Here is a 92,121-nt window from a genome sequence, read left to right as displayed (position 1 = left end):
CTCGAGCTCAACGCTCGGAGGCAGGGAGTGCTGACCCGCTGGCCGCTACCGGAGCCGAGCCTGGCACAACCAAGCCCGACAAGACCCATTAGAGGCCGCCGGTCTGCAGCAGCCGGTTCGGCGTGTTGCCGGTGGAGCCGCCGTCGATCCGGCCGCCGACCGCGTTGTCGATGATCCACTGCTTGACGGCGGGGCTGGGCCGGTCCCCCTGCGCCTGCTTGTACAGCGCCGCGACGCCGGCCGCGAACGGCGCGGCCATCGACGTCCCGCTGTAGGACGCGGTGCCCCCGCCGGGCACCGGCGCCACGATCCGGGTGCCCGGCGCGTAGAGCGACACGCAGCGCCCGGTCGAGGAGTTCGACGCCCGCCGGTCCTCGATCGTCGAGTTCGCCACCACCAGCACGCCGTCCACCGCCCGCGGCAGCGCGGTGCAGTCGTCGCCGCCGGTGTTGCCGGCCGACGACGCGGCGAACACCCCGGCGTCGAGCATCCGCTGCACCGCCTGGCGCAGCATCGGCGAGCTGCCGTAGCTCCAGGACATGACCGCGACCGACGGGCCGCGCTTGTTCTGCACCACCCAGTCCAGCCCGGCCAGCAGCGACGACAGCGTGCCGGTGCCGTTGCAGTCCAGCACCTTCACGCCGCGCACGTTCGCGCCGGGGGCCACGCCGTAGCTGTTCGACGCGGCGATGCCGGAGACGACGGTGCCGTGCCCGTCGCAGTCCTCGTCGCGGTCGTCGATCGTGTTGACCTCGAGCCGGGCCCGGCCGCCGAACTCCGGATGCCGCGCGTCCACCCCGGTGTCGAGCACGAAGACGTCCACCCCGGCGCCGGACGCGGTGCGCCGGTACTGCCCGTCCAGCGGCAGATCGGGCTGGTCGATCCGGTCGAGGCCCCAGTTGCCGGGCGCCTGCTCGGCGGTGGCGGTGCCGTCCGGGTCGTCCGGGTCCAACGGGGCGGCCTGGTGGGCGGCCTGCGGGTCCAGCGGGGTGACGGTGCGGTCCTCCTCGACCCCGACGACGCCCGGCCGGTCACGCAGCTCGGCCGCCTGCGCCGGGTCGAGCGGGGCGGCGAACCCGTGCAGCACCGTGTCGAAGGTGACGCTCGGCTCCGCGCCGACCGCCTCCACCGCGGCCCGGGTCTGGCCGGCCGTGGCGGTCTGCACCAGGTACCCGGTGACCGCCCCGACGGCAGTGCCGTTCCCGGCAGTGCTGTTGCCGGTGCTGCTGTTCCCGGTGCTGCTGCTCACGGCGCTGTTCGCGGCGCCGGAGGTGTCCGGCGCCGCCGACGCGACCGGCGCGAGGAGAACACCGAGCGCGACGGTCATCGCACCAGCTGTGACCGCGACAGCGGCTCGGGAACGGTGGAGGCTCACGGAAAGCGACGATATGCGGGCGTTGCCGGTGGGGCGAGAGACACGATGGTGGCCCGGGTGAATCGTGTGACTCGTGGGGTGACGGATGTGTAGCCGCCGGATCAGCCCAGGCGCCCGTGCACCGCTACCTCCGCGGCCTTCACCGCGAACCACAGCTCGTGCCCCGGCTCCACCCCCAGCTCGGCGACCGCGGCCGGGGTGACGTCGGCGGCCAGCCCGTCCACCCAGTCCGGCCCGCCCTCGGGGGCGCCCCCCCGCAGCCGCACGGTGTCGCCGCGCGGCTCCAGCGCCGCCACCCGGACCCGGAAGACGTTGCGCGGGCTGCCCTCCGGCCGGCGGGCGTGCACCGACACCGCGGTGGGCGGGAACACCGCGACCGCAGGCTCGCCGATCGCGACCTCGACCGCGTGCCCGTGCAGCTCCACGCCGTCGTCGGTGCGCAGGCCGGCGCCGTCCGCGGTGCCGGGCACCAGGTCCAGACCGGCGATCCGGGCCGAGAACGCGCTGCGCGGGCGGGCCAGCACCTCCCGGGCCGGGCCCTGCTCGACGATCCGGCCGGCCTCCAGCACGACGACCCGGTCGGCCAGCACCAGCGCGTCCAGCGCATCGTGGGTGACCAGCAGCGCGGTCTGCCCGCCGTCGGCGATCACCCGGCGGAGCAGCGAGCGCATCGCCGGGGTGGCGTCGACGTCCAGCGCGGCGAGCGGCTCGTCGAGCAGCAGCAGGCCCGGCCGCGGGGCCAGCGCCCTGGCCAGCGCGACCCGCTGCTGCTGACCGCCGGACAGCTGCGCCGGGCGGCGGCCGGCGAGCTGCTCGACGCCGACCGCGGCCAGCAGCCCGCGGGCCCGCTCGTCCGCCTCGGCCCGCGGCATCCCGTGCGCCCGCGGGCCGAACGCCACGTTCGCCAGCGCGGACAGGTGCGGGAACAGCAGCGGCTCCTGGGCGAGCAGGCCCACCCCGCGCCGGTACGGCGGGACGAACCCGCCGGTCCGGGTGTCGAGCAGGGTCCGGCCGCCGACCGTCAACCGGCCGTGGTCGGGCCGCAGCAACCCGGACAGGACGCCGAGCAGGGTCGACTTCCCGGCCCCGTTCGGCCCGAGCACGGCCAGCACCTCCCCGTCGGCGACGGCGAGCTCCAGCTCGAGGGCGAACCCGTCGCGCTCCAGCCGGACGGCCAGCTCGACGCCGCTCATCCGCGGCCGTCCATCCCGCGCGGGCGGCCGACGACGATCACGACCAGCGACACCACGACGAGCAGCAGCGACAGCGCGACCGCGCCCGCGACGTCGGTCTCGCCCTGCAGGTAGACCAGCAGCGGCAGGGTCCGGGTGGTGCCCTCCAGGCTCCCGGCGAACGCGATCGTGGCGCCGAACTCGCCCATGCAGCGAGCGAACGCGAGCACCAGCCCGGACGCCAGACCGGGCAGCACCAGCGGCACCGTCACCCGGCGGAAGGCGAGCCCGGGGGACGCGCCCAGGGTCGCCGCCGTCGCCTCGTAGCGCTCCCCCGCCGTCCGCAGCGCGCCCTCCAGCGAGACGATCAGGAACGGCATCGCCACGAACGTCTGGGCCAGGATCACCGCCACCGTGGTGAACGGGATGAAGATCCCGAACGCGGCGTCCAGTCCCTGCCCGACCAGGCCGTTCGCGCCGAGCAGGAACAGCAGGGCGAGTCCGCCGACGACCGGCGGCAGCACCAGCGGCAGCAGCACGATCGAGCGGACCGCACGCATCAGCCGGGGCAGCCGGTTGATCCGGCCGCGGGCCAGCACCACGGCGAGCGGACCGCCCAGCAGCAGGCACAGCGTCGTCGAGACGCCTGCGGTGAGCAGCGACAGCCGCAGCGCCGAGAGCGCCGCGTCGCTGGTCAGCAGGGACGGCATCGCCGCCCAGTCGGCCTCCCACAGCAGGCCGAACACCGGCAGCGCGATCACCAGGAAGCCGAGCCCGGCCGGGATCCACATCCAGACCGGCAGCCCGACGCCGGTGCCGTGCCGGTCGGCCGCACGCTCCCGGCGAGCGGGAGCGGTCGTGGTCACAGAGCGCCGCCCGGCGTCTCCACGACGACGTTGGTGGACTTGATCACCGCCACGGCGAGCGCGCCGGGCTCCAGCCCGAGGTCGCGGGCGGCCTCGCTGCTCATCAGGGAGACCACCCGGTGCGGGCCGCACTGCATCTCCACCTGGGCCATCACGGTGTCCGCGATGACCGAGGTGACGAGGCCGACCATCCGGTTGCGGGCGGACCGCTGGACGACCGAGGGGTCCGGCGGCGCGGAGGCGTGCTCGCGCGCGAACTCGGCGAGCGCCGCACCGTCGATGACCTTGCGGTTGGACGCGTCGGCCTGCACCGGCAGCGTCCCCGCGTCCACCCAGCGGCGGACGGTGTCGTCGCTGACGCCGAGCAGGCGGGCGGCCTCGGAGATCCTGAAGTGCGGCACGTCGTGGATACTAAGGTCGCGCCTGCGGCGGTGCCACGGCGGATGTCACGCAACTCCCGCCGGGCGTGTGCGCGCCCCGGCCGCGCCGGTGTGTTCTGATCGCGCCGTGGACTTCGCACCCAGTGCAGCGGCGACCGACTACACCGCGCGGATGCGCGCCTTCCTCGACGAGCGGGTGCTGCCCGCGGAGGCCGAGTACGACGCGTTCCGCGCACAGCGGCGGGGCACGCCGCAGGAGTGGGACCTGCCGCCGGTGGTGGAGTCTCTCAAGGAGGAGGCGCGCGGGCGCGGCCTGTGGAACCTGTTCCTGCCCTCGCTGTCGGGACTGTCGAACCTGGAGTACGCGCCGGTCGCCGAGGTGTCGGGCTGGTCGCCGGTGATCGCGCCGGAGGCGATCAACTGCCAGGCCCCGGACACCGGCAACATGGAGACCCTGCACCTGTTCGGCACCGAGGCGCAGAAGCAGGAGTGGCTGGAGCCGCTGCTGGCCGGCGAGATCCGGTCGGCGTTCGCGATGACCGAGCCGGACGTGGCCTCCTCGGACGCGACCAACATCGAGACCAGGATCCGGCGCGACGGCGACGACTACGTGATCGACGGCCGGAAGTGGTGGATCTCCGGCGCCGCCGACGAGCGCTGCCGGATCTTCATCGTGATGGGCAAGACCTCCCCGGACTCCGACGGGTCCGTCTCGCCGCACCGCAGGCAGTCGATGATCCTGGTCCCGCGGGACACCCCGGGCCTGCAGATCGTGCGGCACCTGCCGACGTTCGGCTACCAGGACCAGCACGGCCACTCCGAGCTGGTGCTCGACGGCGTGCGGGTGCCGGCGTCGAACATCCTGGGCGAGGAGGGCGGCGGGTTCGCCATCGCCCAGGCCCGGCTCGGCCCCGGCCGGATCCACCACTGCATGCGGCTGATCGGGATGGCCGAGCGGGCCCTGTCGCTGATGGTGCAGCGGGCACAGGCGCGGGTCGCGTTCGGGCGGCCGCTGGCCGACCAGGGCGTCGTGCGCGAGCAGATCGCGCTGTCCCGGATGGAGATCGAGCAGGCCCGGCTGCTGACCCTCAAGACGGCCTGGCTGATCGACGAGCACGGCGCCAAGGGCGCGCGCACCGAGATCGCCGCGATCAAGGTCGTGGTGCCGCGGACGGCCTGCGCGGTGATCGACCGGGCGATGCAGGTGCACGGCGGCGGCGCGATGAGCGACGACTTCCCGCTCGCCTACTTCTACGCCTGGGCGCGGGCGCTGCGGTTCGCCGACGGCCCGGACGAGGTGCACATCCGCTCGGTCGCGCGGCAGGAGCTCGCCGCGCACTCCTGAGGCGCTCACCGGACGAGCGGTCCCGGCCGGAGTAGTCGCGTTGTACCTATCCTTTTGACTAGGTACAGGGCGACTAGTTCCGCACCTGCGACGAGCCGCACCGGACCGCTCCCGCTGCTGCGGATCACCGCGTTGAGCTGCGGAAATCCGCGCTGTGCCGGTCGGCGCGACGGGGGCTAGCCTCGGGCCCATGACCACCCAGCTCGGCCTGCCGACGCTGCGCGGCGGCCCGTCCCGGGACCCGTCCCGCCCCGCCGACACCCGTCTCATCGACGGGTTCGGCCGGGTCGCGACGGACCTGCGGATCTCGCTCACCGACCGCTGCAACCTGCGCTGCACCTACTGCATGCCCGCCGAGGGCCTGGACTGGATGCCGCGCGACGAGCAGCTCACCGACGACGAGCTCAACCGGCTCATCGCGGTCGCCGTGCACGAGCTCGGCATCGAGGAGCTGCGGTTCACCGGCGGCGAGCCGATGCTGCGCAAGGGCCTGGAGAACGTGCTGTCCGCGGCGTCGGCGCTGCACCCCCGGCCGGACATCTCGCTGACCACCAACGGCATCGGCCTGGCCCGGCGCGCCGGGGCCCTGGCCGCCGCCGGGGTGAACCGGCTCAACGTCTCGATGGACACCCTGCGCCCCGAGCGGTTCGCCGAGATCACCCGGCGGGACCGGCTGCAGGACGTACTCGACGGGCTGGCCGCCGCGCACGCCGCCGGGCTGCGCCCGGTGAAGATCAACGCGGTACTGCTCCGCGGGGTCAACGACGACGAGGCCGCCGATCTGCTGGAGTTCGCCCTGGCCCACGGCTACCAGCTGCGGTTCATCGAGCAGATGCCGCTCGACGCGCAGCACGGCTGGCGGCGCTCCGAGATGATCACCGCCGAGGAGATCCTGGCGCGGCTGGAGGAGCGGTTCGTGCTCCGGGAGTCCGGCGAGGACCGCGGCGGCGCCCCGGCCGAGAAGTTCGAGGTGCTGGGCCGGCGCGACGGAGCACCGCTGCGCACCCCCGGCACGCCGGACACCGCGCCGACGGTCGGCGTGATCGCCTCGGTGACCCGGCCGTTCTGCGGTGCCTGCGACCGCACCCGGCTCACCGCCGACGGGCAGATCCGCACCTGCCTGTTCGCCACCGGCGAGACCGACCTGCGGGCGATGCTGCGCGGCGGCGCGACCGACGCCGAGATCGCCGACACCTGGCGGTACGCCATGTGGGGCAAGAAGGCGGGGCACGGCATCGACGATCCCGGCTTCCTGCAGCCCACCCGTCCGATGAGCTCGATCGGAGGATGACCGGCATGACCACCGGCATCGACAGCTGCACCACCGGCCGCACCGGCACCGGCAGCCACGACGACGGCACCGCGGCGCACCGCACGCTGACCGTGCGCTACTTCGCCGCCGCCAAGGCCGCCGCGGGCACCGCGGAGGAGACCGTCACGCTCCCGCCGGACGCGACCGTCGCCGACGCCGTCGCCCTGCTGCGGTCGGCGCACGGGCCGGAGCTCGGCACCGTGCTCGACCGCTGCAGCTTCCTGCTCGACGAGTACGCGGTGCGCGACCGCTCCACCGTCCTGCGCGACGCCTCGGTGCTGGACGTGCTGCCGCCGTTCGCCGGCGGCTGACCGGGGCCGGCCGGCCGGGACTCAGCGGCCGATGTCGAGCACCGTCAGGGTCCCGCTCTTGAGGTTGCTGACGTAGGCCCGCTCGCCCGACGGCAGCACCGCAACACTCGTCGGGGCGTCCCCGACCGGGATCGTCGCCGTCACCACGTTCGCGTCGGCGCTGATCACCGAGACCGTGTCGTCCTCGACGTTCGCGGTGTAGGCGAACCGGCCGTCCGGCGACCAGGCGATGGCCTGCGGGTTCCGGCCGACCGGGACGGTCGCGACCACAGTGTTCGTGTCGGTGTCGGTGATCGACACCGAGGCCGAGTCGTAGTTGACGTTGGCCACCAGCGGGCGGGCCGGGTTCACCGCGATGCTGTGCGGGCTGATCCCGACCGGGACCTCCGCGATCACCTCGTTCGTCGCCGTGTCCAGCACGCTGATCAGGTTCGACTCGTGGTTGGCGGTGTAGGCCCGGCTCCCGTCGGCGGACAGCGCCACCCAGTGCGGGTTCGGCGCGACCGTGATCTCCGACTCCACCTCGTTCGTCGCGGTGTCGATCACCGAGACGGTCCCCGAGTCGTGGTTGGGGACGTAGACCCGCTTCGCGTCCGGCGTCACGACCAGCGCGTACGGGCGGGTCCGCACCGGGACGGTCGCGACCACCGAGTTCGTCCCGGTGTCCAGCACGGCGACCGCCGCGATCGTGCGGGCCTCGTCGAACACGCTGACGTAGACGTGCTGCCCGTCCGGCGCGAACGCGATGTACTGCGGCGGGCCGGCCGGGACCTCGATCGTCGCGACGACCCGGTCCACCGCGGTGTCCAGCACGGTCACCACCCCGGCGGCCCGGTTCGCCACGTAGGCGAGCCTGCCGTTCGGCGACACGGCGACGAATCCCGACGTCTGCCCGGCCGGGATCGTCTCGCCGATGGTCGGGATCGGGAGGGCGGCCGCCGTGGTGCCGGTGAACTGCGGCGGCACCGGGGTGATCGCCTCGCTCTCCCGGACCAGCAGGCCGTAGCCGCCGGTGCCGAAGAAGACGACGCCCGCCAGCAGCACCAGCGTCGCGACACCGGCGACGGCGAGCAGCCGCCGCCGGTTCCGGACGGGCGGTACCGGCTCTGTGCCGGTGCCGGTGCCGGTGCCGGCCGGCGGGAGCGGGCCGTCCCCGCCGGCCGCGTCCGGGTGGCCGGGCCGGGTGGGCGGCGGCGCGCCGTTGCCCGCCGCTCCCTGGCCGGGCCCGGGGGGCCACGGGAATCCGGCCGGCGGCACCGCCGCCGCGCCGGGCCGGTGCGGGTCGCCCGCGGCGGCACCGTCACCGGGGCGGGGCGTACCGGCCGGGGCGGCCGCACCGTCGCCCGGGCGCGGCGGGCCGCCCGGGCCCGCGCCGCCCGGACGGGTCGTGCCGCCCGCGGCCGCGTCGGCGGACCAGGGCGGGCCGCCCGCAGCCGCGTCACCGGGCCGGGGCAGGCCGCCCGGGGCCGCGTCGCCCGGGCGGGGCAGGCCGCCCGGTGTCCCGCCATCCGGCCGGCCGGTCGCCGGTGCTCCCCCGCCCGGCCCGGCCCGGTGTGCGGCGGCGGCGGACGGGTCGGTGGGGCCCGGTCCGGTCGGGCCGCCGGGGCGCGGGATCCCGTCCGCGGAGTCCGCCGTGGTGCCGGCCGGACGCGGCGGGCCGGCCGCCGGGGCGCCGCTGCCGGCACCCGGCCGCGGGATCCCGCCCGCGGCCGCCGCGGCAGCGCCGAACGCCCCGGCAGCCCCGGCGGCCCCCGTAGACCCGGCCGCCCCGGTGTCCCGGTCGGCGCGGGCCAGCTCGGCGGCACCCAGCGCCACGGCGTATTTCGGGTGCGTGTCGACCACGATCGGCCTGCCCAGCGACTCCGACAGCATCCGCCCGACCAGTGGGATCCGGGACGAGCCGCCGACCAGCAGCACCGCGGACAGCTCGTCCGGCGCGACGTGCGCGGACCGCAGGGTCCGGGTCAGCGCGCCGATCGTCGACTCGATCTGCGCGCGGATCATGCTCTCGAACTCGTCGGCGGTGAGGCGCACCTCGAAGTGCCGGTGCGGGAGGAACACCGGGATGGTGGTCTCGCTGTCGATCGACAGCGCCTCCTTGGCCAGCACGCAGTCCTGGCGCAGCCGGGCCATCGCGACCGAGGTCTGCAGGTCGCCCATGTCGAGCTCGGTCAGCGCGCCGCCGGCCTGGAAGTTGACGTGCGCCAGGATCGCCTCGTCGAAGTCGACCCCGCCGAGCCGCTCGATCCCCTCCGGCGTGCCCAGGATCTCGATGCCGTCGCCCTGCTTGCGCAGGACGGTCGCGTCGAAGGTGCCGCCGCCCAGGTCGTAGACGGCGACGACGTCGCCCTCGGCGAGCCGCCGGGACGCGGCGTAGTGCGCGGCGGCACCCTCCGGTTCGGTGACGGTGCGTAGCGGGACCGCGTCGGCGCCGGTGAGCCCGGCGAGCTCGGGGACCTCCTCGAACAGCTCGCGCCGGAACGGGCCCCAGTTGGCCGGGTGGGTCAGCACGATGCTCGCCGGGGGCACGCCCTCGGTCTCCCGGACCACCGCGACGACGTCCCGTAGCACCGCGCCGAGCAGGTTCGTCACCGAGTGGGCGACCCCGCCGAGGATCACCGGGATCGGATCGCCGAGCCGGCGCTTGAACTCGCGGCCGACCCGGTCGGGCTTGGCCACCGCCTGCCGCACCGCGGCGTCGCCGGTGATCATCGTGCCGTCCTCGCGGACGTACACCGCCGACGGGGACACCACGCTCCGGTCACCGAGGGTGAACATCTCGACCTGCGAGTCGTGCGCGACCGCCGCAGCGACGAACGTCGTCCCGAGATCGACACCCAGGCTGTAGCTCACGGTCGCGCCTCCTGTCCCGGCCCCCGCGGGCACCCGTGCACCGGCGCTGACGGACCAGCCCGGTACTCGCGCAACCCGCCCGCGCGTTACACACCGACACGTGTCGGAACGCAAGGGTGCAGGCCCTACCCGGGGGTGGGGTGGGCACGCTTCCCCGGCGGCCCCGGGGCCGGGACGATCGACCGATGACGGTCGATCCCGCGCCCGGTGCCGCCGTGGACGACCCCGCGTCCGGCCGCGGTCAGTGGTCCCGGCGCCGCAAGCTCGAACGCAGGCTGCACGACGGCGCGGCGCTGCGGATCTCGGCGCTCACCCTGCAGCTCGGCCTGTTCCGGCACCGGCTGCCCGCCGGGGAGGTCGAGCTGGACCGCGAGATCGACGTCCTGCAGGAGGAGCTGCACGTGGTGCTCCAGGAGCTGCGCGAGGTCGCCGCCGAGCTCTACCCGCCGCTGCTCGACGAGGCGGGGCTCGGCCCGGCGCTGCACGAGCTGTCCGGCCGGCTGGACCGGACGGTCACCGTCGACGTCCCGGACCGGCGGTTCGGGGCGGCGGCGGAGGGCGCGGCGTACTTCGCGCTGCTCGCCTGCCTGACCGGCCCGGCCGGGGACGGCGGGCCGGTCGCGGTGTCCGCCCGGGCCGACGGCACCGACCTGCTGCTGCGCACCGAGGGCGCCGGGCCGCGGGCGGTCGCCCACTTCGCGGAGTTCGCCCGGCCGCTCGGCGGCAGCGCCGACGTCGTCCCCGGGTCCACCCCCGGGTCCACCACGATCATCGCGAGGTTCCCGTGCGTGTAGCGCTCGCCGAGGACGGCGCGCTGTTCCGGGAGGGCCTGCTGATGCTGCTGCAGGCGGCCGGTCACGAGGTCGTCGGCTGCGCCGCGGACGGCGACGAGCTCGTCGCGCTGCTCGGCCGGGACACCGCCGACGTCGCGGTGCTCGACATCCGGATGCCGCCGGAGCCGGACGGCGGGCTGGTCACCGCGGAGCGGCTGCGGGCACTGCACCCGAAGATGGGGCTGCTGTTCCTGTCGCACTACGCCGAGTCGCACTACCTGATGCGGATCCTGGACATCGGCACCGACGCGATCGGCTACCGGCTCAAGGAGAAGGTGGGCAGCGTCGAGGTGCTCACCGACACCCTCACCCGGATCCGGGACGGCGAAATCGTGATCGAGCCGGTGCTGGCGAAACGGCTGGTGGAACGCCCGCGCGGGGACCGCCGCGACGCGCTCGCCGCGCTCACCGAGCGGGAGCTGGACGTGCTGAAGCTGATGGCGGAGGGCCGGTCCAACACCGGGATCGCCGGGCAGCTCTACGTCACGCCGAAGGCCGTCGAGAAGCACATCGCGAACATCTTCGCCAAGCTCGGGCTGCACGGCGAGTCCTCCGAGCAGCACCGGCGGGTGCTCGCCGTGCTCACCTACCTCCGTTCGCAGGACGACACCGGCTGACGAGGCACTAGCGTTGCGCCGCGCGATCCGGGCGGGCGGGGTGGGTGGTTGCGGATGGACCGGACGTTCCTGGTGCGCGGTCTGCGGACGCTGCTCGCCGTCGTCGCGGTGCTGGCCGCGTTCGCGGTGCCGCTCGGGCTGCTCGGCCCGGTACTCGGCGACTCGCCCGCCGGACTGCTGCTGCCGTTCGCGACCGCCGCGCTGGTCACCGCGGCCGCCGGGACGGTGCTGCCCCGACTGGACCGGTGGCTGCGACGGTGGAACCCGCAGCTGCCCGGCAGCCCGTACTCCGCGCTCGCCACCGCGGCGGCCCGGGTCCGGGCCGGCAGCCTCGCCGAGGCGCTCCCCGGGCTGGTGCAGGTCGTCGCCGACGGCACCGGCGCGCGGCACGCCGCGCTGTGGCTGGTCGTCGGGGACCGGCTGGTCGCCGCGGCGGCGCACCCGCCGGCCGGGACCGCCGAGCCGGTGACCGAACCGGGCCTGGCCGCGCTGCTCACCCGGCCGGACACCGACCACGTGGTGCCGGTGCTCGACGGCGACGCGCTGCGCGCGGCGCTGGCGATCGGCAAGGACCCGCTGCCGGTCACCGCGGCCGACCGGCAGCTGCTGCGCGACGTCGCGAACGGTGCCGGTGCACTGCTGCGCGAGCTGGCCCGCGGCACCGAGCTGGAGGAGCGGGTGCGCCGCGCCGACGAGCTCGCCGACGAGGTGCAGCGGTCCCGGGAGCGGCTGAACCGGGCCCGCGACGTGGAGCGCCGCCGGCTGGTCGCCGAGCTCGGGCACGCCACGACCGGCCGGCTGGCCGCCCTGCGCGACGAGCTGGGCCGGGCCAGGTCGGGGCTCACCGGCGACGGCCCGGCCGCCGGGGAGGTGCCGGAGGCGCTGCGCCGGGTCCGGGAGCTGCTCGACGAGCTGCTGGACCGGGTCCGGGTGATCGCCCGTGGCGTGCATCCCGCGGTGCTGCGCGACCAGGGCCCGGCGGCGGCGCTCGAGGAACTGGTGGCCGACCTGCCCCGGCGGGTGCTGCTGGACGCGGAGCCGGACCGCAGGTTCGACTGGGAGATCGAGTCCGGGCTGTACTGGCTGGTGGCGTCCGCGGTGCAGCACCTGGCCACCGGTGACGGCGGCCCGGACCTGCGGGTGCTGCTGCGGCACGAGCGCGGCCGGTTGCTGGCCCGGGTCGAGGACCCGGATCCGCGGTCCGGCGCGGAGCGGCTGCGGGAGGCGCTGGCCGTCGACGTCGAGCGGCTCGCCGCGCTGGGCGGTGAGCTGCGGCTCGATCCGCGCGACGGCGGCGGGGTGCTGCTGCGGGCCCGGCTGCCGGACCGGCTCGATCCGCTGGGCGTCCCCCCGGCGGTGACGTCCGACCAGGCGTCCGGCCAGGTGTCCGGCTGGGCGTCCGGCCAGGCGTCCGACCGGGTGTCCGACCAGGTGTCCGACCAGGTGTCCGACCAGGTGTCCGGCCAGGCGTCCGGCTGGGCGCCCGACCGGGCGTCAGGCCGGGTGTCCGGCCGGGGGACGCCGTGGTGACCGCGGCCCCGTCCCGGGCCGGGACGGCCGGGTTCGCCGCCGCCGTCGTCGTCGGGTCGGTGTGCGCCGTCGGCTGGCTGCTGCTCGGGTCGGCCGCCGCGGTCGTCGGGTACCTGCCCGGCGCCGCCGGCCTGCTCCCGGCCGGCGACCGGGCGGGCGGGCTGTTCACCGCCGCATCCGCCGGCGCGCCGCTCGCGCAGGTCGTGCCGGACTACGCGTGCAGCGCGCTGAACCTGGCCGTCGCCGGGCTGCTGCTCGGTTCCGGCGCCCGGCAGTGGGCGCTGCGGCTGTCGGTGCTCGCGACGATCGGCGCGGCCGCCGGGTTCAACCTGCAGGCGCGCACCGCGGCCGTGCTGCTGGACGCGGTCGCCGGGGTCCGGATCGGCACGCTGCTGCTGGTCGCGCTGCCGGTCCTCGCCTGCGCCTGCGCGGTGGCGGCGCTGCCCGCGTTCGCCGGCCGGTGGCGGGATCCGCTGTCGCTCGGCACCGCCGCCGTCGTGCTGCTGCTCTGCGGGACCGTGACCGTGACCGCCGGCCCGGTCGCCGGCTGCGTGCTGCTGTCCGGCCTGCTGGTGCCGGTGCTCGGGCTGGTCGTGCTGCGCGACGGCGGCCGCGGCCCGGTCGGCGACCGCACCCGGTCGCGGCTGGTCTCCTGCACCCTGCTCGCGATCCTGGTGACCGTCGCGGTGTTGCTCGCCGTGACGGTGGCGCTGGTCGTGCTGGGCGCGCCCGGCCTGACCGTCGACGTCCCGGTCGCTCCCGGCGCCGCACCGCAGGACGCGCCGGCCGCGCTGCTGTTCTGGTTCGCCCGGATCGCCTCCGCCGCGGTCGCGCCCGCGATGCTGGTGGCGGTCACCGGCACCCGCCACCGACCGCTGCTGAGCCGGGGGATCGTCGTCGCGCTGGTCGCGGCGACCACCGGCGGCGCGGTGGCGGTCCTGCAGGCCGGCCTGGCCGCCGCCGGGCCGGGATCGGGCACCGGCTGGACCGCCGTGGCCGCGGCGCTGCCGGTCGCCGCGGTGCTGCTCCCGCTGCGCGCCCGGGTGGAGGACGCCGTCGACCGGTACCTCTACGGCAGGCGGCCGACGCCGTACAGCGGGCTGGCCGGGATCGCGGCGCTGTCCCGCGACGGCGGCGACGGCTCCCCCGACCTGGCCCGGGCGACCGAGGCGGTGGGCCGCGGCCTGGGCGCGTCGGTGTGCCGGCTGACCGTGCACCGGCCGGGGCTGCGGGACCGCACCTACGCCTGGACCGCGGCCGGGGCCCGCCCGCCCACCGACCCGGACGCGCTGGTGCGGGTACCGGTCCGGCACGGCGACGACGACCTCGGCGAGGTCGCGGTGGACCGGGCGGCGGTGGAGGGCCTGCGCACCGACCGCAACCGGCTGCTCGCCGACGTCGCGGACAGCCTGGCCGTCGTGCTGCAGGCCAGCCGGTCCGCGATCGAGCTGGAGCGGCAGCTGCGGGCGGCGGTCGCGCACGGCGAACGGATCGCGGCCGCCCGCCGGGACGCGGTCGCCGCGATGGACCGGGAACGCCGCCGGATCGAGCGGGACCTGCACGACGGCGCCCAGCACCATCTCGTCACCCTCGGCCTGGCGCTCGGGCTGGTCGAGCACGAGGCGGGCGCCGGTCGTACCGAACAGGCCGTGCAGCGGCTGGACATGCTGCTGGAACGGGTCGACGCCGCCGAGGCGGTGCTCGCCGAGACCGCGGGCGGCGTGTCCGCCGGGATCCGGGCCGAGCAGGGCCTGGTCACCGCGCTGCGGGACGCACTGTCCGGGGGCGATCCCCCGGTCGTCGTCGTGCACGACGGGGTGCCCGCCGACCGGCGCTATCCCGGCGACATCGGCGACACCGCGTACTTCTGCTGCCTGGAGGCGGTCGGCAACGCCCGCAAGCACGCGCCCGGGGCGGCGGTGCGGGTCGACGTCGAGGAGAGCGGCGGGATGCTGCGGATGGCGGTCCGCGACGAGGGCCCCGGCTTCGAGCCGGGGCCCTCGGCGGCGCTCGCCGGGGCGCCGGGGCGTGGATTGCGGAACCTGACCACCCGGCTGCTCGCGGTCGGCGGGACGGTCGCGGTGCGCTCGACCCCGGGATCCGGGACGACGGTGATGTGGTCGCTGCCGGTGCCGGGCGGGACCGGGGCGACCGGGGCGGCCGGGGCGGCCGGGGCGGCCGGGGCGGCCGGGGCGGCCGGGGCGGCCGGGGCGGCCGGGGCGGCCGGGGCGGCCGGGGCGCCGGCAACGGAGCGGGAGCAGCCCGGGGTGCGGGCCGGGGTGGATCCGGGGGCGGCGGACACGGCGTCCGGCCCGGCGACCGGGGCCGGACCGCACCCGCCGCCGGCCGGGGCGGACCGGGCCGGGGCCGACCGGACGCACACCGGGCCGGGAAACGGGCAGCCCGCCGGATCCACCGACGGCGGGCTGGTCGGCCGGGTGCTGGAGCTGCTGCGGGCGGCGGAGGCGGTGCTCCCCGACCCGGGACCGGTGCGGGCCGCGGCCGAGCGGCTCGCCACCGCGGCGGGCGACGGGCACACCGGCACCACGGGCACCGACGGCACAGCAGGCGGCGGGGCGGACCACAGCAGCACGGACCACCACAGCACGGACCACGGCAGCGCGAGCCGGGACAGGGCGGACCACGACAGGGCGGGCCACGGCGGGACGGACCACGACCGTGCGGCCCACGGCGGTGCGAGCCGGGACAGGGCGAACCGGGACACACCGGACCGGGCCGACGTGCACGCCGCGCGGACGGCGCTGCGGGCCCTCGAGGACGCGGTCGCACAGGCCCCCCGGGACCGGACCGAGGACCTGCGCTACCGGATCGAGCAGCTCCGCGCCGGGGCGCACGAGCTGGTCGAGGTGGAGCTGACCGAGATCCTGCGGGACGGCGGCGCGGTGCTCCCCGGCCGGGTCCGCGAGGCCGCGGAACGGATGCTGGGCGGGCACGGGACGGACCCGCGGGACCGGCTCGGGCTGCCCGCCGACGCGGACGCGGACGCGATCGGCCGGGCCGCGGCCGAGGAGCTGCTGCGCTGGCAGCGCCGGGCGGCGCATCCGGCGTCCACCGGCACCGTCCGGGACGTCGCGCTGGTGGTGGTCCGGGTCTGCGAGCGGATCCTCACGCCCGGCGGGTGAGCGGCGACCCGCCGGGCCGACCGGGGCGGGGCGGCAGCGGTCGCCGTCAGGCCACGGCGACCGGGCGCAGGACGTCCTCGCCGTAGAGGTCCTCGACCCAGTGCTGCTGGTAGATGGTGTCCAGGTAGCGCTCGCCCAGGTCCGGGGCCAGCGCGACGGCGGTGGTGCCGGGGGTGCCGTGCACGTCCAGCCAGGCGGCGGCCCCGCTGACGACGGTGCCGGTCGATCCGCCGAACAGGAACCCGGTGCGGGCCAGCGCGTGGCAGGTGCGCACGGTGTCCCGCTCCTCGACCAGCACCACGTCGTCGACCAGGGACTCGTCGAGCTGGGCCGGCCGGACGCCGCTGCCGAGCCCGGGGATCATCCGGCGGGCGGCCGGGCCGCCGAAGGTGACCGACCCGACGCTGTCCACCGCGACGATCCGCACCGGCCGGTGCCACGCGCGGAAGAACCGGGCGCAGCCCATCAGGGTGCCGCAGGTGCCCGCACCGACGAACAGCACGTCCAGCTCGGGGAACTCGGCGGCGATCGCCGGGGCGGTGGTGGCGTGGTGGGCGCGCCAGGCGTTCGGGTTCGCGTACTGGTTGAGCCACACGAACCGGTCGTCGGAGGCGCACAGCGCGCGGACGTGGTTCATCCGGGCGCCGAGCAGGCCGTGCTCCGGGTCCGGCTCGGTGATCACGTGCACCTCGGTGCCCAGCGACTCCATCAGCCGCCGGGTGGCGAGGTTGCAGCGGTTGTCGGTGACGCAGACGAACCGGTAGCCGCGGTTCGCGGCGATCATGCTCAGGGCCACCCCGAGGTTCCCGGACGACGACTCGACCAGCGCCGAGCCGGGCCGCAGGATCCCGTCCCGCTCGGCGGCCTCGACCATCGCCGAGGCGGCCTTCAGCTTGACCGAGCCGGCGAAGTTGAAGCCCTCGCACTTGAGGTGGAGCGGGACGTCGACCAGCGACCGCAGGTCGACGTAGAGGTCGTCCTGGTTGAACTGCTGGGGGCCGGTGATGATCGTCATCGTGATCGCCTCGTTCCGCTCGTCGGGACCGGTCACCACAGTCCCGCCGCGGCGCGCGCCGCTCGATCGTGTGCACACCCCGACCCGCGGTGGCCGCCCCCGGAGCGGGGTGGGGACAACCCCAGGGGGCCCACCCCGCCGACATCGCGGCCGTTCCGGCGCACGCTCGTCGGGTCCGGTCGTCCCGGACGCGACCCGCGAGGAGCGCCCGACCATGACCGTCGTCAGAACTGGCTATTCCGATCCCCCCGGCACGGACGCCCCCGGCCGGGGGTTCCGCCTGGACGGCCCCGCTGAGCTGGCGGCTGTCCCGCGGACCGGCGGCGACCGAGATCATCGAGCGGCGACCGGCGCGTTGACCGGCATCCCGGCCGGTGCCAGCCTCCCCGCTTGCGTCGAGTCCCGGCCGGCGGCGCCGGTCGTGCGCTCCTCACCGGGAGGAGGCCCCGTGTCCGCGCCGCCACGTCCCGGGCAGCCGACCCGCGACCGCACCGCACCGGCCCAGCAGGCCGGTCCCGCCGTGCCGCTGTCCCGGCTGGTGCTGGTCGACGAGCGCGAGGCCCAGGGTTCGCGGGTCCGCCGCGACGAGCGGCTCGACCACCTCTTCGAGCAGCGCTGCGACTGGATCGCCCGGTACGGCCGCGCCGACCGGCCGGCGATCGACTCCCCCGAGCTGTCGCTGACCTATCCCGGGCTGGACGCCCGCGCCAACCGGCTGGCCCGGTACCTGCGGCTGTGCGGGATCACCGCGGGCGACCGGGTGGCGCTGCTGATCGACGTCGCGGCCCTGGCGCACGTCGCCGTGCTGGCGGTGCTCAAGATCGGCGCGACCTACGTCGCGCTGGACCCGTCCGCACCGACCGGGCGGCTCGCCTGGATCGTCGAGGACTGCCGGGCCCGCGCCGTGCTCACCCTGTCCCACCTGGAGCAGCGGGTGGCCGAGCTGGACCTGCTGGCCGCGGGCGGCGCGCAGCTGGTGCACCTGGACCGCGCGCAGCGGCTGATCGACGAGATGGACCCGCGCCGGCTGATCGACGCCGAGCGCGGCGTGCTCGACAATCCGCTCGCCTACATCAGCTACGCCTCGGTGTCCGGCCGGCCCGACGGCGTCGCGATCTCGCACGCCGCGATCTGCAACTTCGTGAAGGTCGCCGCGGAGATCTACGGCATCCGCTCCACCGACCGCGTCTACCAGGGGATCCCGCTCGCGTTCGACTTCTCGGTCGAGGAGATCTGGGTGTCCTGGGTCAGCGGCGCCACCCTGGTCCCCCGGCCGGCCGGCCCGGGGCCGCTCGGCGCCGAGCTGGCCGCGTTCCTGGACACCCACCGGGTCACCGCGCTGTGCACCGTCCCGGAGGTGCTGGCCACCCTCGACGCCGAGCTGCCCGGACTGCGGTTCCTGCTGGTCTGCGGCAAGGACGCCCGGCCCGACGAGCTGCGCCGCTGGCAGCGTCCGGGGCGGCGGCTGCTCAACGTGTACGGCCCGCCGGAGGCGACCGTGACCGCCACCTGGGCCGAGGTGCTGCCCGGCGCACCGGTCACGATCGGCATCCCGCTGCCCACCTACAGCACCGTCGTGCTGGACCCGGCCGACCCACACCGCGCGCTGCCGCACGGCGAGGCGGGCGAGATCGGGATCGCCGGGATCGGCCTGGCCTGCGGCTACCTGGACCGCGACGACCTGACCGAGCAGGTGTTCGTCCGGGACGGCCTCGGCATCCCGGGCAACCCGTCGGGGCGGATCTACCGCACCGGCGATCTCGGCCGGGTCAACGCGCAGGGGCAGCTGGAGTACCTCGGCCCGCTGGGCGGGCGGGACCGGGCCCGGGACCGCTACCGGCCGGACGGGCCGGTCCCGGTGCCGATGCCGGCCGCACCGCCGTCGGCACCGGTGCCGGCCGGGGCGCCGGCGGGTGCGGCGGAGGCGCTGGCCGGGGTGCTGGCGACCGTGCTGTCCGACGTGCTCGGCAGCCCGGTGACCGCGGGCAGGCACTTCTTCGACGACCTGGGTGCCGACTCGATGACGATGGCCCGGTTCTGCGCGCGGGCCCGCAGCCATCCCGGTCTGCCGCCGGTCTCGATGAAGGACGTCTACCGGTACCCGACCCTCGACACGCTCGCGGCGGCGCTGGCCGACGACGGTTCCAGCCCCGCCGAGCGCAGCCTGCTGGAGATGCTCGCCGAGGCGCTCGGCGGCGGGACCGGCGAGATCGGGCCGGAGCAGCACTTCTTCGACGATCTCGGTGCCGACTCGATGACGATGGCCCGGTTCTGCGCGCTGCTGCGCCGCCGGGTGGACCTGCCCGCCGTCTCCATCAAGGACGTCTACCGCTGCCCCACCGTCCGCTCGCTCGCCGTCTCGCTCGGCGTCGCGGGCACCCCGGACGGCCCGGGGCCCCGACCGGCCGGGCCCGGCACCGGTCCCGCCGAACCGGAGCTGCCCGAGCCGGTCGGCACGCCGCACCACCTGCTGTGCGGGGCACTGCAGGTACTGGCGTTCCTCTGCTTCTCCTCGGTCGGCCCGCTGGTCGCCTACCTCGGCCTGCACTGGGTCGCCGCGGCCCCCGGCTGGGCCGGTCTCTACCTGCGCGCGGTGGCGTTCACCGGCGGATCGTTCCTGGTCCTGTGCACCCTGCCGATCCTCGCCAAGTGGGTGCTGATCGGGCGCTGGACACCCCGCCGGATCCGCGTCTGGAGCCTGCCCTACCTGCGGTTCTGGATCGTCCGCACGCTGGTCCGGTCCAGCCCGCTCGCGCTGTTCACCGGATCCCCGCTGCTGGTGCTGTACCTGCGCGCGCTGGGCGCCCGGATCGGGCCGGGGGTCACCCTGCTCACCCCGAACGTCCCGGTCTGCACCGACCTGATCTCGATCGGCGCGGGCACCGTGGTCCGCAAGGACGCGTTCCTGTCCGGCTACCGGGCCCGCGACGGCGTGATCGAGATCGGCCCGGTCACCCTCGGCCGGGACGTGCTCGTCGGGGAGAAGACGGTGCTCGACATCGGCAGCACGCTCGGCGACGGCGCCCAGCTCGGGCACACCTCGGCGCTGTACGCGGGCGGATCGGTGCCGGCCGGGCAGTGCTGGCACGGGTCGCCCGCCCGGCCGGCCGGCACCGACTACCGGGTCGTCCCGGCGCTGCCGGTGCCGACCGGGCGTCGGTTCTGGTTCGGGACGGCGCAGCTGGTCGCACTGCTCGCGTTCTCCGCGCCGGTGCTGCTCGGCGTCGCCGCCGCACTGCTCACCCAAGTCCCGGCGTTCGGCGCGCTGGCCGAGACCGACACGCCCCCGACCAGCGGCGCCTTCTACCTGGAGGGCTTGCTCGCGGCCGGCCTGCTGTTCGTGGCCTCGACGCTGGGCGGGCTGCTCGTCGTCGGGACGCTGCCGCGGCTGCTGCGGCTCGCCGTCCGGCCGGACCGGGTGTACCCGCTGCACGGCGTGCACCACTGGCTGCACCGGCTCGTCACCCGGCTGACCAACCGGAAGTTCTTCACCGAGCTGCTCGGCGACAGCTCGTTCGTCGTCGGCTACCTGCGCTGGATCGGCTACCGGCTGACCCCGGTCGTGCAGACCGGGTCGAACTTCGGGATGGCGGTCGTGCACGAGACGCCGTACCTGTGCTCGGTCGGCCACGGCACCGTCGTCGCCGACGGTCTGTCGATGCTCAGCGCCGACTACTCGGCGTCGTCGTTCCGGCTCTCGCCGGTCTCGATCGGCGCCGACAACTTCCTCGGCAACAACATCGCCTACCCGGCGCAGGGCCGCACCGGCGACGACTGCCTGCTCGCGACCAAGGTGATGGTCCCGATCGACGGGCCGGTCCGCTCCGGTGTCGGCCTGCTCGGCTCGCCCGCCTTCGAGATCCCGCGCTCGGTCGACCGGGACACCGGTCTCGATCTGCCGCCGGACGAGCAGGCCCGCCGGCTCGCCGCCAAGGACGTGCACAACGCCGTCAGCATCGGCCTGCGGCTGCTGACCCGGTGGCTGCACCTGGCCGGGGTGCTGCTGCTGACCACGGCGGCGTGGGACCTGTCGCGCACGGCCGGGGTGGTCGCGTTCCTGCCCCTCCCGGCGGCGGTGCTGCTGTTCACGGTGGTGTTCTACGTGGTCGTCGAGCGGCTCACCGATCCGCTGCAGGTGCTCGCACCGGACGGCCGCTCGATCTACGACCGCGCGTTCTGGCGGCACGAACGCGCCTGGAAGGTGCCGTCCGAGGCGTACTTCACGCTGTTCGACGGCACCCCGCTCAAGCCGGTCCTGTGGCGGCTGCTGGGTGTGCGGATCGGCCGCCGGGTGTTCGACGACGGCTGCTTCCTCACCGAGCGTTCCTTCACCGCGATCGGCGACGGCGCCACCCTCAACGCCGGGAGCATCGTCCAGTGCCACTCCCAGGAGGACGGCGCGTTCAAGTCCGACCGCACCGCGATCGGGGCCGGCGTCACGCTCGGCGTCGGCGCCTTCGTCCACTACGGCGTGCGGCTCGGCGACGGCGCGGTCCTCGCCCCGGACTCGTTCCTGATGAAGGGCGAGCAGGTGCCGCCCGGCGCCCGCTGGGGCGGCAACCCCGCCGAGGAGCTCGCCCCCGGCCCGGCACCGGCACAGCCGGCCGACCCGGCCCCCGTCCCCTCGATCCCCGGAAGGCCGATCCGATGACGACACCCGCACGGTCCCGCGACCACTGGCGTCGCGTCCTGGAATCCGCAGGCCCCACGACGATCCCGCTCTGGTGCACCGATCCGGTACCGGGCACCGCGGTGCACGAGGTCCCGCTGACCGGGACCGCGGTCGCCTGCCCGCCGGACGGCGCGGTGCTGCTGGCCGCGCACGCGGTCGTCCTCGCCGCCCTCACCGGCGAACCGGACGTGCTCGTCGGCTACCGCCCCGAACCCGACGGCCCGGTCCTGCCGTGCCCGGTCGCGGCCGGGGCACCGGCCTGGCGGGAACTGCTGGCCGGGGCCCGGGCCGCGGAGAGCGAGCTGCTCGCGCACCGGGAGACCGCCGCCGACGGCGTGCTCGCCGAGCTCGGCCTGCCCTCGATGCCGTTCGGCACGGTGCTCGATCCGGCCGGGGACGGCGGGGACCCGCCGCCCGGCGCGGTGCTCGCGGTCGCGCTCGTCCGGTCCGGCGGGCGGCCGCTGCTGCGGCTGCGGTACCGGACCGACGCCGTCGACGGCGGGTTCGCCGCCCGGATCGCCGGCTACCACCTGACGGCGCTGGACCGGATCGCCACCGCCCCGGACGCCGATCCGCGGCGGCCGGGCCTGCTCTCCGCCGGTGAGCTGCGGTTCCAGCTCGACGGACTGGCCGGACCGGACCGGGAGCTGCCCGACCGCCGCTTCCACGAGCTGTTCGAGGACCGGGCCGCGGCGCACCCGGACGCGGTCGCGATCGAGCTCGGCGACCGGCGCCGCACCTACCGGGAGCTCGACGAGCGGGCGAACCGCCTCGCGCACGGCCTGCTGCGCGCGGGCCTGCGGGCGGAGGACGTGGTCGCCGTCGTCACCGAGCGGAACCTGGACTGGGCGGCCGCGGTGCTCGCCGTGTTCAAGGCGGGCGGGGTGTACCTGCCGGTCGAGCCGCACTTCCCGGCCGAACGGATCGCGACGACGCTGTCCCGGGCGGACTGCCGGTTCGTGCTCACCGAGCCCGGCTCCACCGCGAACCTGGACCGCGCGGCGGCCGCCCGGCCGTCGATGCAGGTCCGGTCGATGGACGATCCGGCCCTCGACGATCTCCCGGCCACCGCGCCCGGCGTCGCGGTGCGCGCCGACCAGCTCGCCTACATCTACTTCACCTCCGGATCGACCGGCACCCCGAAGGGTGCGATGTGCGAGCACGGCGGGATGCTCAACCACCTGCTCGCCAAGATCGAGGACCTCGGCGTCGGCGAGGGGCAGGCGGTCGCCCAGACGGCGCCGCAGTGCTTCGACATCTCGCTGTGGCAGCTCGTCGCGGCGCTGCTGGTGGGCGGGCGCACCGTGCTCGTCGAGCAGGAGCTGATCCTCGACGTCGACCGCTACCTGGACCGGATCGAGCGGGCCGGCGTGCACGTGCTGCAGGTGGTGCCGTCGTACCTGGAGGTGCTGCTGTCCAGCCTGGACGCGCACCCGCGGGAGCTGCCGGACCTGCACACCGTCTCCACCACCGGTGAGGCGCTCAAGGCCGAGCAGGCGCACCGCTGGTTCGCCGCGCGCCCCGGGATCCGGCTGGCGAACGCCTACGGCCTGACCGAGACCTCCGACGACGTCACCCACGAGATCCTGGAGCGGGTCCCGGCGAACGGCCGGATCCCGCTCGGCCGGCCGATCCGCAACACCACGGTGCTGGTGGTCGACGCCGACCTGGAACCGGTCCCGCTGGGCGCACCCGGCGAGATCGTCTGCGCCGGGATCTGCGTCGGGCGCGGGTACGTCAACGACCCGGACCGCACCCGGGCGGTGTTCGTCGACGACCCGCACCGGCCGGGGCGGCGGCTCTACCGCAGCGGCGACCACGGCCGCTGGCTGCCCACCGGCCGGCTGGAGTTCCTCGGCCGCCGCGACGCGCAGGTGAAGGTCCGCGGCTTCCGGATCGAGATCGGCGAGATCGAGAACGCGCTGACCAGGGCGCCCGGGGTGCGCGACGCCGCGGTCGTGGTCGACGGGCGCGGCACCGGCCTGGTCGCGTTCTACTCGGCCACCGGCCCGGTCACCGCGGACGCGCTCCGCGAGCGGCTGGCGGTGACCCTGCCGGAGTACATGGTGCCCTCGGTGTTCCACCGGCTCGACGCGCTGCCGCTCACCCCGAACAGCAAGATCGACACCAAGGCGCTGGCCGCGATCGCCGCCGAGCCGGATCCCGGCGACGGCGTCGAGCCACCCGCCACGCCCACCGAGCGGCGGGTCGCCGCGGTCTGGGCGACCGTGCTCGGCGTCGAGCGGATCGGCCGCGGCGACGACTTCTTCGCACTCGGCGGCAGCTCGCTGTCCGCGGTGAAGGTCGTGCTCGGCCTGGACCGGGTCGTCTCGCTCTCGGAGCTGACCGAACACCCGGAACTGTCCGCGCTGGCCGCGCTCGTCGACCGCCGCACCGGCACCGCCGGCTCGGCCGGCTCTCCCGGCACCGCCGGGGACCATCCGCGCACCCCGGCCACCGATCTGCTCAGCACGCCGTGAGCACCGACCGAACGGAGCATCCGATGACCCAGTCCTCCCTGCTCGACGTCGAGATCAGGCCGGGCCGCCCACCGCTGCTCCCGGCGTCGGCGATCCGCGGCATGCCGTGGGAGGAGTTCCGCGGCGCGCTGCGCAGCGCCGTCGTCGAGTACGGCTCGGTGATGGTCCGCGGGTTCGGCCTGACCGGCCCGGACGACGTCGCCGGCGTCTTCCGCGGGTTGGCCGACCGGCTGATGACCGAGCGGGAGGCGTTCGCCGCCCGCGACGTCGTCGCCGACGGCGTGTACACCTCCTCGGCCTGGCCGGCCAACCAGCAGATGTGCATGCACCACGAGCTCAGCTACGCGCTCGACGCCCCCGGCCTGATGATGTTCGCCTGCCTCGCCGCCCCGGCCTCCGGCGGCACCACCGGCGTCGCCGACTCGGCCGCCGTGCTCGACGCGCTGCCGCCCGGCGTCGTCGAGCGGTTCGAGCGGGACGGGTGGCTGCTGGTCCGCAGCTACAACGACGAGATCGGGGCGACCGTCGCCGAGTCGTTCGGCACCGACGATCCGGCGGCCGTGGAGGCGTACTGCCGGGCCAACGCGATCGAGTTCGCCTGGCAGCCCGGCGGCGGCCTGCGCACCCGGCAGCGCCGCCCCGCCGTGCTGCGCCATCCGGTGACCGGGCGGCGCTGCTGGTTCAACCAGATCGCGTTCCTCAACGAGGCGACGATGGCCCCGGAGGTGCGCGAGTACCTGCTGGAGGTCTACGGGCCGGACGGCCTGCCCTTCACCACCCGCTTCGGCGACGGCGAGCCGCTGCATCCCGAGCTCGTCGAGCTGATCACCGACACCTACGAGCGGCACACCCTGCGCGAACCGTGGCAGGCCGGGGACCTGCTGCTGGTCGACAACGTCCGCACCGCGCACGGCCGGGACCCGTTCGACGGCGACCGCTCGGTGCTCGTCGCGATGGCCGACCCGATCCGTCCCGGCGGGCCGGCGTGACCGCCGGGACCGCCCCGGACGCGGGGCCGGCGCCGGCCGGCCCGCTCGCGCCGCCGCCGTTCGCCGTCGTCGGCGGGGCGCAGGTCGCCGCCGCGCTGGCCGGCCGGGAACGGGAGATCGTCGAGCTGGTCGCGGACACCTACCGGCTGCACGGCGCCGGCGCGACGGTCAACCCGCCGTCGTACTTCCTGCGGTTCCCGGACCGGCCGGCGTCGCGGATCATCGCGCTGCCCGCCTCGCTCGGCGGCGACGCCCCGGTCGACGGGCTGAAGTGGATCTCCAGCTTCCCCGGGAACGTGGCCGCCGGGATCCCGCGCGCCTCCGCCGTGCTGATCCTCAACGACCACGACACCGGCTACCCGTTCGCGGTGCTGGAGAGCTCGATCATCAGCGCCACCCGGACCGCCGCGTCCGCCGCGCTGGCCGCCGACCTGCTCACCCGGGACCGGGCCCGGCCGCTGCGGATCGGGTTCGTCGGCACCGGGCTGATCGCCCGCTACGTGCACACCTTCCTCGCCGGGACCGGCTGGGAGTTCGCCGAGATCGGCCTGCACGACCTGTCGCCCGCCGGCACCGACGGGTTCGCCGGCTACCTGGCCCGGACCGGCGCGCCCGGCCGGGTCACCGTGCACGACGACGCCGGGTCACTGGTCCGGGCCGGCGACCTGATCGTGTTCGCCACCGTCGCCGCCCGCCCGCACGTGCACGACCCGGACTGGTTCGCGCACCGTCCGGTGGTGCTGCACGTGTCGCTGCGCGACCTGGACCCGCGGATCCTGCTCGACGCCTGCAACGTCGTCGACGACGTCGAGCACTGCCTGAAGGCCGAGACGTCACCGCACCTGGCCGAGCAGCTGACCGGCGGCCGCGACTTCCTGGACGGCACCCTGGACGACGTCATGTCCGGACGGCTGCGGGTCCCGGCCGACCGCACGGTGGTGTTCTCGCCGTTCGGACTCGGGGTGCTCGACCTGGCCGTCGGGGGCTGGGTGCACGACCGGGTCGCGCGGGACGGCGGGCTGCGGGTGGTCGACGACTTCTTCCACGAGCGGAGCAGGCACGGCTGACGCCCGGGCGCTCAGTCGTCCGGGATCGTCTCGACCCGCCCGGCGGGGGTGCCGTCGGCGCAGCTCAGGGTGACCCGGACGTCGGCGTCCTCGCCGTCGAACTCGACCTGGTTCGGCGCGAGATCGTCGTCGTCCTCGCGCTCGAAGCCCTGCGCCGGGTTCACCGACACCACGTACGGCGTCCCGCCCTCGCAGCGGACCAGGATCGTCCCGGCCTGCCCGGCCGGGACCACGCCGACCGGCTCCGGCGCCGGCGCCGCCGGGGCGGGGGCGGCCCCCTGCCCGGGCGCGGGCGCGGCTCCGGGATCACCGGGCGCGGCACCGGGCGCGGCACCGGTCGCCGGTCCGCCGTGCCGGTCCAGCTCGGCCCGGACCTCCTCGGCGGCCAGCGGCTGCACCGTCGAACCGCCGGCCAGGCCGCTGCCGATGGCGCCGACCGCGGTCAGGCCCAGCAGCAGCGCGCCGGCCGCCGCGGCGATCCACAGTCCGGCGGCGAGCCCGATCCGGGTGGGGCGCTTGTTCGGGGGGTTCACCCGCACAGGATGCCCCGGCGGACGGTTAACGCATCCCTAAGGCAGCCCGAAAGCCCGTCCGCGGTGCGCGCCCGCCCCGGTCCGGCAACTAGGTTCTGGATCCGTGGCCCAGATCCTGATCGTCGAGGACGACCCCGCCATCCGTGGCGCGCTGATCCGCGGGCTGGGCGAGCGCGGGCACGCCGTCGACTCGGCGCCGACCGCGATGGCCGGGCTGGAGTCGGCCGTCGGGAAGCGGCCGGACCTGGTGGTGCTCGATCTCGGCCTGCCCGACATGGACGGCACCACCATGCTGCGGATGCTGCGCGGCGCCAGCACCGTCCCGGTGATCGTGGCGACCGCCCGCGACGACGAGTCGGAGATCGTCGCGGTGCTCGACGCCGGCGCCGACGACTACCTGGTCAAACCGTTCTCCGCGGCGCAGCTGGACGCGCGCATCCGGGCCGTGCTGCGCCGGCTCGGCGACGGCACGCCGGACCCGACCGTCGTCGTCGGTGAGCTGTCGGTGGATCCGCGCTCGCGGCGCGCCCGGCTGGACGGCACCGAGCTGGAGCTGACCCCGCGCGAGTTCGACCTGCTGCACTACCTGGCCGCCCGCGCCGATCAGGTGGTCAGCAAGCGGGAGCTGGTCACCGAGGTGTGGCAGCAGCCCTACGGCGGCGCCGACAAGACCGTCGACGTGCACCTGTCCTGGCTGCGCCGCAAGCTCGGCGAGACCGCGCAGCAGGCCCGCTACCTGCACTCGGTGCGCGGGGTCGGGATCCGGCTGTCCGCCCCGGACGACCCGCCGGGCGGCGGCTGATGCGGCGCCGCATCCTGGTGCTCGTCGGCGCGACCGTGCTCCTGGTGCTGGTGGCGTTCGCCGTCCCGCTGGCCGTGCTGGTGCGGACGGTCGCGGTGGACACCGCGCTGTCCACCGCGACCACCCAGGCGCAGTCGCTGACCCCGCTGGTCGCGACCGCCGACCGGGCCACCATGGAGCCCACCGTCGCGCTGGCCGACGACCGCAACGCCGGCGACGTGTCGGTGATCCTCGCCGACGGGACCGTGTTCGGGGCGCCCGCGCCGCGCAGCGACCTGGTCGAGCTGGGGCTGCGCGGGGTCAGCGCGTCGACCGAGGCACCCGGCGGGCGGGAGATGGTGTTCTCGGTGCAGGGCGCGACGGCCGGCAACAGCGTGATCCGGGTGTTCGTGCCGGACGCCGAGCTGACCCGCGGCGTCGCCCGGTCCTGGCTGCTGCTGGCCGGGCTGTCGGTCGTCCTGCTGGCCGGCGGGCTGCTGATCGCCGACCGGCTGGCCCGCTCCCTGGTGGACGCCACCACCGACCTGTCCGGGGTGTCCGAGCAGCTGGCCCGCGGCGATCTCGCCGCCCGCGCCGATCCGGACGCCCCGGCCGAGCTCGGCGTCGTCGCCCGCGCCCTGAACGGGCTCGCCGGGCGGATCTCGGAGCTGCTGCGGGAGGAACGGGAGAACGTCGCCGATCTCGCGCACCGGGTCCGCACCCCGCTGACCGCGCTGCGGCTGGACGCCGAGGCACTGCGCGATCCCGACGAGTCCGGCCGGATCTCGGCCGGGGTGGACGGCGTGCAGCGGGCCGTCACCGGCGCGATCGAGCAGGCCCGGCGGCGCGGCGGCGAGGGCCGGGCCGCGGACGCCGCCGCCGTCGTCCGGGAGCGGGTCGCGTTCTGGCAGGTGCTCGCCGAGGACACCGACCGGGCCGTCACCCTGGACCTGGCCGACGGCCCGCTGCCGGTCGGCTGCGCGCCCGGCGACCTGGAGGCGTGCGTGGACGCGCTGCTCGGCAACGTCTTCGCGCACACCCCGGACGGCACGGCGTTCGGCGTGGAGCTGAGCCGGCGCTCCGCGGGCGGCGCCCGGCTCGTCGTGTACGACGCGGGACCCGGCCTGCCGCCGGGCACCGACCCGACCTCGCGCGGGGTGAGCGGCGGCGGGTCCACCGGCCTCGGGCTGGACATCGCGCGGCGGACCGCCGACTCGGCCGGGGGGCGGCTGATCCTGTCCGGGCCGCCCGGTGCGGGACTGCAGGTGACCCTGGAGCTCGCCGGGCCGCAGCCCTGAGGGCCGTTACCCTCACCCCGTGGGACGACGACTGCCCGGTCCGCGCGGGCCCGCCGCGACCCTGGGGACCACCGCCGGCTTCGCCACCCGGCCGCACCACACCCTGCTCGGGTTGCGCGACCGGTACGGCCCGGTGGTGGAGTTCGGGATCGGTCCCGGCCGGCTCGTCGCGGTGTTCGGGGCGGAGGCCTGCGCGTTCGTGTTCGGGCACGACGAGCACTTCAGCAACCACGAGATGTTCGAGTCGGTCGCACCGCTGAGCGGGGACACCGCGCTGCTGCTCAGCGACGGCGAGCCGCACCGCCGACGCCGCCGGATCGCCGCGACCGGGTTCACCCGGCGCAGCATCGCCGGCTACGTCCCCGCGTTCACCGGCAACGCCGACCGGGTCATCGACGGCTGGCGTCCCGGCGACCGCGTCGACCTGCACCAGGAGTTCCGGACGGTGATCCGGCGGGCCACCCTGGAGGTGCTGTTCGGCCCGGACCTGGCCGGCGACGCCGACCGCATCGGCGCGATGCTCGGGCCGCTGCTCGCCTTCGTCGACGGCGACGCCGTGCTGCAGCAGCTGCGCCGCGCCGTCCGGGCCCGCGCCTGGCGGGACGCGCTGGCCGGGCGCGCCGAGGTCGACCGGATCGTCCGCGCCGAACTGCACCGCCGCCGTTCCGACGCGCCCCGGCCGGACCTGCTGGGCAGGCTCGCCACCCCGGTGGACGGCGTGCAGCTCACCGGGACCGAGCTGCTCGACCAGGTCGTCAGCACCGTCGTCGCCGGCTACGAGACGACCAGCGCGGCGATGGCCTGGATGTGCCTGACCGTGCTGGGGGCACCGGAGATCCGGGACCGGGCCCGGGCCGAGGTGCTCACGGCCTGCGGTGACGCCCCGCCCACCCACGACGACCTGCCCCGGCTGCCGTTCCTCGATCAGATCGTGCACGAGACGCTGCGGCTCTACCCGCCGGCGTCGATCAGCGGCCGGTACGTGCGGCGCGGGTTCACCGTCGCCGGCCACGACATCCCGCCGGGGACCCGGCTGCTGTTCAGCCCGCTGGTCACCCACCGTGACCCGGAGATCTGGGACCGCGCGACCACCTTCCTGCCGCAGCGGTGGGATGCCGACCGGCCCGGATTCCGCCGGCCAGGGCCCGGCGAGTTCCTGCCGTTCGGCGGCGGGGCGCACCGCTGCCTGGGGGCGGCGCTGGCCGTCGCCGAGCTCACCGTGCTGCTCGCCCGGCTGGTCGTGCGGGCCGAGCTGGAGCCGGTCCCGGCGCCGGTCCGGCCGTCCGGCTTCCTCGCGATGCGCCCGGTGCACGGGGTGCCGGTCCGGGTGCGGTCGGTCCGGCCCCGCTGATCCCTAACCCGTCGTTAGGGATCGGGTAGCGCGGCGTTGGTGCGCGCGGCGGCATCGTTCCTCCCGACACGAGCGAGAGCCGCTCACCAGACGTCACGGAGGAAGATCCGCATGCGCACCAGGACGACCGTCGCCGCCGTCGCCGCCACCGGCCTGCTCCTGATCGGCGGGGGCACCGCGCTGGCACTGGGCTCCGGCTCCGGCGCCACCGGGGCCCCGGTCGCGCCGACCGCGGCGACCGCACCCGAGCTGCCCGTCCCCGGCTCGGCTCCCGACCCGGCTCCCGGGTCCGCGCCCGGTGCCGGGCCGGCGCCGGGCGCGCCGCAGCCCGCCGTCGACCGGGCGACCGCCGAGCGGATCGCGCTGGAGCTGGCCGGCGGGGGCCGGGTCACCGAGGTGGAGTTCGACCGGGCCGACCGCGATGACGACGACGACCGCTACGACCGCGACCACTGGGAGATCGACATCCGGGACGGCGCCGTCGAGCACGAGATCGACGTGGACGCCGCCACCGGCGAGATCCTCGACCACGACATCGACCGGGACGACGACTGACCCCGCCGGACCGCCCCCGCGGAGATCCCTGTCCCGGGAGTGCCGGGTGCCGTTCGGAGCACCGGCACTCCCCGGACGCGGATCATGGTCCGGGCCCGAGGCCGTCCCGCCAGTCCCGGCCGGAGCCGAGCACCCGCCGGCCGACCGCCTCCTGCGCCATCCGCTGCCCGGCGGCGAACAGCTCGCGGACCGGGCCGCGCAGGCCCGGATCGAGCCACTCGACGTCGGTGTGGTCGGCCGGGCCGGCCGGTGCCGGGCGGCCGTGCGCGAGCAGCGCCCGGTAGAGGCCGGTCGCCGGGCGCACCGCGGGCAGTCCGCCGGCCTGCGCCACCGCCGACGCCCGCGCCGGGATCCGCAGCCCGGCGGCGTCGAGATCGCCGAAGTAGCGGATCGCGGCCGGCGGGTCCGCCGCGAGCGAGGGCACCGACGAGACGAACGCGTTTCCGGCGCCCCAGCCCAGCATGCCGACCGGGCCCGGATCCGCGCGCAGTGCCAGCAGCAGCGAGTGGAACGTGTCGGCGTTCTCCACGACCAGCAGCACCGGCCCGCCACCGGGGAGCCGTTCGCGGTGCATCGGCAGCGCGACCCGCTCCGCGCGGAGGATCTGCGGTGTCAGCGGGACGGGCAGGCCCGCGTCGAACGCCTTCTCGTCGCCGGTGATCTCCAGCGCGCGCTCCCGCAGCCCGGCGAGCGGGGCGCGCGTCCCGCCGGCGAACAGCCACCGGTTGACCTGCCGCACCGCCTCCGCGGGGGCCCGCACGGCGGCCGCGGCGCTCAGCTCCGGATGCCAGGGATCGGCGGCCGGGCGCAGAGCGGGCGCCGCGGCCGGCCGGATCAGCCGCACCGCGCGGGGCAGCGGCGGGCTGCCGTCGTCGGTGGCCGCGGTCGGGATCAGCGCCCCGGCGGCGGCCAGCTCGTCGAGCGCGGCGGCGAGCAGCCGGCGGGCGTCGGCCGAACCGTGCGCCGACGGGACGGCGTCGACGAACGCCCGCCACAGTCCGGCCCGGTCGATCCGGGTCCGGCCGGTGTCGCGCAGGACCGCCAGCAGCGCCGCGGCGGACCCGGCCGGCGTCATCCGGTCCCGGCCGCGCCGTCCGCGGCCGATCGCACCGCCGGATCGGGCCCCGCCGCGGGTCCTGCAGCCGGATCGGGGGACGCCACGGGCTCGACAGCCGGGCCGGACGCCACCGCCGAGGACCCGGCGGCCGGGCCGGACGCCACCGCCGCGGGCTCGCCGGCCGGGCCGGTGGGTGCCGCCGCGGGTCCCTCGGCCTCGCCGGTCGGCGCCGCGGCTGCGGCGTCCGGGCGGCGGTAGACCCGCGCGGCGGTGATCCGGCCACCGCCCTCACCCTCGGACAGTGAGCGGGTGATCCGCTCGTCGACCGACAGGTACTTGCGGCCTGCGCGCAGGTCGGCGTCGTTGCGCAGCCGGATGAGCAGCGGGAACCCGGACAGCGCACCGGCGTCGAACAGCCCGGTCGTGTAGACCAGCTGCACCCCGAGCGCCTGCGCCACCCCGAACTGCAGCTCCAGCAGGTACCCCGCGGACGCCCGGCCGATCGGGTTGTCCAGGAACAGCACCCCGGCGTGCGCGCGCCTGCCGTGCCCGCGCTGGTGCGCGCGCAGCGCCGCCATCGTGCAGTACAGGACGATCGCCGCGGTCAGCTGCTGGCCGCCGGAGAACACGTCCTTGATCGCGGACACCCGCAGTCGCTCGGTCCGCAGCACCGCGTCCGGCTTGAGCATCTCGACCCGGACGCCCTTCGGCATCGCCGCGCGCACCCCGCGCAGCAGCATCGACATGCCGTCGCGTCGGTCCCGGGCGCGCCCGGAGCCACCGGCCAGCCCGGAGGCGGTCCGGTCGACGACGACGCCGAGCTCGTGGCGCAGCGCGGCGTCCGGCAGCTCCTCGAACCGGATCCGCAGGAACTGCTGGCCGGACCAGTCGCCGAGGCCGTCGGGCAGCTGGGAGAGCTTCTGCGCGAGCCGGACCGTGCGCAGCGCCTCGCCGACCATCCCGGACAGCCGGGTGACGATGCCGGAGCGGTGCCGCTCGATGTTGCCGAGATCGTCGTCGAGCGAGCGCAGCCGCGGCCGCAGCGCGCCGATCCACTCCCGGGCCAGCCCGGGCATCTCGGTGCGGTCCACCCCGGCGATGTGCCGGTGCACCGGGGAGGAGAGGGTCGCGAACCGCGGGTCCTGGGCGAACCGGGCGACGGCGTCCACGCCGTCGCGCACCTTCCGCTCGGCCCGCGACCGGTCCCCGGCGACCTCGCGCAGCGCCGCCTGGTTCCGCTTCAGCGCGGCGAGCGCCCCGTCGACGTCGCCGTCGAACGGGATCCCGCCCGGCTCCGGGGTGTCCTCCAGTCCGTCGACGACGTGCCCGAACCCGCGGGCCAGCTCGACCGCGGTCCGGTGGGCGTCCTCGGCCGTCTGCCGCGCCCGGCGGGCCCGCTCCAGCTCGCGCCCGGCCGCGTCCAGGTCGACCGACGCCGCGGCGACCAGCTCGCGGCCGTGCTCGGCGTCGCGCGGCTGCTCGTAGGGGTCGATCGGGCGCGGCTCGGCCGGCAGCGACGCCAGCTCCCGGCGGAGCACCTCGACCTCGGTGTTCGCCTTCTGCCTGCGCTCCTCGGCCGCCTCGTAGGCGGCCCTGGCCTGCTCGGCGGCGGCCCGCCGGCTGGTGGCGTCGGCGCCGTCGGGGGTGTGCAGGAACGCGGTCGCCGCCTCCACCACCGAGCGGGGCAGGCCGTCGACGGCGATCCGCCGCTCGGCGGCGTCGGCCTCGGCGCGCTCCAGCGCGCCGCGCAGGTCGGTGTCGACGGCGGTCGAGGCGTAGGCGTCGCGGGCCCGCTGGAACGCGTCGCGCAGCTCGGCGAGCGAGGCGCCGGCCGGCCCGTCGGTGCCGGTGGCCGGCTCGGGGGCCTCCTCCAGCGGGAGCGCGGCCGCCTCGTCCCGCACGGTCGCCGCGATGCTGCGCTGCCGGTCCCGGGTCTGCTGTGCGGCGGCGGCCTCCCGGCCCGCCCGGTCGGCGGCGGCGCCCGCGGCGTCGGCCTCCTCCCGCAGCCGGCCGGCGTCGGCGGCGCCGGTGCGGCGGCGCTCCTCCAGGCCGGGCCGGCGGGCGAGCTCCTCGCGCAGCGCGGTGAGCGCCTCGGCGCGCCGGCGGGCCGCGGCGACGACCCGCTCCAGCTCGGGGCGATCGGCGGTGAGCCGGTCCGCCCGCTCGTCGAGCGCCGCGACCTCGGCGCGGGCCTGCTCGTAGGCGTCGGCGGCGGCGGTCCGGGCGGCCTCGGCGTCCCGGGCCGCCGTGGTCAGCTCGTCGAGCGCCGGACGGCGGTCCCGCAGCGCGGTGAACCGGTCCCGCAAGCGGCGGTCCTGCTCGGTCAGCTCCTCCAGCGCGGCGATCCGGGCGGCCCGCTCCGCGGTCTCGGCGACCAGCCGGACGCGGACCTCCTCGGCGGCGTCCTCGTCGTGCAGCGCCGGGTTCGGCGGGACGACGAGCTCGATCCCGGGCGCGACGGCGTCCGCCGCGGTCAGCGCGGCGGTGGAGCCGACGGCGACCAGACAGGCCGGCAGCAGCCGGGCCCCGACGAGCTCGTCGCGGGCCCGGGCGGCGTCGGCCGGCTCGTTGAGCAGCACCCCGCCGGCCAGGTGCGGCAGCCGGTCGAGCACCGCCGCGCGGTCGCCGGCCGGGAGCATCGCCAGGTAGCGGCGCCCGGACCAGGCGGTGATGCCGGCCTTCTCCAGCACCTGCAGCACCGACTCGATCTCCGGCGGATCGGGCAGCAGGCCGCCGTCGCCGAGCGCGGCCAGCGCGCGCTCGTCGCGGCGCTGGTCACCGAGCAGCGCGGTCCGTTCCCGCTCGGACCCGCGGATCGCGGCGCCGAGCGTCTCGACGACCAGCGCCGCGTCGGCGTCCGGGCGCACCGTGTCCAGGCCGAGCAGCTCGGCCGGGCGGACCTCGCCGGCCAGCTCGTCGCTCTCCCGCGCCGCGGCGGCGCGGACGGTTTCCGCGGTCGCGGCGGCGGCCCGGGCGGTGGCGGCCGCGTCCTGGGCCGCGGTCCGGCGCTCCTCGGCCGCCCGGCGCTCCTCCCGGATCCCGGCGGCGGCGCCGTCGGCGTCGGCCAGTGCCGCGGCGGCCGCGGTCGCGTCCCGCTCCGCGGCGGGGGCCTCGTGCTCGACGTCGTCGGGTCCGGAGCCCTCCGTCAGGTGCCCGGCGGCGACCGCGGCCGCGATCCGCCGGTCCAGGTCGGCGAGCGCCTCGACGGCCGCCGACACCGAGCTCTCGGCGCGGGCGGCGTCGGCGGTGCGCCGCACCTGCTCGGCGCGGGCGGCGGCGGCCCGCTCCTCGGCGTCGGCGCGGGTGTCCTCGGCGGCCTCGGCGGCCGCCTCCGCCTCGGCCGCGGTGCGCAGCAGCGACGCGGCCAGCTCCCGGGCGGCGTCCTGCCGGGCCTGCAGCGCCGGGCGGGCCTTCTGCTCCTCCTCGTCGACCCGGGCCCGCAGCCGGCCGGCCTCGGCGGCCGCGACCCGGTGCGCGAGGACCGGTTCGACGGCGTCCCGCGCGGTCGAGACGGCCGCCGCCCCGTCCCGCTCCCGGGTGGCCTCGTCGGCGGCGGCGACCGCCGCGTCGACGGCCAGCACCGCGGTCAGCCTGCGCAGCTCGCCGACGGTGTCCTGCAACCGTTCGGCGATCCGGGCCGCCTCGTGCTCGGTGGCGACCGCCGCCTCGGCCTCGGTCGCGGTGCCGGCCGCGCGGGAGGTCTCGGCGACCCGGCGGGCGGCGATGGACTCGGCGGTGGTCCGCAGCGACTCCCGGGCGGCGCTCTCCGCGGCCCGCGCGGCCACGGCGGCGTCCTCCGCGGCGACCATCGGTTCGAGCAGCCCCAGGGTGCCGTCGACGAACTCGCGCTCGGACTCGAGCTCCTCGCGCTGGGCCAGCCGGTCGGCGTACCCGGCGACCAGCTCGGCGACGTTCTGCGGCTCCTCCGGATCGAGCACGGCGCGCAGCAGGAAGTCGACGAACGCCTCGTCGCTGGAGAACGAGAACGCCTCCGCCGCCTCGCCCTCGCCGGCGTTCATCGCCCGCTGGTAGCGGAACAGCTCCGGATCCAGGCCGACGTCGACGAGATGGCGGGTCCAGTCCCGGTGCCCGGTCTCCCAGGCCAGCTCGGACTCCGGGTGGTCGCGGTGCGCGGTGTGCAGCCGTTCCCGGAACGACGCGAGGGTGATCCGTTTCCGCTCGTGGGTGAAGGGCAGGTCGTCCATGCCGAACCCGGGCACCGGCCGGAAGGCGTACCAGGCGTCGGCCAGCTTCTCCGGGTCGGACGAGGCGACGTGCCCCCGCCACTCCGACACCTTGCCGGTGACCAGCAGCGCACCCGTCCCGACGTGCATCCACTCGCAGACGACGTGCGCGACGTCCTCGGCCAGTACGAAGTTCTCCAGCACCGTGGTGCTGGTCGTCCCGACCACCTGACGCCGGCCGGGCAGCAGCACCGAGAAGATCAGCTTGAGCAGGACGGACTTCCCGCCGCCGTTCTCCAGGAACAGCACCGAGGCCGGCGACGGCCGCCGCGGGGTGCTGCGGTCGATCGCGTCCGGGGCGAACAGGTCCTCCTGGACGGCCACCTTCACCGGCCGCCCGACGCCGCGCAGGTCGAGCGAGACGTCCTGGTAGCGGGCCGCGGTCGGGCCGACCGAGAACAGCCGGGCCCGGGTCAGCTCATACATCGGGGCCGTCCGTTCCGGCCGCCGGGACCGGGGTGTCCTGCGGCGCGGATCCGCTCACCGGGTGCGCGATCTCGTCCGGCGCGGGACCGCTGTCGAACGCCCCGGCCGGCTCCGCCACCAGCGAGCCCGCGGCCGCACCGACCGGGAGCACGTTCAGCGACAGCAGCTCGTCGAACGCCCGCTGGGCGGCCAGCTCGCGGACCTGGACCTGGTAGCGCGGCGTCGTCCGGTAGGCGCCCTCGGCGCCGACCGGCACCAGGAACCCCTGGTCGGCGAGGAACCGCAGGGCCTTCCCGACGATGCCGCGGGTGGTGGACTCGCCGGCCCGGCCGTCCTTGGTCGCGGTGGCCTCCGGGCGGCGCAGCCACACCCGCCAGACCTCCTCGAGCTGCGGCGCGTCCGACTCCGGATCGGCCGGGCCCGCGGCGCGCTCGTTCAGCACCCGGCACGCCTCGCGGACGGCGCCGTCGACCAGCTCCACCGAGACGCGGCCGACGTAGGAGTCGTCGCCCAGGTCGTCGGGCCGCGGGAACGCCAGCGCGGCGACGGCGAGATGCGCGATGCCGTGCAGCACCTTGTCGGCGGCCCGGTTGGTCAGCGCCGTCCGGCGGGCGTAGCTGTCCATCCGGATCTCGAACACCGAGCCCTCGGTCGCGGCGAGCACGATGCCCGGCGCCGGATCGACGGCCAGCACCACCAGCCCCAGTCCGGAGGCGATCCGCTGCACGGTGTCGCGGAACTCGTCGTCCTCCCGGTAGCGGCGCACCAGCTCGGCGTAGTCGGGATCGCGGCCGGGCAGCGCCTTGGGCCGCATCCCGTAGGCGACGAGCCGGGCGGCGGTCTCGGTGTCAGCCACGCGGTCCCACCCGGCGCTCCCCCTCGACGCCGGCCGCGGCGAGCAGCAGATCGGCGCCGCCGTACTCCGGGTCGTCGAGCACGGTGCCGTCGTCGACCGCGATCAGCACCGACGGGTCGCCCTGGGTGCGGGCGGTGCCGATCGCCGTCCCGACGGCGTGCAGCGCGCGCAGCGCGACGAGCTGCGGCAGGTCCGGGCCGGCCGCCCGGGCCCGGGTGAGCGCCTCGGACAGCCGCACCGGCTGCTGCCCGGACGCCGGGAACACGTCGTCGACGAGCCGCCACGCCTGCTCCCCGAACCGCTCCCGGGGCTGCGGCGCCAGCTCGGGCTCGGGCACCTCGGAGCCGAACGGGTCCCGGTCGGTCGGCGGGGTCAGCAGCGTCTCGACCAGCCCGCCCAGGCTCGGCACCGACGGGTTCGCCACCCCGGTGCCGGCCGTGAACCAGGCGGTCACCGGGTCGTTCGCCGCGCCGACCCGCAGGCCGAGCGCGGGCCGCAGGAGCTGCCCGAAGACGTCGACCGACGCCCGTTTCGGCTTCCCGGAGAACTGCTGGCGGTCCTGCTCGGCCCGGAACGCCGATCCGGCCTCCTGCAGCCGGGCCTGCAGCTGGGTGTGCCGCTGGATGCAGTCGTCGACGACCTCGACCAGCTCGGCGGCCTGCCTGCGGCGCTCCGGCTCGACGGCCTCGTCGCGGGCGTCGGCGATGTTCGCCTTGATCACGGTCTCGGCGCGGTAGCGGGCCTCGATGTGGGTGAGGGCCTCGTCGAGCAGCTGCGGGACGGCGTCCAGCCAGTCCACCGACCGGACGTCGCGCCGGGTCGCCTCCAGCTTGCGGCGTAGCGACTCGGCGTACTGCACGGTGCGGTAGCGGGCCTGCTCGGCGGCCAGCCGGGCGTCGCCGAGCCTGCCGCGCACGATCAGCGTCTCCAGCTTCGTCTCGGCCGCCTCCTGGGCCGACTCGACGTCGGTGTCCAGCGCCCCGACCAGCACGTTGATCGCCTCGTCGGAGGCGCGCAGGTACACCCCTCCGTCCGGCGCGGCGACCTCGACGAGCAGCTTGAAGTCGAACCGGCGGCGCTGGTACCGGCCCTGGGCGTCGGTGCTGCCGTACTCGACGGCGAAGCCGCGGTCGATGCTGCCGACGTTCACCAGGTTGTCGATCACCCACTGGGCGACCCTGGCGTGCTCCGCGCGGGGCGCCTGCGGCGCCTGCGCGGCGACGAAGGGCAGCAGCCGCCGGACGATCTCGGCGTGGTCGGCGCCATGGTCGAAGTCCATCGCGAGGGTGACCTGGTCGATGGCCTGCAAGCCGATCTCGGCCATCTGGTAGCCGGCCGCGTCCCAGTCCAGCCGGCCCTTGCGGGCGTCGAGGTCGTGCAGCGGCGCCGTGCAGGCCAGGGCCTTCAACCGGCGTGCCACGCCCTCGTCCGGACTGATGGTCGACACCCCGACGACTGTAGTGAGGGGGCCGGTGGCCGTCCCCCACCGGGCGTGCGGGCCGGCCCGGTGCGGCCGGGGCACGACGCCGACCGAGCACGGTCCCGGTTCATGGACCGCCGGTGAGCAGCGAGCCGTAGGAGGGCCGGTCCGGCGCCGCGTCCGCGGCGAGCAGCGCGTGCGCCACCGCGCGGGCGGTCACGTCCGCCCCGACGGCCTGGAGCAGGTAGGTGGCGTCCGGGTCCGGTGCGGGCCCGGTGCCGGTGGCGAGCGCGAAGGCGCAGTCGCCGTCCCGGATCGTGTGCACCGGGTGGATCGCGCGGGCCAGGCCGTCGTGCGCCGTCGTCGCGAGCCGGGTGCAGCCCGTCTTGTCCAGGGTGGCGTCGGTGGCGACGACGACCAGCGTGGTCGCGGTGCCCGGCGAGGGTGCGTGCGCGGCGTACAGCTCGGCGATCCGGGCCCGGGCGGCCGGTGCCGGCAGGTCGGCGGGGAACTCGCCGGGCAGCCCGGACCGGGCGCCCAGCAGCTCACCGGTCCGCGGATCGACGCCGGACCCCGCGGAGTTGAGCACCACCAGCGCGGCGACCGTGGCGCCGGTGCCGAGCACCGCGGAGGCGGTGCCGATCCCGCCGCGCAGGCCGCCGGAGACGGCGCCGGTGCCCGCACCGGTCGAGCCCTGCGGCACCGGTCCGTCGTGTGCGGCGTCGTAGGCGGCGGCGCCGGTCGCGGCGGTGGGGCGGGCGGCCGGGACCCCGCCCCGGCCGAGGTCGAACACGACCGCGGCCGGGACGATCGGGACGACGGCGCCGGGCACCGGGAAGCCCTCGCCGTCGCGTTCCAGGCGGGCCATCACACCGGAGGCGGCGTCCAGCCCGAAGGCGCTGCCGCCGGACAGCGTGATCGCGTGCACCCGCTGCACGGTCGCGGTCGGCGCCAGCAGGTCGGTCTCCCGGGTGCCGGGCGCCGCACCGCGGACGTCGACGCCCGCGACGGCGCCGCCCGGCGGGGCGAGCACCACGGTGCTGCCGCTGCGGGCCCCCGGCCCGGTCAGCCCGGCGTGCCCGACCCGCAGGCCGGCGACGTCGGTCAGCCCGTTCGTCGCACCCGCCCGCAGCCGCGCTCCGTGCAGGATCAGCCCTTCTTCTTCTTGCCGCCGCGGGCCCGCCGGACGACCAGGAAGACCAGCGCCAGCAGGCCGATGCCGCCGAGCACCGGCGCGAGCCGCTTGAGCACCGGCGCACCCGCGGAGTCGAGCAGGTCGATGGCCTCGACCGGGCTGCTCTGCGGCTGCCGGGGCGCGGCCGGCTTCGGGGCCGAGGTCGTGGCCGCGGACTCACCCGCGGCCGGCGGCACCGCCGGGATCGGGCTGGTCTCGTCGGCGGCGTGCTTCGGGCCCGCGCCGTTGGAGGTCGCGGCGCCGCCCGGACCGGTCAGCTTGTCCGCCACGCAGGAGGCGAACTGGCCGATGATCTTGTCGGCGACGTCGGAGATGACCCCCCGGCCGAACTGGGCGGGGCGCCCGGTGACGGTCATGTCGGTGACCATCGTGACCGAGGTCTTGTCCGGGCCGTCGGCGACCATGGTGCCGGTGACGACCGCCTTGGCGGTGCCGTTGCCGCGGGCGTCCCGGCCCGAGGCGTCGATGACGACCTTGTGGTTGGCGTCGTCCCGGTCGATGTAGGTGCCCTTGCCCTTGTAGGTCAGCGAGATCGGGCCCAGCTTGACCTTGACGGTGCCCTGGAACGAGTCGCCCTCGTACTCGGTCAGGGTGGCCCCGGGGAAGCACGGCGCGATGAGCTCCGGGTCGTTGAGCGCCTTCCAGGCGTCCTCGATCGGCGCCGCGATCGTGAACTTGTTCTCCAGCTGCATCTCTGTCTGCCTCCTCGTGCGAAGGGGCGCCGGCCCGGGAGGTGCTCCCCGGCCCGGCGCCCCTTCGGCGTGCTACTGCGAACGTCAGCGGTGCTCAGCCGGCCGCGGCCAGCACGGCCCGCCCGGTGAGCACCTTCGCCAGGTGCTCACGGTAGTCGGCTGCGGCGTCCGCGTCACTCGGAGCGGAGGTCCCTTCCGTGGCGTGCTCGGCCGCCGCCTTCGCGACGTCCGGGCCTGCCGCCTGCCCCACCAGGGCCTGCTCGACCCCGGTCGCCCGGATCGGCACGTTCCCCATGTTGGTCAGACCCACCCGGGCCTCCGAGATGGTGCCGCCGTCCACCTTGAGCGCCACCGCGACGGCGACCATCGACCAGGCCTGGGCGACCCGGTTGAACTTCTCGTAGTGGGTCTTCCAGCCGGTGTACTTCGGGAACCGGACCATGGTGAGGATCTCGCCCTCGCCGATCGCGGTGGTGAAGTAGTCCTGGAAGAACTCCGCGGCGGGCACCAGGCGGGTGCCGCCGGTGCCGAGGATGACGAACTCGGCGTCCAGCGCCAGCGCCGCCGCCCCGAGGTCACCGGCCGGGTCGGCGTGCGCGAGGGCGCCGCCGAGGGTGCCGCGGTGGCGGACCTGCGGGTCGGCGACCGTCTCGGTGGCCTGCGCGATCAGCTCGACGTGCTGCGTGATCAGGTCGTTGCGCATGACCTCGTGGTGGGTGGCCGTCGCGCCGACCATCACGTACTGGTCGTCCTCGCCGATCCGCTTGAGCTCGGGGATCCCGCCGAGGTCGATGACGGTGCTGGGTGCGGCGAGCCGCAGCCGCAGCACCGGCAGCAGGCTCTGCCCGCCGGCGAGGATCTTGGCGTCCTCCCCGGCCGACTGCAGCGCCTGCACGGCCTCCTCGACCGACGAGGGCCGGACGTAGTCGAACTTCGCCGGGATCACTGGACCTCACCCTTCGGGTTGTTCGGGTCGATGGACCCCAGGCCGGCGCCCGGGGAGTGGGTGGTGCTCGGCGTCTGCTGCACGGAGTGGCCCTTGGCCACCTGCAACGCCCGCCAGACCCGCTGCGACGTGGTCGGCATCTCGATCTCGCTGACGCCGAGGTGCCGGATCGCGTCGAGCACGCCGTTCACGATCGCCGGGGTGGAGGCGATGGTGCCCGCCTCGCCGACGCCCTTCACACCGAGCGGGTTCGTCGTCGACGGGGTCGAGACGGTCTCGGTGGTGAAGCTCGGCAGGTCGGCCGCCGACGGCACCGTGTAGTCGACGAACGTGGCGTTGACCAGGGTGCCCTGGTCGTCGTAGTTCGCCTCCTCGAACAGCGCCTGCGCGATGCCCTGGGCGAGGCCGCCGTGCACCTGGCCCTCGACGATCAGCGGGTTGATCACGTTGCCGATGTCGTCGACGCAGACGTAGTTGCGCAGGGTGACCCGGCCGGTGTCGGTGTCGACCTCCATCGCGGCCAGGTGGGTGCCGTGCGGGAAGGAGAAGTTCTCCGGGTCGAACACGGCGTCGGAGTCCAGCGAGGGCTCCATGCCCTCCGGGTAGTCGTGCGCCATGAACGCGGCGAACGCGATCTCCTGGATCGCCTTGCCCTTGTCGGTGCCCTTGACGGTGAACTGGCCGTTCGCGAACTCGAGGTCGTCCTCGGACGCCTCCAGCAGGTGCGCCGCGATCTTGCGCGCCTTCTCCACGACCTTCTCGGCCGCGTTGACGATCGCGATGCCGCCGACCACCAGGGACCGGGAGCCGTAGGTGTCGAGCCCCTTCGGCGCCACCTGGGTGTCGCCGTGCAGGATCTCGACGTCCTCGAACGGCACGCCGAGCTTGTCCGCGACGATCTGCGAGAACGCCGTCTCGTGGCCCTGCCCGTGCGCCGAGGCGCCGGTGGTGACCTCGACCTTGCCGGTGGCGAGCATCCGGATGCTGGCGGCCTCCCAGCCGCCGGCGCCGTAGTCCAGCGAGCCGAGCACCCGGGACGGGGCGAGCCCGCACATCTCGGTGAAGGTCGAGATGCCGATGCCGAGCTGCACCGGGTCGTTGTTCTTGCGCCGCTCCTCCTGCTCGCGGCGCAGGCCGGCGTAGTCGAACAGCTCCATCGCGCGCTGCGTGGCCTGCTCGTAGTTGCCGGTGTCGTAGGTCAGGCCCACGACGGTGGTGAACGGGAACTCCTCGTGCGCGATCCAGTTCTGCTCGCGCAGCTCCATCGGGTCGCGGCCGAGCTCGACGGCGAGCTCGTCCATGATCCGCTCGATGCCGAAGGTGGCCTCCGGACGCCCCGCTCCCCGGTAGGCGTCGGTGAGCGTCTTGTTGGTGAAGACGTTCGAGCAGGTGAACTTCAGCGCCGGGATCTTGTAGATGGCGTTGAACATGAACGCGCCGAGGATCGGCACACCCGGGCCGACCAGCCCGAGGTAGGCGCCCATGTCCGCGTAGAGGTGCACGTCCAGGCCGGTGATCGTGCCGTCCCGCTTGGCGGTGATCGTGAGGTCCTGGATCTGGTCCCGGGCGTGGTGCGCGGTGAGCATGCACTCGCTGCGGGTCTCGGTCCACTTGACCGGCTTGCGCAGCTTCTGCGCGAGCAGCACGCAGAGCATCTCCTCGGGCAGCACGCCGATCTTGCCGCCGAAGCCGCCGCCGACGTCGGGGGCGATCACCCGCAGCTTGGACTCGGGGACCCCGAGGGTCACCGTGGTCATGGTGCGCAGGATGTGCGGCACCTGGGTGGCGGCCCAGATGGTCAGCTGCTCGCCGGTCGGGTCCACGACGCAGGAGCGGGGCTCCATGAACGCCGGGATCAGGCGCTGCTGGCGGAACCGGCGCTTGACCACGATCTGGTCGTCGTCGGCCTCGGCGGTCTTGATCGCCTCGCCGATGTCGCCACCGGTGCCGGCCGCCGCGGAGTCGAAGATCCAGGTGGCGGAGACGTTGCTGCCCAGGTCCGGGTGCACCAGGTCGGCACCGTCCTGTGCGGCGGCCTCCATGTCCAGGACCGGGTCGAGCGGCTCGTAGTCGACCTCGACGAGCTCGGCGGCGTCCCGGGCCGCGGCGGCGGACCGCGCGACGACGACGGCGACGCCCTCACCGGAGAAGTTCACCCGGCCGACGGCGAGCACCGGGCGCTGCGGCGCCTTCTGGTCCGGTGTGATCGGCCATGCGCAGGGCAGGCCGACCTCCTCGGCCCCCAGGTCGGCGGCAGTGAACACGCCGAAGACGCCGGGGGCCTTCTCGGCCTCGGACTTGTCGATCGAGGTGATCGTCGCCCGGGCCAGGGTCGAGCGGACGACCGCGATGTGCAGCGTCCCGGGCGGGGTGATCGAGTCGGTGTAGCGGGAACGACCGGTGATGAGGCGCTCGTCCTCCTTGCGGACGCGCGCCTTGCCGATCTCTGCTGTGGTGGGTTCGGCGGTCGTGGTCAACTCAGTTCCCTCCCGCGACCGGGGTGGCCGTCTGGCCGGCGGGCGCCTGGGCGCCCGGCTTCATGTTCTTCGCCGCGGACTGCACCGCCCGCACGATGTTCTGGTAGCCGGTGCAGCGGCACAGGTTGCCCTCGATGCCCTCCCGGACCTCCTGCTCGGTCGGGTCGGGATTGTCGCCGAGCAGGTCGACCGCAGCCATGATCATTCCCGGCGTGCAGTAGCCGCACTGCAGGCCGTGGCACTCCCGGAACGCCTCCTGCACCGGGTGCAGGTTCCCGTCGCGGGCGAGGCCCTCGATGGTGGTCACCTCGCCGCCGTCGGCCTGGACGGCGAGGACCGAACAGGACTTCACGCTCTGCCCGTTCAGACTCACGGTGCACGCACCGCAGTTGCTGGTGTCGCAGCCGATCAACGTCCCCGTCTTGCCCAGCGTCTCCCTCAGGTACTGCGCGAGCAACATGCGGGGCTCGACGTCGTCGGCGTAGTTCACGCCGTCGACGGTGACCCGGACCTCTGTCATGAACTCTCACTCCTCGTACGCGACCACGCACTCGGTCGCGCGGGGTCTACCGGGGACTGGTCGAGGTACACCGAGCGCGGTCGCGACCGCGTCGGCGCGCCTACCATCTGCCGTCACGCGTGTGGCGGCGCCCACATCACACTCCCGATCATGCGGGCAGGCAAGGCGGACGGCCGAGGCGCCGTGACCGGTCGGACGGCGTGTCGTGGGCGTGACCGGAGCCACTCGGGTGACCCGGCCGCACCCGCGGAGACGATCTCGCGAAGAGGCCGCAGAATCGGATCCGTGACGAGGCGGGAATCACTCGTTCAGACCAACCCGGACGGAGTGGTCCGGCGGCTGCGTCTCAGGTCAGCCTAACCTACGTCAGCGACGCGGTCCAGGGCCGGTCGGACGCAGCGGTGCCGTCGTCCGGTGGCGCCAGGCCCCCCACCAGAGCCCGGCGCCGTAGGCCAGGTCGTCGAGCCGGTGCGCGACGAGATGACCTACCGGGGAGATCCGCACCCGCGGGTCCCGGTCCCGGTGCAGCCACCAGTCCGCCAGCCCCTCGGCGAGCGCCGCCGCCAGCACCGTCGTCCGGGCCCGGGCGGAGAACGGCAGCGCGAGCGCGGCCACCGGCCAGAAGTGCCTGGTCAGCCCGGAGGCGCACTGCCACAGCGCGCCGGAGAGCCCGAGCGCGGTGAGCCGGGCCGCGCTGCGCCGCGGCCGCTCCAGGCGGGTCAGCTTGCGGGACAGCCGATCCGTCGCCACCGCGGTGACGACGGCGGCGACCGCGGTCGCGCCGCGGCGCCGGGCGAGCAGCAGCAGGCAGACCGCCGCCGTCCAGCCGGAGAGCACCATCGGTGGCACCGCGCCCGGATGCCGCAACGCCAGCGGGGCCGCACCGGTGCCGTAGAACGCCTTGCGGCGCAACCACTCCGCCGGATCGGTGCGATGGTCGTGGGCGACCCGGGCGGCCGGCTCGAAGCGCATCGCCCAGCCGGCGGCGTGCAGCCGCAGGACCAGGTCGACGTCCTCGGCGACGTGCATCGCCGGGTCGAACGCCGCCGCCCCGACGGCCGCCACCCGGACCAGCATCGCCGCGCTGGGCACGTAGGCGACCCGGGAGCGCGGCACGATCAGCGCCGGATCGGGCCCCAGGTCCAGTGAGGACCGGACCGCCTCGTACCGGCCGACCAGCCCGCGCAGGCCGGTGCCCGCGGCCGGGTCGAGCGCGACGATCCGCGGCGCGACCAGCCCGACCGCCGGATCGGCGAGATGGGCGAGCAGCGGTTCCAGCCAGCCCGGCTCGGGCACCACGTCGGAGTCGAGGAACACCACGAACGGGGTGCGCGCCGCGCCCAGCCCGGCGTTGCGCGCCGCCGCCGGGCCGCGGCTGGCCGCGTGCCGCAGCACCCGCCCGCCGGCAGCCTCGACGCTGCGGCGCAACGGTTCCGGCTCGGTCGAGCCGTCGTCGACGACGATCAGCCCGCCCAGCTCGCCGATCGGGAGCGCCGCCAGCAGTGCGTCCAGCGGCCGGTCCCGGACCGGCACCACGACGGTCACCTCGGCCGGTCCGTGCGGCGGTCCGGCATGCGGTCCGGCATGCGGTCCGGCATGTGGTCCGGCGTGCGGGCCCGTCGCTCCGGCGTGCAGGCGGGTCTCCCCGGCGTTCGGCCCCGTCGCTCCGGCGTGCGGGCCCGTCCGCGGCACCGGATGCGCCAGCCCGGCGTCGAGCAGGGTGCGGGCCAGCGCCCGGTGTGTCGGCCCCTCGACGACCAACGTCCCGCCGGGCGGGGGCAGCAGCTCCCGGGCGCGGGCGGAGAGGTGGACCAGCCGCGGCGGGGCGCCGCCGAGCAGCGCCGCGCCGCCGTCGATCGGGCGGGCCCGCCGGTCCAGCCGCACCCGGAACCCGTCCGGCAGCCTGCGGTCGGCCGGGGCCGCCGGCGCGGCGGCGGAACGGTCGGGGCGGGTGTCGGCGGCGGTCACCGGAGGAGCGTTCCATCCGCGGGGGCCGCGGGTCGACTCCCCGGCGGGACGGGCAGCACACTCCTGCGCATGCCCGATCTCCTCTCCCGCTACGGCACCGCGACCCTCTCCGAGGTCGTGCCCGCGCTGCTGCACGCGATCGGCTCCCCGCTCGACGACCGGCCGCCCGCGTTCACGCTGCCCGCCGCCAGGGCCGCCGTGCTGCTGCTGGTCGACGGACTCGGCCACGAGCTGCTCCGCGCGCACGCCGCGGACGCGCCGGTGCTGGCCGGGCTGGCCGACGCCGGGCCGCTGACCGTCGGGTTCCCCTCGACCACCCCGATCAGCCTGACCTCGCTGGGCAGCGGCCTGCCGCCGGGCGCGCACGGCACGCTGGGCCTGAGCTTCCGGGTGCAGGGCCGGCTGCTCGACGCGCTGAGCTGGGCCGAGGGCCGGCACGACCTGCGGGAGACGCTCATCCCCGAGCAGGTCCAGCCGCAGCCGACGGCGCTGGAACGGGCCGCCGCGGCGGGCGTCGACGTCCGGGTGGTGTCGCACCGGCAGTTCCGGACGTCCGGGCTGACCCGGTCCGGGCTGCGCGGCGGCGAGTACCGCGGGGTGGCGGCGCTGGGCGACCTGACCGCCGAGATCCTGTCCGGTGCGGACGACCGGGTGCCCGGTCCCCGGCTGGTGTACGCCTACCACGCCGATCTCGACCATCTCGGGCACGTGTACGGCCCCGGCAGCCCGGCCTGGCGCTGGCAGCTCCGGCAGATCGACGCCCTGGTCGGGATGCTGCTCGACGCGCTGCCCGCCGGCACCCTGTTCGCCGTCACCGGCGATCACGGGATGGTCACCGTGGACCGGATCGTCGACGCCGACGTCTCCCCCGAGCTGCAGGCCGGCGTGGCGCTGCTGGGCGGCGATCCGCGGGCCCGGCACGTCTACACCGAGCCCGGCGCGGCCGCCGACGTGCTGGCCGCGTGGCGGGCGGTGCTCGGCGACGACGCCGCGGTCGTCCCGCGCGAGCAGGCCGTCGCCGACGGCTGGTTCGGGCCGGTCGAGGACCGGGTGCTGGACCGGATCGGGGACGTGGTCGTCGCGCTGCGCGGCACGGCCGCGGTGGTGCGCAGCGAGGTCGAGCCCTACCTGGCGTCGTTCCCCGGGCAGCACGGGTCGTTCACCGCCGCCGAGCAGCTCGTGCCGCTGCTGATCCGCTGAACCTCACCGAGCCCCGCCGAGCCCGGCTGGGCCCGCTGGGCCCGGCAGGTCGGTGGATCTGCGGACCCCGGCCGGCCGCCGGTGGGTGAGGATCCCGGCATGCGGCAGCGGTGGACGGCGGTGGCGGGCGCGGTACTCCTGGTCGCCGGGCTGGTGGTGGTCACCGCGACGGCGGCCGGCCGGTGCGCGGCCGGCGGTGACCCGGGCCCGATCGCCGGGGCGGGATCCGGCGCCGACGCCACATCGGCCCGGCAGCTCACCGCCGAGGCGGAGTCCGCCGCGGTCGCGACGCTGGCCGCGGCCGGGATCCCGGCCACCCCGCGCTGGGGGCTGTGGGGCGGGGTGCGCGGCGAGGACGGGACGGCGCTGCCGGAGATCACCGACGCCGCGGTGGCCTGCGACCGGATCGTGACGGCCCAGCTCGGCGACGACGACCGGCGGCTGCTCGCCGGGTACGCCGTCGCGGACGGGACGCCGCTGTGGTCGGCGGCGCTGCCCCGCGGCCGGTACGAACCGGCGCTGCTGCTCACCGGCGGACCGGCACCGGACGACGGCGGACCGGCACCGGCGGACGGCGCAGCGCCGGCACCGGCGGACGGCGCAGGGCCGGCACCCGGCGCCGGGGCCGGCGACGGCGCAGGGGCTGGGGCCGGGGGCGGGGCCGGGGCCGGGGCCGCACGAGACGGCGGCGCCGGACCGGCACCGGGCAGCAGCGCCGGACCGGCATCGGCGGCCGGCGGCGGATCGGTGCTGGTGCTCGGCGGCGGCGCGGTCTCGGCGTTCGATCCGGCGTCGGGCGAGCTGCGGTGGTGCGTGCCGGTGTCCGGGGACGCCCGGGTGAGCATGCTGGACACCCCGCACGGTGCGCTCGTCGCCGAGCAGGACGCCGACCGGTCCCGGCTGCGGCTGCTGGACCCGGCCACCGGTGAGCAGCACTGGTCGCGCGACTACCGGGTGCACGACGGCGGGGTGGCGCCGGTGGTCGCCGAGGACGTCGTCGCGGTGTACGCGGCCGGCGACGACGGGTCCGGGGTGCACGCGTTCCGGCTCGGCACCGGGGAGCCCGCCTGGTCGCTCATCGACGAGCTGCCGCAGCCGTTCGGCGCGGCCGGCGGGGTGCTGCTGGTGCGCTCGCGGACGGGTCTGCACGGCGTCGTACCGGGATCGGGCGCGCCGCGCTGGAGCTCGGACCGGTTCACCCCGCAGCTGGGCCCGGGTGCCGGGTTCCGGGCACCGCAGCGTCCCGGGGATCCGGCGCTGCTGCTGCAGCCGTCGGCGGCCGGTGGGGTGACGGCGTTCGACCCGGCCACCGGGGCGGTCCGCTGGGAGCTGCCCGGTGCGCTGCTGCGCCCGAGCGTGCCGCACGGCGTCGCGCGCGCCGACACCGCCGGCGACCGGCTGCTGCTGCAGGGCGCCCGCACCGGCCTCGTCGCCGTCGACCCGGGGACCGGCCGGCTCCTCGGCGGGGCCGCCGACACGTCCCCGCTGATCCCGGCGGCGGGGACGGCCGTGGTGACCGGCCCGCTCCGGACGACCGTCCTGTCCCCGGCCGGATGATCACCGATCGGGAACCGGGACGACCGCCGGGCGACCGGTCCGGTGCCCGATCGTGGATCAGCGCGGGACGCGGAGCCTGCCCGTGGCCGGGTCCGGGTCCCAGCTCCGGATCGCCGTCGCGGCCGCCGCGGTGACGGCGGCGAGCAGCGCCCGGCCCTCGTCGGCGCTCGCCCCGGCCGGGTCGCCGAGCACGCCGTTCGGGCTGACCGCGGCCGTCCCCCCGGCCCGCAGCGCGTCGATCACCTCGGTGAGCGGGCGGGTCTCGCCGGCGACGGCCCGGTCGGCCCGGACCAGGTCCGGCCGCAGGTACAGCAGCAACGACGTCTCGTAGCGGCCGGCGTGCGCGTCCGCCGGGACCCCGGGCACCGCCGCCACGCACGGCAGCCAGCCGGCGTCGCGACCCTCGTGCCGCAGCAGCCGCACCGCCGACGACAGCGCCGCCACGTTGCCGCCGTGCCCGTTGAGCAGCACCAGCCGCGACGCCCACCGGCAGGCCGAGCGGCCGTACTCGACGAGCAGCGTGTGCAGCGCCTCGGTGCCGATCGAGACGGTGCCGGGGAAGCCCTCGTGCTCGCCCGCCGCGCCGTAGGGGATCGCGGGGGCGAGCAGCAGCCCCGGATCGGCGTCGTGCAGCGCGCCGGCGACGGCGGTCGCGACGAGCGTGTCGGTGCCCAGCGGCAGGTGCGGCCCGTGCTGCTCGGTCGAGCCGACCGGGACCAGCACCGTCCGTGGCGGGTCTGCGGGATCGTCGAGATCGGGCCAGGTCAGCTCGTCGAGCAGCACGGGGTACAGCCTGCCCTCACCGGCCGGCGTGCCGCAGCGCGGTCAGCGCCAGCACGACGACACCGGTCAGCAACCCGGACGCGACCAGCCCGACCACGCCGAACCCGGCGGTGAAGGCCGACCGGCCGGCGTCGAGCAGGGCGGTGGCGGGCCCCGGCGGCAGCGAGCCGGCGGCGGTGACCGCACCGGCCAGACCCTCCCGGGCCCGGTCGGCGGCCTCGGCGGGCAGCCCCGGCGGGAGCACCAGCCGTCCACCGTAGACGGCGGCGAGCACGCTCCCGGTGACGGCGACGCCGAGCGCCACCCCCAGCTCGCCCGCCGTCTCCGAGATCGACGCCGCCGATCCGGCACGCGCCGACGGCACCGAGCCGATCACCAGGTCGGTGGCCAGCACGCCGATCGGGCTCAGCCCGAGCACCGTCCCGGAGACCAGCACCAGCACCGCCACCGTGCCGCCGCCCGCCCCGACCAGCCCGACCAGCAGCGATCCCAGCGCGGCCAGCCCGGCCGACGTCGCGACGACCGTCCGGACGCCGAACCGGCGGGCCAGCACCGGGGTCAGCAGCGACCCGGCGACGGTGACCCCGGCGACCGGCAGCATCCACAGTCCCGCGGTGAGCGCCGAGGCGCCGCCGACCAGCTGCAGGTACTGCGGCAGCACGAAGAACAGGCCGTTCACCGCGAGCAGCGCGACCAGCAGCACCAGCACCGCGGCGGTGAACACCGGCCGGGTGAACAGCGCGATGTCGAGCAGCGGATCGGCCAGCCGCCGCTGCCGGCGGACGAACAGCACCCCCGACACCACGCCGACGACGGCCGGGACCAGCGTGATCGCCTCCGGGCCGTAGGCCGCGGTGTTCTTCACCGCGTAGACCAGCGGGAGCATCGCGGTGAGCGAGAGCACGACGCTGATCGGGTCCAGGCGTCCGGCACGGCTGCCGCGCTCCTCGGGGAGCAGCAGCGGGCCGAGCACGAGCAGCAGCAGCATCACCGGCACGCCGAGCAGGAACACCGCCCCCCACCAGAACGCCTCGACCAGCGCCCCGCCGACCAGCGGCCCGATCGCGGCCCCGACCGAGAACGTCGTCATCCACACGGCGACCGCGAACCGGCGCTGGACCGGATCGGGGAACATCGTCGAGATCAGGCCGAGGGTGGACGGCATCAGCGTGGCTCCGGCGATGCCGAGCAGCGCGCGGGCGGCGATCAGCAGCTCGGCGGTCGGGGCGAAGGCCGCGAGCACCGAGGCGACGGCGAACGCGGCGGCCCCGATCAGCAGCAACCGCCTGCGCCCGATCCGGTCGCCGAGGGTGCCCATGGTGATCAGGAAGCCGGCGATCAGGAAGCCGTAGATGTCGAGGATCCACAGCTGCTGGGTGGCCGAGGGCTGGAGGTCCACGGCCAGCGCCGGCGCGGCGAGGTAGAGGACGCTGATGTCGAGTGTGAGCACCAGCAGGGGCAGCGCGAGGACGGCGAGGCCGATCCACTCGCGGGGGCCGGCGCGGTCGTTGCCGGTCAGGGAGGTCTCCGTGGTCATGGTCCCGACGCTAGAAAGTTGAGTTGACTTCAGGTCAAGACTGCGCTGAGGAGTGCGCTGCCCTCGCGGATCGCCGCGTCGGCGCGGCGCGGTGTCAGCGCGTCACCGATCCGGTGCACCGTCGGGCCATCCTCCCCCGGCCCGGTCCCCAGCCGTGCGCAGGTCCCCGCGGACGGCACGGCGGGCACCGCCGCGACGACGGCGGCGACCTCCCGGCGCTCGATCCGGCCGGTCGGGTGGTGCAGCAGCTCCACCGCTCTGCTCTGCTCACCTGTGCGCTGCACCCCGAGCACGGCCCGGTCGGTGCTGCACCGGATGCCGGCCGCGTGCGCGCGGCACCGGAAGCCCTCGCGGTCCAGCGTGAGACCGAGATCCTGCCCGACGACCAGGGCCGGGGTGACGATCTCGGTGTCGTGCCCGCGGGCCGCCAGCAGCTCGGCGACCGAGGTGGCGTGGTGGAACCCCAGTTCGTCGACGACGAGCACCGGGCCGTCGGGGACCGGCGCCCCGGCCAGCACGTCGTCGACCGGCACGGTCAGTCCGTCCGGGTCCCAGGGCGGCGGTGCCGGACGGGCACCGGTGGCCAGCACGAGCGCGTCCGGCCGGTACTCCTCGACGAACGCCCGGTCCACCTCCGTCCCGAGCCGGAGCCGCGCGCCGGACTCGTGCACGGCCCGCAGCAGGTCGTCGGTGACGTGTCCGAGCTCGGCCCGGCCCGGCGCGGTGGCCGCGAGCGCGAGCCGGCCGCCGGTGCGGGTGGCCCGCTCGACCAGCAGGACGTCGTGCCCGCGGCCGGCCAGCGCGGCCGCCGCGGACAGACCGGCCGGCCCGGCGCCGGCGACCAGCACCCGGAGCACCGGTCCCGCGGGACCGGACCGTTCCGGTGCAGGCGGCCCCTCGAGACCGGACCGGGCCGGTCCGGCCGGCCGCGCAGGACCGGACCGGGCCGGTGCGGGCGGTCGCGCACCGACCGGCAGGACGGCGGGGGCGAGCCACTCCCGGCCGGCCGCCGGATCGACCAGACAGCCCAGCGGCAGGTTCAGCCCGACCCGCCCGATGCAGTCCTGGTTGCAGCCGACGCAGCGGCGGACCGGACGCCCGGCGAGCGCCTTCGCCGCGAACGCCGGATCGGCGATCTGCCCGCGGGCGATCCCGACCAGGTCGCACTCGCCGCGGTCCAGCGCCCCGGCGGCCTGGGCGGGCGTGGTGAACCGTCCGACGCCGATCACCGGCACGTCCGCACCGGCCTCCCGGACCGCGTCGCGCAGCCGGGCGGCGAGCCGGCCGGCGTATCCGGACGGGGTGTGCATGGACGGCTCGATGAGGTGCAGCGTCGAGGTCGCGACACCGATCGAGGTGTTGAGGTGGTCGACCGCGCCGGTCGCGACGAGCCGGCGGGCGAGCACGGCACCGTCGTCCGGGGTGATGCCGCCGGGGATCCGCTCGTCAACCCCGATCCGCAGGCCGAGCACCGGGTCCGGGCCGATCGCCTCGCGGACCGCGGCGACGACGTCGAGCACGATCTTCGCCCGGTCCCGGCCCCAGGCGTCGGTGCGCCGGTTGGTGGCCGGGGACAGGAACAGGCGCAGCAGCGACGCGTGCGAGCACTGCAGTTCGACGCCGTCGAACCCGCCGTCGACGCAGCGTGCGGCGACGTCGGCGAACGCGGCGACGATCTCGGCGATCCCGGCGGCGTCCAGCTCGGCCGGGACCTCCCGGAACATCGGATCGGGCAGCGCGGAGGGCCCGACGACCGGCTCGCGGGAGTACATCCCGGAGCCCTGGGCACCGTTGTGGTTGAGCTGGGCGAGCACGACGGCGCCGTGCCGGTGCACCGCGTCGGTGAGCGCCCGGTAGCCGGGCAGCACCGCCGGGTCGTGTCCGCGGATCAGCCGCTCGTAGGGCCGGTCGGCCGGATGGACGGCGTGTTCCTCGGTGATCACCAGTCCGGCGCCGCCCGCGGCCCGGGCCGCGTAGTAGCCGACGTGCCGGGGGGTCGGCAGGCCGCCCTCGGCGAAGCCGGTGAGATGGGCGGTGAAGACGATCCGGTTCCGCAGCCGGTGACGGCCGAGCCGCAGCGGGTCGCCGAGCCGCGGCGGGACGGCCGGCTCGGCACGGCCCGCCCCGGCCGCCCGCCCCGCAGCGCCCTGCCCGGCGGTGGACCGCCCGACGGTGGCCCGCGCGAGGTGGTGGCCTTCGGGGGTGGGCGCTGCGACGCGACGGGACCCGGCGGGCTCCGGTGCGCGGCAGAGTCCCTCGCCGAGGGCCTGCGCGGCGCGGCGCCCCTCCCGGACCGCCTCGGCGATCGTGCGCGGTGCCACCCGGTCCCCGATGCTCCGGCGACCGGGCGCGTCCGGCAGTGTCCGGTCCGGCAGCCGGGCCGCACAGTCCACGACGGCCGCGCAGGGCACCGTCGTCACCGCCCCGGTGTGCACGTCGACCAGCTCCGCGACGCCGTCCCGGACGTGGCGGACCGCGGTGAACAGCGCCCGGACGACGCCGGCCCGCTCCAGCCGGGCGTTCGCCGGCGCCATGTCCCCGCACCGGCCGAGCTGGTGCCCGGCGACGGCGTCCGGGGTGGACAGCGTGACCCGGTATCCGGCACCGGCCAGCAGCTCCGCCACGCCCGGCCCGGTCCAGTCGCCGACCGGGTCGCGCACCAGAACCGGCGCCCCGACGGACACCCCGGCGGCGGCGAGCAGGGTCCGGACCGGTCGCGAACCGGCGAGGTCCGTACCGGCCGGCCCGGCGGCCAGTTCGGCCGCCGGCACCACCGGCACGTCCGCCCCGAAGCCCGGGGCCGTCGGTCGCGATCCGGCCGCGAGGAGCACCGGCACACCGCGGGCGCTCGCCGCGGCGACGGCGGAGCCGTCCAGGTCGGAGCCGAGCTCGACCCGCACCCCGAGCCGCGCGAGCTCCCGCTCCCACCACGGGACCGCCAGGAGCAGCCGGCTGCGACCGGGCAGCGCCGCCGCCGCGTGCAGCATCCCGCCGAGCCGCGACGAGCGTTCGTGCAGCGTCACCGGATGGCCGAGCAGGGCGAGCGTCCGGGCGGCCTCGCACCCCGCGGGACCGCCGCCGACCACGAGCACCGGTCGCGGGACCGGCGGCCCGGCGGCGGAGCGCGGGACCACGGCGGGTTCGGTGCGCTCGTACCCCGACCGGGGTTCCAGCTCGTCACCGACGACCGGGTTGCGCGGGTCCCTCGCGGCGGCGAGCGCGTTGGTCAGCAGACACGGCCGCACCCGCTCCGGCGTCCCGGCCCGGACCAGCGCGACCAGCGACGGATCCGCGATCTGCGCTCTCGTCATCTCGACGATATCTGCGTCACCGCAGGTCAGGACTTCCTCGGCGAGCGACGGCGAGGCGACGCTGCCGGCCAGCGCGACGGCCGTCGCACCGTCCACCGCGCGGCGCACCGCGGCGCAGCGCTCCCGCAGGAACGCCTCCGGGGTGTGCAGGTCCGGACGGGTGGCCGCCACCGAGAGCCCGCTGCCGGCGACCGGGACGAGCAGATCGACGTCGGCGGCGACCGCCCGGGCCCGCCCGACGCCGTCGGCGGGTGTGATCCCGGCCCACGGCGCGAGCTCGTCGATGCACAGTCGCAGGGTCAGCAGCGGCTCCGGGCCGATCTCCTCGCGGACGGCGGCGAGCACCCGGCGCAGCAGCAGCGAGCGGTCGCGGCCGTAGGCGTCGGTGCGGTGGTTGGTCAGCCCGGAACAGAACTGACGCAGCAGCGAGTGCTGTCCGGCGGAGATCTCCACACCGTCCACACCGTTGTCCACAGCCGAGCGGGCGGCCGCGGCGAAGCCGAGCACGATCTCCTCGATCTGCGCGGCGTCTATCGCGACCGGGACCTCCCGGGAGACGACGTCGGGCACCGCGGACGGCCCCCACAGCGGGTGCCCGGAGTGCGCCGTCGAGCCCTGCCCGCCGGCGTGTGCGAGCCCGGCGAGCACCAGCGTGCCGTGCGGCCGGCACGCCTGGACGACGGCGGCCCAGCCGCGCGCGGCCGGCACGTCACCGAGATGCAGCTCAGCGGGCCCGTCGGCCCGCGGGAGCCCGCTGAGCTGCATCTCGGCGTGCGGATCGGGTGCGACGAGGGCCGCCGCAGGCCCGGGAGCCGCAGCGGGGCGGGAAGCAGCGGCGGAGCGGGGAGCAGCGCCGGGCCGCGGAGCAGCGCCGGAGCGGGGCGCAGCCGCGGGGCGGAACGCGGCCGGCGCGTAGGCGTACGGATGGTCCGACGGGTGCACCGACGCCGGCTCGACCACGATGATCCCGGCGCCGCCCGCGGCCCGCTCCGCGTAGTAGGCGACGTGGTCGTCGGTGATCCCGCGCCCGGCGTCCCCGAGGTTCGTCTCGTGCGGCCCGAACAGCACACGCGACGGGGCCCGCCGACCGCGCAGGTCGACGGGCCCCGTCAGCAGGTCCGTGGTCAGCTCCCGGCGACGGGAGCGGCCGGGGCCTGCGCGGGAGCGGACGCCGGGGTGAACCCGGCGAGCGGGCTCTCGTCGCAGGCCCGGTCCGGCCGGCGCGGCGGCGGGGCGAGCGACAGCATCGTGGGCTGCTTCGGGGTGCGCGAGTTCCGCGGCGCCGATCGCGAGTGGTCCACGTCGGACTTCGGGATCACCGTCCCGGAGTCCCGCGCGGCCAGCATCTGCTCGCCGTAGCCCTGCACGCACTCCGGGTCCGGCCCGTCCAGCGGCAGGCCGGTGAAGAACTTCGCCGCCATGCAGCCGCCCTGGCAGGAGTCGTAGTGCTGGCACGACGCGCACGCCCCACCGGTCTGCGGCTTGCGCAGGTCGGTGAACAGCTCGGAGTTCGTCCACACCTCCTGGAACCCGCCCGCGTCGCGGACGTTGCCGGCCAGGAAGTTCTCGTGGATCGCGAACGGGCAGGCGTAGACGTCGCCGACCGGGTCGATCAGGCAGACCACCCGGCCCGCGCCGCACAGGTTCAGCCCGGGCAGCGCCTCGCCGTAGGCGGACAGGTGGAAGAACGAGTCGCCGGTCAGCACCTGGTCGCCGTGCGCGACCAGCCAGTCGTAGAGCTGCTTCTGCTGTGCCTGGGTGGGGTGCAGCTCGTCCCACACGTCGGCGCCGCGGCCGGACGGGCGCAGCCGGGTGATCCGCAGCTGGGCGCCGTACTTGTCGGCGATCGCCTTGAACTCGTCGAGCTGGTCGACGTTCTCCCGGGTCATCACCACCGAGATCTTCGGTGCGACGAACCCGGCCTCGGCCAGGTTCTCCAGCGCGGTGATCGCGGTGTCGAACGATCCCGGGCCGCGGACGTGGTCGTTGACCTCGGCGGTCGCACCGTCCATCGAGATCTGGATGTCGACGTAGTCGGTCGCGGCCAGCTGGGCGGCGCGCGCCTTGTCCAGCTTCACGCCGTTGGTGGAGAACTTGACGCCGACGTCGTGGGAGATGGCGTAGTCCAGCAGCTCCCAGAAGTCCGGGCGCACGGTCGGCTCACCGCCGCCGATGTTGACGTAGAAGACCTGCATCCGCTGCAGCTCGTCGATGACCGCCTTGGCCTCGGCGGTGGTCAGCTCGCGCGGGTCGCGCCGGCCCGACGACGAGAGGCAGTGCACGCACGCGAGGTTGCAGGCGTAGGTGAGCTCCCAGGTCAGGCAGATGGGCGAGTTCAGGCCGTACTGGAAGTGGTCGACCAGCTTCACGGGCACCTCACTGTGGTGGTCGGCAGGACTGTGAACGGCGGAGCGGGACTAGCGGGCGACGATCGTTCCGGACCGCAGCAGCCCGGACAGCGCCTTCAGATAGGCCTCGTGCTGCGCGGCGGGCACACCGGCCGCCTCGACCGCGGACCGGGCGTCCGGATGACGTTCCAGGCCGGTGACGACCTCGACGAGCTCCGGGGTCTTGAGGAACGACAGCTTGCGGGTCACGAAGTCGTACACCAGTGCGCCGAACGGTTCCGGGCGCAGCGACACGCTCTCGCTCACCCGGTACGGCGCCGCGGGGTCGAACGACCCCGCGGCACCGTCCGGCACCGTGGTGTCGACCGGCTTAGTAGACACCGCACATGCCGTCGATGGAGACCTCCTCGACGAGGGTCTCCTCGACCAGGACGTCCTCGTTCTGGTGCTCGCTCATGGGCAACCTCCGCAGGGATCCACTCTCGGCGAGAGCGGTGACCGACCGCCCCGCCGGCCGGCGCGGGCAGCAGATCGGACGTTATTGGCACCGGGTGCCGGAAAGCAAGAACCTGCGGGGACGCCCGTCCGTTCGGACGGGAGGGCATGCTGGCCGCATGACGGTGGACGACACGCTGCTGCACCTGTGCACCCCCGCCGAGCGGGCCGGCTACGAGCTCGCCGGGGAGATCGCGCCGCCCTCGCTGGACGAAGTGGGCTTCGTCCACCTGTCCACCGCGGACCAGGTCGCGCTGCCCGCGCAGCGGCTGTTCGCCGGCCGGACCGACCTGTCGCTGCTCGTCGTCGACCCGGCCGCGCTCGCCGCCGCGGGCGTCGAGGTCCGGTGGGAGCCGGGCGTGCCGGGCGATCCGGAGTCGATGCGCTTCCCGCACGCCTACGGCGCCGTGCCCGCCTCGGCGATCCGCGCGGTGCTGCCGTACCCCCCGGGGCCGGCCGGGTTCACCGCACCGGAGCTGCCTGACCTGGGCTGACGCCCGCCGCCCCGTCCGGTCGGACGGGGAACCTGACCGGGCCGACGGGCAGGTGGTCAGGTACCCGTGCGTAGCTGTTGCCAGTCATCTGCAACAGCCACCGTTGTGCTCGTCCGCACGCCAACGAGGCCGCGAGGAGAGCCAATGGCCATCGAGCTCAACCAGATCTGGGACTTCCCGATCAAGGAGTTCCACCCGTTCCCGCGGGCGCTTCTGGGGGTCGGCGCGCACGACATCCTGGGCGTCGAGGCGAAGAACCTGGGCATGACGCGGGTCCTGTTCGTCACCTCGGGCCTGCGCGGCTCCGGCATCATCGAGGAGCTCAAGGGCAAGGTCGAGCACCAGGGCGTCGACGTCGTCGTCTACGACCAGGTCGAGTCCAACCCCAAGGACTACAACTGCATGGACGCCGCCGCGCTCTACACGAGCGAGAAGTGCGACGGCATCATCTCGATCGGCGGCGGCTCGTCGCACGACGCCGCGAAGGGCGCCCGCGTCGTCATCGCACACGACGGCCGCAACATCAACGAGTTCGAGGGCTTCTCGAAGTCCACGAACATGGAGAACCCGCCGCACATCGCGGTCTCCACCACGGCGGGCACCGGGTCCGAGACCTCCTGGGCCTACGTCATCACCAACACCTCCGACATGGACAAGCCGCAGAAGTGGGTCGGGTTCGACGACGCCGTCGTCACCACCCTGGCGCTGGACGACCCGCTGCTCTACTACAGCTGCCCGCAGCACTTCACCGCCTACTGCGGGTTCGACGTGCTCGCGCACGGTTCCGAGCCGTTCGTGTCCCGATTGGACTTCGAGCCCTCGCTGGGCAACGCGCTGTACTCGATCGAGCTGGTCGGGCAGTACCTGCGCGAGGCCACCTACGAGCCGCGCAACCTCGAGGCCCGCTCCAAGATGATGCACGCGCAGTACATCGCGGCGCAGGCGTTCAACTCGGGCGGTCTGGGCCTGGTCCACTCGACGTCGCACGCGGTGTCGGCGTTCTTCGACACCCATCACGGCCTCAACAACGCGATCGCGCTGCCCCGGGTGTGGGAGTACAACCTGCCCTCGCGCTACCAGCGGTACGCCAAGATCGCGACCGCGCTCGGCGTCGACACCACCAACATGACGACCGTGCAGGCCGCAGACGCCGCCGTCGAGGAGGCGATCCGGCTGTCCAAGGACGTCGGCATCCCGGACAACTTCGGTGTGCTGCAGTCCGACAGCTACGACAAGAACCGGATGAACACCGGCAAGTACGCCGGCCGCGGGGACACCATCCCCACCGACGAGAAGACGGTCCACCGGATCGCCGAGCACATGATGGGCGACTACTGCACCCCCGGTAACCCCCGCGAGTGCACGGTCGAGTCGCTGGTGCCGCTGGTCGAGCACGCCTTCACCGGGTCGTACTAGACGCCCCGGCACAGGGAACGCACGGAACCCGCCGCCGCGCCCGGATCAGCCCCCGGGCGCGGCGGCCCCCGCACGCGCACGAGGAGAACGGTGCCCCCGACCACGTTCGACAGCCCCGAGACCCTGACCGAGGCCCTGTCCGGCGAGAACTACGTCATCGATCCCGAGTTCGCCGTGGTCGTCCACCTGGCGACCGCGCTGGAACGGCCGCTGCTGCTGGAGGGACCGGCCGGCGTCGGCAAGACCGAGCTGGCCTCCTCGCTGGCCGCGGCGAGCGGCCGGCGGCTGGTGCGGCTGCAGTGCTACGAGGGTCTCGACGACGGCCGGGCCCTCTACGAGTGGGACTACGGCAAGCAGCTGATGCACGTCCAGATGCTGCGCGACCGGATCGGCGAGCTGCTGTCCGGGACGACGACGATGGCCGAGGCGTCCGCCCGGCTGCAGGCGCAGGACACCGGGCTCTACACCGAGCACTTCCTGTCCACCCGCCCGCTGCTGGAGGCGGTGCTGTCCCCGGACCCGGTGGTGCTGCTGGTCGACGAGGTCGACCGCACCGAGGAGTCGATGGAGGCGCTGCTGCTGGAGGTGCTCGCCGAGCAGCAGGTGACCGTCCCGGAGATCGGCACCTTCACCGCCCGCTCCGTCCCGTGGGTGGTGCTCACCTCCAACGACACCCGCGAGCTGTCCCCGGCGCTGAAGCGCCGCTGCCTGCACTTCCAGGTCGGCTTCCCGACGCCCGAGCGGGAGGCCGAGATCGTGTCCCGGCGCGCGCCGCAGGTGGCGCCCGAGGTCGTCGCCGACGTGGTGGAGCTGGCCCGCACGCTGCGCGGGTTCCCGCTGCGCAAGTCGCCGTCGATCTCCGAGGTGATCGACGCGGCCCGGGCCGCCGCGGTGCTCGGCCTGGGCTCGGCGGGCGAGCTGGAGAAGGTGCGGCCCGCGCTTCTGTCCGCGCTGCTCAAGTACGGCTCGGACCGCGAGCTGGCGATCCGCAGGTTGGACGGCGAGGACCCCGGTCCGCAGGCGGGCGGACCGGTCGCCGCGGACGGCGCGTCGTCGACCGCGGGGGCCTTCTGCGCCGGGCGGGCCGCCTCCACCGGGTCCCGCGCGGCCGCCGACCGGAACCGCCGGGGCCGCCGGTGACCGCGCCGGCCCGCGATCCCGGGCCGTGGGTGCTCTCGGTGCTCTCCGCGGCGTTCACCCGGGTGCTGCGGACCCAGCGGGTCGCGGTGTCGCCGGCCGAGGCGATCGAGGTCCGGCGGGTGCTGGCGATGTTCGGCGCGTCCGACCTGGACCGGCTGCGCACCGGGCTGCGCGCCGTCACGGTCGCCTACGCGCACGAACGTCCCGGCTTCGAGCGCGCCTTCGACGCGTTCTTCGGGCCGCTCCCCGGCACCGGTGACGGCTCCGGCGCGGACGGGCCCGGCCTGCGCGGACCGGCCGCGCAGGGACTGCCGACCGATCTGGAGCTCGCCGACGGCGACGACCCGCTCGGCCGCTACGCCGATCACGACCCGGGCACCGCCGACGTCGGTGACCTGCTCGACGCGCCGGAGCAGGAGAAGGGGTTCAACCCGCACCGCGACGACGACGACGTCTCGCTCGGCGGGTCCGACCGGGACCTCTCGGTCTCCTCGGCCGAGGACCGCGGCCGGCGCGGGACGACCCACACGGTGGACCTGGAACGGGCCGGGGCGGCGGCCGGGAAGGAGCTGACGTCCGGCGGCGCCGACCGGGTGTCGGGCCGGATCGACCTCGACGACCCGGAGGCCGTCCTGGCCATGCTCGCCGCCTACGACCCGCACGCCGTCTACGCGGACGGCCCGGAGGGCGAGCTGCTCTCGGCGAACCAGCTGGGCCGGCTGGTCGACGCGATCAGCGAGTTCGTCGCGCAGCTCGCCGAGCGGATCGAGACCGGCCCGGGCGCGCCCGCGGCGCCGGACACCGACCGCACCCCGGAGCCCGCCGACATGCAGCGCGCCTGCCACGAGCTGCTGCACCGGATGCGCGGTGCGCCGCGCCGGGTCCCGCGCGAGCACGCCCGCGGGCCGCTCGACGTCCGGCACACCGTCCGGCGCAGCATGCGCAGCGACGGCGTGCCGTTCCACCTGCTGGTCCGCCGGAAGGTGCCGGACCGGGTGCGGCTGCTCGTCGTCGCCGACGTGTCGCTGTCGGTCCGGTCGATCACCGCGTTCGTGCTGCGGCTGGCCAGGACCCTGCACCGGCAGGCGTTCCGCTGCCGGGTGCTGGCCTTCGTCGACGCCCCGGTCGACGTCACCGGTCTGCTGCTGCGCGCGCACGACGACCGGGCGCTCGCCGCGGTGCTGGCCGCACCCGGCCTGGACCTGGACGCCACCAGCGACTACGGCCGCGTGCTGGGCGGGATCAACGAGCGGTTCGCCGACGCGGTGGACAACCGGACCGCGGTGCTGTTCGTCGGCGACGCCCGGTCCAACGGCCTGCCGCCGGGCACCGACGAGCTGCGCCGGCTGGCGCGCCGGGCCTACCGGGTCGGCTGGATCACGCCGGAGCCGCGCCGCTACTGGGACCAGGCGTCGTGCGCGATGGGCGAGTACGCCGGGACCGTCGATCACGTGCTGGTCGCCCGGGACGCCGACGAGCTGCTGGCCGGGGCCGGCGAACTCGGCCACGCCCTGTCCTGAACCGGCCCCGACCCGATGCGGGGCGCGCCGACCGAACGGGCACCCTGGTGCGGTGGCCCTGACCCGTCGATCGTTCCTGCGCGTCACCGGTGCCGCGGCCGCACTGGCCGGGATCCCGGCGCTCGCCGCCTGCGGTGCCGCGGCCGACACCACCGCGCCGCCGCTCACCGTGCTGTTCGCCGGGGCCGGGCCGCTCCCGCCGCCGGACCCGCACCACGTCTGGCGGCCGGTGGACCGGGCCCGCGCCGCGGCCGTCGCGGACACGCTGCTGGTCTGGTCGCCGGAGATGCGCGCGGTGCCGCACCTGGCCGAGTCGGTGGAGCCGGACCCGACCGGCACCCGGTGGCGGGTCCGGCTGCGGGCCGCCGTCGCGCACGACGGGCGGCCGATCACCGCGGCCGACGCGCTGGCGTCGTTGCGCCGGATCGCCGACCCGGCCACCGGGGCGACCGCCGCCCCGCTGCTCTCCGGGGTCGATCTCACCGCCAGCCGGGCGGTCTCGCCGACCGAGCTGGAGATCGTCCTGGGCGCGCCGGACTTCCTGTTCCCGCTGGTACTGGGTGCGCCCGGGACCGGGATCGTGCGCGACGGCGACGGCGCCGCCCCGGTCGGCACCGGCGCCTTCCGGCCACACCCGGTGGGGCCGGAGGTGCTGCTGCGCCACGACGGGCACTGGCTGGGCGCTGCGGCGTCGCCGGAGCTGCGGTTCCTGGTCGACGACGACGAGGAGAACCGCTTCCAGGCACTCATCGAGGGCCGCGTCGACTACGCGCACGACCTGTTCCCGCACAGCGTGCGCCGGATCATGGGCCGGACCGGGACCCGGATCCTGTCCGCGCCCGGCTCGGCGACCCGGTTCCTGGAGGTCGGCAGCGGCCGGGCGGACCGGCTCGGCCGGGCCGATCTGGGCGGCGACGGGACCGTCCCGGACGGTGGCGGCCCGGCCGGGGCGCTGTTCGACGATCCGCGGCTGCGCGAGGCGGTGCGGCTGGGCATCGACCGGGAGGCGCTGGTCCGGCGGGTGCTGCTGGACCTCGGCGATCCCGGCGACGACCTGTTCGGTCCGGGCCTGGAGCACCATCCGGCCGACGTCCCGCCGGTGGAGCGCGACGCAGGCCGGGCCGCCGAGCTGGTCGCCGCGGCCGGCGCGACCGGGATCACGGTGCCACTGCTGTTCGACCCGTTCGATCCGCTGTCCCGGCCGGCGGCGGCGGTGATCGGCGAGCAGCTGGAGGAGATCGGGCTGTTCGCCGAGCCCCGCGAGCCGGACCCGGTGGGCGCCGAGCCGACCCCGGGGATCGCGTTCCGCCGGGTGCCCGCGCAGCCGATCCCGCTGCACCTGCGCGCCGCGGCACTGGGCAGCTCCCCGGTGCCGGGCCCGGACACCGGCAACGACAACGACGGCGGCGACAGCGACAGCGACACCGGAGCGGACGGCGAGCCGCTCGGCCCGCCACCGGCGGAGCGCCCGTACGCGCCCCGGGCGGACGTCGCCCGGCTGCTGGCGGCGGCCACCGCCACCCCGGACGACACCGTCCGCGGGGACGCACTGCGCCGGGCCCAGGTGCTGCTGCGCGACGCCGCGACCGTCTGGTCGGACGGCGACGAGCACGTCGGGATCTCCGCCGACCTGGACGGGATGGAGCCGGCCCGGCCGGACACCGTGCGCTGGGCCAGGTTCGACCGCGCCCGGCGGGGGTGATGGGCGGGCGCCCCGGGGGTGCGCCGCGGGGTCGGTGGCCGGCATGGGTCGGTACCCGACGCCCGGCACGGGTCGATGCCCGACGCCCGGCATGGGGCGGTGGCCGCGGCTCGGTGTGGGGCGGTGGCCGACACCCGGCCTCTCGACTCGCGTTCCGCGGAACGCCGTCCGCCGATCTGCGGGACACGGACACGCGGGAGACGGGCATGGGGAACGGGGAGCTGCGGAACGTAGGGCTGCTGCGGAACGCGGAGTCGGCAGGCAACCAGGGGTGCGGGATCCCTCGATCCGGCGTTCCGCGGAACGCCTCCGCGGGAAGGAGCGCCCGGCCGGCACCGCCGGCTGACCGCGAACCGCAGCACTCCCGGACCACCCCGCTCGCGTTCCGCGGAACGCACCACGGCCCGTCCCGCGACCCGGTGATCCTTCGGAACCCGCCTGCTCGACCGCGTTCCGCGGAACGCACCCCAGCACCGTTCCGCCGGCCGGCCGGCCGGGCGGCGGGCCGGCCCGACCGCCGGCGGGCGGACCGGCCGGGCGGCGCCGTCGACGGTCCCGGCCGGTGGGCCCCGCACCACCGGCCGGGGGCCGGCACCGGTCGACGGCGCCGACCGTCAGCCGCCGCCCTGCTCCCGCAGGAGCGCGGCGGCGTCCCGGGTGATCTCGGAGTGTCGCCGACAGTGCTCGTGATGGCCGGCGTGCGCGCCGCAGGCCGCCGAGCTCGCCTCGCAGGCGAGCATCGCGGCCTCCACCGCTGCCCGGGCGACGGCCTCGTCCCCGTGCCTCCGGCACAGCACCCGCGCGGCGGCCGAGCACAGGTCCGCGCAGTCCAGCGCGAGCAGCACCTCGCGCTCCATGCCGCCGGCCCCGACCATCGCCGACGCACAGGCGGTGCTCGCCCGCTCGGCCTCGTGCAGGATCTCGACGACGGCCGCCGGGGTCGTGACGCCGGCAGCCTCCAGCACGTCGTGGCTCATGTCCTTCTCCTCTCCGTGGTGACGGTCACCACGGCCGAGCCTGACAGCCGACACACCGTTGCGCCCGGCAACTCAGTCTTCCGTCGGGTGAGTCCCGGGCCCGCCCGATCCGGGACCTCAGTCCTCCCGCAGGTGCGGCCGCCCCGCGGGCTGGAACAGGCAGAGCAGCGCCCGCCGGTCCCGGTCGGACCGGTTCGGCCCCGACGAGTGCAGCATCAGCGTCGGGAACAGCACGACGTCACCGGCGACGGCCCGGATCGTGACCGGCGCCGGCTCCCCGGGCCGGGGCCCCTCGCCGTCCGGGCGTGGACCGGTCCGATGACTGCCGGGGACCAGGCGGAGCGCGCCGTTGCCGTCGTCGGCGTCGTCCAGGAACACCATCGCGGTGACCACCTCGGCGGCAGCCCGCGGATCCAGGAAGCGGGCCAGGAACGAGTGGTCGGTGTGCCAGATGAACGCCGAACCGACCCGGGCCCGCTTGAAACTGATCTTCGACGTCAGCAGGCCGACCCGGTCCGTGCCGAGCATCCGGGCAGCCGGGCCGGTCAGCCGCGGATCCTCGGCACAGCGGGCGAGCCGGTCGTCGAGATGCGCGACCGGGCGCAGGTTGCGCACCACGTCGCCGCCGGGTTCCCGGTGCACCGACGTCGGCGCCCCACCGCGCAGGCCGACCGTGGTGGCGATCCGACGGCCGTCACCGGACACCGTCTCGTGCACGACGTCGGCCGCAGCGGCCAGCGCCACCGCGGCCTCCACGGCGTCGCGGAGCCCGGCGAGCTCGTCACCGGTGAACACTCCACGGCAGATCTCGAATCCGGGCATCCCACACCTTCCTTGTTGAACATGGATATCGATACTATTTTGTGGTGACCGATCCCGATGGGTACACGACCGCCATGCGCAGCCTGTGGGGCGGCGCGGACTACCGCCCGCTCGCCGCGCGACTCGCACCCGCATCCCGTGCCCTGGTCGACACCGTCGCACCCGGCGGCACCGAGCAGGTGCTCGATGTCGCCGCGGGTACCGGCACCGCCGCGCTCATGCTCCGGGAGCGGGGCGCCGCGGTGCTCGCGACCGATCTCGCACCCCGGATGGTCGAGCTCGGCCGGGAGCGGACCGCGGGGACCGGGATCGTCTGGCTGGAGGCCGACGCGGAGGACCTACCGTTGCCGGACGGCAGCGCCGACGTCGTCGTGTCGAGCTTCGGACTGATCTTCGCCCCGCGGCCGGAGACCGCACTGGCCGAGCTGCGCCGGGTGCTCGCGCCGGGGGGCCGGCTGGCCTTCACGGCGTGGACGCCGGACGGGTTCATGGGGCGGATGACCACGGCGATGCGGGCGCACACCGGCACCCCGCCGGGGGTCGCCGACCCGCTCGACTGGGGAGTCCCGGACACGGCGCGCCGGCGGCTGGCCGGATTCGCCGGGATCCGGGTCTCCGCACACCGGCTGCCGTGGCACTTCGACTCGCCGGCGGCGATGACCACCTTCCTGCGCCGGCACTCCCCCGCGCACGCCGCCGCCGCGACCGGGCTGGGCGGGCGCGCGAGCGCGATGTTCGACGACGTCGAGGCACTCGCCGGACCGGCGGACCGGCCGGTCCGGCTCGACGCGGAGTTCCTCGTCGTCGATGCGACCGCGCCGACCCGGTGACGGCGCCGCCCGGCCCGGCCGGCCCGGCCGGCCACATCGCGGCGACGACCACGACGACGACCACGACGACGACCACGGCGACCGAGGCGACGGCCACCGGCGCGACGCGCATCACCCGCCCGGGTGACCCGTCGTCGTCCACCGGACCGACCCGCCGGGGCCGACCTGCACCGTTCACCGGCGGTGACGATTCGTCGCACCACACCGACTCCTTGGGGTCTCGAACGGCGACCGCCCCAAGATGTAGTGTCCGCGGCGCTGGTGGTTCACCGGCCCGCCCGGGCCGGTGAGGCAACAGGGAACCCGGTGCGAATCCGGGACTGCCCCGCAGCGGTGAACGGGAACGACCGCCGTCAACGAGCACTGGGAGCGATCCCGGGAAGCGACGGCCAGTAGGAGCGTGCACGACGCCCGTGAGTCCGAAGACCTGCCACCGGTGCGCGCGCCGCCGGCGTGCGCAGCTCCGGGGCCTCGCGGGAGGGCGCCAGGGTGCGGCGGTCCCGGACCGTCGTCGCCTCCTCGCGCGGGTCACGGACCGACGGCGACTCGCGAGGAGAGAGACCCGTGACCGCAAGCACCGCTCCCCCTGCATCCGCGCACGGCACGGCCCCGCCCGGCCTGCGGGTGATCCGCCGTGACGGCTCCGAGACCACCTTCGACGCCGGCAAGATCTCGGTCGCGATGACCAAGGCGTTCCTGGCCGTCGAGGGTGGCCCGGCTGCGGCGTCGTCGCGGCTGCACCATCTCGTCGGCGAGCTGACCGACCAGGTCGTCGCGGCACTCGCCCGGCATCCCGCGCCCGGCGTGCACGTCGAGCAGATCCAGGACCAGGTCGAGCTGGCCCTGATGCGCGGCGGGCACCACAAGGTCGCCCGCTCCTACGTCCTCTACCGGGAGCAGCACGCACAGGCCCGCGACGCCGCACCCGCCGCCCCGGGCACACCGACCGTGCACGTCACCCAGCCGGACGGCAGCCGGGTCCCGCTGGACCGCGACCGGGTCGACACCGTGCTCGCCGAGGCGTGCGCGGGCATCGACGACGTCTCGCCGGAGCCGGTGCTCGCCGAGCTGGACCGCACCGTCTACGACGGCATCACCGCCGACGAGCTGTCCCAGGCACTCGTCATGGCCGCCCGCACGCTGGTCGAGCGGGAACCGGACTACTCGCTGGTCGCGTCCCGGCTGCTGCTGGACCGGCTGCGCACCGAGGCCGTGTCACACCTGTCCGGCACCCGGGAGACGCCCGACCAGGCCACGATGACGCAGCGGTACGCCTCCTACACCAGGGACTACCTGCGCCGCGCGATCGACATCGGGCTGGTCGATCCGGAGCTCGCCACGTTCGACCTGGACCGGGTCACCGCCGCGGTCCGCCCCGAGCGCGACCTGCAGATCGGCTTCCTCGGCCTGCAGACCCTCTACGACCGCTACCTCCTGCACGAGCGCGGCACCCGCTTCGAGCTGCCGCAGGCGTTCTTCCTGCGGGTCGCGACGGGCCTGGCGATCCGCGAGGTCGATCGCGAGGCGCGCGCGATCGAGTTCTACGAGCTGCTGTCGAGCTTCGACTTCATGGCGTCCACCCCGACGCTGTTCAACTCGGGCACCACCCGGGCCCAGCTGTCGTCGTGCTTCCTCACCACCGTCGACGACGACCTGGACTCCATCTTCGGCGGTTACCGCAACAACGCGCTGCTCGCGAAGTACTCCGGCGGCCTGGGCAACGACTGGACCCCGGTCCGCGGCCTCGGCGCGCACATCCGCGGCACCAACGGCGTCTCGCAGGGCGTCGTCCCGTTCCTCAAGATCGCCGGGGACACCGCCGTCGCGGTCAACCAGGGCGGCAAGCGCAAGGGCGCCGCGTGCGCCTACCTGGAAACCTGGCACGTCGACATCGAGGAGTTCCTCGACCTGCGCAAGAACACCGGCGACGACCGGCGCCGCACGCACGACATGAACACCGCGAACTGGGTTCCCGACGAGTTCCTGCGCCGGGTCCAGGCCGACGCGGACTGGACGCTGTTCTCCCCGGACGAGGTCCCCGACCTGCACGACCTCTACGGCACCGCGTTCGCCCGGCGCTACCGCGAGTACGAGGCCGCCGCCGGCCGCGGCGAGATCCGGGTGCACCGGACGGTGCGCGCGGTCGACCTGTGGCGCCGGATGCTGACCATGCTGTTCGAGACCGGGCACCCGTGGATCACCTTCAAGGACCCGTGCAACCTGCGCAGCCCGCAGCAGCACGCCGGGGTGGTGCACTCGTCGAACCTGTGCACCGAGATCACCCTGAACACCCAGGCCGGGCCGGACGGCGAGGTCGCGGTCTGCAACCTCGGCTCGGTGAACCTGGCCGCGCACACCGGGCCGGACGGGCTCGACGCCGACAAGCTGCGGCGCACGGTCACCACGGCCGTCCGGATGCTGGACAACGTCGTGGACATCAACTTCTACACGATCCCGGAGGCCCGCCGGTCCAATCTGCGGCACCGCCCGGTCGGCCTGGGGATGATGGGCTTCGCCGACGCGCTGTTCCTGCAGCGGATCGCGCCGGGCAGCGACGCCGCCGTCGAGTTCGCCGACCGCAGCGCCGAGGCGCTCAGCTTCCACGCGATCGCCGCGTCGTCGGACCTCGCGGTAGAGCGCGGCCGCTACGCCTCGTTCGACGGCTCGCTGTGGAGCCGCGGCATCCTGCCGATCGACTCGCTGGAACTGCTCGCGGCCGCCCGCGAGGAGGGCGAGCTGGACGTCGACCGCTCCACCACCCTCGACTGGGACACCCTGCGTGCGACGGTCCGGCGCCAGGGCATGCGCAACTCCAACGTGCTCGCGATCGCCCCGACCGCGACGATCTCGAACATCTGCGGGGTCGCCCAGTCGATCGAGCCGATCCACCTGAACCTGTACGTGAAGTCCAACATGTCCGGCGACTTCACCGTGGTGAACCCGCACCTGGTCCGCGACCTCAAGGAACGCGGGCTCTGGGACGAGGTGATGGTCGCCGACCTGAAGTACTTCGACGGCTCGCTGGCCGAGATCGACCGGGTGCCCGCCGACCTCAAGGAGCTGTACGCGACGGCGTTCGAGATCGAGCCGCGCCGGCTGATCGCGGCCGCGTCGCGCCGGCAGAAGTGGCTCGACCAGGCCCAGTCGCTGAACCTCTACCTGGCCGGTCCGAGCGGCCGCAAGCTCGACGAGCTGTACCGGCTGGCCTGGCGCAGCGGCTGCAAGACCACCTACTACCTGCGGACCCGGGCCGCGACGTCGGTGGAGAAGTCCACCCTCAAGGGCACCGACGGGCGGCTCACCGGGGTGCCGAGCAGCGCCGGCGCGGGCGGCTCCCCGGCAGGCACCGCCCCGGCGGTCCCGGTGAACGGCACCCCGCCGGCCCCGGCGGGCTCCACCGCCGGCGGCATGGAGCTCGATCTCGATCCCGCCGCCGCCTGCTCGATCGACGACCCCGACTGCGAGGCCTGCCAGTGACCACCGTGGACAGCACCACCGGCGCCCGGACCGACCCCGCCGACGCGACCGGCCTCGGTGAGATCGAGCGCGGCGCCGCCCCGGTGCACGCCGACGACAAGCGCATGATCAACGCCCGGACCGACGTCAACCAGCTGCTCCCGATGAAGTACCACTGGGCGTGGGAGAAGTACCTGGCCGGCTGCGCCAACCACTGGATGCCGACCGAGGTCGCCATGCAGGCCGACATCGCGCTCTGGCGCACCCCCGGCGGCCTCACCGACGACGAACGGCTGATGCTGACCCGCAACCTCGGCTTCTTCGCCACCGCCGAGTCGCTGGTCGCGAACAACATCGTGCTCGCCGTCTACCGGCACCTCACCAACCCCGAGTGTCGGCAGTACCTGCTGCGCCAGTCGTTCGAGGAGGCCGTGCACACGCACACCTTCCAGTACGTCTGCGAGTCGCTCGGGCTCGACGAGGGCGCGCTGTTCAACGCCTACCGCGAGGTCCCCTCGATCACCGACAAGGACACCTGGGCGCTGCGCTACACCCAGGCGCTGTCCGATCCGGACTTCCGCACCGGCACCCCGGAGAACGACCGGGCGTTCCTGCGCGACCTGATCGCGTTCTACGTGGTGTTCGAGGGCATGTGGTTCTACACCGGCTTCGCCCAGATCCTGGCCCTCGGGCGACGCAACAAGATGGTCGGGATCGCCGAGCAGTACCAGTACATCCTGCGCGACGAGTCCATCCACCTGAACTTCGGCATCGACTGCATCAACCAGATCAAGATCGAGAACCCGCACCTGTGGACGCCGGAGTTCGCCACGGAGATCCGCGGCATGCTGCACGAGGCGTGCGAGCTGGAGATCGCCTACGCTCGCGACACCATGCCGCGCGGGATGCTCGGGCTGACCGCCGAGTCGTGCGAGCAGTACCTGCGGTTCATCACCGACCGGCGGGCCGAGCAGATCGGGCTCGCGCCGCTGTTCGGGCAGGCCGAGAACCCGTTCCCGTGGATGAGCGAGGCGATGGACCTGCGGAAGGAGAAGAACTTCTTCGAGACGCGGGTGACCGAGTACCGCACCGGCGGCTCCCTGGAGTGGGACTGAGTCACTGAGCCGGACGGCCACCGGCCCGACCGCCGAGATGCGCATCAGTGTCCGGATGTGATCGACATTTCGCGCTGACGCGCATCTCGGCGGCGGCGGGCAGCAGCGTCCCGCCGTCGACGACGAGCACTCGGTCGGCGAGCGCGTCGACCGCCTCGTGGTCGTGGCTGACGAACAGCACCGCCAGCCCCTCGGACCGGCGCAGCTCACCCAGCAGGTCCAGGATCGCCCGCCGGTTCGCCGGGTCCAGCGAGGACACGATCTCATCGCACACCAGCAGCCGCGGCCCGGCCGCCAGTGCCCTGGCCAGCGCGACCCGCTGCTGCTGGCCGCCGGAGAGCCGGTCGGTGCGCCGGTCGAGCAGGTCCGCGGCCAGACCGACCCGCTCCAGCAGCACGGCCGGCGGCGCCGGCGTCCCGAAGATCCGGATCGGGGCGGCGAGCTCCGCGGCGACGGTGCGGCGCGGGTTGAGCGAGCGGGCCGGGTTCTGGAACACGTACTGCACGGCGCCGCGCTGGGCCCGGGTCCGGGCCCCGGCGCGACCGGCCAGCGGCACCCCGTCCAGGGTGGCGGTGCCATCGTCCGGGCGGTGCAGCCCGACAAGGCAGCGGGCCAGGGTGCTCTTGCCCGCGCCGGAGTTCCCGACCAGCCCGACGCACTCGCCGGCGCCGACGTCGAGATCGACCCGGTCGAGCACCGGATGCGCCCGGTACCCGGCGGTCAGCCCGCGGACCCGCAGCAGCGGCGCCGGGGCGGTCCCGGCGGACGGGCGCGTCCCCGCGGCGGCCTGCGCAGGGGCGGTCTGCGCCAAGGCGGCCTGCGCAGGGGTGGTCTGTGTCAGGGCGGCCTGCGCAGGGACGGCCTGTGCCAGGGCGGTCCGCACCGGGGTGATGGCCTGCGGCCCGGCCGGAGCACCGTCGACCACGGTGAGCACGTCGTCGACGAGATCGCGGACCGCCGCCAGGTCGTGCGTGACGACGAGCAGCGCGACGCCGCGGGCCCGCCGCCCGCGCACCAGGTCCAGCACCGCCGCCGCGGTGTCCGGGTCGAGCCCGGTCGTCGGCTCGTCGAGCACCAGCAGGTTCGGGTCGCCGACCAGGGCGAGCGCCAGCAGCAGCCGCTGCTGCTGGCCACCGGAGAGCTGGTGCGGGTAGCGGCGCAGGAATGCCGGGTCGCCGGGCAGCCCCACCCCGCGCAGCGTCGCGGACACCGCGTCCCGGCCGGTCCCGGCGCCGTGCGCGCGGTGCACGTCGCGGACCTGGGTGCCGATCCGCACCGACGGGCTCAGCCCGAGCGCCGGGTCCTGCGGGACCCAGCCGACGGCGCGACGGCCGGGACCGCCGCCGAACCGGACCGTCCCGCCGGCCCGCAGCCCGGGTGCGAGCGCCCCGGTCACCGCGCGGACCAGGGTGCTCTTGCCCGACCCGGACGGCCCGACCACGGCCAGCCCGCGGCCGTCGCCGAGCACCAGGTCGATCCCGGACAGCAGCGGGCGGCCGCCGGCGTCGTGCACCGAGAGCCCCGGCGCGACCAGCGCGTCCGGGCCGTCCCCGGCCCGCAGCGGGACCGGCACCGGCCGGCGCGGGGTGTCCCGGGCGGCGCGCGAGTCGGCCAGCAGGTTCACCGACACCACCAGCAGCACGATCATCAGGGCCGGGGCGAGCACCGCCGGAGGCTGCACGGTCAGCCCGCCCTGGTTCGCGGCGATGTCCAGCGCCCAGTCCGGGGTGTTCGGCGGCAGCCCGAGCCCCAGGTAGCCGCCCGCGGTGACCACCGACAGGGTCGCCGTCAGCCGCATCCCGGCGTCCGCGGCGACCACCGGGACGATGTTCGGGGCCACCTCGCGGAAGGCGATCCGGCGCAGCGGCTCGGCCCGGGCCTGCGCCGCCTCGACGTACCCGGCCGACGCCTCCTCCAGCACGGCGCCGCGGACCACCTTCACCACCCACGGCAGCGCGGTGAGCGCCCCGGCGGCGACCAGCGCCGGGGCGCCGCGGCCGGCCGCCGTCGCCAGCACCGCGAGCACCAGGAACCAGGGCAGCACGACGAGCACGTCGACCGGCCGCATGATCCAACCGTCCGCGGACCGGCGCAGCCCGGCGAGCAGCCCGGCCGGGAAGCCGACCAGGTAGGCCGCGGCCAGCGCGGTCACGGTGATCAGCGCCAGCCGCCAGCCGCCGTGCAGTACCCGGGACAGCACGTCGCGGCCGAGCCGGTCGGTGCCCAGCAGATGCCCGGCGGACGGGCCGTCGAACGGGACGCCGACGGTGGCGCCCGGGTCCCACGGGGCCAGCAACGGCCCGGCCGCGACCAGCACGACCAGCACGGCCAGGCCCACGGCGACCAGCCGGCCGGGATCACGCCACCCGGCACCCGGACCGGGCCCGTTCTCCGGCCCGGTGCCGGGAGCGTCCTGCCGCCCGGTTCCGGGTGCGGCCGGGCCCCGGCGGCTCACCGGCGCCCGTCCAGGACCGCGCGGCGGGCGAGCGGGCTGGCGGCCAGCGCGGCGAGATCGGCGAGCAGGTGCACCGTCACGCCGAACACCGCCATCAGCACCGCGGCCGCCGCGACGACCGGGAAGTCGCGCAGCGCGATCGCCCGCACCAGCTCCTGGGCCAGGCCCGGGTAGGAGAACACGGTCTCGACGACGGCCACCCCGCCGACCAGCCCGGCCACCGATCCGGCGATCGGCGGCAGCGCCGCGGCCAGCGCGACCGGGGCCACGTAGCGGGCGAACAGCCGGGTGTGCCCGACGCCGTGCAGCGCCGCCGTGCGCAGCGGCTCCCCGGCGACCAGCTCGGCGGTGCGCGCCCGGATCACCCGCACCGGATGCGGCACCAGCCCGGCGAGCAGCGCGAGCACCGGCAGCACGAGCACCTCGGGGCGGGCCAGCGGGCTCGTCCCGGACGGCACCAGCGACACCGCGGGCAGCAGCCGCCAGCCGAGCGCGACGACCGCGATCAGCACCACCCCGATCACGAACGACGGCACCGCCTCCGCGGTGAGCGCGCCGGTGCTCACCGCCCGGTCGGTGCGGGTCCCGGCGCGGACCCCGGCGAGCACGCCGAGGCCCAGCGCCAGCGGGAACAGCAGCGCCACCGTGACCGACGCGAGCACCAGGCTGTTGCCGATCCGGGCGCCGAGCACGTCGGCGACCGGGCGGCCGGACAGCAGCGAGCTGCCGAGATCGCCGCGCAGCAGCCCGCCGGCCCAGGACCCGAACCGCTCGACCGGGCCGCGGTCCAGCCCGAGCTCGGCGCGCAGCGCGGCGACCTGCTCGGGCGGCAGCGCGCCGGAACGGCCGCTCTGCGCCAGGATCGTCTCGGCGGCGTCCCCGGGCAGCGTCTCGAACAGCCCGAACACCACGACCGCCACCACGACGAGCACCAGCGCCGCGCCGGCGAGCCGGCCGAGCAGGTACCGGATCACCGGCCGGGTCCTGTCACGCCGAGAGCCACACGCCGCGGTAGCTCGCCCAGTCGTCGTTGCCGAGGACGAACTCGGGCACGCCCTGCACCGACGGCGCGATCCCGGCCGGCTGCTTGACGAAGTTGTGCACGATCAGGCCGCCGGTGTCGAACAGCGTCTGCTGCAGCTCGGTGTAGAGCGCGGCCCGCTCGTCGACGTCGAGCGTGCCGCGGGCCGCCAGGAAGGTCGCGTCCCACTCCGGGTCGCGCCAGCCGGCGTTGCCGGGGGCGTCGGAGACGGTGGTCTGGCCGTAGAAGTAGTCCAGGCTGTAGTTCCACCAGTTGTTGTGGGTGAGCGGGCGCTGCCCGGAGACCTGCGCGGCGTAGTTGTCGGCCGGGACGGTCTCCAGGTTCACCGTGATCCCGGACTCGCGGGCCTGCTCGGCGAACAGCGTCGCCGAGTCCAGCTGGCCGGGGCTGGAGTCGGCGGTGGTGAGGGTGACGGTCAGGTTCTCCTGCCCGGCCTGGCGGAGCAGCTCGCGGGCCCCGGCCGGGTCGTGCGCGCGCTGCGGGATGTCGCTCGCGTAGAACGGCGCGCCCAGCCCGTAGAGGTCGTTGCCGACCTCGGCGAACCCCAGGTACACGGTGTCGGCCATGGCCTGCCGGTCGACGGCCAGGCGCAGCGCCTGCCGGACCCGGACGTCGTCGAACGGCGGGGTGTCGGCCCGCATCTGGAGTGCCGCCATGGTGCCGAGCCGGGGCTCGACCAGCCGGAACGTCCCGTCGTCGGCGAGCGTCCTGGCGTGCAGCGGCGGGGTCTGGTCGATCATGTCGACCTCGCCGGAGCGCAGCGCGTTCACCCGCGCCTCCGGCTCCGCGATCTGCAGGATCTCGACCTCGTCGAGGTGCGCGACGCCGTCCCGGTACTCCGGGTTGCGCACCAGCAGCGCCCGCTCCCCCGGTGCCCACTCGCGGAGCACGAACGGCCCGGTGCCGACCGGCAGCGACGACGCGTCGAAGGTGTCGCTGCCCTCCTTGACGACGTAGACGTACCAGCCGGCCAGCACCGAACCGAGATCGGCGAGCGGCTCGGACAGCGCGACCTGCACCGCGAGATCGCCGTCCGCCCTGGTCCGGGACAGGTCCACCATGGACAGGTCGGCCGAGGACGGCTTTGCCGGGTCGAGCATCCGCTCGATGCTGTACAGGACGTCCCGCGAGGTGAGCGGGCTGCCGTCGCTGAACCGCACGCCGGACCGCAGGGTGATCCGCCACTCGCTGCCGTCGGCGTTCGGCTCCAGCGACTCGGCGAGCCGGTAGCGCAGCGTCAGGTCGTTCTCGTAGGCGACGAGCCGGTCCCAGACGTTCTTGGCGATCGCGCCGGCGGCGGCCGATCCGGCGACGTGCGGGTCCAGCACGTCCGCCGACGGCGACTGCCCGGCCAGCGCGACCCGCAGCCGGCCGCCGGGGCGCGGCGGGCCGGCGTCCGGCGCGGCCGGTTCCGTGCTGCTCCCGCACCCGCCCAGCGCGACCGCGCCGGCCAGGCCGGCCGCACCGAGCAGCAGTGCCCGCCGCGACAGCATCGTCCGCCGGGCGAGTTCGTCGATCCTCATGAAGAAGATTGATACATGAACAGCTACTCAAGTCTGCAGTGAGTCACATCACCTTCGTGGCCGGGGCAGCACCAGCGGCGTGCCGGTCAGCGGATCGGTCGTCACCAGCGCGTCCACCCCGAACACCGACGACACCAGCTCCTCGGTGACGATCTCGCCCGGCTCCCCCTCGGCGACGATCCGGCCGCAGGCCATCGCGATCAGGTGGTGCGCGTAGCGCGCGGCCAGCTCCAGGTCGTGCAGCACCATCACCACCGTGCGGCCCTGCTCGACGTTCACCGTGCGCAGCAGCTCCAGCACGTCGAGCTGGTGCGCCAGATCGAGGAACGTGGTCGGCTCGTCGAGCAGCATCGTCTCCGGGCGCTGGGCCAGCACCAGCGCGATCCAGGCCCGCTGGCGCTGCCCGCCGGACAGCTCGGCCACCGGCCGGTCCGCCAGATCGGCCAGCCCGGTCGCGGCCAGCGCGGCACCGACGGCCTCCTCGTCGTCCGGCGACCACTGCCGGAACCAGCGCTGGTGCGGATGCCGCCCACGCCCGACGAGATCGGCGACGGTGATCCCGTCCGGCGCGGTCGGCTGCTGCGGCAGCACCCCGACCCGGCGGGCGAGCTCGGTCGGGGGCAGCCGGGACAGCTCGGTGCCGTCCAGCAGCACCCGGCCGGCCTGCGGGCGCATCAGCCCGGCGAGGCCGCGCAGCAGGGTGGACTTGCCGCAGGCGTTCGGGCCGACGATCACAGTGATCCGACCGTCCGGGATCCGCACCGACTGCCCGTCGACGACCGGCTCCCCGGCCGCGTAGCCCAGGCTCAGGTGATGGCAGCTCAGGGTCATCCGCTCGCTCCGATCCGGTTGCCGCGCACCAGCAGCGCGATGAGCACGGGCGCCCCGACCAGCGCCGTGAGCACGCCGACCGGGAGCTCGCGCGGCGCGAACGCGGTGCGCGCCACCAGATCGGCGGTCACCACCACGAGCGCCCCGGTCCCGGCGCAGGCGAGCAGGCCGGGGCTGCGGTCGCGCAGCACCCGGCGGACGATCTGCGGCGCCACCAGCGCCACGAACCCGACCGGCCCGGCGGACGCGGTGGCCAGCGCGGACAGCCCGACCGCACCGGCCAGCAGCCCGGCCCGGGCCCGGCCGACCCGCGGGGACAGCGCGCGGGCCAGGTCGTCGCCGAGCTCGAGCACGGCCAGCCTGCGGGTCAGCGCCAGCATCGGCGGCAGCAGCAGGCACAGCCCGGCGGCGACCGGCACGACATCGGGCCAGGACCGGCCGGCCAGGCTGCCGACCAGCCAGACCGCGGCCTGGTAGGCGGCGTTGAAGTCGGCCCGGCTGAGCAGGAAGGTTGCCGCCGCGCCGAGGATCGCGGCCACCCCGATCCCGACCAGCACCAGCCGGTAGCCGGAGAAGCCGCCCCGGTAGGCGATCGCGTACACCGCGACGGCCGCCACCGCGGCCCCGGCGAGCGCGCCGCCGGTCACCCAGGCCGCGGTCGCCCCGAACCCGATGATCATCAGCACCGCGCCGGCCGAGGCGCCCGCGTTGATCCCGATCACGTCCGGGCTGACCAGCGGGTTGTGCGCGAGGCGCTGCAGCACCCCGCCGGCGACGCCGAACGCCGCCCCGACCAGCACCCCGGTCAGCGCACGCGGGATGCGGTGGTTCACCACCACGTCGTAGGTGATCAGGGTGCCGTTGCCGGCGAGCGTGTCCAGCACGGTCGGCAGCGGCACCGGGTACTGGCCGACCGTCGTCGCCCACAGCGCGACCAGCACCGCACCCAGCCAGGTCGCCACGGCGAGCAGCAGTCCGCGCAGCCCGAACCGGGCCGAGAACGGCCCGCGGCGCAGCACCACCGTACCGCCACTCACAGGGCGGTATCGACTCACAGGGCCGTATCGACTCATAAGGCGGCCACCTTCCGGGTCCGCACCAGGTACAGGAACACCGGCCCGCCCAGCAGCGCCGCCGTCACCCCGATCTGGACCTCCTCGGGGGCGAGCACCACCCGGCCGGCGACGTCGGCGAGCAGCACCACCGCCGCGCACAGCAGCGCGGACAGCGGCAGCACCCACCGGTGCGCCGTCCCGACGAGCAGCCGGGCCGCGTGCGGCGCGACCAGCCCGACGAACGCGACCGGGCCGGCCACCGCGGTCGCCGTCCCGGCCAGCACCACGACGGCGACCAGGCCGGTCACCCGGGTCACGCCCGGCCGGGCACCCAGGCTGCGGGCGGTGTCGTCGCCGAGCGCGACCGCGTCGAGCCGGCGCACCAGGACCACCGCGAGCAGCACCCCGGCCACCGCGAACGGCACCGCCTGGCCGACCGTGACCAGATCGGCCCGCGCCAGCGACCCGATCACCCAGTACCGGTAGCGCGCGAACAGGTCCCGGTCGAGCAGGACGAACGCCGAGGTCATCGCCATGATCAGGGCGGAGACGGCGGCGCCGGCGAGTGCCAGCTTCACCGGGGTCGCGCCGTCCCGGCCGGAGCCGCCGATCGCGTAGACCGCCGCGGCCGCGATCGCGCCGCCGAGGAAGCCGAACCAGACGTAGCCGCTCAGCGACCCGACGCCGGTCAGCGCGATGACGGCGATCATCGCGCCGGCCGCGCCGGCGTTCACGCCGAGTGTGCCCGGCCCGGCCAGCGGGTTGCGGGTGACGCCCTGCGCGACCGCGCCGGCCAGCCCGAGGCAGGCCCCGGCCAGCAGCCCGGCGACGGTGCGCGGCAGCCGGATGTGCCGGACGACGATGTCGGACTGCGTCCCGCTGAAGTGCAGCAGCCCGGCGTGCAGCTCGGCCCAGGCCAGCGGGCGGGCGCCCACCTTCAGCGAGGCGACGACCGCGACCGCGACCAGCAGCACCGCCGCCGGGAGCGCCCAGGGCGCGGCCGCGCGGACCCGGACCCCGGTGGGCGGCCGGACCGGGGCGGCGACGCTCACTCCGGGTGGACCAGGTCCGCGACCCGCTCGGCGGCGTAGGGAGCGCGCAGGCTGGCGGCCCGGTCCGCGAACAGGAACGCGTGCACCGCACCCTCCCGGACGGCGGTGCTGCCCGACAGCGCCGGATCGCCCAGGATCTGCGCGACGTCGGCCTCCCCGTCGGCGTCGACGGTGGCCGGATCGCAGCAGGTGGAGGTGAGGATGACGTCCGGGTCCCTGGCGATCAGCTCCTCCTTCGACACCGCCACGTGCCGGCGCTCGGTCAGGTCGGCGAACACGTTCTCGGCGCCGGCCATCTCCAGGATCCGGCTGCCGAAGTCGATGCCCGACGCCACCCGGTAGCTGCCGTCGTCGTCGTTGAGCAGGATCGCGACCCGCGGCGCGGGCCTGCCCTCGACCCGCTCCTGCACCGCGGCCACCCGCGCCTGCAGGTCGGCGACCAGCTCGCCGGCCCGCTCCTCGGCCCCGAGGATCCTGCCCAGCGAGCGCAGGTCGTCGTAGATGGTGTCCATCGACACCTGGGCCGGATCGATGGCCTCGTCGGAGGCGCCGTCCTCGGTCGGGCACAGCGGGGCGTTGATCCAGGTCCGGACGCCCAGCTCGGCCAGGTCCGCCCGGGTGCTGACGGTCTCGTTGCCGCTCGCCGCGAACGAGTTGTTGTACCCGGACAGCACGAAGTCGGGTTCGGTGGCGAGCAGCGCCTCCCGGGTGGGGAGATCGGGGACGTGGGGGACCGCCTCCTGCGCCTGGGTGAACTCGGCCAGCACCGGCGCGTCCAGGTAGGCGGTGCCGACCAGCCGGTCGCTCACGCCGAGCGCGTGCAGCGTCTCGATCGCCGGCTGGTAGAAGGCGTAGATCCGCTGCGGCGGCTCCGGGACGGTCACCTCGATCCCGCAGTTGACCTCGGTCACCGGCTCGCCGCTGCCCGCGGCGGGCGCGTCGGGCGCCGGCGGGCCGCCGCAGGCGGTGAGGACCAGTGCGGCGGCGGCCGCGACGGCGACCGGCAGGATCCGGCGGGGAACGGACCGGGGGGACATCGCGGCTCCACAGCGTCGACGGGCTCACAAGACACCTGACAAGTTGTTCATATGTCCTGGATGTCGTGAGATCCATCGTGCGGCCGGATTTTGTCCGGAACGTCACCCGGTCATCGGGCGGCGCGCAGCAGCTCCGTCCACCGGCGCAGCACCGGCTCGTCGGCGAGATCGGGGAAGTTCAGGTCCGGATTGCCCTCGGCGCGCCAGCGCTCGACCAGCGACATGATCCGCACCGGGTCCAGGCCCAGGTCGAGCAGGTCGTCGTCGGGGCCGATGGTCGCCGGATCGCAGCCGAGCAGCTCGGCGACGTCGGCCCGGATCCGTTCCTCGATCGGCAGGGTCATCGGTTCACTCCTCGTCGTCGGGGCCGGTTCCGGCCGCCGTGCGGTCCTGCAGTGCCGCGCGCAGCTCGCGCCTGCTGGTCTTGCCGACCCCGGTGACCGGGAACGCGGGTCGATCTCGACCAGGTCGGGGTCCTTGAACGCGGCCACCCCGCGCTCGCGGACGAAACGCCGCAGCACGGCGCCGGTCGGGGCACCACCGGGGCGGGGCACCACCCACGCCTGGGTGCGCTCGCCGAGGTACTCGTCGGGGACACCGACGACGGCGGCGTCCAGCACGTCCGGGTGCGCCATCAGGTGGTCCTCCACCTCGGACGGGGCGACCTTCTCGCCGCCCCGGTTGATCTGTTCCTTCACCCGGCCGACGACCTCGATGTGCCCGGTCGGGCGGCGCCGCACCAGGTCGCCGGTGCGGTAGAAGCCGTCCGCGGTGAACGCCGTCGCGTTGTGCGCGGCGGCCCGGTAGTAGCCGCGGATGGTGTACGGGCCGCGGGTGAGCAGCGCCCCGGCCCGGCAGGGCTCCACCAGCGCGTCGGACGGTGCGGCCGGGTCGTCGGGATCGACGATCCGGATCTCGTCGTCCGGCGAGATCGGGCGGCCCTGGGTGGTCAGGACGAGCTCGTCCGGGTCGTCGAGGCGGGTGTAGTTGACCAGGCCCTCGGCCATCCCGAAGACCTGCTGCAGCCGGCAGCCCAGCGCCGGGCCGATCCGGGCGGCGGCCAGCGGCGGGACCAGACCGGTGATCGTCACCCGCTCCTGTTCGACCAGCTCGAACGCGGTGGCCGGGTCCGGCGCCGGGGCCAGCACCGAGGCCGCTCCGGCGTGCAGGGCCCCGAGCACGCCCGGCGAGCTGAGCGGGAAGTTGTGCGCCACCGGCAGCGCCGCCAGGTACACGCTGTCCGGGCGCAGGCCGCAGATCCGGGCGCTCTCCCGGACGCTGTAGAGGTAGTCGTCGTGGGTGCGCGGGATCAGCTTGGGCAGCCCGGTGGACCCGCCGGAGAGCTGCAGGAACGCCACCTCGCCCGGGTCGCGGGCGGGCAGCTCGCGGGCGGGGGCGGCGGCCAGCTCGGCCAGCCCGGCCGTGCCCGCGGTGGTGCCGCCCGATCCGGTGTCCAGGACGACCACCTCCCGGACCGACCCGACCGCGTCGGCGGTGGCCCTGGCGAGCGCGCCGTGGTCGAAGCGGGCGTGCGCGTCGACGGTGATCACGGCGATCGCCGCGGACCACTCGGCGACGTGGCGCAGCTCGGTGCCGCGGTGCGCGGGCAGCACGAACACCGGCCGGGCGCCGAGCCGGAACAGCGCGAACACCACCGGCAGGAACTCCGGCACGTTCGGCAGCTGGAGCACCACGTTGTCGCCCGGCCGGACGCCGAGGTCGTGCAGCCCGGCCGCGAGCCGGCGTGCCCGGTCGTCCAGTTCGGCGACGGTCCACTGCTGCGCCACCGGGCCGGTGCGGCCGACGACCGCGGTGCGCTCCGGGGGCGCCGCGGCGAGCCCGGACAGCCAGGCCCCGAACGTCTCGCCGCGCCAGTGGCCGAGCGCGCGGTAGCGGTCGGCGACCTCCGGCGGCCACGGCACGTGCTCGGGATCGGTCAACGCATGTCCTTCCGGGTGGCGGTCCGGTACAGGCCGGGGTGTCACAGGCCGAGGCTCGCGCCGCCGTCGACGGTCAGGGCCTGCATGGTGATGTGCCGCGCGGTGTCCCCGGCCAGGAACAGCACGGCGGCGGCGACGTCGGCGGCCAGCGGCAGCACCCGCGCACCGTCACCGGCCAGCGCCCCGGCGGTGCCGACGACGGCGGCGCCCCGGTCCAGCTGGTGGGATGACCCCGCTCACGGGGCGCCCTGGTCCGCCAGCTGCTCGGTGACGTCGGCCAGGTCCTGCTCGGTGGGCGCGTCGTCCTGGGTCAGGTCGGCCCGCCAGTAGCCGGTGAAGGCGACCGCGCGCTTGTCCAGGCCGCGCTCGCCGACCAGGTGCCTGCGCACCGCCCGGACCGCCGATGCCTCCCCGGCCACCCAGCCGAACACCTCGTCGGCGCGGTCCGGCAGCGACACCGCCCGCACCGCGTCGAGCAGCGACGCCGGCCGGTGCACCCAGTGCACGGCGAGCTCCGCCCGCGAGGTCAGCCGCTGCTCCTCGGCCGGGCCGGCCACCTCGACCACCGCGACCGCGCGGACGCCGGCCGGCAGCGACTCCAGGATCGCCCCGATCGCCGGGAGTGCGGTCTCGTCCCCGGCCAGCAGCCGGACCGGCTGCCCGGACGGCGTCCGGTACCCGGCGACGGCCGGGCCGAGCACGCCCACCGCGTCGCCGATCGCGGCGGCGGCCGCCCACCGGCTCGCCGGACCGGCCGGGCCGGAGCCGCCGGTCGTCCCGTGCAGCACGAAGTCGATCACCATCCGGCCGGCGTCGGGATCCAGCGAGCGCACCGTGTACGACCGCATCCACGGCCTGCGCTCCTCGGGTACGGCCAGGTAGCGGGCGTACCACCCGGCAACGCCGCTGCCGTCCTCCGGCGCGGCCGGGATCTCCGGGATCCCGCCGTCCCGGGCGAGGAACAGCTTCACCTGCTGGTCGGGGGCGACCGACGCGGCGCCGCGCCAGTCGTCGGACTCCAGGGTGATACGGCGCATCAGCGGGGTCAGCGGCTCGATCCCGGCCACCCGGCCGAGGACGTACGGGGGCAGGGGCTGGGTCACGGGCTCTCCTCGACTGTGGCTGTGGCAGTAGGGGTGGCGGTGCGGGCCGGCACGAGTCGCCAGCCGCGGGCCCGCCGGCGGGACTCCTGGAAGGCGGCGTAGCGGCCGCCGAGCGCCACCAGCTCGGTGTGCGTGCCCTGTTCGACGATCCGGCCGTAGTCGAGCACGACGATCCGGTCCGCCCCGACCACGGTGGGCAGCCGGTGCGCGATCACCAGCACGGTGGAGCGGCGGGCGAGCGCCCGCATCGAACCGGTGAAGAACTGCTCGTTCTCCGGGTCCAGCGCGGCGGTGGCCTCGTCGAGCAGCACGATGTCGGCGTCCTTGAGCAGCGCCCTGGCGATCGACACCCGCTGGCGCTCGCCGCCGGACAGCGAGGTGCCGCCCTCGCCGACCCGGGTCGCCCAGCCGTCGGGCAGCCGCTGCACGATCTCGGTGACGCCGGCCAGCCGGGCCGCCTCGGCGAGCTCGCCGGGCGTCGCGTCCGGCCTGCCGAGCCGGACGTTGTCCTCCAGCGTGCCGTCGAACAGGTAGACGTCCTGGAAGACGAGCGCCAGCTGGGCCATCAGGTCCTCGGTGGTCTGGTCGCGGACGTCGGCCCCGCCGACCCGGACGGTCCCGGCGTCGACGTCGGCGAACCGGGCGATCAGCCGGGTCACCGTGGTCTTGCCGGATCCGGAGGCGCCGACCAGCGCGACCGTGCTGCGCGGCGGGATCCGCAGCGACACCTCGCGCAGCACCGGCGTCCCCGGCTGGTAGCCGAAGCTCACCCGGTCCAGCTCGACGGCGCCGGGTTCCGGGCGGGCGGCCGAGGCGGCCGGCTCGGGCAGCGGCTCCTCGGAGAGCACCGCGACCAGCCGGCGCAGGTCGTTGCGGGCGATCCGGACGACGCCCGCGTAGTCGCCGACCTCGGCCAGCGGGCCGGTGAACCGGGCCGCGAGCGCGACCAGCGCGATCATCCGGACCGGATCGAGGGTGCCGCCGAGCGCGAGGAAGGCGCCGGTCAGGATGAGCACGCTGAACGCGACCTGCACCGCGAACCCGCCCGCGACGATGCCGGCGGTGGCCAGCCAGATCGAGCGGCGCCCGGCGCGGCGCTGGTCCTCGATCGCGTCCTCCAGCGGGGCGTAACCGCCGGCGCCGCGGCCGAAGGCGCGCAGCACCCGCTGGGCGCGGGCGAACTCCACGACCCGGTTCCCGGCGGCCACCGCGGCGGCGTCGTCGAGCTCGTCGCCGCGGCCCACCCAGCGGGCCGCGAACCGGAACGCCAGCCACAGCAGCGGCGCGCAGACCGCGGCGGCAACCGCGAGCCGCCAGTCGAACAGCAGCATCGCCAGCGCGATCGTGGCCGGCGTGGCGACCGCGACGACCAGCGGCGTCAGCAGGTGCGCGAACAGTCCGGCCACCATCATCGTGCCGCCGGTGACCAGCCGGGACAGCCGGCCGACCCGCTCGGCGGAGAACCAGCCCAGCGGCAGCGACGAGACGTGGTCGCCGAGCCGCTCGTGCATCGTGGTCAGCACCACCAGCGCCACGCCGAAGCCGCGCATGGCCTGCACGTGGTAGGCCACGCAGGCCAGCACGACGGCGAGCAGCAGCACGCCGGTCCAGGTCCGGGCCGCCGCGGTGTCGCCGACCAGCAGCGCCTCCAGGAACGGGACGAGCAGCACCGTGGCGAGGCCCTGCAGTACGCCGAAGCCGGTCACCCAGGCCAGGTAGCCGAACATCCGGCGCCGGTGCTGCGGGCCGAGGATCAGCAGCAGGTCGGAGATCATCGGGCGTCGTCCTCCCCGGACCGGTGCGCGGCCCACATCGCGGCGTAGCGGCCGCTCGCGGCGAGCAGCTCGTCGTGCGTCCCGGACTCGACGATCCGGCCGTCGTCGACGACGGCGATCCGGTCGGCGCCGGTGATCGTCGGGAGCCGGTGCGCGACGACCAGCACGGTGCGGCCGGCGGCCAGCCCGGACAGCGCGTCCTGGATCTCGGCCTCGGACTCCGGGTCGGCGAACGCGGTCGCCTCGTCGAGCACCAGCACCGGGGTGTCAGCGAGCAGCGCGCGGGCGATCGACACCCGCTGCGCCTCGCCGCCGGAGAGCAGCGCGTCCTCCCCGACGACGGAGTCGTAGCCGAGGGGCAGCGCGAGGATCCGGTCGTGGATCCGGGCGGTCCGGCAGGCGTCGTGCAGCTCGTCGTCGGTGGCGTCCGGGCGGCCGAGCCGGACGTTGCCGGCGATCGTGCCGTGCAGCAGCTGGACGTCCTGCAGCACGAACCCGACGTGCCGGTACAGCGCCGCCGGATCGATCTCCCGCACGTCCACGCCGCCGATCCGCAGCGCACCGCCGGTCACGTCGTGGAACCGGGCGACCAGGGTGGCCAGCGTGGTCTTGCCGGCGCCGGACGGGCCGACCAGCGCGGTGACCGTCCCCTCCGGACAGTCCAGGTCGATCCCGCGCAGCACCTCGGCACCGTTGCCACCGCCGTAGGAGAACCGGACGCCGGACAGCTCGATCCGGTGCCCGGCGGGTTCGCGCGGCTCGTCCGGCTCCGGCAGCACCGGGGTCGCCAGCAGCTCGTGCAGCCGCAGCGCCGCCGCAGCGGCGGTGCGCCGGTTGGACGCGCCGAAGCCGAGCGCGGTGATCGTGGTCGGAACGACCAGCGAGACCAGGATGCCGGTCATCGCCTCGACCGGGGTGATCCAGCCGGCGCCGACGAACCAGGCAGTCCCGGCGCAGGCGACGAGCAACACCACCGGCGCCGAGATCGCCATCGTCGCGATCACCTCGATCCGCAGCATCGGGCGGACCCACTCGGAGTAGAACCGGCCGAAGTCGCGGGCGGCCTCGGCGTAGCCGCGGTGCGCCCGGCGGGCCTGGCCGAACGTCTTGACCACGGCGATGCCGGACACGAACTCGACGACGGCCGAGCTGATCCGCTCGTTGCCGGCGTTCATCTGCTCGACCTTCTCGGTGTAGCCGCGCATCATCCAGGCGTAGGCCGCGGCGTACCAGGGCAGCGTCACCAGCGCGAGCAGCGCCAGCCGCCAGTCCAGCCAGGCGAGGTAGCCGATCCCGGCGATCGGCAGCACCCAGGCGCCGACCCACTCGACCGGATGGTGCGCGACGACCTGGTGCAGGTCGTGCACGTCGTCCTGGGCGGCCTTGCGGACCATCCCCGAGGAGCGCTCGGAGAACCAGCCCAGCGGCACCCGGCCCAGGTGCGCGGCCATCCGGCGGCGCAGCAGCGCCTGCAGCCGGACGTCGGTGAAGTGGGTCAGCGCCAGCGCCAGGCCGGTGATCACGCCGCGGGCGCCGAGCCCGCCGACGATCAGCCACACCGCGCCGAGCACCGCGCCGTCGTCCGGCGGGCCGGGTTCCAGGAACGCCGCGGCCAGCCCGGCGAGCGCGACGAACGGCACCAGCGCGGCCGCCGAGCCGATCGCGGCCAGCACCTGCGCGACCCGGATGGTGCCCCGGACCGGCCGGAGCAGGTCGGCCAGCGCGGCGGACTCGGCGCGGGCGCGGGCCCGCGGGTCCGGTGCGGGCTCGACCGCCGGGCCGGCCGGGACCTGCTGCTCGTCGATGGTCGTGGTCACGACGTCTCCCGGGTCGGACAGAGGTTTGATTAGGCGAACCTTAGCTATCCGTGAATAGCGTTCGCAATCCCTTCCGGCGTACGGTTCCGGGGTGTCGATCAGGCCGGGCCCACGCGCCGGGAACCGGCCGGGCCCCAAGCCGCGGCTGACCCGGGAGGAGATCGTCGAGGCGGCCGTCGAGGTCGGCGTGGACCGGCTGTCGGTGGTCGCCGTCGCGGAGCGGCTCGGCGTCGCACCGGGCACCCTGTACCGCTACGTCGACGGCCTGGAGGAGATCGCCGCCGCCGCGGTGGAGCTGGTGTTCGCCCGCACCCCGCTGCCGCCGTCGGACCGGGGCTGGCGGGCGTTCCTGGAGGACGAGGCGGCGCTCGCGTTCGACCTGCTGATGCGCTACTCCGGCCTGATCCGGGACTTCGACGCCGATCTCGGCACCGTCTCCGGCAGGCGGATGCGGCAGATCGTCGCGGTGCTGCGCGAGGCGGGCTTCGATCCCGGCGCCGCGGTCCGGGCCGCCGACGCGGCCCTGGACATCGTCGCCGACGGCACGGTCCAGGCCCGGTTCGTCCGCGGCCCGCAGGGCGGGCCGGGCGACATCTCCGGGCCGGCCGCCGCCTACCTCGACTCGCTGGACGAGCCGGTCCGCTCCGAGGTGCTGGCGATCATGCTCGATCCGCGGGCGCACGTGCTGGACAAGGTGGCGCTGGTGCTCGACGGCGTGGAGCACCGGCGGGCCGGCGGCCGGGACGGCTACCGCGGGATCCGCTGACCGGGCGGGTCACCCGGCGTTGCGGTCGCCGTCCGGGTCGAGCAGGTCCGGCTCCGGCGCGGCCCGGCCACGCCAGGCGGCGAGCACGTCCGGATCGGCGCCGGTGTGCCCGAGCACCCGCAGCGCGACGGCCTGCGCCGCCCGTCCCGGCGGATCGGCCGGGCGGGCACCGGGCCGCTCCCCGGCGCGCACCGCGCGGGTCACCTCGGCGGTGATCTCCCGCTGCGCCGGATCGCCGAACCGGTCGAGCAGCCGGTCGAACGCGACCAGCCGCTCCGGGTCGAACGGACGACGGCCACCGGTCAGGTCGGTCAGCGGATGGGCCGGGTAGAGGTGCCCGCACGGCAGGTACCCGGCCGGCACCGGGACGGTCGCCGCGTGCGTGCGCCCGGACCGCAGCACGTCCGGCAGCAGATGGGTGTGCGGGCCGTCCGGCGAGCGGCCGTCCGGCGGCGGGATCGCCGCGTACACCTCGATCCGGCCGATCGCGGTCCGGAACACCCGGTGCGGACCGGCGGCGACCAGCGCGCCGGTGAGGCGGGCGTCCAGCGGGTGACCCTGCGCGTCCCGCAGCAGATCGAGCAGGTCCGGATCGGCGGTGCGCACGCAGGCGTCCACCGTCGGCGTGCCCAGCCCCAGGTCGACCAGCACCGCGTCCCGGTCGGCGGCGCGCAGCGCCCCGGTGTCCGGGCCGAGGACGGTCACCGCCGTCCGGCCGGCCCGGCGGGCGTCGCCGGCGGGCAGGCACAGCGCGACGGCGTGGTTCCAGTGCCCGCCCGGGCCGACCGGGGTGCGGTGGGCGACCGGCCGGGATCCGGACGGCGGATCCACCCGGATGCCGCCGCGTCCGGTCACGACCGTCCCGGGACCGGTGGTGACCGGCTCGTCCGGAAGCCGGACGAACTCCGCGATCGCGCCGGGTGCGCCCATGCTCCAGCCCGCGTCCGGGTCGTCGAGGTATCCGGTCAGCAGCTCCCGAACGGCGTCCATCCCCGCACCCTGCCCTGCACCGGCGGCGGTCGACACCCCGCACCGGCGTGTTGCATATTGGGTGCAACAACTCGGGAGAGTGCGCATGGGGCGGGGGCCGCACGACGGGACCGAGTGCACCGGATGCGACTGGGAGGGCCGACCGGAGGCGTTCCGCTGGTACCCCGAGCCCGGAGCCGCGGAGCCTGCCGGGACACCGGGCCCCGATCCGGTACCGGCGCCGTCCCCGCCACCGGGCGACACCCGCGGTCAGCAGCACCGCCGCCGAGGGCACGGGCACCGCCTGCGGCGCGGTGACGAGGTGCCCACCGCTGCGCCACCATCGAGCCCCGCTCCGCCGCAGACGGCTGGACCCCCAGGCCGAGGAAGGACAGCCCGGAGACGGTCAGCAGCAGCGCTGCGGCGGTGCGGAATGCCCCCGCGGCGTCCACCGTGACGTCCGGTCCGGTGTGACGCCGCGGGAGCGCACCGGCGTCAGCCGGTGGTCTGCGCCCGGACCCGGCGGGCCGCCGCGACCAGGTTGGTGAGCGCCGCGACGGTCTCCGGCTCACCGCGGGTCTTCAGCCCGCAGTCCGGGTTCGCCCACAGCCGCTCCGGGCCGATGTGCCGCAGCGCCGCGGTGAGCTGGCCGGCGAGCTCGTCGGTGTCCGGCACCTCGGGCGAGTGCACGTCGTAGACGCCCGGGCCGAGGCCGCGCGGGATGCCCGGCCCCAGGTCGGCGAGCACCTCCATCCGGGACCGGGCCGCCTCGACGGTGGTGACGTCGGCGTCCAGCCCGTCGATCGCCCCGACCACCTCGCCGAACTCGGAGTAGCACAGGTGGGTGTGGATCTGGGTGCCGTCGGCGACCCCGCCGACCGACATCCGGAACGCGTCCACCGCCCACTCCAGGTAGTCGGCGCGGTCCCGCTCGTGCAGCGGCAGCAGCTCGCGCAGGGCGGGCTCGTCCACCTGGATGATCCGGATCCCGGCCGCCTCCAGGTCGGCGACCTCGTCGCGCAGGGCCAGCCCGACCTGGCGGGCGGTGTCGGCGAGCGGCTGGTCATCGCGGACGAACGACCAGGCCAGGATGGTGACCGGCCCGGTCAGCATGCCCTTCACCGGCCGCTGCGAGAGCGACTGCGCGTAGCTCGCCCAGTCGACGGTGATCGGGGCCGGGCGGGACACGTCCGAGTGCAGGATCGGCGGCCGTACGCAGCGCGAGCCGTAGGACTGCACCCAGCCGAACTCGGTGGTGGCGAAGCCGTCCAGGTTCTCGGCGAAGTACTGGACCATGTCGTTGCGCTCGGGCTCGCCGTGCACCAGCACGTCCAGCCCGATCTCCTCCTGCAGCGCGACCACGCGGGCGATCTCCCGGCGCATCCGCCCGGTGTACTCGCCGGTGTCGATCCGGCCGCTGCGGTGCGCCGCCCGGTCGGTGCGGATCGCGGCGGTCTGCGGGAACGAGCCGATCGTGGTGGTCGGGACGTCGGGCAGGCCCAGCGCCTCGCGCTGCACCTTCGCCCGCACGTCGGCCGCGCCGCGCCGGTAGTGGTCGGCGCCCAGCTCGGCCAGCCGGGCCCGGACCGTCGCGTCCCGGCGGGCGGCCGCCGCGACCCGCTCCCGGGTCTCCCGCGCGGCGTCGAACTCGGCCGCGACCGAGGCCCGGCCGCCGTGCAGGGCGCGGCCGAGCAGCACCACCTCGTCGACCTTCTGCCGGGCGAAGGCGAGCATGTCGACGACGTCGCCGGTCAGCGACGCCTCCACGGACAGGTCGTAGGGGACGTGCAGCAGCGAGCACGACGTCGAGATCCCCACCCGGCCCGCGACGCCGGTCAGCCGCGACGCGGTGACCAGGGCGGCGTCCAGGTCGGTGCGCCACACGTTGCGCCCGTCGACGACGCCGGCCAGCACCAGCTTGCCGCCGATCCCCTCGACGCCGTCGATCCCGTCCAGATCGGACGCCCCGGTGACCAGGTCCAGGGCCAGGCCCTCGACCGCGGTCGAGGCGAGCACCGGCAGCGCCGGGCCGAGCTCGCCGAAGTACGACGCGACCAGGATCTTCGGCCGGCGCGGCGCGGCCGCGAGCCGGTCGTAGGCCCGGCGCAGCGCGGCGATCTCGTCGTCGGAGCGGTCCGCGGCGAACGCCGGCTCGTCCAGCTGCACCCACTCGGCACCGGCGTCGGCCAGCTCGGCGAGCAGGTCCCGGTAGACCTCGACGAGCGGGCCGAGCAGGTCCAGCGGCCGGAACTCCTCGGGCGCACCCTCGGCGGGCTTCGAGAGCAGCAGCAGGGTCACCGGGCCGACCAGCACCGGGCGGGTCACGACGCCGGAGCGCAGCGCCTCCCGGAACTCCTCGAGCGCCGCGCGCGAGCCGGGCGCGAGCCGGGTCCCCGGGCCGATCTCGGGCACCAGGTAGTGGTAGTTCGTGTCGAACCACTTGGTCATCTCGCAGGCCGGCGCGCCGGTGCGGCCGCGGGCCATCGCAAACATCCGCTGCAGCGGGTCGGTGATGCCGGCGAAGCGCTCCGGGACGGCGCCGACGGCGAGCGCGGTGTCCAGGACGTGGTCGTAGAACGAGAACGTGTTGCCGGGGACCTGGTCCAGTCCCGCGTCCCGCAGCGTGGTCCAGGTGTCGCGGCGCAGACCGGCCGCCACCTCGTGCAGCGCGGAGACGTCGGACCGGCCGGCCCAGAACGCCTCGGTCGCGCGCTTCAGCTCCCGGTGCGGCCCGATCCTGGGGTACCCCAGCACGGTGCTGCCGGTGGTGGACACGGATGACACAGGTTTCGCCATGGTCACTGCCCTCTCTCCTCGCGAGCGCGGTGGAGGACCCGTCACCGCCGGAGAGGGGCACGACGGCACGGTCCGGGCGGGTCCGCACCGGACGCGCGACGGCGCCGGCGGGCACGGTGGTCACCCGGTCGTCCGCTGGGCCCTCCCTCGAGGCCACGGATCCGCGCACGCCGGTCGGCGCGCGCACCGGCGGCAGGTATTCGGACTCGTGGGCGCCGTGCTCGTGCCTACCGGCCGTCGCTTCCCGGGTCGGTTCCCAGTGCTGATGACGACTGTCGTTCCCACTCACCGCTGCGGGGCAGTCCCGGATTCACACCGGGTTCCCTGTTGTCCCGTGCCGGCCCCGCGGGGACCGGCACGAACCGTCGGCGGACCGACCATAACCCACCGGACGCGATCGGCGGACTGTTGCCTTGTCCTAACTGTTGCCATACTCTGGCAACATGTTCGCCCTCCCCGCTCGGGGTCGAGGGCGACCTATCCCTGCACCCCTCCGTTCAGACGGGTTTCCTGCCTGGTCTGCCGAGGAGTAATCGCGATCACCTCTGTGCCCGGGGCCACAACCGGTCCTAGCGTGCGGCTCGACCCATCCGCCTGCCGCAGAAAGGGCTGACATGCAGGTAGACGAGCTGCTCAAGCCGTTCCCCATCAAGGAGTTCCACCCGTTCCCCAGGGCGCTGCTGGGTCCCGGCTCGCACGAGCTCATCGGCCCGGAGGCCCTCAAGCTGGGCTTCAAGAAGACCCTGGTCATGACGTCCGGCCTGCGCGGCACCGACATCGTCCACAAGATCGTCGAGTCGATGAAGTACCACGGCCTCGAGGTCGTCGTGTACGACCAGGTCGAGTCGAACCCCAAGGACTACAACGTCATGGACGCTGTGGGCCTCTACCAGCAGAACAAGTGCGACTCGTTCGTCTCCATCGGCGGCGGCTCCTCGCACGACGCCTGCAAGGGCGCGCGCGTCTCGGTCGCCCACG

At 75.6% G+C, this 92,121-nt stretch carries 65 protein-coding genes, 2 pseudogenes and 2 riboswitches (1 of these 69 only partly in view); of the genes and pseudogenes, 27 read left to right on the top strand and 40 right to left on the bottom strand.

All coding sequences use genetic code 11. From position 1 onward, the window contains the following. Window positions 1-88: 88 nt before the first annotated feature. The 4 genes from ACVJO7_RS24665 to ACVJO7_RS24650 form a co-directional block, all read right to left on the bottom strand. Window positions 89-1,327: a S8 family peptidase gene (locus tag ACVJO7_RS24665; protein WP_491674847.1), complete on the bottom strand. Its 1,239-nt coding sequence runs from the start codon at window positions 1,325-1,327 to the stop codon at window positions 89-91. 149 nt (window positions 1,328-1,476) lie between these two features. Then, window positions 1,477-2,568: a sulfate/molybdate ABC transporter ATP-binding protein gene (locus tag ACVJO7_RS24660; RefSeq protein ID WP_491674846.1), complete on the bottom strand. Its 1,092-nt coding sequence runs from the start codon at window positions 2,566-2,568 to the stop codon at window positions 1,477-1,479. After that, window positions 2,565-3,338, bottom strand: a complete 774-nt coding sequence (locus ACVJO7_RS24655) for an ABC transporter permease (RefSeq protein WP_344027144.1) — start codon at window positions 3,336-3,338, stop codon at window positions 2,565-2,567. The genes ACVJO7_RS24660 and ACVJO7_RS24655 overlap by 4 nt, the downstream gene beginning before the upstream one ends. A 71-nt stretch (window positions 3,339-3,409) precedes the next feature. After that, window positions 3,410-3,814 (bottom strand): TOBE domain-containing protein, encoded by a 405-nt coding sequence (locus ACVJO7_RS24650; RefSeq protein ID WP_358485104.1) that lies wholly within the window; start codon window positions 3,812-3,814, stop codon window positions 3,410-3,412. 106 nt (window positions 3,815-3,920) lie between these two features. Between ACVJO7_RS24650 and ACVJO7_RS24645 the strand changes: the two genes are divergently transcribed. From ACVJO7_RS24645 to ACVJO7_RS24635, 3 genes are all read left to right on the top strand, one after another. Further along, complete coding sequence (locus ACVJO7_RS24645) at window positions 3,921-5,138, top strand: acyl-CoA dehydrogenase family protein (protein WP_344026881.1); 1,218 nt, start codon at window positions 3,921-3,923, stop codon at window positions 5,136-5,138. A gap of 190 nt (window positions 5,139-5,328) precedes the next feature. Then, window positions 5,329-6,429, top strand: coding sequence for a GTP 3',8-cyclase MoaA (moaA, locus tag ACVJO7_RS24640; protein WP_491674845.1), 1,101 nt, complete (start codon window positions 5,329-5,331; stop codon window positions 6,427-6,429). A gap of 5 nt (window positions 6,430-6,434) precedes the next feature. Then, window positions 6,435-6,761, top strand: a complete 327-nt coding sequence (locus tag ACVJO7_RS24635) for a MoaD/ThiS family protein (protein ID WP_491674844.1) — start codon at window positions 6,435-6,437, stop codon at window positions 6,759-6,761. A gap of 21 nt (window positions 6,762-6,782) precedes the next feature. Here ACVJO7_RS24635 and ACVJO7_RS24630 read toward each other — a convergent pair whose 3' ends face one another. Continuing rightward, window positions 6,783-9,614, bottom strand: coding sequence for an Hsp70 family protein (locus tag ACVJO7_RS24630; protein ID WP_491674843.1), 2,832 nt, complete (start codon window positions 9,612-9,614; stop codon window positions 6,783-6,785). A 185-nt stretch (window positions 9,615-9,799) separates the two neighbouring features. Here ACVJO7_RS24630 and ACVJO7_RS24625 point away from each other — a divergent pair, with 185 nt between their 5' ends. The 4 genes from ACVJO7_RS24625 to ACVJO7_RS24610 are packed head-to-tail and all read left to right on the top strand — an operon-like array spanning window position 9,800 to window position 15,737. Further along, window positions 9,800-10,408, top strand: a complete 609-nt coding sequence (locus ACVJO7_RS24625; protein WP_491674842.1) for a histidine kinase — start codon at window positions 9,800-9,802, stop codon at window positions 10,406-10,408. Further along, on the top strand, window positions 10,399-11,064 hold the full coding sequence (locus ACVJO7_RS24620; protein ID WP_344024707.1) for a LuxR C-terminal-related transcriptional regulator: 666 nt from the start codon (window positions 10,399-10,401) through the stop codon (window positions 11,062-11,064). The genes ACVJO7_RS24625 and ACVJO7_RS24620 overlap by 10 nt, the downstream gene beginning before the upstream one ends. 54 nt (window positions 11,065-11,118) lie before the next feature. Next, window positions 11,119-12,594 (top strand): sensor histidine kinase, encoded by a 1,476-nt coding sequence (locus ACVJO7_RS24615; RefSeq protein WP_491674841.1) that lies wholly within the window; start codon window positions 11,119-11,121, stop codon window positions 12,592-12,594. Next, window positions 12,591-15,737 (top strand): ATP-binding protein, encoded by a 3,147-nt coding sequence (locus ACVJO7_RS24610; protein ID WP_491674840.1) that lies wholly within the window; start codon window positions 12,591-12,593, stop codon window positions 15,735-15,737. The genes ACVJO7_RS24615 and ACVJO7_RS24610 overlap by 4 nt, the downstream gene beginning before the upstream one ends. A 46-nt stretch (window positions 15,738-15,783) precedes the next feature. Here ACVJO7_RS24610 and sbnA read toward each other — a convergent pair whose 3' ends face one another. Beyond that, window positions 15,784-16,752 (bottom strand): 2,3-diaminopropionate biosynthesis protein SbnA, encoded by a 969-nt coding sequence (gene sbnA, locus ACVJO7_RS24605; RefSeq protein WP_344021737.1) that lies wholly within the window; start codon window positions 16,750-16,752, stop codon window positions 15,784-15,786. A gap of 448 nt (window positions 16,753-17,200) precedes the next feature. Between sbnA and ACVJO7_RS24600 the strand changes: the two genes are divergently transcribed. The 4 genes from ACVJO7_RS24600 to sbnB are packed head-to-tail and all read left to right on the top strand — an operon-like array spanning window position 17,201 to window position 25,960. Then, window positions 17,201-21,403, top strand: a complete 4,203-nt coding sequence (locus ACVJO7_RS24600) for a Pls/PosA family non-ribosomal peptide synthetase (protein WP_491674839.1) — start codon at window positions 17,201-17,203, stop codon at window positions 21,401-21,403. After that, the gene (locus ACVJO7_RS24595) at window positions 21,400-23,904 is read left to right on the top strand and encodes a non-ribosomal peptide synthetase (protein WP_491674838.1); all 2,505 of its coding nucleotides are present in this window, start codon (window positions 21,400-21,402) and stop codon (window positions 23,902-23,904) included. The genes ACVJO7_RS24600 and ACVJO7_RS24595 overlap by 4 nt, the downstream gene beginning before the upstream one ends. A 23-nt stretch (window positions 23,905-23,927) precedes the next feature. Continuing rightward, window positions 23,928-24,893, top strand: a complete 966-nt coding sequence (locus ACVJO7_RS24590; protein ID WP_358485123.1) for a TauD/TfdA family dioxygenase — start codon at window positions 23,928-23,930, stop codon at window positions 24,891-24,893. Then, on the top strand, window positions 24,890-25,960 hold the full coding sequence (gene sbnB, locus ACVJO7_RS24585; RefSeq protein ID WP_491674837.1) for a 2,3-diaminopropionate biosynthesis protein SbnB: 1,071 nt from the start codon (window positions 24,890-24,892) through the stop codon (window positions 25,958-25,960). Before ACVJO7_RS24590 ends, sbnB begins: the two co-directional genes overlap by 4 nt. Before the next feature lie 11 nt (window positions 25,961-25,971). On the opposite strand, the gene ACVJO7_RS24580 is transcribed toward sbnB, so the two are convergent. Next, window positions 25,972-26,493: a hypothetical protein gene (locus tag ACVJO7_RS24580; RefSeq protein ID WP_491674836.1), complete on the bottom strand. Its 522-nt coding sequence runs from the start codon at window positions 26,491-26,493 to the stop codon at window positions 25,972-25,974. Window positions 26,494-26,596: 103 nt separating this feature from the next. Between ACVJO7_RS24580 and ACVJO7_RS24575 the strand changes: the two genes are divergently transcribed. From ACVJO7_RS24575 to ACVJO7_RS24560, 4 genes are all read left to right on the top strand, one after another. Next, the gene (locus ACVJO7_RS24575; RefSeq protein WP_491674835.1) at window positions 26,597-27,295 is read left to right on the top strand and encodes a response regulator transcription factor; all 699 of its coding nucleotides are present in this window, start codon (window positions 26,597-26,599) and stop codon (window positions 27,293-27,295) included. Further along, a complete protein-coding gene (locus ACVJO7_RS24570; RefSeq protein WP_491674834.1) occupies window positions 27,295-28,572 on the top strand; it encodes a sensor histidine kinase in 1,278 nt (425 codons plus the stop codon). Before ACVJO7_RS24575 ends, ACVJO7_RS24570 begins: the two co-directional genes overlap by 1 nt. 19 nt (window positions 28,573-28,591) lie before the next feature. Continuing rightward, window positions 28,592-29,923: a cytochrome P450 gene (locus tag ACVJO7_RS24565; RefSeq protein ID WP_491674833.1), complete on the top strand. Its 1,332-nt coding sequence runs from the start codon at window positions 28,592-28,594 to the stop codon at window positions 29,921-29,923. 111 nt (window positions 29,924-30,034) lie between these two features. After that, window positions 30,035-30,478 carry a PepSY domain-containing protein gene (locus ACVJO7_RS24560; protein WP_491674832.1) on the top strand — a complete coding sequence of 148 codons (444 nt, stop codon included), beginning with the start codon at window positions 30,035-30,037 and terminating at the stop codon, window positions 30,476-30,478. Window positions 30,479-30,560: 82 nt separating this feature from the next. On the opposite strand, the gene ACVJO7_RS24555 is transcribed toward ACVJO7_RS24560, so the two are convergent. The 10 genes from ACVJO7_RS24555 to mftF all read right to left on the bottom strand — a co-directional run bounded on the left by ACVJO7_RS24555 (window position 30,561) and on the right by mftF (window position 46,279). Further along, complete coding sequence (locus ACVJO7_RS24555) at window positions 30,561-31,553, bottom strand: Wadjet anti-phage system protein JetD domain-containing protein (protein WP_491674831.1); 993 nt, start codon at window positions 31,551-31,553, stop codon at window positions 30,561-30,563. Further along, entirely contained in the window at window positions 31,550-36,205 is a 4,656-nt protein-coding gene (locus ACVJO7_RS24550) for a hypothetical protein (protein ID WP_491674830.1), read from the bottom strand. The genes ACVJO7_RS24555 and ACVJO7_RS24550 overlap by 4 nt, the downstream gene beginning before the upstream one ends. Beyond that, window positions 36,198-37,019 carry a hypothetical protein gene (locus ACVJO7_RS24545; RefSeq protein ID WP_491674850.1) on the bottom strand — a complete coding sequence of 274 codons (822 nt, stop codon included), beginning with the start codon at window positions 37,017-37,019 and terminating at the stop codon, window positions 36,198-36,200. The genes ACVJO7_RS24550 and ACVJO7_RS24545 overlap by 8 nt, the downstream gene beginning before the upstream one ends. Before the next feature lie 34 nt (window positions 37,020-37,053). After that, window positions 37,054-38,508: a serine/threonine-protein kinase gene (locus tag ACVJO7_RS24540; RefSeq protein ID WP_491674829.1), complete on the bottom strand. Its 1,455-nt coding sequence runs from the start codon at window positions 38,506-38,508 to the stop codon at window positions 37,054-37,056. Window positions 38,509-38,608: 100 nt separating this feature from the next. After that, a complete protein-coding gene (locus ACVJO7_RS24535) occupies window positions 38,609-39,589 on the bottom strand; it encodes a P1 family peptidase (protein ID WP_491674849.1) in 981 nt (326 codons plus the stop codon). Window positions 39,590-39,630: 41 nt separating this feature from the next. Further along, window positions 39,631-40,368, bottom strand: a complete 738-nt coding sequence (locus tag ACVJO7_RS24530; protein ID WP_491674828.1) for an SRPBCC family protein — start codon at window positions 40,366-40,368, stop codon at window positions 39,631-39,633. A gap of 94 nt (window positions 40,369-40,462) precedes the next feature. Continuing rightward, window positions 40,463-41,314, bottom strand: a complete 852-nt coding sequence (locus ACVJO7_RS24525; protein ID WP_491674827.1) for an FAD binding domain-containing protein — start codon at window positions 41,312-41,314, stop codon at window positions 40,463-40,465. Beyond that, on the bottom strand, window positions 41,311-43,791 hold the full coding sequence (locus tag ACVJO7_RS24520; RefSeq protein WP_344020951.1) for a xanthine dehydrogenase family protein molybdopterin-binding subunit: 2,481 nt from the start codon (window positions 43,789-43,791) through the stop codon (window positions 41,311-41,313). Before ACVJO7_RS24520 ends, ACVJO7_RS24525 begins: the two co-directional genes overlap by 4 nt. Before the next feature lies 1 nt (window position 43,792). Then, a complete protein-coding gene (locus ACVJO7_RS24515) occupies window positions 43,793-44,311 on the bottom strand; it encodes a (2Fe-2S)-binding protein (protein ID WP_344020953.1) in 519 nt (172 codons plus the stop codon). 366 nt (window positions 44,312-44,677) lie between these two features. Beyond that, window positions 44,678-46,279, bottom strand: a complete 1,602-nt coding sequence (gene mftF, locus ACVJO7_RS24510) for a mycofactocin biosynthesis glycosyltransferase MftF (RefSeq protein WP_491674826.1) — start codon at window positions 46,277-46,279, stop codon at window positions 44,678-44,680. 69 nt (window positions 46,280-46,348) lie between these two features. Between mftF and ACVJO7_RS24505 the strand changes: the two genes are divergently transcribed. After that, window positions 46,349-47,479, top strand: coding sequence for an alkaline phosphatase family protein (locus ACVJO7_RS24505; protein WP_491674825.1), 1,131 nt, complete (start codon window positions 46,349-46,351; stop codon window positions 47,477-47,479). A gap of 99 nt (window positions 47,480-47,578) precedes the next feature. Further along, window positions 47,579-49,036 carry an outer membrane protein assembly factor BamB family protein gene (locus ACVJO7_RS24500; protein ID WP_491674824.1) on the top strand — a complete coding sequence of 486 codons (1,458 nt, stop codon included), beginning with the start codon at window positions 47,579-47,581 and terminating at the stop codon, window positions 49,034-49,036. 57 nt (window positions 49,037-49,093) lie between these two features. Here the strand turns inward: ACVJO7_RS24500 and mftE are convergent, their stop codons facing one another. The 6 genes from mftE to mftA are packed head-to-tail and all read right to left on the bottom strand — an operon-like array spanning window position 49,094 to window position 57,472. Continuing rightward, on the bottom strand, window positions 49,094-49,819 hold the full coding sequence (gene mftE / locus ACVJO7_RS24495; RefSeq protein ID WP_344020961.1) for a mycofactocin biosynthesis peptidyl-dipeptidase MftE: 726 nt from the start codon (window positions 49,817-49,819) through the stop codon (window positions 49,094-49,096). Between the two features lie 16 nt (window positions 49,820-49,835). Next, on the bottom strand, window positions 49,836-51,356 hold the full coding sequence (locus ACVJO7_RS24490; protein WP_491674823.1) for an MFS transporter: 1,521 nt from the start codon (window positions 51,354-51,356) through the stop codon (window positions 49,836-49,838). A gap of 29 nt (window positions 51,357-51,385) precedes the next feature. Continuing rightward, window positions 51,386-55,735, bottom strand: a complete 4,350-nt coding sequence (locus ACVJO7_RS24485) for an oxidoreductase (protein ID WP_491674822.1) — start codon at window positions 55,733-55,735, stop codon at window positions 51,386-51,388. A gap of 56 nt (window positions 55,736-55,791) precedes the next feature. Next, complete coding sequence (gene mftC, locus ACVJO7_RS24480; protein ID WP_491674848.1) at window positions 55,792-57,036, bottom strand: mycofactocin radical SAM maturase; 1,245 nt, start codon at window positions 57,034-57,036, stop codon at window positions 55,792-55,794. Between the two features lie 48 nt (window positions 57,037-57,084). After that, window positions 57,085-57,396: a mycofactocin biosynthesis chaperone MftB gene (gene mftB, locus ACVJO7_RS24475; RefSeq protein ID WP_358485164.1), complete on the bottom strand. Its 312-nt coding sequence runs from the start codon at window positions 57,394-57,396 to the stop codon at window positions 57,085-57,087. Further along, entirely contained in the window at window positions 57,386-57,472 is an 87-nt protein-coding gene (gene mftA / locus ACVJO7_RS24470) for a mycofactocin precursor MftA (protein WP_358485335.1), read from the bottom strand. Before mftA ends, mftB begins: the two co-directional genes overlap by 11 nt. Window positions 57,473-57,629: 157 nt before the next feature. Between mftA and ACVJO7_RS24465 the strand changes: the two genes are divergently transcribed. The 5 genes from ACVJO7_RS24465 (at window position 57,630) to ACVJO7_RS24445 (ending at window position 63,782) form a co-directional block, all read left to right on the top strand. Continuing rightward, window positions 57,630-58,004, top strand: coding sequence for a DUF952 domain-containing protein (locus ACVJO7_RS24465; protein WP_344020971.1), 375 nt, complete (start codon window positions 57,630-57,632; stop codon window positions 58,002-58,004). 144 nt (window positions 58,005-58,148) lie between these two features. After that, window positions 58,149-59,420: an NDMA-dependent methanol dehydrogenase gene (gene mdo / locus ACVJO7_RS24460; protein WP_491674821.1), complete on the top strand. Its 1,272-nt coding sequence runs from the start codon at window positions 58,149-58,151 to the stop codon at window positions 59,418-59,420. A gap of 90 nt (window positions 59,421-59,510) precedes the next feature. Continuing rightward, window positions 59,511-60,560 carry a MadB family AAA-type ATPase gene (locus ACVJO7_RS24455; RefSeq protein WP_491674820.1) on the top strand — a complete coding sequence of 350 codons (1,050 nt, stop codon included), beginning with the start codon at window positions 59,511-59,513 and terminating at the stop codon, window positions 60,558-60,560. Beyond that, entirely contained in the window at window positions 60,557-62,080 is a 1,524-nt protein-coding gene (madC, locus tag ACVJO7_RS24450) for a MadC family VWA domain-containing protein (protein WP_491674819.1), read from the top strand. The genes ACVJO7_RS24455 and madC overlap by 4 nt, the downstream gene beginning before the upstream one ends. A gap of 52 nt (window positions 62,081-62,132) precedes the next feature. Then, the gene (locus ACVJO7_RS24445; RefSeq protein ID WP_491674818.1) at window positions 62,133-63,782 is read left to right on the top strand and encodes an ABC transporter substrate-binding protein; all 1,650 of its coding nucleotides are present in this window, start codon (window positions 62,133-62,135) and stop codon (window positions 63,780-63,782) included. Between the two features lie 614 nt (window positions 63,783-64,396). Here ACVJO7_RS24445 and ACVJO7_RS24440 read toward each other — a convergent pair. Both ACVJO7_RS24440 and ACVJO7_RS24435 read right to left on the bottom strand, forming a co-directional pair. Next, window positions 64,397-64,759, bottom strand: coding sequence for a four-helix bundle copper-binding protein (locus ACVJO7_RS24440; RefSeq protein ID WP_491674817.1), 363 nt, complete (start codon window positions 64,757-64,759; stop codon window positions 64,397-64,399). 117 nt (window positions 64,760-64,876) lie between these two features. After that, on the bottom strand, window positions 64,877-65,581 hold the full coding sequence (locus tag ACVJO7_RS24435; protein WP_491674816.1) for a phytanoyl-CoA dioxygenase family protein: 705 nt from the start codon (window positions 65,579-65,581) through the stop codon (window positions 64,877-64,879). Between the two features lie 44 nt (window positions 65,582-65,625). On the opposite strand from ACVJO7_RS24435, the gene ACVJO7_RS24430 reads away from it, so the two are divergent. The 3 genes from ACVJO7_RS24430 (at window position 65,626) to ACVJO7_RS24420 (ending at window position 70,982) form a co-directional block, all read left to right on the top strand. Next, window positions 65,626-66,411, top strand: a complete 786-nt coding sequence (locus ACVJO7_RS24430) for a class I SAM-dependent methyltransferase (protein WP_491674815.1) — start codon at window positions 65,626-65,628, stop codon at window positions 66,409-66,411. A gap of 245 nt (window positions 66,412-66,656) precedes the next feature. Next, window positions 66,657-66,860: riboswitch (cobalamin riboswitch) on the top strand. A gap of 115 nt (window positions 66,861-66,975) precedes the next feature. Then, a complete protein-coding gene (locus tag ACVJO7_RS24425; protein WP_491674814.1) occupies window positions 66,976-69,888 on the top strand; it encodes a ribonucleoside-diphosphate reductase subunit alpha in 2,913 nt (970 codons plus the stop codon). Between the two features lie 5 nt (window positions 69,889-69,893). Continuing rightward, a complete protein-coding gene (locus ACVJO7_RS24420; protein ID WP_491674813.1) occupies window positions 69,894-70,982 on the top strand; it encodes a ribonucleotide-diphosphate reductase subunit beta in 1,089 nt (362 codons plus the stop codon). A gap of 1 nt (window position 70,983) precedes the next feature. On the opposite strand, the gene ACVJO7_RS24415 is transcribed toward ACVJO7_RS24420, so the two are convergent. From ACVJO7_RS24415 to ACVJO7_RS24355, 13 genes and pseudogenes are all read right to left on the bottom strand, one after another. Further along, the gene (locus tag ACVJO7_RS24415; RefSeq protein ID WP_491674812.1) at window positions 70,984-73,437 is read right to left on the bottom strand and encodes an ABC transporter ATP-binding protein/permease; all 2,454 of its coding nucleotides are present in this window, start codon (window positions 73,435-73,437) and stop codon (window positions 70,984-70,986) included. Beyond that, window positions 73,434-74,411 (bottom strand): ABC transporter permease, encoded by a 978-nt coding sequence (locus tag ACVJO7_RS24410; protein ID WP_491674811.1) that lies wholly within the window; start codon window positions 74,409-74,411, stop codon window positions 73,434-73,436. Before ACVJO7_RS24410 ends, ACVJO7_RS24415 begins: the two co-directional genes overlap by 4 nt. Window positions 74,412-74,424: 13 nt before the next feature. Continuing rightward, complete coding sequence (locus tag ACVJO7_RS24405) at window positions 74,425-76,002, bottom strand: ABC transporter substrate-binding protein (RefSeq protein WP_491674810.1); 1,578 nt, start codon at window positions 76,000-76,002, stop codon at window positions 74,425-74,427. A 48-nt stretch (window positions 76,003-76,050) separates the two neighbouring features. Next, complete coding sequence (locus tag ACVJO7_RS24400; RefSeq protein ID WP_491674809.1) at window positions 76,051-76,833, bottom strand: ABC transporter ATP-binding protein; 783 nt, start codon at window positions 76,831-76,833, stop codon at window positions 76,051-76,053. After that, a complete protein-coding gene (locus ACVJO7_RS24395; RefSeq protein WP_491674808.1) occupies window positions 76,830-77,870 on the bottom strand; it encodes a FecCD family ABC transporter permease in 1,041 nt (346 codons plus the stop codon). Before ACVJO7_RS24395 ends, ACVJO7_RS24400 begins: the two co-directional genes overlap by 4 nt. Window positions 77,871-77,902: 32 nt before the next feature. After that, complete coding sequence (locus tag ACVJO7_RS24390) at window positions 77,903-78,940, bottom strand: FecCD family ABC transporter permease (RefSeq protein ID WP_491674807.1); 1,038 nt, start codon at window positions 78,938-78,940, stop codon at window positions 77,903-77,905. Further along, window positions 78,937-79,977: an ABC transporter substrate-binding protein gene (locus tag ACVJO7_RS24385; RefSeq protein ID WP_491674806.1), complete on the bottom strand. Its 1,041-nt coding sequence runs from the start codon at window positions 79,975-79,977 to the stop codon at window positions 78,937-78,939. Before ACVJO7_RS24385 ends, ACVJO7_RS24390 begins: the two co-directional genes overlap by 4 nt. 110 nt (window positions 79,978-80,087) lie before the next feature. Continuing rightward, window positions 80,088-80,291: pseudogene (locus tag ACVJO7_RS24380) on the bottom strand (phosphopantetheine-binding protein); the annotation flags it as partial. A gap of 34 nt (window positions 80,292-80,325) precedes the next feature. Continuing rightward, window positions 80,326-81,917 (bottom strand): annotated as a pseudogene (locus ACVJO7_RS24375) ((2,3-dihydroxybenzoyl)adenylate synthase). A gap of 41 nt (window positions 81,918-81,958) precedes the next feature. Next, a complete protein-coding gene (locus tag ACVJO7_RS24370) occupies window positions 81,959-82,075 on the bottom strand; it encodes an SDR family oxidoreductase (RefSeq protein ID WP_491674805.1) in 117 nt (38 codons plus the stop codon). Between the two features lie 78 nt (window positions 82,076-82,153). Further along, window positions 82,154-83,020 carry a siderophore-interacting protein gene (locus tag ACVJO7_RS24365; protein ID WP_344021008.1) on the bottom strand — a complete coding sequence of 289 codons (867 nt, stop codon included), beginning with the start codon at window positions 83,018-83,020 and terminating at the stop codon, window positions 82,154-82,156. Beyond that, window positions 83,017-84,795, bottom strand: coding sequence for an ABC transporter ATP-binding protein (locus ACVJO7_RS24360; protein WP_491674804.1), 1,779 nt, complete (start codon window positions 84,793-84,795; stop codon window positions 83,017-83,019). Before ACVJO7_RS24360 ends, ACVJO7_RS24365 begins: the two co-directional genes overlap by 4 nt. After that, entirely contained in the window at window positions 84,792-86,612 is a 1,821-nt protein-coding gene (locus ACVJO7_RS24355) for an ABC transporter ATP-binding protein (RefSeq protein ID WP_491674803.1), read from the bottom strand. The genes ACVJO7_RS24360 and ACVJO7_RS24355 overlap by 4 nt, the downstream gene beginning before the upstream one ends. 91 nt (window positions 86,613-86,703) lie before the next feature. Here ACVJO7_RS24355 and ACVJO7_RS24350 point away from each other — a divergent pair, with 91 nt between their 5' ends. Further along, window positions 86,704-87,378 carry a TetR/AcrR family transcriptional regulator gene (locus ACVJO7_RS24350; protein WP_491674802.1) on the top strand — a complete coding sequence of 225 codons (675 nt, stop codon included), beginning with the start codon at window positions 86,704-86,706 and terminating at the stop codon, window positions 87,376-87,378. Between the two features lie 9 nt (window positions 87,379-87,387). Here the strand turns inward: ACVJO7_RS24350 and ACVJO7_RS24345 are convergent, their stop codons facing one another. Then, complete coding sequence (locus ACVJO7_RS24345) at window positions 87,388-88,368, bottom strand: DUF6925 family protein (protein WP_491674801.1); 981 nt, start codon at window positions 88,366-88,368, stop codon at window positions 87,388-87,390. Window positions 88,369-88,842: 474 nt separating this feature from the next. Then, window positions 88,843-91,143, bottom strand: coding sequence for a 5-methyltetrahydropteroyltriglutamate--homocysteine S-methyltransferase (gene metE, locus ACVJO7_RS24340; protein ID WP_491674800.1), 2,301 nt, complete (start codon window positions 91,141-91,143; stop codon window positions 88,843-88,845). Between the two features lie 174 nt (window positions 91,144-91,317). After that, window positions 91,318-91,525: riboswitch (cobalamin riboswitch) on the bottom strand. 232 nt (window positions 91,526-91,757) lie between these two features. Here metE and mdo (ACVJO7_RS24335) point away from each other — a divergent pair. After that, on the top strand, window positions 91,758-92,121 hold the beginning of the coding sequence (mdo, locus tag ACVJO7_RS24335; protein ID WP_491674799.1) for an NDMA-dependent methanol dehydrogenase. Its footprint extends 929 nt past the window's final position; only the first 364 of its 1,293 coding nucleotides appear in the window; it begins with the start codon at window positions 91,758-91,760; its stop codon lies beyond the right edge, outside the window.

The sequence above is a fragment of the Pseudonocardia sp. DxW genome (assembly GCF_058448985.1).
The sequence above is the reverse complement of the archived record's forward strand: the minus strand, read 5'-3'. Positions and strand labels throughout refer to the sequence as shown.

Coding starts and splice junctions, on each gene's coding strand:
- ACVJO7_RS24665 (WP_491674847.1), bottom strand. CDS start 1,327: ATGACCGTCGCGCTCGGTGTTCTCCTCGCGCCGGTCGCGTCGGCGGCG.
- ACVJO7_RS24660 (WP_491674846.1), bottom strand. CDS start 2,568: ATGAGCGGCGTCGAGCTGGCCGTCCGGCTGGAGCGCGACGGGTTCGCC.
- ACVJO7_RS24655 (WP_344027144.1), bottom strand. CDS start 3,338: ATGTGGATCCCGGCCGGGCTCGGCTTCCTGGTGATCGCGCTGCCGGTG.
- moaA (WP_491674845.1), top strand. CDS start 5,329: ATGACCACCCAGCTCGGCCTGCCGACGCTGCGCGGCGGCCCGTCCCGG.
- ACVJO7_RS24635 (WP_491674844.1), top strand. CDS start 6,435: ATGACCACCGGCATCGACAGCTGCACCACCGGCCGCACCGGCACCGGC.
- ACVJO7_RS24625 (WP_491674842.1), top strand. CDS start 9,800: ATGACGGTCGATCCCGCGCCCGGTGCCGCCGTGGACGACCCCGCGTCC.
- ACVJO7_RS24615 (WP_491674841.1), top strand. CDS start 11,119: ATGGACCGGACGTTCCTGGTGCGCGGTCTGCGGACGCTGCTCGCCGTC.
- sbnA (WP_344021737.1), bottom strand. CDS start 16,752: ATGACGATCATCACCGGCCCCCAGCAGTTCAACCAGGACGACCTCTAC.
- ACVJO7_RS24595 (WP_491674838.1), top strand. CDS start 21,400: ATGACGACACCCGCACGGTCCCGCGACCACTGGCGTCGCGTCCTGGAA.
- ACVJO7_RS24590 (WP_358485123.1), top strand. CDS start 23,928: ATGACCCAGTCCTCCCTGCTCGACGTCGAGATCAGGCCGGGCCGCCCA.
- ACVJO7_RS24570 (WP_491674834.1), top strand. CDS start 27,295: ATGCGGCGCCGCATCCTGGTGCTCGTCGGCGCGACCGTGCTCCTGGTG.
- ACVJO7_RS24560 (WP_491674832.1), top strand. CDS start 30,035: ATGCGCACCAGGACGACCGTCGCCGCCGTCGCCGCCACCGGCCTGCTC.
- ACVJO7_RS24555 (WP_491674831.1), bottom strand. CDS start 31,553: ATGACGCCGGCCGGGTCCGCCGCGGCGCTGCTGGCGGTCCTGCGCGAC.
- ACVJO7_RS24550 (WP_491674830.1), bottom strand. CDS start 36,205: ATGTATGAGCTGACCCGGGCCCGGCTGTTCTCGGTCGGCCCGACCGCG.
- ACVJO7_RS24545 (WP_491674850.1), bottom strand. CDS start 37,019: ATGCGGCCCAAGGCGCTGCCCGGCCGCGATCCCGACTACGCCGAGCTG.
- ACVJO7_RS24530 (WP_491674828.1), bottom strand. CDS start 40,368: ATGCAGCTGGAGAACAAGTTCACGATCGCGGCGCCGATCGAGGACGCC.
- ACVJO7_RS24515 (WP_344020953.1), bottom strand. CDS start 44,311: ATGACAGAGGTCCGGGTCACCGTCGACGGCGTGAACTACGCCGACGAC.
- ACVJO7_RS24505 (WP_491674825.1), top strand. CDS start 46,349: ATGCCCGATCTCCTCTCCCGCTACGGCACCGCGACCCTCTCCGAGGTC.
- ACVJO7_RS24500 (WP_491674824.1), top strand. CDS start 47,579: ATGCGGCAGCGGTGGACGGCGGTGGCGGGCGCGGTACTCCTGGTCGCC.
- ACVJO7_RS24490 (WP_491674823.1), bottom strand. CDS start 51,356: ATGACCACGGAGACCTCCCTGACCGGCAACGACCGCGCCGGCCCCCGC.
- mftA (WP_358485335.1), bottom strand. CDS start 57,472: ATGAGCGAGCACCAGAACGAGGACGTCCTGGTCGAGGAGACCCTCGTC.
- ACVJO7_RS24465 (WP_344020971.1), top strand. CDS start 57,630: ATGACGGTGGACGACACGCTGCTGCACCTGTGCACCCCCGCCGAGCGG.
- mdo (WP_491674821.1), top strand. CDS start 58,149: ATGGCCATCGAGCTCAACCAGATCTGGGACTTCCCGATCAAGGAGTTC.
- ACVJO7_RS24440 (WP_491674817.1), bottom strand. CDS start 64,759: ATGAGCCACGACGTGCTGGAGGCTGCCGGCGTCACGACCCCGGCGGCC.
- ACVJO7_RS24435 (WP_491674816.1), bottom strand. CDS start 65,581: ATGCCCGGATTCGAGATCTGCCGTGGAGTGTTCACCGGTGACGAGCTC.
- ACVJO7_RS24405 (WP_491674810.1), bottom strand. CDS start 76,002: ATGAGGATCGACGAACTCGCCCGGCGGACGATGCTGTCGCGGCGGGCA.
- ACVJO7_RS24400 (WP_491674809.1), bottom strand. CDS start 76,833: ATGACCCTGAGCTGCCATCACCTGAGCCTGGGCTACGCGGCCGGGGAG.
- ACVJO7_RS24385 (WP_491674806.1), bottom strand. CDS start 79,977: ATGTCCCCCCGGTCCGTTCCCCGCCGGATCCTGCCGGTCGCCGTCGCG.
- ACVJO7_RS24360 (WP_491674804.1), bottom strand. CDS start 84,795: ATGATCTCCGACCTGCTGCTGATCCTCGGCCCGCAGCACCGGCGCCGG.
- ACVJO7_RS24345 (WP_491674801.1), bottom strand. CDS start 88,368: ATGGACGCCGTTCGGGAGCTGCTGACCGGATACCTCGACGACCCGGAC.
- metE (WP_491674800.1), bottom strand. CDS start 91,143: ATGGCGAAACCTGTGTCATCCGTGTCCACCACCGGCAGCACCGTGCTG.